Below are 112,610 nucleotides of genomic sequence, written 5' to 3'. Positions count from 1 at the left end.
TCTGGGTGCCCAATGCACGGCCCGTGCTGCGCCCGAGCACGCCGGAGTCGGAGGGTTTTGTGCGTCAATTGCGCCGCCCCGGCATCCTGGCGTTCTACGTCAGCGTCGGGCTGATGCAGTTGAGCAACGGCCCGTACTACACCTTCCTCACTCTGCACCTGGAGGGTGTTGGCTACGGCCGTGGCGCCATCGGGCTGTTCTGGGCGTTGGGGGTGGTGGCGGAGATCCTGCTGTTCCTGGTCATGGCGCGGCTGCTGCAGCGCTATTCACTGCGCGCCGTGTTGCTGGTCAGCTTCCTGATCACCGCCGTGCGCTGGCTGCTGCTGGGTAATCTGCCCCAGTACCTGCCGGTGCTGCTGCTGGCGCAGTGCATGCACGCTGCCACTTTTGGCGCTTTCCATGCCGCCTGCATCCACTTCGTGCAGCGCAGTTTCGCTGATCGCCAGCAGGGCCAGGCCCAGGCGCTCTATGTCAGCCTGGCCGGCATCGGCGGTGCGTTGGGTGCGCTGTATGCCGGCTATAGCTGGAAGGGCCTGGGCCCGGCCTGGACCTTCGCCATCGCCAGTCTGGTAGCCTTGCTCGCAGCCTTCATCATTGCCACCCGTCTGCCGCCCGAGCAGCCCTGAATCGAGTGAACCCGTCATGAGCAGCCTCGCCGTCCACCTGCACACCTCCCCGGAACTGCCGAACAAGGTCCTTAACCACGCCGACGATATCGCCAGCACCTTGTCCGCGGTGGGCATCGACTATCGCCAGGTGGAGTTGCCGGCTGCGTTGCGCCCTGGTTGCGAGCAGGCCGAGTTCGACGCCGCCTATGGTTTGTGGCTGCAGGCATTCATGGGTAAGGAAGGGCATGTGCAGCAGGAGCTGTTCAACCTGCAGCGCAATGATCCGCAGAAGCTGGAGCTGCGCGCTCGGTATCTGGACGAACTGGTGCAGTCGAGCGCCAGTACCTGGTTGTTCCTGGGTGGTTTCGCCCAACTCAGCGTGCATCTGGATGACTACGTATACGTGCTGCAGGGCGAGCGTGGCGATCTGCTGACGCTGCCGGCCGGCACGCGTCACTGGTTCGACCTGGGCGAAGAGCCGCACGTGCTGGCGCTGCGTCTGAGCCCGAGCGAGGACACACCAGAACGCACCGGTGACGATATCGCCAGCCGGTTTCCGCGCCTGGGGGACTGAAGGAACCTCAGCCAATCAACGACTATCCTATGCAGGCAACCTCTCGGACAGGAGTGTCGTCATGGGTTCCACCTTCAATGGGCTGATTGGCCTGGTTATCCTCGCACTGGATATCTGGGCCATCATCAACGTGGTCAAGAGCAACGCGGAAACTGGAATCAAGATTCTATGGATTCTGCTGATCGTGCTGTTGCCGGTGATCGGTCTGATCATCTGGGCGCTGATGGGGCCGCGCGGCAACGTCAGAATATGACTCGCCTGTGGCTGCTGGCCCTGGCTCTGGCGCTGCTGCCGCTGTTTAGTGTGGCGGCAGATAACGCCGACGCCTGGCAGGCATTGCGCGAAGGTCGTGCGCTGATACTCATGCGTCACGCCACCGCGCCGGGTACGGGCGACCCGGCGAACTTTCGCCTGGGACAATGCGAAACTCAGCGTAACCTCAATGCTCAAGGGCGTGCCGAGGCCCGGCGCTGGGGTGAGTTGCTCGCGCGTCAGGGGATCGAACAGCCGCGCCTTCTCAGTAGCCGCTGGTGCCGCGCGCTGGACACGGCCAGCAACATGCAGCGCGGTCCGGTACAACCCTTCGCTGCGCTGGATTCGTTCTTCGGCAAGCCCGAGGATGGCGCCGAGCAGACCGCCGAGCTGATTCGCTCGGTCAACCAATTGCCTGCTGGCGCGCCGTTGGTGCTGGTTTCCCATCAGGTCAATATCACCGCCCTGACCGGCATCTTTCCGGCGTCGGGCGAAGGGCTGATTCTGGCTTTGCCCCTTCGTCCGCGTGCAGAGCCTCTGGCGCGCATACCCGCGCCTTAGGCTACAAAGCCAGTTGCGCCTGCGCCGGCTGCAATACACCCTCGAGTTCCAGCAACTGTTGCTTGCGCGGCAGGCCACCGGCATAACCGGTCAGGCTGCCGTCCCGGCCGATCACGCGGTGGCAGGGCACGATGATGGAGATGGGGTTGGCGCCGTTGGCCGTCCCCACCGCGCGTACGGCCTGCGGCCTGCCGATCACATTGGCCAGCTCCGAATAGCTGCAGGTGCGGCCGTAGGGAATGTCCAACAGCGCCTGCCAGACTGACTGCTGGAATGCCGTGCCCCTCGGCGCAAGGCGCAATTCGAACTGACGGCGCTTGCCGGCGAAGTATTCATCGAGCTGGCTGCACACGGCGTCCAGCTCACGGCCAGCGGGCTGCCAATGGTCTTCGATGCGCCAGGGCCGGCTGTCCAGCTCCATCAGCAATAGTTGCAGGCCGCTGTCGTCGGCTGCGATCAGCAGCGGACCGACGGGGCTGTCGTGGTAGCGGTAATGCATGTCTCAGCCTCCCGAATAGTTATGCCAGAGGTACGCGGCTGCATAAGCGCGCCACGGGCGCCAGGCTTCGGCGCGTGCTTTCAGGCGGCGCGCATCGATGCCTTCCGCTCCCCATACCGGCGCCTTGAGCAAACCCAGGTCGCTGGCGGGAAAGGCGTCGGCCTCACCGAACGCACGCAGGGCGATGTACTCCGCTGTCCACGGGCCGATGCCTGGCAGGGCGCATAGCTGCTCGATCAGTGCTGTACTGCCGTCGGCCAGATGCAGTTTCAGGCTGCCATCGGCAATGCGCGCGGCGAAATGCTGCAGGCATTGCACGCGTTTACCGGGCATGCCGATGCCGCTCAGGTCGGCCTCGGCAAGCGCCTGTGGTGAGGGGAACAGATGGCTGATGCCCAGCGTTTCTGGCGTTTCGATCCGTGCGCCGACACGTTGCACCAGACGCCCGACTATGGTGACCGCCGCCTTGACCGTGACCTGCTGGCCGACGATGGCGCGCACCGCCTGTTCGAACGGATCGAACGCCACCGGCAGGCGCAGGCCGGGATTGCGTCGCAGCAGCGGCGCGAGCAGTTCGTCAGCGCTCAGATGCAGCGCAATCGCCTCGGGCTCGCTGTCGAGATCGAACATGCGCCGCACGCGTTGTTCGAGTTGATCCAGATGCGCGGGCGAGGCCAGGCGGCAGCGCAGTTCCAGCGCGTTCTGACTTGGCAACGGGGCAACCCGAAACCAGCCGGGTGTGCCGTCGATGCTGAAGCCGCGGCTGTAGCTGTCCGCGCTCAGTGACTCCAGCCCGGGAATCGCGCGCAGAGCGAAATGGCTGTGGAACTGTTGCCAGTCCCAGGGCGGTTGGTAGGGCAGAAGCAGCGTGATGATGTTCATGGCTGGCACCCTAGCTCGGCATCTGCGCTTTGTCAGCGTGAAGATGACTTTCAAACTGCGACGATCGTGGCTGTGTGCGTGGGCGCAGTGTGTACGGCGCACCCTACATGGAGCGCGCACCGCAGGGCCAAGTCGTAGGGTGCGCCGCGCGCACCAGGGGAGGCAGAAGCGATAGATGGCAGCACGGCTCAGGCACCCCAGGAGCCCCGTTGATAACGCCCGGGCGTGATGCCTTTCCAGCGCTTGAACGCGTGGATGAAGTTCGACAGCTCGCCGTAACCCAGGCGCTCGGCGATTTCCTCCAGGCTCAGACCGCCGGCATCCAGCAGCTCTTCGGCCAGGGTCTGTCGGACTTCGTCCTGCAGGGCACGGAAGCTGGTGCCTTCTTCGATCAGGCGCCGGCGCAGGGTGCGGCTGCTCAGGTGCAGGCGCTCTGCGACCTGCTCCATGTCGGCGATCTGTCCCGGCGACTGCAACAGAAGCTGGCGCACCCGTCCGGCCAGGCCCTGATGCCATTGATGGCGCGCCAGCAACGCCTGGCATTGCTGCTCACAGGCGCTGACCAGTTGCGGGTTGGCCCGTGGCAGTGGGTTGTCCAGCAAATCGGCGGCAAAACCCAGTCGATTACGCGCCGCGCCAAAGTGCGGCATCTGGCCAAAGGCGGCGATAAAAGGTGAGACGTCAGCCGGCGCCGCCTGGCGCAGCTCCACATTCAGCAATCGCAGTGTGCTGCCGAGCAGCTCGCGCACGACCACCAGGGCGCCGAGCATGTCGCGCTGCACGATGAAGTCATGCAGCGTCGGGGTCAAGGCGCTGTCATCGAAATACAGGCTGGCGACGGCGTCATCCACGCTCAGGCTGATGCGGGTGAAGGCATAGGTCAGGCCGTGATAGCGCAGCCCCAGCTCGGCGGCTTGGCGTACCGTGGCACTGCTGAGAATGGCGTAACCCCAGGCACCGTAAGTGGTCAGGTGGTAGCGCCGCCCGGCCTGTAAACCAAGGTCGCCAACGTCGGGCAGCGCCTCGATCAGGTTGGCGATCAACTGCAGTTCGCGCTGCGCGTCGATCTCCCCATTCAAGCTGGCCAGTTGCACCGGACTGAGCCCCGTCTCGTGCAGGCATTTGTCCAGGCTCAGACCGAGGTCGAGCCCCAGTTGAGTGAGCAACTGGAGGCTGATGATGCTGCGTCGTGCAGGCCAGGGGGCTGACATGGATTGTCCGAAAATCACAATATCCTGGCCGACTATGCCATAACCTGGGCGCTGCGAGGCAAGTAGCATCGGCTCATCGTCATACACGGGTCACTACAATGCATAACAACCCCCGTACGAATGCGCCCTGGCGCGTGTTGATCATCGGCAGCGGTTTTGCCGGTCTGGGCTTGGCCATGCAGCTGCGCAAGGCCGGCGAGGACGACTTCCTGTTGCTGGAAAAGGCCGGCGAGGTCGGCGGCACCTGGCGCGACAACAGCTACCCGGGCGCCGCCTGCGACGTGCCTTCGCACCTGTATTCCTTTTCCTTCGAGCCCAAGCACGACTGGTCGCGCAAGTTCGCGCCGCAGGCGGAAATTCACGCCTATATCCTGCAATGCGTGGAGAAACACCGGTTGCACCCGCACATCCGCCTGAACAGCGAAGTACTCGGTGCCGAGTTCGATGCCGCGCGTGGTATCTGGCGCGTCGAACTGGCGGGGGGCGAAGTGATCGAGACGCAGGCGCTGGTCAGTGCCTGCGGCCAGCTCAATCGGCCGGCCTACCCGAAACTGCCCGGCCTGGAGCATTTTCGCGGCGAGGCTTTTCATTCGGCGCGCTGGCGCCATGATCTGGATCTGACCGGCAAGCGCGTGGCGGTGATCGGCACCGGCGCTTCGGCGATCCAGTTCGTGCCACAGATCCAGCCCAAGGTCGCCAGCCTGAGCCTGTTCCAGCGCTCGGCTGCCTATGTGCTGGCCAAGCCGGATCGTGCCTATAGCCCTTGGGAGATTGCCCTCAAACAGCGTTTGCCCCTGCTGCAACGCGCCGACCGCCTCCTGCAATACCTGCATCACGAGGGCCGGGCGCTGGCCTTTATCCGCTTCCCCTGGCTGATGCGCCTGTTTCGTCATAGCTTCACCCGCCATCTGCAGCGGCAGATGCCCGATGCCGGCAAGCGTGAGCGGTTGCAGCCGAACTACCCCATGGGCTGCAAGCGCATCCTGATCAGCAACGACTACTTTCCGGCGCTGGCGCAGGCCAATGTCGAGATCGTCGACGCGGCGATTCGCGAGGTGCGTGAGCAGTCGCTGGTGACGGCCGATGGTCGTGAGCATCCCTGCGATGTGCTGATCTACGGCACCGGTTTCACCGCCACCGATTTCCTGGCGGCGATGCGCATTCGCGGCCTCGATGGGCTGGAGCTGAACGAGGCCTGGAAGGAGGGCGCCGAGGCCTACAAGGGCATCAGTGTCAGCGGCTTTCCCAACCTGTTCCTGCTCTACGGGCCGAACACCAACCTCGGCCACAACTCCATTCTCTATATGCTCGAGAGCCAGTACGCCTACGTACTGGGCTGCCTGCAGGCGCTGCGCGAACAAGGGCTGCGCTACCTCGATCTGCGGCCGACGGTGCAACGGCACTACAACGCCGAGTTGCAACGAGCGACTCATCGAACGATATGGGAACAGGGCTGCGACAGCTGGTACAAGACCGCTACCGGCAAGCACACCAACAACTGGCCGGGGTTCACCTTCACCTATCGCCTCATGACCCGTACTCCGGAGCTTGCCGACTATGACTGCGTCCGCTGACTTCAAGGCTCCAGCCGCCGAGCAGATGCTGCTGCGCGGCCTGCTGCGCGGTTTTCTGCGTCTGTTCTTCCGCAGCCTGGTACGGCCGCCGATGCCGGTGGCCGGACAGCGTCGTTGGCTGCGCGCGCTCACCGCCATCACGCTGACGCCGCGCGGGGTCAGTCGCAGCGCCGACACCCTGGCTGCACGTCCCTGCGAGTGGCACCGGCCGCCTGTCAGCAGCGGCAGCGTGCTGCTCTATCTGCACGGCGGTGCCTTCATGATCGGCGGGCCTGACACGCACCGAGGCATCTGCGCCAGCCTGGCCAAGCGCGCGGCTCTGGAGGTCTGCGCGCTGGATTACCGTCTGGCGCCTGAGCATCCCTACCCGGCAGCGCGTGATGATGTGGTGGCGGCTTACCAGGCATTGTTGGCGGCCGGCTACAGAGCCGAACAGATCGCCATTGGCGGCGACTCGGCTGGCGGCAACCTGAGTCTGGTCGGTTGCCTGCGCATCCTCGAACTCGGCCTACCGGTGCCTGCCGCACTGGTGTGCTTCTCGCCGGTCACCGATTTCACCGGCGAGCAGATGCACGAGCCGCCAGCAGGAGACCCGCTGCTCCACCCCAGCTGGATCGAGCAGGCTGCGCAGCTGTATTGCCCGGCCGACCTGGCGCGCAACGATCCGGGCCTGTCGCCGCTGTTCGCCGATCTCAGCCAATTGCCGCCGACGCTGATCCAGGTCGGCGAAGACGAGTTGCTGCTGAACGACAGCCGGCGCCTGGCCGAGCGCGCCAAGGCGGCCGGGGTGAACGTGCGCCTGGAGCGTTATCCGGGGTTGTGGCACGTGTTCCAGGCGCATGTCGGCATGTTGCGTGCGGCGGATTACGCCATCGCCCGCGTGGCAGCCTTTCTCCGTGAGCGAGGTGTGTGATGAACAACATTCTCATCAGCGGCGCCGCATCGGGCATCGGCGCCGCCACCGCGCGGCTGTTTCACGCACGGGGCTGGCGCGTCGGGTTGCTCGATGTCGATGAAAAGGCGCTGGCAGCCTTGGCCGCCGAGCTGGGCGGCGCCTGGCATGCGCCGCTGGATGTGGTCGATGCCGCGGCGGTGAACGCCGCGTTGGCCGACTTCTGCGCGCAGGGCGGCGGCCAGTTGCGCCTGCTGTTCAACGGCGCAGGCATTCTGCGCACCGGTGCCTTCGCCGATATCGAGCTGGAACAGCACACGCGCCTGGTACAGATCAATGTGCTTGGCGTGCTCAATCTTTGCCATGCGGCCTATCCCTATCTCAAGGTCACGCCACAGGCGCAGGTGATCAATATGGGCTCGGCCTCGGCGCTCTATGGCGTGCCGCAACTGGCCAGCTACTCGGCCAGCAAGTTCGCCGTGCGTGGGCTTACCGAGGCGCTGGAGCTGGAGTGGCGTGAACACGGCATCCGCGTGGGTGACCTGATGCCGCCGTTCGTCAATACCCCGATGGTGCGCAGTCAGACGCAGCGTCCGCCGGTGATGCGCCGTCTGGGCGTGCGTCTGGAGGCCGAGCAGATCGCCGAAGCAGCCTGGAAGCAGGCCCACGCCAGCACTGTGCATCGCCCGGTGGGGCTGCAGTTCGGGCTGCTGTTCAGCCTTGGACAGATCACGCCGGGCTGGATCAACAGGTTGCTGATGGCCTGGCTGAGTCGCCCGTGAGTTCGGGCGAGGCGTTCGGGCTGGCCAATTGCCGCTGGTCGCCGGTTTTGTCACAAAGGCTTTCTGTATGGCGCGAATCTCTCTCGTAGCAGCTACTCTACGGGAGACGGTTTCAGTTCGGTGTTCTGCCGGGCAGTCGTCGATACGCTTGCAGTAGACACATCGAGCATCTGCTCGATTCTCGGGGCGGCGCCACTTGGGTGCTTCTGTGAACGCCGGGCGTTTTCAGAGGTTTCCACTAGGAGTCGCGACACCGTCCGCAGGACGGTCGCATTGGGAAAGCGGTTAATCCATCCATAGCCTGAGAGGGGGTCGTTTATGAGCACAGCCTTCCACGAAGACTCCAGCACGTCGGTGCTGCGTCGGATGAAAGAAGGGGGATTCGACTTCGCCCAGTTTCACCCGATCGAGTTCTACGCCATCTTTCCCGACGAAGAACGGGCCAGAACGGCGGCCAGAAACTTTCGCGGCGAGTCGCTCAATGCTCAGATATCCGCCCGCGAGGACGGCATCTGGCACCTGCAAATCAGCAAAGTGATGTATGCCACCCATGCCGGTATCGGCGAGTTCGAACATGACCTGGAGTCCATCGTCGTCCCGCTGGGCGGCAAGATGGATGGCTGGGGTGTTACCCAGGAGGTGAAAGCGTCAGCCATGCGTTAAAGGTGAATGCAGCGGTATTCCCCACCACAGACCATCGGCCGGCTGTCCGGCCGATGGTTTCAATTCCCAGCCCACCTCGACTTGCCAATCCTTCTCGCGCAGACTGCGCGGCGGAGGTAGCTATGGCCGATGTTCTGATCCTGACTCATATCGATTATTGCCCGCCAGCCCACTTGGCGCAGGTGCTGCAGGCGCGTGGCTGCAGTTTCGACGTGCTGCGCGTCGACCTGGGTGAATTGCGCGGCTACGACCTGGAGCGGCCCAAGGCGGTCGCCGTGATGGGCGGGCCGATGAGCGTCAACGACCCGCTACCGTGGATCGCCGACGAAGTGGCCGCGTTGCAGCGCCTTCTCGCGCGCGACATTCCCATCATCGGTCACTGCCTGGGCGGCCAACTGCTGGCCAAGGCACTGGGCGCGAGCATCCGCCGTATGGCCTACACCGAGGCGGGTTGGCAGCGTATGCAGCGCCGCCCGGAGGCAGTCGATAGCCCCTGGCTGGCGCATGTGCCCGCAGCGTTCAGTATTTTTCAGTGGCATGGCGACACCTTCGCACTGCCTGACGGCGCCCAGCCGCTGCTGAGCAGCCGCTGGTGCGACAACCAGGCCTTTGCCTGGGGTGACAAGGTGCTGGCGTTGCAAGGGCATCCGGAAATGACTGATGGGTTGATCGAGCTCTGGCTCGACGACTGGGCGCATCTGCTCGATGCCAGCCAGCCCAGCCAGCAGAGCATCGCCGAGATGCGCGACGACCTGAGTGAGAAGGTCAGGGCACTGAACCAGGTTGCCGAAGGTTTCTACGCACACTGGCTGGAACTGGCTGGCCTTTGAGCCTGGAGAGGGCGAGGTGCCATCGGCACTTGGCCGCAGCTTAAAGCTCGTCAGGGATCAACGCCAGCAGATCGGTCACCCCAACATCCACACCGGCCTGGGCCAGCAGCGTCGTGGCCTGTCCGCGGTGATGCGTCTGGTGGTTGAACAGGTGCATCAACAGGGCGAAGAAGTGCTTTTGAGCGGCCACACCCTTCATGTTGCGGTAGCTCAGCAGTTGATCCAACTGCTCTTCGCCCATCTCGGCGGCCAGGGCTTCGATGCAACTGTCCAGTTGCATGCGTAGCGCAGCCAGTTCGCGGATATCTGCCGCCATCGGCTGATCCAGGCGCGTCGGCTTTTCCAGCTCTGCGAGCGCCTGCAATGCCCGGAAGTTGGCCGGGTGCGCGGTGTAGCGCCCCAGCCAGATACGGTCAGCCACCAGCAGGTGATTCAGCGTGCCGAGGATCGAGCCGAAGAACGCGCCACGCTCGGCACTCAGCGCTTCGTCGGGCAGGGTGGAAGCCGCCGCGTAGAGCCGTTCATTCATCCAGCTGTTGTAGCGCGCCATCAGGCGGATATGGTCGATTCTCTGCATGGATTCACCTGTTGCTCACGGTTTACCGGTGATGATGGCGGCTGCGCCAATCGTCTCTCAGTAGCCCAAAGAGTGCCGAGTCCGAGACCTGTCCGTCGATGATCCAGCGCTGGCGTAGCAATCCTTCCTGGCTGAAACCCAAACGTTCAAGCGCGCGGCCGGAGGCAGTATTGCTCGGGTCGATCTCGGCTTCGACGCGATTGAGCTCCAGGGTTTCGAACCCATGGCGCAGTAGCTCACCGGCCGCTTCCTGGACGTAACCCTTGCCCCAGGCAGAGGATGCAATGCCAAAACCGATCTCCGCACGACGCGACTCCGGCTGATAGTTGAACAGCAGGCATTTGCCTATCAGCTCGGCGCTTTCCCTGTCGACGATAGCCAGGGTCAGGCGTTGGCCATCGTGCATGGCCTGTTGTTCGGCGCGGATGAAGTCCTGCGCCACGGCCTCGCTGGTCCAGGGTGGGGTGTTCCAGTACTGCATGACCTGTGGGTCGGAAAAGATCGCGAACAGCGTTGCTGCGTCCGCTGCTTGCAGAGGACGCAGCAGGAGACGATTGGTTGTCAGTGTCACGGAAAGATCAGGCATGGTTTTCCTCATGTTCAGAAGCGCTCGTCAGCAATGGCTGGCATCAAACATCGCATCAGGGCAACGACATCGTTCAGTGGGGTCAGCCGGCCGCGCTCATGTCGAGCCGCTGGTTCGACCGTCGTTTGCAGGCCGTAGTGAGTCGTGATTTGGATCAGTTGCAGGCAGGTGATGGCCAAGCCCCTCGCGCAGGTTCTCGGCAATACCCGTGAAGGCAGGTGTGCTGGCACCGCAAGACACCTCAGGATGACCGCCTTGTAGTGATGCCGAGCTGGGACCGGTCAGGATCAAGTGCGGCCTGGCGACGCCGGGCAGGGGCGACAGCAGGCCTTTGAGCCGCAGCAAGGTCGCACCGGTCACCATGATTCATATCCTGTACCTCCTTGATTCATGACGGAATCTTCCATGGCTCGGGCGAGCGCGACACTCGACCGAGCGGGTAAGGATCGGGACGTTAGCGGGACAGCGTGTCACGGGTCAAACGATGGTCTGCTGGCGCACGGCTTGAAACGTTACAGACTGTCTCTGCAACGGCTTGCGCGCGCGGTAGAGGAAGATGGACTCCCGCGCGTGCGGGAGCGGCGGCGGGCCACTGAGGGGCGTAGCCGACTACTGACCGCTCGGCTCCGACCATACGGCAAACTCGTTGCCGCCCGGCTCGACGAAGTGAAAGCGCCTTCCACCGGGGAAGGCAAAGATCGGTTTGACGATTTCCCCACCGGCGGTTTCGACCTTGGTCAGGGTGTCTTCCAGCTGTGCGCTGTAGAACACGATCAGCGCGCTGCCGTTATCGCTGCGCGCGGACATCTCGGCGCTGAAGAAACCGCCATCCAGGCCTTCGTCGGCGAAGGCCGCGTAATCGGGGCCGTAGTCCGTGAATCGCCAGCCGAAAGCGGCCTGAAAGAAGGCCTTGGTGGCCGGTAGATCGCGGCTGGGGTATTCGACGTAATTGATCTTCTCGTGAGCAGGCATGCCGGGTTCCTTGGCAGTGAGAGAACGGTGGATTACTGACGTGATCTGGCCAGATCGATGGCCGCCTGGATAGCTGCGCGTGCTTGCGGGCTGTTCTTCCAGCAGGTCGAGCCCAACTGACCGGCTACCGCCGTGACGATATCGCCGACGCTGGCTTCGGCCAGTTCCTGAAGCGAGTTGATGCCGATTTGTTCAAGTCGCTGCACGACGGTAGGGCCTACGCCTTTAACGTTCAGAAGGGCTTGGTGTTCATCGGTTGGGAAGGGCATTGGGTTGGGAACCGAATAATGAGTCGGGGAGATAAGCGGAACACTATCCACCCGAAGAGCTATTAGTTTTGTGGCAGAGAGGGGTGAAAAGTCAGATTCCCGTCCCGATCTTGTTGCCGAGCTTTATATCCAGCTCATACAGAATACGGTCGGCTTCCTCGAACGGTAATTTTGGACTGGCTAGCTTGTGTAAGGCGTCGAGGTAATCGAAGTAGATGTCGCAGGAGATGCTCAGGTACCGCTTATTAAGCTTCTGAGGCTTGCTAGGATATTTGGCTTTGCCAGGATGGATGATTCGATAGACGCGATCATCGATTATCTGAAACACCGATGGATTCAAGAACCTGAGGATCGTTGAAGCCATTGGCAATGCGATCCCCGGGGTCGTTAACAGCTTTTGCAGGAGTTCTTCGGCTTGCCGGTGTTCTTTAGCTTTAAGTGTTCCGGCGCCCTTGAGTTCGTCCAGAAGATCGCTCTGGATGTTCGGAAAACGATTGAGCTTCCACAGAACAATTTCGTAGAAAGTTTTGAGGTCAAGATATTCTGGTTTGAGCGTATCAAGCTTCATAGTTAGCTCGCTTTGGTAGTTGTACTCCTCCAGCAATGCCCTGGGATTGTCACCCCAGATATGTTTGTACTTGGAGATTAGTTCAGTCATCCGGCGTTCCTCATAAGGTCTGACGAGCACGCAATGGGGAAAGCGCTGTGCTTATTCTCCCGCAACTGCGTCCGTGAGCTAAGCGAAGCATCATGCTGTCGTCATCGACCAGACCTGAAACCCGACAGAACAGAGTAGTCCGAGCACGACCAGGGCTCTGTCCCCAACGCTCTTGGCAGAGCGTGCGGACAGTGCTGCGAGAAAGATGCCTACCGATGCGCCGGTATTCGCGATGGCGAAGCTTCTTTCATAGTTGCTGAACCAGAATGCCGCCGCGCAGAGGATGAGTGCGGCCAGTAGCAGCACGAGTATCGAGTTGAAAAAAGCGAGCGCGTAGTTTTTGTCTTCGCTGCTATCCATGCGAGATGAAGTCCTTGTAACGGGTACGTCTGGCGGAGGGGCAAGCCGCCAGCAGGAGCGATGAGGATTAGCTTGCCCATCTGTGATTGTCTTAGTCTGAACGAACAGAACCGTGACAGGTTATACACCAGACCATGCAACTGCTGGCAAGTGGTAACCAGGAGAACAGCTTCGATTTAGAGGGGCTATGGCGGTATACGCGATTGTTTGCAGAACTGACTGCCGTGCTGTGGAGGAAAGGCGCAGCGGTGAACCGCCGCGCCTTTCGTTTCAGCGGTTGAAGCGTTCGACCAGGGCGTATTGGCCCTGTGCGGTATTGGTCAGGGCTTCGCTGAGTTTGGCGGTGCTTTGTGCTTCGCCTGCGGTCTGATCGGCCAGTTGGGCGATGGTGGTGATGTTCTGGTTGATCTCGTCGGCAACGGCGCTTTGTTCCTCCGCTGCCGCGGCGATCTGGTTGGCCATATCGGCGATATTGGCCACCGAGTCGCTGATGCCGGACAGCGCCTGATCGGCCTGCAGCACGCGCTCGACGCCTTCATCGGCCTGCTTGCGGCCGATTTCCATGGTCAGCACGGCTTCTTCGGCGGTGCGCTGCAGTTTGGCGATCAGGGCGTGGATCTGTTCGGTGGACTCGGCGGTGCGCTGGGCCAGCGAGCGCACCTCGTCGGCCACTACGGCGAAGCCTCGGCCCATTTCTCCGGCGCGGGCGGCTTCGATGGCGGCGTTGAGGGCGAGCAGGTTGGTCTGGTCGGCGATGCCTTTGATCACGTCGACCACGCCGCCGATTTCGCTGCTGTCCTGGGCCAGGCGGGTCACGGTCTCGCCGGTATCGCCCACCGATTGCGACAGGCGCTGGATGGCTTCGCGGGTTTCTGCGGCGATGGTGCGGCCCTCGCTGGTCAGGCGGTTGGCTTCCTGGGTGGCGATGGCGGTGCGGGCGACGTTGCTGGCGACCTCCAGGGTGGTGGCGGCCATTTCGTTGACGGCGGTGGCGACCTGCTCGGTCTCGCTGCGCTGGCGCTCGAGGCCGGCCGAACTGTTATGCGCCAGCTTGTCGGCTTCACGCGCTTGCAGGGTCAGTTGTTCGGCGGTGTCCTGCAGGCGGGTGAGACAGGTTTTCAGGCGTGCTTCCTGGCTGAGCATGGCCATTTCCAGGCGTGCTTCGGCGCCGCGGCTGTCGGTGTACATCTGTGCGATCAGCGGGTCGGAGGTGGTTTGCTCGGCCAGTTTCAGCAGGCGTTTGACGCCGCGCATCTGCCAGGCGATGCCGGCCAGACCCAGCGGCACGGAAAGCACGGCGGCGAGGATGAAGCCCCAGTTGCTGCCCATCCAGTGGCCGATCATGAAGCCGATCTGGCTGACCAGGATGAAGGGCATCCACGCCTGGACGATAGGTAACCACTGGTTGCTGGCCGGAACAGCCGACTTGCCGGCGTTGATGCGGGCGTACAGCGTTTCGGCGCGGCGAACTTGCTCGGCGGTCGGTTTGACGCGGACGGATTCGTAGCCGACGACCTGGTTGTTTTCGGTCACGGGCGTGACATAGGCGTTGACCCAGTAGTGGTCACCGGTCTTGCTGCGGTTCTTGACGATGCCCATCCACGGGCGGCCCTTCTTCAGGGTCGTCCACATGTGCTCGAACACGGCAGACGGTACATCCGGATGACGCACGATATTGTGCGGTGCACGCAGCAGTTCTTCGCGGGTAAAGCCGCTGATGTCGACGAAGGCGTCGTTGCAGTAGGTGATTTGCCCTTTGAGATCGGTGGTGGATATCAGGCGCTGTTGCGCAGGGAAGGTGCGCTCACGCTGAGTGACCGGCTGGTTGTTACGCATGGCAGGTATCCGTCGTTGTAATGCCCTGTCATCGGCCGACAAACGGCGAAGTTGAGGGCGAATCCGTTTTTTGGCGAGTGTAAACGCTTTATGACTGGCGTCACATTTTTGTGACGGCATGAGCCGTCCGTGGCCCGACGGTGAGGCCCTGCCGCATGGCGCGGCAGGGCAGGTGCATCAGTTGGCGATCATCTGGCGCAGGACGTAGTGCAGGATGCCGCCCGCCTTGAAGTACTCGACCTCGTTGAGGGTGTCGATGCGGCATAGCACTTCGACTTTCTCGTGCGTGCCGTCGTCGCGGGTGATGATCAGCGTCAGTGGCATCTGTGGGCGCAGTTCCACGCCTTCCAGACCTTCGATGGCCAGCACTTCCTTGCCAGTCAGTTTCAGGCTGGTGCGGTCGACACCGGGTTTGAACTGCAGCGGCAGCACGCCCATGCCCACCAGGTTGGAGCGGTGGATGCGCTCGAAGCTTTCGGCGATCACCGCCTTGACCCCCAGCAGGTTGGTGCCCTTGGCCGCCCAGTCGCGGCTGGAGCCAGTGCCGTATTCCTTGCCGGCGATGATCAGCAACGGTGTGCCTTCGGCCTGGTAGCGCATGGCTGCGTCGTAGATCGCCAGCTTCTCGCCGCTCGGCACGTGCAGGGTGTTGCCGCCTTCTTCGCCACCGAGCATTTCGTTGCGGATGCGAATGTTGGCGAAGGTGCCGCGCATCATCACTTCATGGTTGCCGCGGCGCGAACCGTAGGAGTTGAAGTCGGCCTGGGCCACGCCGTTGTCGCGCAGATAGCGCCCGGCCGGGCTGTCGGCCTTGATATTGCCGGCTGGGGAGATGTGGTCGGTGGTCACCGAGTCGCCGAGCAGGGCCAGGATGCGCGCCTGGCGGATATCGGTGATGCGTGGCGGATCACCAGCGATGTCCTCGAAGAACGGCGGGTGCTGGATATAGGTGGAGTCGCCCTGCCAGGCATAGGTATCGGCTTTGGGCACGGCGATGGCCTGCCATTTTTCGTCGCCGGCGAAGACTTCGGCGTATTCCTTGCGGAACATGGCAGTGTCGACTTTGGCGATGGCCTGGGTGATCTCGGCCTGGGTTGGCCAGATGTCCTTGAGGTAAACCGGCTGACCATCCTTGCCAGTGCCGAGGGCGTCGTTCGTCAGGTCGAGGCGCACGCTGCCGGCCAGCGCGTAGGCGACTACCAGGGGCGGTGAGGCCAGCCAGTTGGTTTTCACCAGCGGGTGCACGCGGCCCTCGAAGTTGCGGTTACCGGACAGCACCGAGGCGACGGTCAGGTCGGCCTGGGTGATGGCTTTTTCGATGGGCTCGCGCAACGGTCCTGAATTGCCGATGCAGGTGGTGCAGCCGTAGCCCACCAGGTCAAAGCCGAGCTTCTCCAGATAGGGCGTCAGGCCAGCGGCATTGAAGTACTCGGTGACCACCTTGGAGCCGGGGGCGAGCGAGCTCTTCACCCAGGGTTTGCGTTGCAGGCCTTTTTCCACCGCTTTCTTGGCCAGCAGGCCGGCGGCCATCATCACGCTGGGGTTGGAGGTGTTGGTGCAGGAGGTGATGGCGGCGATCACCACGGCGCCGTCTTTCAGGCGATGAGTATGGCCGTCGTCCTCGTAGTCGATTTCGCCGCTCTGTTTGTCGCCGCCGACGGCCGTACCGCCGCCGCCTTCGTTGAGCATGCGGCCGTCTTCCTTGGCAGTCGGCTTGAGCTGCAGGCCGACGAAGTCGTCGAAGGCCTGGCTGACCTGGCTCAGCGAGACACGATCCTGAGGACGCTTGGGTCCGGCCAGGCTGGCTTCGACGCTGCCCATGTCCAGGCTCAGGCTGTCGGTGAACAGCGGCTCGGCGCCTGGTTCACGCCACAGCCCCTGGGCCTTGCTGTAGGCCTCGACCAGTTGCACGGTGGCGTCCGGGCGGCCGGACAGGCGCAGGTAACCGAGGGTGATGTCGTCCACCGGGAAGAAACCGCAGGTGGCGCCGTACTCCGGGGCCATGTTGGCGATGGTGGCGCGGTCGGCCAGGGGAAGGTCGGCCAGGCCGTCGCCGTAGAATTCGACGAATTTGCCCACCACGCCTTTCTTGCGCAGCATCTGGGTGACGGTGAGCACCAGGTCGGTGGCGGTGATGCCTTCTTTCAGCTTGCCGCTGAGCTTGAAGCCGATCACTTCGGGAATCAGCATCGACACCGGCTGGCCGAGCATGGCCGCTTCCGCCTCGATGCCGCCGACGCCCCAGCCGAGTACGCCGAGGCCGTTGATCATGGTGGTGTGCGAGTCAGTGCCGACCAGGGTGTCCGGGTAGGCGAGGGTGATACCGTCTTCCTCCTTGGTCCACACGGTGCGCGCCAGGTATTCGAGGTTGACCTGGTGGCAGATGCCGGTGCCCGGCGGCACCACGCTGAAGTTGTCGAAGGCATGCTGGCCCCAGCGCAGGAACGCGTAGCGCTCGCCGTTGCGCTGCATTTCCAGTTCGACGTTGTCGTGGAAGGCACTGGAGGAAGCGTAGCGGTCGACCATCACCGAGTGGTCGATGACCAGATCCACTGGCGACAGCGGGTTGATCCGCTGCGGGTCGCCGCCGGCCTTGGCCATGGCATCGCGCATGGCGGCCAGGTCGACCACCGCCGGTACGCCGGTAAAGTCCTGCATCAGCACGCGCGCCGGGCGGTACTGGATCTCGCGATCGGAGGCGCGCTTGTCGAGCCAGTCGACCATGGCCTGCAGGTCTTCGGGCATCACCGTCTTGCCGTCTTCGTTGCGCAGCAGGTTTTCCAGCAGCACCTTGAGCGACATGGGCAGGCGGTCGATATTGCCGAGGCGCTGGGCGGCTTCGGGCAGGCTGAAGTAGTGGTAGGTGGCGTCGCCGATCTTCAGTTCGCGGCGGCAGTTCAGGCTATCGAGGGAGGGCATTGCACATCTCCTTGGGCCCGCATGGTCCGGGCTGTGTCTGATGGCGGCAGACCTTCAAGCTAGTTCGGCTTGGGCGGTCTGGCTAGCGCATATCCTTTATGGGTTGCCATGCGCTGCCTGTTTATCGGATCACCGGGCTTCATTGTGGCGCATTCGCCAGCGGTCTGGTTGCCGATCCGTATCTGTGGGCAGCACATGTATAGCTGGACAGGTTTAACGGCTCGGGGTTCCTGTCTCGGGTATCATGCGCGCCTTGAGGAGACCCTTTGATGAATACCCTGTTTCTGCATTGCCGCCCCGGTTTCGAGGGGGAGGTCTGCGCCGAGATCACCGATCTCGCTGCGCGTCTGGATGTGCCGGGCTACTCCAAGACCAAGCCTGGCAGCGCGTGCGCTGAGTTCGTCTGTAGTGAGACCGATGGCGGCGAGCGCCTGATGCGCAGTGTGCGCTTCAACAGCCTGATATTCCCGCGGCAATGGGCGCGCGGTGGTTTCGTCATGTTGCCGGAGAGCGATCGCATCAGCGTGTTGCTCGAGGCTCTGGCCGATTATCCGGTGTGCGGCAGCCTGTGGCTGGAAGTGGTGGATACCAACGACGGCAAGGAGCTCTCGACCTTCTGCAAGAAGTTCGAGGCGCCGCTGCGCAAGGCGCTGCTCAAGGCCGGCAAGCTGGTGGACGACGCGAAGAAGCCGCGCCTGCTGCTGACCTTCAAGAGCGGCCGCGAGGTGTTCGCCGGCATCGCCGAGGCGGACAACCAGGCGATGTGGCCGATGGGCATTCCGCGTCTGAAGTTTCCGCGCGAGGCGCCGAGCCGTTCCACGCTCAAGCTGGAGGAAGCCTGGCACCATTTCATTCCGCGCGAGCAGTGGGATCAGCGCCTGGCGCCGGGCATGACCGCCGTGGACCTGGGCGCCGCACCGGGCGGCTGGACCTGGCAGTTGGTCAATCGGGAGATCCGCGTTACCGCCGTGGACAACGGGCCGATGGCCGAAAGCCTGATGTACTCCGGTTTCGTCGTACACCAGCGCGCCGATGGTTTCACCTTCCGACCGCGTCATCCGGTGCACTGGATGGTCTGCGATATCGTCGAGAAACCGGCGCGCACGGCGGCGATGATCGAAACCTGGTTGGGCGAGGGGCTGTGCCGCGAGGCGGTGGTCAACCTCAAGCTGCCGATGAAGCAGCGTTACGCCGAAGTGCGGCGTCTGCTCGACCGCATCGAGTCGGGGCTGGCGGAGCGCGGCTTGAAGGTCAGCATCGGCTGCAAGCAGCTCTATCACGACCGCGAAGAAGTGACCTGCCACCTGCGTCGGCATGGCAAGTGATGATCTGCGCGCAGCAGGCCGTTGAAAAACGTAGGCGACGACTGCATGGATGCAGGAGGTAGAGCGAAGCAGGAAGCCCGAGCCGACGACTGCATGGATGCAGGAGGTAGAGCGACGCAGGAGGCCAAAGCCGAGGTAGTTTTTCAACAGCCTGCCAGGTCTCAGGACCGTGCGCGCAGGTGACCTGAAGGTCAGCTTTGCGCGACAATGCGCGCCTGTATGTGGAGCCCCTTATGTCCGAAGCCCTGACCCTCAATCACGATGACCTGCTCGATGCCAGCGGCCTGAATTGCCCGGAGCCGGTGATGATGTTGCACAACAAGGTGCGCGACCTGTCGCCGGGCGGTTTGCTCAAGGTGATTGCCACCGATCCGTCGACCCGTCGTGACATTCCCAAGTTCTGCGTGTTCCTCGGTCACGAACTGCTCGGCCAGGCCGAGGAAGACGGCACCTACCTGTACTGGATTCGCAAGAAGGCCGATTAGGCAGCGCATGCCGCATGCCGCACCTTACGGGGTTCCGGCTTCTTGTGCGCCACTCCAGCCTGCCTGTCCTGGCGCCAGGCCGCAGCTGTTCAGTAGCGCCTGCCAGGCCTTGACGTGACGCGCCGTGGCTGTGCGGAAATCCTGCCATAACGAACCCTGCTCGCCGGCCAGGCGCTGCAGGTGCTCGTGGGTAGCCGAGGGAATGCCGTCGATGCGCTGCAATTGCAGCAGCGCCGCCTGCCACTGCTGGCCACGCTGATCGACCTGGGCCAGATAAGGCTGCAGGCCACCAGCGTAGAACTTGATGAAGATGTTCTGCAGGATGCGCCCGCGCGGCGTCGCCTGGCCCAGCGGGCAAAGTGGGCGGTTCTGCTGGCGTTGCTCCAGCAGTTCGCTGCCGACGTCGAGGGTGTGGCGCAGGCTGGCCAGGCTGGTGATCAACTGGCCGCCTTGTTCGCTGGCGTAGAGGGCGAAGAACAGCGGCTCCAGCTGATCGGCGCTCGGCGGTAGCTGCACGGGCAGGGCGGCGCCGATGCTGACCAGGCGCTGCAGTGCGTCCAGCGCGGCGCTGTCTTGCTGAGCGTCCACCGGCAAGGCCTGGTCGGCAAAACGCAGGTAGTCCTCGAACTCCGCGCTGCCGTTGAGCGCATTCCAGAACACTGCAGGCAGTTGCTGACGCTTGTCGCTGGCCAGACGCTGCAGCGTGGCCTTCAGGCTGGAGTCGTCCTGAAGATGGGGCAGGCAGTCGTCGATGGCGCGCAGCAGATCGCCTTCATAGCCCAGCCGCTGGCTGGGCATCAGCTGCTTGCCGAGGCTGCTGTTGCGCTGGCTGATCAACTGTTGCAGGTGCGGACAGCGCCGCGCGTCGATCACCAGATCGAGCAGGCCGATGCGCAGTTCGGGGATCTCCGAGATTCGCTCGCGCCTGGCGGGCAGGCGGTACTGACTGATACTGCGACTGTCCAACGAGCTGACGTCCGGCGCGTCGAGCGAGCGCTGCAGGCGTTCGAGGTAGTCGCTTTGCAGGGCCAGGCCATCGTTGGCCTGGCCGCAGCCAGCGAGCAGGAGGAAGCAGAGGATCAGGGCAGGTCGACTCATGCGCCTAGTCTAGAGCTGATCTGCGACCTATCCAATCACTCAGGCGGTTCGGCGAATGCGCTTGCGCGCGCTGCGCGCCAGGCGAACGGTGAGCATCGCGGCTGCGCAGGTCAATCCGACCACCAGGCCCTGCCAAAGGCCGCTGGGGCCACTCGGTTCGCCGAACAGGTCGGACAGCCCCAGCGCATAACCCACCGGCAGACCGATGCCCCAGTAGGCGAACAGCGTCAGCAGCATGGTGATGCGCGTGTCCTGGTAGCCACGCAGCGCGCCGGCAGCCGTCACCTGAATGGCATCGGAGAACTGGAACAGCGCCGAATAGACGATCAGCGTTGCCGCGACGGCGATCACGGTCTTGTCCGGGGTGTAGATCTGCGCGATCTGTTCGCGCAGCAGGAACATCAGGCTTGCCGATACGCAGGCGTAGCCCAGCGCCGCCGCCATGCTTACCCCGGCAGCGAAGCGCGCCTCGCGCGGCTGACCACGGCCCAGCGCCTGGCCGACGCGCACGGTGGCGGCCATGGCCAGCGAGTAGGGAATCATGAACACCATGGAGCTGAAGTTCAGGGCGATCTGGTGCCCGGCGACCACGGTGGCGCCGAGGCCGCCGATGAGCAGGGCGATGACCGCGAAGATGCTCGATTCGGCGAACACTGCGATGCCGATTGGCACGCCAATGCTCAGCAGGCGTTTGATCACCGCCCACTGCGGCCATTCGAAGCGCGTGAATAGCGAGCTGGCGCGGTAGTAGGGCGCCCACTTCACCCAGACCAGCATGCCGATCAGCATGAAAGCCATCACCAGGGCGGTCGCCCAGCCGCAGCCAACGCCACCCATGGCCGGCAGGCCGAACTTGCCGTAGATGAAGATGTAGTTGGCGGGAATGTTCAGCAGCAGACCCAGAATGCCCAGCACCATGCTCGGGCGGGTATGGCCCAGGCCATCGCTGAAACAGCGCAGCACATGGTACAGCGCCACCGCCGGGAAGCCACAGGCCACCGCGCGCAGGTAGCCCATCGCCGGGGTGATCAGTGCGGGGTCGACGTTCATGGTGCGCAGGATGAATTCGGCGTTCCACAGCAGCACAGCCGCGCTGCCGCCGACGGCCAGCGCCAGCCAGAGCGCCTGGCGCACCAGCGGGCCGATCTCGGCCTCTGCGCCGGCGCCGAATCGCTGCGCGACCTTGGGTGTGGTGGCCAGCAGGATGCCGGTCATCAGCAGGAACACCGGCACCCAGATCGAGTTGCCCAATGCCACGGCGGCCAGATCGTGCGGGCTCACGCGCCCGGCCATCAGTGTATCGACGAAGCCCATGGCGGTATGCGCCAGCTGGGCGATGATGATGGGCGTGGCCAGGATGAGCAGGCTGCGCAGTTCCGTGCGCACGCGGCCAAGGCGGGTGTCGGTAGACATTTCGACTCTTCGGGATGGCAGGAAACCGCGTAGTCTACGCCTTGACGTGTCGGTCAGGAAAGCGCGATCGGTGCCTCTGTCTGGTGGCTCTCGAGGCGACGCTGAGGTGTCGGCTGACTTAGAATGGCGGCCTTCCCGATGGAGCCTGCCATGCACATAGTCGCCGACGAGAACATTCCCCTGCTCGATGAGTTCTTCGCTGCGTTCGGCAGCATTCGCCGCTTGCCCGGGCGCGGCATCACCGCGGCCGATGTGCGTGATGCCGACCTGCTGCTGGTGCGCTCGGTGACGCAGGTCAGCCGCGCCTTGCTCGAAGGCAGCCGGGTGCGTTTCGTCGGCACCTGCACCATCGGCACCGATCACCTGGATCTCGATTACTTCGCTGAAGCTGGCATCGCCTGGAGCAGTGCCCCCGGTTGCAATGCTCGCGGCGTGGTGGATTACGTGCTGGGCAGCGTGCTGACCCTGGCCGAGCGCGAGGGCGTAGACCCGGCGGCGCGCGTTTACGGAGTGGTGGGGGCGGGGCAGGTCGGCGGGCGTCTGGTCACTCTGTTGCAGGGGCTGGGCTGGCAGGTGCACGTGTGCGACCCGCCGCGTCAGGCTGCCGAGGGCGGCGATTTCGTCAGCCTGGAGCAGATCATCGACGAGTGCGATGTGATCAGCCTGCACACACCGCTGGACGCTTCGACGCGGCATCTGTTCAGTGCGACTCGCCTGGCGGCATTGAAGCCAGGAACCTGGCTGATCAACGCCAGCCGTGGTGCCGTGGTGGACAACACCGCGCTGCGCAGCCTGCTGCCGCAGCGGCCTGATCTGAAGGTGGTGCTGGATGTCTGGGAAGGCGAGCCGCTGGCCGATGTCGAGTTGGCCGCCCTGTGCCAGCTGGCGACGCCGCATATCGCCGGCTACAGCCTGGACGGCAAACTGCGCGGCACGGCGCAGATCTACCAGGCCTGCTGCCGGGCGCTGGGCGTGGCCGAACAGGTGATCCTTGGCGATCTGTTGCCGGCGCCCTGGCTGAGCGAACTGAGTATCGAGGCCAGCGCGGACCCGGCCTGGGCCTTGGCCAGCCTGTGCCGCGCGGTGTACGACCCACGCCGCGACGATGCGGATTTTCGCCGCAGCCTGGCCGGCGATGCCGATGCCCGCAAGGCTGCGTTCGATCACTTGCGCAAGCATTACCCCATGCGCCGCGAGATCGATGGCTTACGCGTCCGTGTTAAGGGCGATGCGCCGCAGTTGGTGGCTCTGGTGCGAGCGTTGGGCGCCACCGTTTCGTAGGGTGCGCCATGCGCACCGACCGATATCGTAATGCCCCGCGTTGCGCAGAGCCCAGGCGGCCCCGCGACACCCTACGATAGTGCGCTATCGATGCGCCTTATTTTGCATTTATTAAATTGCATGCAATTTAATTGCTCGCTACTTTGTTCGTCACTTCAAGCCCATCCAGGACGACTTCCCATGAGCAACGCACTTTTCGATATTCCGGTCACCACCATCAAGGGCGAGCAGAAGACTCTGGCCGACTTCGGCGGCAAGGCTGTGCTGGTGGTCAATACCGCCAGTAAATGTGGCTTCACCCCGCAGTACAAGGGCCTGGAGAACGTCTGGCAGCAATACAAGGACAAGGGCCTGGTGGTGCTCGGTTTCCCCTGCAACCAGTTTGGCAAGCAGGAGCCGGGTGACGAGGGGGCGATCTCCGAGTTTTGCGAGCTGAACTTCGGCGTCAGCTTCCCGCTGTTCAAGAAGGTCGACGTCAATGGCGCAGGCGCTCATCCGCTGTTCGTGCAGTTGAAGAAGCGCGCACCGGGCCTGCTGGGCAGCCAGGGGATCAAGTGGAACTTCACCAAGTTCCTGATCGGCGAGGACGGCAAGGTGGTCAAGCGCTTCGCCCCGACCACCAAGCCTGAAGAACTGAGCAGCGAGATCGAAGCCCTGCTGAAATGAGCGCTTTCGATACCGCCGGGCTGCAGCTGGACAATCAGCTGTGCTTCAAGCTCTACGCCGCCTCGCGTGCGGTGATCCGTGCCTACAAGCCGATGCTCGACGCGCTCGGCCTGACCTACCCGCAATACCTGGCGATGCTGGTGCTGTGGGAGTGGCAGGAGCGGGCGCCCGAGCAACCGACGCTCAAGGCGCTTGGGCAACGCCTGCAGCTCGACTCCGGCACCCTGACGCCGCTGCTCAAGCGCCTGGAGCAGATGGGCCTGGTGCAGCGCCGTCGCGCGCAGACGGATGAACGCGAGGTGCATCTGGCCCTGAGCGACGCTGGCAGGGCGGTGCAGGCTCAGGTCCTGCCACTGAAGGCGCAGTTGCTCTGCCAGTTCGGCGATCAGGATCTGCTGGAAATGGAAGGGCTGCGGCGCAGCCTGGATCGACTGCTCGCTCGGCTCAGCGACTGACCTCATCGGGCAGCCAGGTGTCGAGCATGACTGCCAGCTCTTCACGGCGGAAGGGTTTGGCCAGGTAATCGTTCATGCCGGCAGCGCGGCAGCGCTCGCGCTCGTCGGACAGCGCATTGGCGGTCAGGGCGACGATGGGCAACTCCGGCCAGCGGCCATTGCTGCGGATGCGTCGGCTGGCTTCGTAGCCATCCATCACCGGCATGTTGCAGTCCATCAGGATCAGGTCGATTGGCTCCTGCTCCAGCACCTCCAATGCTTCCGCGCCGTGTGCGGCGACCAGCACCTGATAGCCGAGCTTGGCCAGCATGCCTTTGGCGACCATCTGGTTGACCGGGTTGTCTTCGACCAGCAGCACGCGCGCCGTACTTTCCCGCGCGGGTTGCGCCTGGGCGCTGCTTTGCAGGTCGCCGTCTTCGCTGTGCAGGATATGCCGCAGCACCTGCAGCAGGCCGTTGCGCGCCAGCGGGCGGGCGATCTGCAGTAGCGGCATGAGGCGCTGCGCCTGCTCGTGTGGCAAGAAGTTGCCATAGGCGGTGACCAGCAGTACCGGCGTACTGATCGCCGGGCGCATACCCAGCAGGCATTCCGGACAATCGCTGATCAGCAGGTCGGCATCCACACCGTGCAGGCTGGCGTCGGTATCCAGGCGCTGATAACTCAGGCCCCAGGTTGGCAGCCATTGGCTGAGCATCTGCTGCAGGCCGCTACTGGCTGGTGTCATGGCCACGATGCGGCCTTGTAGTGACGGTTGTGAGCTGGCTTGAGCATGAGCGGGCAGCGGCAGTTGGGCGCAGAACTCGCTGCCGAAGCCCTCTTTCGACTGCAGCGTCAGCTGGCCTTGCATCGCTTCGCACAGGCGTCGCGTCAGCGCCAGGCCGAGTCCGGTGCCGCCGTATTCACGGGTGATGCCCACTTCTGCCTGGGCGAAGGGCTGGAAAATGCGTGCTTGAGCATCTTCTGCGATGCCGATGCCGGTATCGCGCACGCGAATGCTGATGCCTTCCTGACTGCAGGCGACGATCAGGTCGACGCGGCCGAAACGGGTGAATTTGAGCGCATTGGACAGCAGGTTGCTGACGATCTGGCGCACCCGTGTCGGGTCGCCCAGCACCTGGGTCGGCAGTGCCGGATCGATCAGGCAGGTCAGCTCTACCGCGCTAGCGGCATTCTGTGACAGCAGGCTGGCGGTTTCCTCGGCCAAGGCGCCGGGGTCGAAGGGAATTTGCTCCAGTTCGAGCTGGCCTGCTTCGAATTTGGACAGGTCGAGAATGTCGTTGAGCAGTTCCACCAGCACCTTGCCAGAGTCATGGGCGATGCCCAGTTGCTGGCGCTGTTCCGCGCTGAGCGGGCCGTCCAGGGCCAATGCGAGCATGCCCAGCAGGCCGTTGAGCGGCGTGCGGATCTCATGGCTCATGTTGGCCAGAAAGGCCGAGCGCGCCTGCGCCATGTTCAGGGCGGTGGTGCGCGCCACCTCCAGTTCACGGTTGGACTGGCTGAGACGGGCGTTTGTGGCCTTGAGCTCGGCAGTGCGTGCCGAGACGATGTTTTCCAGTTCGTTCAGGTACTGGGTCAGGCGGTCTTCGGCGTTGCGCCTTTGCTCGATCTCCAGGGCGATGCTCGACAGCTGGCGGTTGGTGACCTCCACCAGGGTGCCGATCTCGTCGCGCTCGTGGCCCTTGGGGCAGGGCACGGGGCGGTGCTGTGGGTCTTGCGGGTTACGTTCGCTGAGTGCACGAATCACCCCGGTCAGGGGCTTGGTCAGCATGAAATAGAAAAGCACCAGCAGAATAAGCGACAGCAGCAGGCTGCGCGCGAAACCGGTGAGCAGAGTCAGCAGTGAACGTCTGAGAAAGTGACTGCCGAAGGCGTAGGTGTCGACTTCCAGGCGCAGAAAACCCAGGGCTTCGTTGGGCGCATGGCTTACGTGGAGTGGGTCCTGGAACTGTCGCTGAGCGCCGAACAGGCTGTCGCTGAATACCCGATAACGGCTTTCGCTACGTGGGCGGCTGACGCTGGCCAGGACCAGACCGCTGTTGTCGATCAGTTCGGCGCGGGTCACCGCGGGTGAGCGCAACAGGCCGAGGACCAGCTCCTGCGCCAGTTCCGCGTCGATGTTGTAGGCGATGCGGGCGGCGGGGTTGTGGCTGATTTCCAGCAGCGCGCGAATCTCGCGGTTGATGGACGCCTCTTCGCTGGCATAATCGACCGCCACCTGGGTGACGCTCAGCAGCGTACCAAGAATAAACGCCACCAGGACGGTCAGGCCGGCCTGTTTGAACGACAGGCGATTGGTGAGCGAAATGTCCATAAATGCGTGCGTGGTCTCTGATCCCTGGGCGCCTGCAAAGCATAGCTGATAGCGACCCTGTACTGGCAGAGCCTGCAACGTGCGGTTCTGCGCAAAAGGAGTAGTAGATCGTGGATTCCCGGTTACTGGATTTTCTTGCCCGCGCCGAGCAGGTGCTGGAGCGCATCGAGCCGTTGTTGCCCGCACTGCGTCCGCACGTGGACTGGAGCAAGTGTATGGCGGCTCGCTGGGTGCGTGATGGTCGCAGTGGCTACCTGATGCCGCTGGATGTCAGCCTCGACCTGTCGCTGAGCGACCTGCTGGGTGTGGACGCCCAGCGCGAGCAACTGGCGCGCAACACCCGTCAGTTCGTCAGCCGCATGCCGGCCAACCACGCCTTGCTTTGGGGGGCGCGCGGTACCGGAAAGTCGTCGCTGGTGCGCGCCTTGCTCGCCGAACACGCCAAGGCCGGCCTGCGTCTGATCGAAATCGAACGCGATCACCTGGCCGACCTGCCGCGTGTGGTGGAGTTGCTGGCCGCGTTGCCGCAGCGTTTCGTGCTGTTCTGCGACGATCTGTCGTTCGAAGCGGGCGAGGGCGACTACCGGGTGCTCAAGAGCGTGCTCGACGGCTCGCTGGAGCAGGCGCCGGATAACGTGCTGCTGTACGCCACCTCCAACCGTCGCCATTTGGTGCCCGAGCATCAGAGCGATAACGAGAACTGGAAGCGGGTCGACGGCGAGCTACATCCCAACGAGGCGGTGGAGGACAAGATCGCGCTGTCCGACCGTTTTGGCTTGTGGCTGTCGTTCTATCCCTTCAGCCAGGATCACTTCCTGCTCGTCGTGCGTCACTGGGTTGACGTGCAGGCGCGTCAGGCCGGGCTCGACTGGAGCTGGGACGAGGCGCTGGAAAAAGCCGCCATTCGTTGGGCGCTGGGCCGCGGTAACCGCAATGGCCGCTGCGCCTATCAATTCGCCCGCCACTGGGTCGGGCTGCAACTGCTGGAGCAACAGGCATGATCGATCTTTCTCAGGCGGGTGGTGATCTCAACGGTTACCCGCTGCTGAGTGCACAATTGCAGGCATTGCTTAGCGGCGAGCGCGACTTCATCGCCAATGCTGCGCAGTTTTCCGCCTTCCTGTTTCACGAGCTGGCCGATCTGAACTGGGCCGGCCTTTATCTGGTGAAGGATGGCGAGCTGGTGCTCGGCCCGTTCCAGGGCAAGGTGGCCTGTGTGCGTATCGCCTTCGGTCGTGGTGTCTGCGGCGCTGCGGCGGCCAGCCTGCAAACCCAGCGAGTCGAGGATGTGCACGCCTTCCCGGGGCACATTGCCTGCGACAGTGCATCGAACAGTGAGCTGGTGGTGCCTCTGGTCAAGGAAGGGCGCCTGATCGGTGTGCTGGATCTGGACAGCCCGTCGGTGGGGCGGTTCACCGAGGTGGATCAGGCCGGTATCGAAGCGCTGGCAGCGATATTCCTGGCCGCCAGCGACTGCTGAATACGCCTCTGGCGTGACTCTGCCTGTAGCGATGCGGCGGTTTGGACACGATCCGGTGGGGGCGCCGCGCGCACCGTTGGTTTAAGGCGCTGCCTAAGCTGATTTCAGAGCGGTGCGCACGGCGCACCCTACGAAGCAGGCGTGTTCAGCGCTTGGCGCCTATCTTCTCCAGTGTGCGCAGCTCGCGCGGCAGTAGCTGCTGCACGCAGGCGCTGCCCTTGATGCGCGCGTAGTGCGCCGCGAGGTTCGGCCATCGGCCGGCATCCAGGGTTTCCCCGCCGTGCTCCATGTTGATCAACTGGCTGGCCAGCGCCAGGTCGGCCATGGACAGATGTTCGCCAAGGAAATAGGGCGCGTCGCCCAGTGTGGCCTCGAAATAGTCGAAGTGATTGGGCAGCTTGTCCTTGAGCGTCTGCTGCACCTTTTCCTCATCGCATGGCTGGCCCATGGTGGCTTTCAGCACGCGGTTGCGAAACACGGTGAAGGTACACAGCGGCGCCAACTCGTAGTCCGCGTATTTTTCCAGCCAGCGTACCTTGGCACGTTGCTCCGCACCGTCGCCATACAGCGGTTTGTGCTCTGGATAGCGCTCCTCCAGGTACTGGCAGATGACACTGGAGTCCGCCAGCTTGAGGTCGCCATCGCGAAAGGCAGGAATACGGCCTAGCGGATTGAGCTCGCGAAACCAGTCTGGCTGGCCGAAGGGCATGACCACTTCGAGCTCGTAATCCAGGCCCTTTTCGATCAGGCACAGGCAGAGTTTGCGGACGAAGGGGGACAGGGGGGCCCCATAAACGGTCAGGCTCATTGCAGCTCCTATCGGCGGTCAACGTGGCTGACTGAGCGAAGGCGGTCGTTTGCTCAGTCGTAGATGTTCTTCTTCTTCCAGTCCTCTTCCAGGTCCTTCAGACCTTCGGTCAACTGGCTGGGTTCATCCGCTGTGGGGGCGTTGTTGTTGAGCACCATGGCATTGGCGCGCGCCAATTGCTCTTCGAAACGCTTGAGCTGCGTCTGATAAGGGGCCGGGTCAGGTTGCTTGCGCAGGTACTGCACGCCGCGTTCGAAGGCCAGGCGGGCCTGGCCAGGTTGGTTCTGCTGCATGGCCGTCTGGCCCAGGGTGCTGAAGAACTCGATATGCACAAGCACCAGCATCTGACGAATCTGCTTGAGCCAATGCTTGCCATCGTTGGCGGGCAACAGGCCACCCTGTGCCGAGCTGGTGATAAGGGCGTGCAGGTTTTCCAGCAGGAAACGTACATCCTTGGCCTTGGCTTCGTTGGCGATGGGTTGTGGTGGGTTCTTCACCGGGATGGATTCGCCCTGAGCGATCTGGGCCTTGAGGGTGTCGATATCGTTCTGCAGTTTGGTGTTCTGCTTATCCAGCGGTAGCAGGCGTTCGCTGACTTGCAGCTGCAACTGGCTCAGCAGCAGCTTCAGCTGCGGTGTCATCAGCTGTCCGGGCATGCGTTCGGAGATATCCTGGCAGCGACGAATGCGGTCGAGCAGATCAGCGCGCTGGCGCGCTTTTTCCAGCTTGCTGTTCTCGACGGCGTGGTTGATGTAGGCAATCATCATCAGCAGGGCGATGCCGCCGACGATCAGCATGGTTATCACGAGTGCGGACACTGCTTGGGACCTCTCGAGAATCGACTTTTCGACCGAGTGTAGTGGCTTGGCTGCATGGCTCCTAGTGGCATATCGATTTATGGGCTGAAGTCTTTGATTTTAAAAATTTTTTAGAGAGAGGTTGACGACCCTCGAAAGGCTCCATAGAATGCGCGCCACTTCCAGCGCAATGCTAGAAACAGAGCGAAGGAAGCCGGAAAGTTGCTTGATGTTCCGGGGTGTGTCCCCTTCGTCTAGTGGCCTAGGACACCGCCCTTTCACGGCGGTAACAGGGGTTCGAGTCCCCTAGGGGACGCCACTTTCAAGCTGTAATGCGGGAATAGCTCAGTTGGTAGAGCACGACCTTGCCAAGGTCGGGGTCGCGAGTTCGAGTCTCGTTTCCCGCTCCAAAATTTGGAAATGCTGCTTCGGCAGGATTTCAAACGAAGTTCCAGGTCCCCTTCGTCTAGTGGCCTAGGACACCGCCCTTTCACGGCGGTAACAGGGGTTCGAGTCCCCTAGGGGACGCCACTTCAACGTTGTACCGCGGGAATAGCTCAGTTGGTAGAGCACGACCTTGCCAAGGTCGGGGTCGCGAGTTCGAGTCTCGTTTCCCGCTCCAAATAAACGAAAACGCCGCTCAATCGAGCGGCGTTTTCGTTTCTGTCGTTTTTACAGGCACAAAACAAAAGGCCCGCCGGTTTACCGTGCGGGCCTTTTGTTTATTGGCAGATCAGTGCTTGGAGCTGTCGGTGGGCAGGGCCAGCAGTTGCTTTTCCTGGTTCCAGTCGAAAGGTTCGCCGTTCTCTTCGGCTTCGAAGCGGCGCTCGTCGAGGGCCTGGTACAGGGCGATTTCCTCGTCGGGCATGAAGTGCAGGCAGTCGCCGCCAAAGAACCACAGCAGGTCGCGCGGTACCAGGTGGGCGATTTGCGGGTAGCGGTGGAAGACCTGGCTGATCAGGTCCTGACCGAGGTACTGGCTGGATACCGGATCGCTCGGCAGTTCGGCGAGCAGTTCGTCGTAGCGCTCGAGGAACAGGGCATGGCTGTCGTCGAGCACCTGCTCGGCTTCGCCCAGGGCGACGAGAATGCCGCGCAGGTGGTTGAGCAGGGCGAGGTGGTGTTCGAGATGACTGGCCATGGTGCAGGTTCCTGAAGGGTAAAACGGGCGCAGGAGTATAGAGTTCCTGGCGCCCGCTGTCCTGCTTGGGTGGCTTTCGTGGGAGGGGCTTTCGGCTCGGGCATCCTGCTTTGCTCTACCTCCTGCATCCCTGCAGTCGTAGCCGCGACGCAAGAAACTCGCGGCTAAAGCCCCTCCCACAAGCGGTTCGACTCAGCGCACCTTGCCGCGGCTCAGCTTGAGTTCTTCCTTGGCGAAGTCGTCGACGTCGATCACCCGACGGCGCGCCGCTTCGGCCGCCTGCAGGCGCTGGCCCTGTTCGCCGTCGAGGATGCCGGCAGCGATCGCCGCTTCGATTGCATCCTGACCCGGCGCCGGTTGCAGGCTGCCATCCTTGAGCGCCTGGTGCAGGCGCTTGCGCGCATCCTGACTGGCCTGCACCAGGTTCAGCGCGTGCTGCAGGGCGCCAACCGAATCCTGATCGGCCTGCGGGCGATAGCAGCCTTCCAGTACCGATTCCAGGGCCGGGTCGCCGGCCTGGCGACCGATGATCGCGGCCACTTCGGCGTCCAGTTCGTCGCTGGGGCCCTGATGGCGGCGGCCCAGCGGGAACACCAGCACTTTCAGCAGGCAACCGAACAGGCGGTTGGGGAAGTTGCTCAGCAGGTCATCCAGCGCTTGCTCGGCATGATGGAGGTTTTCCTCCATGGCCCAGCGCAGCAGCGGACGAATCGCTTGCGGGTAGTCCAGATCGTGGTAGCGCTTGAGTGCGGCCGAGCCCAGGTAGAGGTGGCTGAGCACGTCGCCCAGGCGCGCAGACAGGCGCTCGCGTCGCTTCAGATCGCCGCCGAGCAGCATCATGCTGCTGTCGGCGCACAGGGCGAAGGCTGCGGCCAGGCGGTTGAGCGCGCGGTAGTAGGGCTGGCTGATATCGTCGCCGGGCACCTGGCCCAGGCGGTTGAGGGTCAAGCCGAGGAGGAAGCTGCTGGCGGCGTTGCCGACGGCGAAGCCGATATGGCTCATCAGCAGCGAGTCGAACTCGGCCAATGCCTGGTCCTTGTCCTCGCGGTCGGCCAGGGCCATTTCCTTGAGCACGTAGGGATGGCAGCGAATGGCGCCCTGGCCGAAGATCATCAGGTTGCGCGAGAGGATGTTGGCGCCCTCGACGGTGATGAAGATCGGCGCCCCCTGCCAGGAGCGAGCCAGGTAGTTGTTCGGGCCCATGATGATGCCCTTGCCGCCGTGCACGTCCATGGCGTGGCCGATACACTCGCGGCCGCGTTCGGTCAGGTGATACTTGAGGATCGCCGAGAGCACCGAGGGTTTCTCGCCCAGGTCGACGGCGTTGGCGGTGAGGATGCGCGCGCTGTCCATCAGCCAGGCGTTGCCGCCGATGCGCGCCAGGGCTTCCTGGATGCCTTCGAAGGCAGCCAGCGGCACGTTGAACTGCTCACGCAGTTGCGCGTACTGGCCGGTGGCGAGGCTGGTGAACTTGGCCGCGCCGGTGCCGACCGCCGGCAGCGAGATGGAGCGACCGACCGACAGGCAGTTCATCAGCATCATCCAGCCCTTGCCGAGGTACTCCTGGCCACCGATCAGGTACTCCAGCGGAATGAACACGTCCTTGCCCGAATTCGGCCCGTTCATGAAGGCGGCGCCCAGTGGCAGATGGCGACGGCCGATTTCCACGCCGGGAGTATCGGTGGGAATCAGTGCCAGGCTGATGCCCAGGTCTTCCTTGTCGCCCAGCAGGTGATCCGGGTCGTAGGCCTTGAAGGCCAGACCGAGCAGGGTGGCCACCGGGCCGAGGGTGATGTAGCGCTTCTCCCAGTTCAGGCGCAGGCCGATCACTTCCTCGCCGTTGTACTGGCCCTTGCAGATGATCCCGGTGTCCGGCATGGCGCCGGCGTCGGAGCCGGCCAGCGGGCCGGTGAGGGCGAAGCAGGGAATGTCCTCGCCACGCGCCAGGCGCGGCAGGTAGTGCTGGCGCTGGGCGTCGGTGCCGTAATGCAGTAGCAACTCAGCCGGGCCGAGGGAGTTGGGCACCATCACGGTGGAGGCCAGGTCGCCGCTGCGTGTGGCCAGTTTCATCGCCACCTGCGAGTGGGCATAGGCGGAAAAACCCTTGCCGCCGTATTCCTTGGGAATGATCAGGGCGAAGAAACCGTGCTGCTTGATGTGCTCCCAGGCTTTCTCCGGCAGATCCATCTGCTGGCCGACCTGCCAGTCGCTGATCATCGCGCAGAGTTCTTCGGTGGGGCCGTCGATGAACGCCTGTTCTTCTTCGCTCAGCGTGGCCTTGGGATAGGCCAGCAGCTTGTCCCAGTCCGGTTTGCCGCTGAACAGTTCACCATCCCACCAGACGGTGCCGGCTTCGATGGCGTCGCGCTCGGTTTCCGACATCGGCGGCAGCACGCGCTGGAACCAGGCGAACAATGGGCGGGTGAACAGTTGTCTACGTAGGTCGCCGAGCAGGATGAACGCGGCGACGGCACCGGTGACGATCCACAGCAGCAGTTGCAACCAGCCCGGTACCGGGCTGAACAACGCCATGGCCACCAGGTAGGCTGCGGTGATGCCGAGGGCAGGCAGGGCGGCGGTACGGCTATGGGCCAGGTAGGTGACCCCGAGCAGCAGAACCAGCAACCAGATGACGAGCATGTGCATTCCTCCATGATTCGAGCGGGCGACGCCCCGAGCATAGCGCTAATTGGCGGCAGGGGCGGTGAGCTTGGCCGGATCGTCGTCAGCGTGGCGCAATCGACGGGATTAGACTGAAGCGAACTTCAGGAGTATCCGTCATGCAGACCTTTCTACGTCCCGGCCGCTTCATTGACAGTGACCACCCATCGGTAGTCGAGTTCGCCGAACGTTGGCGTGGCGCCTCACGAGAACCGATCAGTCAGGCTGTGTCGCTATATCTCGCGGTACGTGACGAGATTCGTTACAACCCCTACGCCTTCAGTCTCGATGCGCAGACATTGAAGGCCAGCCATGCGCTGGCGAGCGCTGAGTCCTACTGCGTGCCCAAGGCCAATCTGCTTGCCGCTTGTGCCCGGCATTGCGGTATTGCCGCGCGTATCGGCCTGGCCGACGTACGCAATCATCTGTCCACGCCGCGTCTGTTTGAGTTGCTGCGCAGTGAGGTATTCGCCATGCACGGCTATACCGAGCTGTATCTGGACGGGCGCTGGGTGAAGGCCACGCCGGCGTTCAACGAGGCGTTGTGCCGGGTATTCAAGGTAGCGCCGCTGGAATTCGACGGCGTGCATGACAGCGTCTTCCACCCTTACAACGACAGGGGCGAGCGGTACATGGAGTACCTGCATGACCACGGCCAGTTCGAGGATCTGCCCGAGCGACTGTTTTTCGATCATCTGCGCGTCTGTTATCCGCACCTGTTTGAGGCCGGTGCGTTGCAGCTCAGTGGCGACATGCAGTGTGAGGCCAGTGTTATCGACTGAGTCGATAATCAAGATCGGCAGGACGGCCTTTTCTCCGCGCGCCAGGGTAGGTAGGGTGCATGCCAGCAATGAGCGGACGAAACACGCGGTTGCAATCGCCTGCGTCCGCCCTCATCTATAACGACCTCACTCTCGCGCGGGAAACCCCATCTTCATGAGCTCCGCCCTGACCATTCGCCAGTTGACCAAGACCTACGGAAACGGCTTCCAGGCCCTGCACGGCATCGATCTGGACGTTGCCGAAGGGGACTTCTTCGCCTTGCTCGGCCCCAACGGCGCTGGCAAGTCCACCACCATCGGCGTGCTCTCCACGCTGGTGAACAAGAGCAGCGGCACGGTCAGCGTGTTCGGCCATGACCTCGACCGCGAACCCTACGCGCTCAAGCGCTGCCTGGGCGTGGTGCCGCAGGAGTTCAACTTCAACCAGTTCGAGAAGGTGTTCGACATCGTCGTCACCCAGGCCGGCTACTACGGTATTCCGCGATCGATCGCCAAGGAACGCGCCGAGCAGTACCTGACCCAGCTCGGCCTGTGGGACAAGCGTAACGTGGCTTCCCGCGAGCTGTCCGGCGGCATGAAGCGCCGCCTGATGATCGCCCGCGCCCTGGTACATCAGCCGCGCCTGCTGATTCTCGACGAGCCGACTGCCGGGGTGGATATCGAGCTGCGCCGTTCGATGTGGAGCTTCCTCACCGAGCTGAACAAGCAGGGCACCACCATCATCCTGACTACCCACTATCTGGAAGAGGCCGAGCAGTTGTGTCGCAACATCGGCATCATCGACCACGGCCGTATCGTCGAGCTGAGCAGCATGAAGGATTTGCTCAAGAAACTGCACGTCGAGACCTTTCTTTTCGACCTCAAGGATTCCTACAGCTCAGTGCCGACGCTGCAGGGCTATCCGGCGCGTCTGGTCGATCACCACACCCTGGAAGTGCAGGTGGAGAAGAGCCAGGGCCTCAACGCGCTGTTCCAGCAACTGGCGCAGCAGCAGGTCGAGGTGCTCAGCCTGCGTAACAAGAGCAATCGCCTGGAGGAGCTGTTCGTCTCCCTGGTGGAAAAGAACCTGGCCAAGGTGGCGCAATGACTTCTCAGTACCTCAACAGCGAATTCGCCGCCAACCTGGTGGCCCTGCGTACCATCGTTCACCGTGAAATCCGCCGGTTCGTGCGTATCTGGCCGCAGACCCTGCTACCGCCGGCGATCACCATGGTCCTGTACTTCGTGATCTTCGGTAACCTGATCGGCCGGCAGATCGGCGACATGGGTGGCTTCAGCTACATGGAGTACATCGTGCCGGGGCTGATCATGATGTCGGTGATCACCAACAGCTACGGCAACGTGGTGTCGAGCTTCTTCGGCAGCAAGTTCCAGCGCAACGTCGAGGAGTTGCTGGTGTCGCCGGTATCACCGCACACCATCCTCATCGGTTTCGTCGTCGGTGGCGTGCTGCGCGGGTTGGCGGTGGGCTTCATCGTCACGTTGTTGTCGTTGTTCTTCACTCACCTGCAGGTACATCACCTGGGCGTGACCGTGCTGGTGGTGCTGCTGACGGCGACCATCTTCTCCCTGGGTGGCTTCGTCAACGCGGTGTATGCGCGCAACTTCGACGACATTTCGATCATTCCGACTTTCGTGCTGACACCGCTGACCTACCTGGGCGGAGTGTTCTACTCCATCACGCTGTTGCCGCCGTTCTGGCAGACGGTGTCGCTGGGTAACCCCATCCTGCACATGGTCAACGCCTTCCGCTACGGTATTCTCGGGGTGTCCGACATCCGCATCGGCGTGGCCATCGGCTTCATGCTGCTGGCCACGGCCGCGCTTTACACGCTGTGCATCCGCTTGCTGGTCAGTGGGCGCGGCATGCGTCAGTGACGTTTGCCGCTGTGCAGGGGCGGATTTATTCGCGATTCTCGCGGCGCAACCGCGCCTAAACGTTAATGTGTAGCCCGGATGAAATCAGGGAGATGGCTGCTGTGCTCCTCGGATTTCATCCGGGCTACGCTTGAATGCTGGTGGCTAACGCCGCTCCTACAGAATGTGGCGGCGCTAGAAAAAACATAGCGAAATAACTTGCGCATCTGTCAGTGACGCAGCGGCCGGTTAGACTCCGCCTCTACCGAATAAAAGGGGCTGATCATGACCGTGCTGTTGCGTGCTCTTCCATGGTTGTTGCTGGGTACCTTCGTTGCGCCTGTGAGTGCAGCCGAAGGCCCAATGGTCGAGGTCGTGTCGGTGCGGCAGGTGGAGGTACGTGACGAGCTGATCACCTTCGGTTCGCTACGCTCCGACGAGTCGGTGATGATTCGGCCGGAAGTCGAAGGTCGCCTGGCCACCCTGCATTTCCGCGAGGGCCAGGCGGTGACCGCTGGCGACCTGCTGATCAGCCTCGATGATGCGATTGCCCGCGCCGAATTCGCCCAGGCGCGTGCCAATCTCGACCTCGCCGAGAAAAACCACCAGCGTGCGCAGATGCTGTTCCAGCGCGGTGCCAGTAATGCCCAGGCGCTGGACGAAGCACAGAGCCAACTGCAGGCCGCGCGTGCCAGTCAGGCGCTGGCCCAGGCGCGGCTCGACAAGACCCAGATCAAGGCGCCGCATGACGGCACCCTCGGTCTGCGCCAGGCCAGCGTTGGTGATTACCTCAGCGCCGGGCAGAACATCGTCAATCTGGAAGTGCTCGACCCGCTCAAGGTCGACTTCCGCATTCCGCAGAAGGCCGTGGCCCAGGTGCGCCTCGGTCAGACCGTGGAAATCACCCTCGATACCTATCCGGGCGAGCGCTTTCGCGGCGAAATCTTCGCCATCAACCCGCGTCTGGATGAAGCCGGGCGCAGCCAGGCGATCCGCGCGCATATTGGCAACGATGACCGCCGCCTGCGTCCGGGCCAGTTCGTTCGCGTTTCGGTAATTCTCGAGGAGCGGCCCAATGCGCGGGTGATTCCCGAGGAAGCGGTGATGCCGCAGGGCGACAAGTTGCTGGTCAACCTGGTGGTCGATGGCAAGGTCGAGCATCGTGAGGTGAGGCTGGGCAAGCGTTTCGACGGGCTGGTCGAAGTACGTGAAGGTCTGCAGGGCGACGAAACCATCATCAGCGCCGGATGGCAGCGTGTGCGCGAAGGGCTGGCCGTGCGTACCAAGAGCGGGGAGCGCCAGCCGTGACACTCTCCGACGTCTGCATTCGTCGACCGGTATTCGCCACCGTTCTTTCGCTGATCGTGGTGCTGTTGGGGCTGATGGCCTACGACCGCCTCAACGTACGTGAATACCCCAATATCGACGTGCCCATCGTCACCGTGCAGGTCACCTATCCTGGCGCGAGTCCGGAAATCATGGAATCGCAGGTGGCGCAGCCGGTGGAAGACGTGCTCTCGGGCATCGAGGGACTGGATTTCGTCACCTCCATCAGTCGCGCGGAAAACACCCAGATCACTGCGCAGTTCCGCCTCGGCCGCAGCGCTGATGAGGCTGCCAATGACGTGCGCGATCGCCTGGGTCGGGTGCGCAGCCTGCTGCCGGACGAAGTCGACGAGCCCATCGTGCAGAAGGTCGAAGCCGACGCCCAACCGGTGATCTGGATCGCCTTCCACAGCCAGCAGCACAGCGCCATGGAGATCACCGACCTGCTCGAACGGGTGATCAAGGACCGCCTGCAGACCATTCCTGGCGTATCGGAAGTGCAGGTGCGCGGCGCACGTACCTTCTCCATGCGCATCTGGCTCGACCCGGAAAAGCTCGCCGCACACAACCTCACCGTGCAGGATGTGGAGGCCGCGTTGCGCCGGCAGAACGTAGAAATTCCCGCTGGGCGCATCGAGTCACGCGAGCGCGAGTTCAGCGTGTTGTCGGAAACCGATCTGCGTACCCCGGAGCAGTTCAACGAGTTGATTCTCGACGAGTCGCAAGGTTACCTGCTGCGCCTGTCCGATGTCGGCTACGCCGAAGTGGGGCCGCGCGACGAACGCACCGTGGTGCGCTTCAATGGTTTACCTGCAGTGACCCTGGGCCTGGTCAAGCAGGCCACGGCCAACCCGCTGGATATCTCCGACGGCCTCGAGGCTGCCTGGGACGACGTCCAGGCGTTGCTGCCCGACGGCATGAACATGACCGTGGCCAATGACAACTCGCAATTCATCCGTGCCTCCATCGACAACGTCTTCACCACCATCTGGGAGGCGGTGGCGCTGGTCATCCTGATCATTTTCATCTTCCTGCGTTCGCTGCGCGCCACGCTGATTCCGCTGGTGACCATCCCGGTGTCGTTGATCGGCGCCTTCGCCCTGATGTCGCTGATGGGCTTTACCATCAACACCCTGACCCTGCTGGCTATGGTTCTGGCCATCGGCCTGGTGGTGGATGACGCCATCGTGATGCTGGAGAACATCCATCGCCATATCGAGGCGGGGATGAAGCCAGTGCAGGCTGCCTTCAAGGGCAGCCGCGAGATCGCCTTCGCGGTGATCGCCATGACCCTGACCCTGGCTGCGGTATTCGCACCTATCGGCTTCATGCAGGGCACCACCGGGAAGCTGTTCACCGAGTTCGCCTGGACCCTGGCTGGCGCCGTGCTGGTTTCGGGTTTCGTGGCGTTGACGCTGACGCCGATGATGTGCGCGGTGATGCTCAGAGCGCATCAGCACGAGCAGCGCCATGGACGCGTGTACAACCTCATCGAAGGCTTCCTCAACGGCCTTACCTACAACTACAAGCACAGCCTGGATCGTGCGCTGCGCGCCTGGCCGCTGGTGCTTGGTGTGTTGCTTGGGGCATTCCTGATCTGCGCCTGGCTGTTCGGCGGGTTGCGCTCGGAGCTGGCGCCAACCGAGGACACCGGCACCATCGTCGGCGTGTTCAATGGCCCGGACGGCGCCACCATCGACTACACGGCGCGCTACGGCCGCGAGGTCGAGGCGGCTTACGCGAGCATCCCGGAAACCAATCGCTATCTGATGATCGCCGGTTTCCCCACGGTGGCCCAGGGCATCTCCTTCATGAAGCTGGAGGACTGGAGCGACCGCTCGCGTACCCAGTTCGAGATTCGCAACGAGTTGTTGCCGCAGTTGCAGGACATCGCCGGCATGCGCGTGACGCCGGTCAACCGCCCGCCGCTGGGGCAGAGCGCGCGTAACCAGCCGATCAACTTCGTCGTGCGCTCGTCCATGGAATATGCCGAGCTGCAGGGCTATGTCGACCAGCTGATGGAGCGCATGCGTGATTATCCGGGGCTGGAAGGGCTTGATAGCGATCTCAAACTCAATTCGCCGCAGCTCAAGATCACGGTCAACCGTGAGCAGGCAACGGCGGTTGGCACCGATGTATCGGTGATCGGGCGCAGCCTGGAAAGCCTGTTCGGCAGTCGCCAGGTGACCCGCTTCAAGCAGAACGGCGAGCAGTACGACGTCATGGTGCAGTTGCAGGATATCGACCGCAGCAATCCGCAGGACCTGGATCGGGTCTACGTGCGTGATCGCGACGGCGGCATGGTGCAACTGTCCAACCTGATCGAGGTGCGCGAGACCGTGGCGCCGCGCGAGCTCAATCACTTCAACCAGCTGCGTGCGGTGACCATCAGTGCCAACGTCGGCACCGGATATACCCTGGGTGAGGCGCTCAATCATCTGGAAGTCGCAGCTCGTGAAGTATTCCCACCGGAGACGCAATACGACTACACCGGCACTTCACGCGACTTCAAGGAGTCCAGCTCGGGCATCCTGCTGATCTTCGCCCTGGCACTGGCGTTCATCTTCCTGGTGCTGGCTGCGCAGTTCGAGAGCTTCAGCGATCCGTTGATCATCCTGTTCAGCGTGCCCCTGTCGATGGCGGGCGCCTTGCTGGCGCTGAAACTGTTCGGCGGTACCTGGAACATCTACTCGCAGATTGGTTTGGTGACCCTGATTGGCCTGATCACCAAGCACGGCATCCTCATCGTCGAGTTCGCCAACCACTTGTTGCGCGAGGGCAAGGCGCTGCGTGAGGCGGTGATCGAGGCCGCGGTGCAGCGCCTGCGGCCGATCCTGATGACCACCGGTGCCATGGTGCTCGGCTCGCTACCGCTGGCCATCGCCAGCGGCGCCGGCGCGGAAAGCCGTCAGCAGATCGGCCTGGTGATCGTCGGCGGGCTGCTGGTCGGCACCTTCTTCACCCTCTACGTGATTCCGACGCTGTACCTGCTGCTGCGCCGCTGGGCGCCGTTGCGCAAGATCGAGCAGGAGCCGGCTGAGGTGTAGGGTACGCCGTGCGCACCGGCTTTCTCGATCTCGTGGCATGTACCTGTGCGAGGTGCTTTGGCGGCAAGCTCTTGTCGCTGCTACAGCCCACTCCCATGGTGTTGGCTTTGTAAACTGCCGGTGCGCATGGCGCACCCTACGATGAGATCGTATCTGGCTTGGTGCGTGCGGCTGACCGGTCAACCCGTTAAACTCGCGCGGTTTTTCTCCACCCTGGATTACTCGCCATGCAGCACCCCGCCGAACATTCCCCGCTGGGCAAGTCCAGCCAGTACATCGCCGAGTACAGCCCAGAGCTGCTGTTTCCCATCTCGCGTACCACCAAGTGGGCGGAGCTGGGCCTCGATGGCGCCAGCCTGCCGTATCAGGGCGTGGACTACTGGAACTGCTACGAACTGTCCTGGCTGCTGCCGTCCGGCAAGCCGGTGGTGGCCATCGGTGAGTTCGCCATTCCTGCAGACTCGCCGAACATCATCGAGTCGAAGTCGTTCAAGCTGTACCTCAACTCCCTGAACCAATCGGCTTTCGCCACTTGGGATGAGCTGCAAGCGACGCTGGTACGTGACCTGTCCGCTGTGGCCGGCAAGCCGGTGGCGGTGAGCCTGCGCTCACTGGCCGAGGTTTCTGAAGAAGGCGTGGCGACGCTGCCGGGTCAGTGCATCGACGAACTGGACATCCGCGTCAGCCAGTACGATCACCCGCAGCCCGAGCTGCTGCGTTGCGATGCTGGCCGTGTGGTGGAAGAGAGCCTGCACAGCCACCTGCTCAAGTCCAACTGCCCGGTCACCGGCCAACCGGACTGGGGCAGTCTTGTCGTGCAGTACCGCGGCGCGGCACTGGATCACGCCAGCCTGCTGGCTTATCTGGTGAGCTTCCGTCAGCACGCCGATTTCCACGAACAGTGCGTGGAGCGCATCTTTCTCGATCTGCAGCGCCTGCTGCAGCCGCAGTCTTTGACTGTCTATGCGCGTTATGTGCGTCGCGGCGGGCTGGATATCAATCCGTATCGCAGTACCGAGGCGATCACGCCGGAAAATGGCCGCCTGGCGCGCCAGTAGCCCATGAAAAATGCCGCCAAATGGCGGCATTTTCTTGAATTGCTCGATGTTAGCCGGGGCAGGGCATTCAGATGCCCATATTGGCCAGGCTCTGCATGATGTTGCGCAGGGTGCCGGCGAGAGTAGGGTGGCTGGCCTCGAAGCGTTCTACCGCCAGATTGACACCATCGACCAGCGTAGCGTCAGGCGCAGAGGCGGCTTCACGCGCCAATTGCACTTCGATTTCCTGGGTCAGCAGGTAAAGCGAGGCGCGTTCTTCCTCGCTGAGCGGCGTGTCCTGGGCCAGGTGTTGCTGGAGGGCTTCCAGTTGCTGCTGCAGGTCGCTTGCTGGCATAGAGTTCTCCTTATCGAATCAGCTTAGGCATTGACCCCCAGCGGCGCTGGAAGTTTTCAACCCGTACATGAAGGTTAATCCAAGCGGGCCGGCTTTGCCTGATCCGAGTCAAAGGCTCAGGGCTTTTCGCCCTTGCTCCGGCGCACGCCGATATCGTCCAGGCTGGCCTCGATTTCCCCCAGGTGATCGACCACCGAATGCACACCCAGACGATAGAGTTGCAGCGTGGCCTGGGCGCGCAGGTGTTCCTGATCGCTCGCGTCAAGTGCCTGCCAGTCGGCCAGGGCGTAACCGCAGAGTGGGCCACAGGCAGCCAGGCCGATGGTCCAGCAGCCGGCATTGAGCCCGGCTTGCAGCAACAGCGGATTCCCGCTGACGACAATACAGCCATCCAGGCGCTCGACGTCCAGCTGGCTCAAGGCTTGCCAGCAGCTGTCTGGTGCCGGCCACGGCCTGGCCTGGTGCGCCAGTACCGCTTCGATGGGCGTTGGTAGCGCTTCGGCCAGGCGCAGGCTGGCATCGGCTGGCAGGTCGTCCAGCCAGGCGCAGGGCGTGTCGGTGGCATGCAGGGTTTGCAACAACTGTGCAGCACCTGGGGTTAGCTCGGCATGGTCGCCGGCCACTTCGCTCAGGGTCTGTTGCAGTGCTTGCCGTTGTGCTGCGGTTGGCGGCTTGCCTAACCATGCGTCCAGTGTCTTTTGCGGCGTAGCAGCGAGGTTCGGGGGCGTGTGCTCGGGATATAGTCGTTGCAGTGCGACGGGTAGCGTGCGGGCGCCGAAGTCGACCAGGCAACCGGACAGTTGAAGGATCAGGGCGGTGCAGGGGGAGGGCATGGGATCATCCGTGGCATTGGCCTAGGCCAATCTAACGCCGAAGGATGACCGTAATATGACCGCTAGGTGACGTTGAACAGGGCGCGTACATGCTCCGGCAGGGCCACCGATCTGCCGCTTACATGGTCGATCCACACCAGTTTGCAGTAACCCTCACCGTAGACCGTGAGCGGGTCTTCGGCGGTGGTCAGCCGGTGTGCGATCACCAGGCTGCTGCGCCCCACCGCGCCGGCCCGCAGTTCCACCACCACGGTGGCAGGGTGTATCACCGGTTTCAGGTAGGTATGTTGGGTCTGCAGTACCACCGGGCCGAATGGCACGTTGCTCATCGGCACGCCGGCCAGCTCGAACCAGGCGACGCGGGCCTCTTCCAGATACTGCATGTAGATGATGTTGTTGACATGCCCGTAGCTGTCCATGTCGCCCCAGCGCACGGGGATGTGTGCAGTGTGCAGCAAGGTTTCGTCAGTCATCGCTTTTCTTCGCTATGCTGCCCAATCAGGGCTCCAGGCTTTATACTACGCGGCATTCGGCCCGCTGGCGGTGGCCACATTGTTTTCCTCAAGGAGAGATTTAAATGCATGTGATCGGTGCTCGCTGGATCTCGCGCCTGGGTGGCCTGATGGCCCTCGTCGGCCTGAGCCTGCTGCCTGCGATGAGTCAGGCGGCTTCGGAAGAAGATCCTTGGGAAAGTTTCAATCGTCCGATCTTCCGCTTCAACGATACCGTCGACACCTATGCGCTGAAGCCGATCGCCCAGGGTTACCGGGCTGTCACGCCACAGTTTCTCGAAGATGGCGTGCATAACGTGTTCGGTAACATCGGCGACGTTGGCAACCTGGCCAACAACTTGCTGCAGGGCAAGCTGCACAACGCCGGTGTCGATACCGGTCGCCTGATCTTCAACACCACCTTTGGCGTACTGGGCTTCTTCGACGTGGCCAAGCACATGGGCCTGGGCAAGAACGACGAAGACTTCGGTCAGACCCTTGGCGTCTGGGGCCTGAACAGCGGCCCTTACCTGGTCATCCCGCTTCTCGGCCCAAGCACCGTGCGTGATGCCACTGGTCGAGTACCGGACAGCTTCCTGACGCCGTATCCGTACATGGATCACGTGCCGACCCGTAACGTCACCCGAGGCGTGCAGGTGGTCGACACCCGCGCCAACCTGTTGCAGGCCGAGCGTCTGATCAGCGGCGACAAGTACATCTTCATTCGCAACGCCTACCTGCAGAGCCGTGAGTTCAAGGTCAAGGATGGGCAGGTCGAAGACGACTTTTAAGCGCTGACAGATGCAAAAAAGGCGGCTCTAGAGCCGCCTTTTTCGTAAATGCAGATTTCAGCTCATGGAGATGATTGCCAGGCCCAGCGACTGACGACCGTCGCCCAGATCGCCTATTCGCACCACTTCGGCCTGGGCGTCGAGGCCGGCGAGTTCGCTGTGCTCTGAAGGGATGTGGACCTTGACCTTGTCGCCCATGCTCAGGGCAGCTTCAGCCTCGATTTGCATGCCGGTACTGGAAAGATCCAGGCACAGTGCAGGAATTTCCCGGCCAGCGTGATGGAGTACGACTGCAGCTTCCAGTCGCATGCGGATGTAGTCGCGTTTCTCGCTGTACGCTCGATCATTCTGACTCATGGACCCTGTCCTCTTCTTATGAGCTCTCCCGCGGCTCTTATAACCCTCGTCGATTTGACCTGTAAAGCCGCCGAACGACGACCGGTCCCGGCTTGAATCGGCCAGCAGATGGGAGTACCGTCTGCCCCTTGAAATCGCCCTGGCGCCATAGATGCGGCGCCGCGCCATGGGCAGTGACCAAAATTGCCCTGGCGCAGTTTGCCTGGATACCCCATGCACAAAACCAGTGCCACTCTGCTGATCATCGACGACGACGATGTCGTACGTGCAAGCCTCGCGGCCTACCTCGAGGACAGCGGCTTCAAGGTGTTGCAGGCCAACAACGGTTTGCAGGGGCTGGAAGTGTTCCAGCAGGAAGGCCCCGACCTGATGATCTGCGACCTGCGTATGCCGCAGGTCGACGGTCTTGAACTGATTCGACGTATCAACGCGCTGGGTGTCGAGGTGCCGGTGATCGTCGTTTCCGGTGCCGGCGTGATGAACGATGCCGTCGAAGCCCTGCGTCTCGGCGCTGCCGACTACCTGATCAAACCTCTCGAAGACCTGGCGGTGCTGGAGCATTCGGTGCGCCGCGCGCTGGATCGTGCGCGTCTGCGCGTCGAGAACCAACTCTATCGTGAGAAGCTGGAAGCGACCAATCGTGAGCTCCAGGCCAGCCTGCATCTGTTGCAGGAGGACCAGAACGCCGGTCGTCAGGTGCAGATGAACATGCTGCCGGTGACGCCCTGGCAGGCCGATGGACTGAACTTCGCGCACCAGATCATTCCGTCGTTGTACCTCTCCGGTGATTTCGTCGATTACTTCCGTATCGACGATAGGCGCATCGCGTTCTATCTGGCCGATGTCTCCGGCCATGGTGCGTCCTCGGCATTCGTCACCGTGCTGCTCAAGTTCATGACCACGCGCCTGCTCTATGAGTGGCGACGTGGCGGCACGTTGCCGGAATTCAAGCCCTCCGATGTGCTCGGCCACATCAACCGCGGCCTGATCAACTGCAAGCTGGGCAAGCATGTGACCATGCTCGGCGGTGTGATCGACGAGGAGAGCGGTATGCTCACGTACAGCATCGGTGGGCATCTGCCATTGCCGGTTTTGTTCGAGAATGGCCAGGCACGTTACCTGGAAGGTCGCGGCCTGCCGGTCGGTCTGTTCGAAGAAGCCGAATACGGCGATCTGGTGATGCAGCTGCCGGAGTCTTTCAGCCTGACCCTGCTCTCCGACGGCATTCTCGACCTGTTGCCGGGCGACACGCTGAAAGAGAAGGAATTGGCGCTGCCACAACTGGTTAGCCAGGCTGGCGGTACGCTGGGTGGTTTGCGTCAAGTTCTCGGTCTGGCCAATCTGGGCGAGATGCCGGATGATATCGCCTTGCTGGTGTTGAGCAGGAACCTTGCATGAATCCTGGGATAAGCCCCGGTCGCATCCAATTCGCCGAACAGGATGGAACCTTCGTCCTGAAGTTTGTCGGTGAAGTCCGTCTGACGCTGTGTTCAGCTCTGGATGCCACGATTGAAAAGATTTTCACCGCGTTGAATTTTTCGGCCATCGTCATCGACTTGACCGAAACCCGCAGTATCGACAGCACGACTCTCGGGTTGCTGGCGAAGCTGTCCATTCTGTCGCGGCAGAAGGTGGGCCTGTTGCCGACCGTTGTCACCACTCACGACGACATCACGCGTCTGCTGGAGTCCATGGGGTTCGACCAGGTGTTCAACATCGTCGACCGGCCGATTCCTTGCCCGGATTGCCTGGATGATCTGCCTTCGCAGGATCAATCCGAAGAGGTGGTGAAGGCCAAGGTGCTGGAAGCGCATCGCATCCTGATGGGGCTCAACGACTCCAACCGCGAGGCTTTTCACGATCTGGTCAGTGCACTCGAGCGGCACTGACCTCCCGCTTTCTGTAGGGTGTATCATGCGCACCGACTCCTGCAAAGAAAGTCGCTGGTGCGCATGGCGCACCCTACGGTTTGATCGCGCAGTATTGAAAAGGGGCGTCAGCTTGGCTGACGCCCCTTTGTCATTCAGGCCCTTGCGGCCAGCAGGGCTTCGAGTTTTTCCTGATCGCGGGCGAACAGGCGGATGCCTTCAGCCAGTTTCTCGGTGGCCATGGCGTCTTCGTTCAGTGCCCAGCGGAAGCCGCCTTCATCGAGGTTCTGGCGAGGTTCGCCGGTAGCGCCAGGGGCAAGCTGGCGACTGAGTTGGCCATCGTCCTCAGCCAGTTTCTGCAGCAGGTCGGGGCTGATGGTCAGACGGTCGCAGCCGGCCAACGCTTCGATCTGACCGAGATTGCGGAAGCTCGCACCCATCACCACGGTGTCGTAGGCATTGGCCTTGTAGTAGTCGTAGATACGCGTGACCGATTGCACGCCTGGATCTTCGCTGCCCACGAAATCACGGCCCTCGGCCTTCTTGTACCAATCGTAGATCCGCCCCACGAACGGCGAGATGAGGAAGATGCCGGCATCGGCACAGGCCTGCGCCTGGGCGAAGGTGAACAGCAGGGTCAGGTTGGTCTGCACGCCGGCTTTTTCCAGCTGTTCGGCGGCGCGGATGCCTTCCCAGGTCGAAGCGATCTTGATCAGTACGCGCTCGCGGCCAATGCCCGCTTTTTCATAAAGACCGACCAGGCGCTCGGCGCGGCGCAGGGTCGCGTCGGTGTCGAATGACAGGCGCGCATCGACCTCGGTGGAAATGCGGCCTGGAATCACCTTGAGGATTTCCTGGCCGACGGCCACCGCGAAGTGATCGCAGGCCAGGCCCAGGTCTCCCTTGCCGGCACTCACTGCCTGATTCAACAGATCGGTATAACGGGGTAGGGCAGCCGCCTTGAGCAGCAGCGAGGGGTTGGTGGTGGCATCCACCGGTTGCAGGCGGGCGATGGCGTCGAGGTCACCGGTGTCGGCGACTACGGTAGTGAACTGCTTGAGTTGTTCCAGCTTGGAGGTCATGACGAGGCCTTGTCGTTGCAGATGGCATGACCTTACCCGAGGCGCTGCAAGCGCTCAACGGTCGGATCACTGACAAAATTTACCTTTTCGGGCTGCGCTTTTTGCTGGCTCGTTCGTCTTTAGTTATGACGGGGCGTGAGAACGCACCGAAGTCGGTGGAGTCCGACTTTAGACGAGCTGCCAAGGAGCCCGAACATGTCGACCCAACCCCTGCTTTCTCGTTCAGTTGCCGCAGGCCCGGATACGCGCCAGTGCCGTGAGTGGCTGCAGGCCGCCGGGCTACGCTTCAGCATGCCCAGGCTCAAGGTGGTGGAGGCGCTGTGCAGCGCCAATGATGAAGAGGGTGTGTCCGCGCGCGAGCTGCATCGGCAACTGAGCGATGCCGGCGAACCGCTGTCGCTGGTCAGCGTGCGCCAGGTGTTGCGCCGCATGGAGGAAAACGGTTTGGTGCAGACGACAGGGCGTAGCCGCTATCGCCTGAGCGCGCCGGATTAATGCCCGCGTAGCAGTTCAGCCGCCTGGTCGAGCAGCGCCAGCGGGTCTTGCACCTTGTGAATGTCCACTGACAGCAGCTGGCGGAAGCGTCTTGCACCTGGGAAACCTTGAGCCAAGCCCAGCACATGACGGCTGACGTGATGCAGGGTGCCGCCCTCGCGCAGATGTTGCTCAACGTAGGGCTTGAGTGCGAGCAGGGCGTCCATGCGGGTGATACCCGGGTCTTCGGCGCCAAACAGGCGGCTGTCCACCTGCGCCAGCAGGTAGGGATTGTGATAGGCCTCGCGACCGAGCATCACACCGTCGAATGTCTGCAGGTGCTGCTCGCATTCCTCAAGGGTCTTGATGCCACCGTTGAGGATGATCTCCAGGTCGGGGAAGTCCTGCTTGAGTTGAGCTGCCACGTCGTAGCGCAGCGGCGGGATCTCGCGGTTTTCCTTCGGCGACAGGCCTTCCAGGATGGCGATACGCGCATGCACAGTGAAGCTGCGGCAGCCGGCGTCGCGCACCTGGCCGACGAAATCGCACAGCTCGGCATAGCTGTCACGGCCATTGATACCGATGCGATGCTTGACCGTCACCGGAATGCTCACGGCGTCCTGCATGGCCTTCACGCAGTCGGCTACCAGCGCCGGATGGCCCATCAGGCAGGCGCCGATCATGTTGTTCTGCACACGATCACTGGGGCAGCCAACGTTCAGGTTCACTTCGTCGTAGCCATGATCCTCGGCCATCTTGGCGCAGGTCGCCAGATCCTGCGGGTTGCTGCCACCCAGCTGCAGCGCGATGGGATGTTCACATTCGCTGTAACGCAGGAAACGCTCGCGGTCGCCGTGGATCAGTGCGCCGGTGGTGACCATCTCGGTATAGAGCAGGGCGTGCCGCGACAGCTGACGGAGAAAGAACCGGCAGTGGCGGTCCGTCCAATCCATCATCGGGGCGATGCTGAATTTTCTGCTTACAAGCCTTTTATTTAGAAGAATATTTCGCAATTTTGTGACCGTAATTTTGCTTGGTTTTGCCGCGGAGTGCACACGCGGTGCAGGCAGAAGGTGCGAGAGGAACATTATACATGTGTGCCATTCGCATACCGTTCGCACAGGCGATCAAGGTTGGATAGGTGAAGGGGTAGGAGAGGAAAGTCAGATTTTTGGATGACTTTCAATCTCTGCCAGGTGAATCCCCGTTCCCAAAATCATGGTGACTAAGGCGAAGAGTCGTCCGTTAGGCATACAGGCTACGCCGGTCGCAGCCAAGTCAGCTTGCGGAACCAGCATTTGTAAAGTGCAAGCTGAAGAGCGTTCCCGCATCGTTGCTTTTGACGCGGGCCTCTCCCGAATGAACGTGCATGATTGATTGGACGATTGCCAGCCCGAGTCCGCCGGAGTCGTCGGGTTGATTGCGTGAGGCATCACAGCGGTAGAAACGCTCGAACAGATGGGGTAGGTGCACAGCGTCTATGGGTTTGCCCTGGTTGTGGACCAGGATTTCCAGGGTATTGCCCTCCAACCTGGTACTGATGGTGACTGGGTTATCAGCAGCACCATAACGGAGCGCGTTAGCGACGAGGTTTGCCAATGCCCGACGCAGGAGCTCTGGTTCTGCTTCGACCTGACCATGGCTGCGATTAACCAACCAGATGCCACGGTCCTCCGCCATACCGTCGAAATACTCACACAGTTGTTCGACAAGAGCGTGCAGGTCGACCGGCTCTCGCTTGAGCGTTGCTTTGGGCTGCTCGCACCTGGCAAGAAACAGCATGCTGTCGATCATTCTGGCCAGTCGCTCGTATTCTTCCAGGTTGGAGGCCAGTACGTTCTGATACTCCTCGTCCGAGCGGCTGCGACCGAGCAGTTGTTGGGTCTGCCCCATCAGGTTGCTCAGGGGCGTACGCATCTCGTGTGCCAGGTCTTCAGAGAAGCGCGATAGCTGGGCGAAGCCGTGTTCCAACCTGGCCAGCATCTGATTCAGCGCCTGGCTCAGCACTTCGAGTTCGGCCGTATCGGCGAAATCGTCAAGGCGCAGATGAAGGTTGCGAACGTCGATACCCGCTGCCTGAGTGGCCAACGCTCTCACAGGGCGCAACCCTCTTTGACCGATCAGCCAGCCGAGGACGAACGCAAGGAAAACACCCGCTGCAAGCGCCATCCAGATTGTGTTTCGGTAGGCGCTGAGCATTTGCTCGCGCTCATCTGCACGTTTCCCGGCTATCAGCTTCAGATGTCCTCCGGTACGCGATACGTCCAGCCAGGCCAGGCGCAGGGAGCTGTTGTGTGGATCATTGCCCAGCTTGGGTGAAGAGGCATCCGGCAACCTGGGTAACGGCAGCGACGCTGGGTTCACCTCGATCAGCATGTGATCGGCTGCATCGACTATCCACAGGAAGCTGTCCCTGTTGCCCAGCATGTTTTCGTAAAGCTGGGGGCGACTGCGCAAGGCTTCGATACTCTCGGCGTCATCCAAGAGAGCCTGCATGCGTTGCAGGCGACCCAGCAGGGCCTGATCGTCACGCCAGAGGATTTCCCGCTCAAGAGAGTGATACAGGTAGGCCGCCACGGCACCGAGCAGCACGCAGCTCGAGAGTGCGAACATCAGTGCCAGGCGCAGACTGAGCGTTCTGGGCCATAGTTTCATGCCTGAAGATCCAGCATGTAGCCCATGCCTCTTACGGTGTGAATCAGTTTCAGTGGGTAGGGGTCGTCAACTTTTGCGCGCAGCCGTCGAATGGCCACGTCCACCACATTGGTATCGCTGTCGAAATTCATTTGCCACACATGCGAGGCGATCAGAGCCCTCGACAGGACTTCCCCCTGTCTGCTGAGCAAAAGGTGGAGCAGTGCGAACTCCTTGTTCGTCAGGTTGAGACGATCACCTGCGCGGCTGACCTTGCGCTTGAGCAGATCGAGCGCAAGGTCCGCTACCTGGAAGTGTTCTATCTCGCGGGGCGGCCCTCTCCTCAGCAGCGTACGAACCCTGGCGAGCAGCTCGGCATAGGAAAAGGGCTTTATCAGATAATCGTCGGCGCCCAGCTCCAGCCCTTTGACACGGTCCTCCACTGCGTCACGAGCGGTCAGAAACAGCACCGGGGTGTCATGCCTGCGTCGAATGATCTGCAGCAACTGCCAACCATCGAGTCCTGGCAGCATGACGTCGAGAATGATCAGGTCGAATTCGTACTCCTGCACGAGATGCTGGCCATCCAGGCCATTCAACGCGACCTCGACCATGAAGCCTGATTCACTCAAACCCTTTCTCAAGTAGTCAGCCGTTTTGGCTTCGTCTTCCACCACCAGAATGCGCATTTCTATCTCCCGAACCTGTGCATAGCCTAGGCGCAACCGCTGCTGACTCCCATTACAAATTCGTAATCCTGGCGCAATCCATCTGCTGGTCGCCGGTGGGCAAGATTGCCGGCATCCGCTCAGCAGAGCCTAACCAGGAGAACGGCATGCCCAAGCTTCACATCACTCTGTCCGCACTGACGCTGACTATCATCGCGTCGAGTTCATGGGCCTCCGAGCAAGTCGCGATGCGTCAGGACGTGACGTTGCCGCTGGCCAATCAGTTGCTGGATGCAACCCTGTCTGCCTGCCACGCCGATGGCCGCAGCGCGGTCGCAGCGGTCGTCGATCGTGGCGGCAACCTGGTCGCTCTGCAGCGCGACGACAACGTCGGCCCACACAACACCTTGGCCGCGCAGCGCAAGGCTTTTACCGCCTTGTCGACGAAAACGCCAACCCGCTTGTTGGCCGAGCGAGCCCGCAGCACCCCCGACGCCGAGAACCTCAACACGCTCGATGAGCTTCTGCTGTTGGGCGGCGGCGTACCACTGAAAGTCGGTGATCAGGTCATCGGTGCCATTGGCGTCGCTGGGGCGGGCGGTGCTGCCAATGATGAGGCCTGCGCACTCAAGGCCATCGAACAGATTCTTTCCATCCATCAATAAATCGGAGATACAGCATGAAAGCTCTCAAAACCCTTCTGGCTGGTGCAATTCTGAGCGGCCTTTCTTCCCTGGCGTTGGCAGATGCCAATCCATTCAGTGTTCATGTGCTGAACCTGCAGGACGGGCTGCCGTCGCCAGCCGTGACTGTCACGTTGGAGAAGAAGGATGGCCAGAACTGGCAGGCGCTCAATGACGGTGTCACCAACGAGCAGGGGCGTATCACTGCGCTGTATCCGCAAGGCAAGGCACTTGAGAAGGGCACCTACCGCGTGACATTCAAGACCGGCGAGTGGTTCGCGAAGCACGATACGAAAAGCTTCTTCCCCGAGGTGCCTGTGATCTTCGAGGTCGACGGTACCGTGCCGCACTACCATATCCCGCTGCTGCTCAGCCCCTACGGTTTTTCGACATACCGAGGCAATTGAGTCGGTCTTGGTTTGATCGCATCTCCTGGTGGCATGGTTGAAATTGGGGATGTCCGGCTGGTCTGGGTATCACCATGAAACCGATGTTTGGCACCTGGCCGCATGCACAAGCGATTCGGGTCGGCTTGGCCGGCCCGTCTTGCTGCCTGGCGCGACCCGTGCCGTGCACTTCTGAGAGCCAGTCTGTCCATGCAATGTCGGTAGCCAGCAGCATCTGGCTGACCTGATGGGCCTATACGCCCCGCAATGAGTGACGTTCCACTTCGCTAAGAGAGTTGGCAGTCACGGTGAGTTGCCGAGTACGTTGAGTTCATTGCAACCCTTGCTGGGGTCAGCCGGCAGTGAACACATTCCCTCCAGCCCCGCAGTGGCGATATGGGATCGCGATGGGCGCCTGGCTTGCTTCGGCCTTTACAGTGAGTGCTGCCAACACCTCCAGCACCAGTTTCATCGAGCCCATTCTCGAGGCTCTGATAGCGGGTCGCAGAGTGAACGCGGGCAACAATATGGTTCTCGGTTGTTTCTGCAACAAGCGTACCCAGCCTCCAGCCCCCGCAGAATCGTGCCATCGATACTTATCGTCGCTACCGCAGCGCATGCTTCGTGACCTGCAGCCCGACGACAGGTCACTCTATTGCTAGACAAAACCTGTACAAAATATATAATTTGTACAGGTTTGTGCGCTGTCCATGCCTGCCTGCATTTTCTTCAGCGCCTGCCTCGAGATCTTATGAACGAGTGCCTGGCAGTCCCTGATTGAAAAAGATCGCATCATGCCCGGTGCTTTCTGGCTGATGTTTCCTCGGGCTGGCAGCCTGGCAGGGCACATGAGGGCAGGCGCTGCTGGTCGGTGGCAGTAACTTGGTGATCACATCGTGCTGAAGCTGCTACGGCACCTAGGGGCTGTACAAGATGTGCGACGGCAAGCGGAAGGCATTGACTATCGGGTAGAGCGGGGTTGGCAGTACAACGAGGGCGCTAAATGGCAGCCGGCAGACAAGCGTGGGGCGTGACTGACTTTCGCAAGGCACAACAGAAATGTCGGTGAAACCATGATCGGCTCAAGCCGGGGCAGCGCGTCTAGGCCAAGCATTTCTGCTGCTCGGGATGCAGTTGCAAGTCTGTACTGAATAATTCGCAGCGGGCCGGTAGGTCTTGCCTGGGAATGACAAAGATTCCGTTGCGAATCGCTATCTACCTAATTCCGTGGAGACGTTAATGTTCAACCGTGCCCTTAAGAAAACACTAGAAGACCAGAGTGCGGAACTGTATCTGCTGCGTCAACAGGCTGAGCAGATGGAACGAAGCATGCTCTCCATCAGACTCGATGCGCAATTCAACATCTGCGAATTCAACGCGAATTTTGCTAAGGCTCTTGGATACACCAATGATCTTCGGGGGCGTCCGCTGTCAGCGATTGTTCCCCCCTACGTGAAAAGTCTGCCCTGTTTTCATTCATTCAATATGGCTATCTCGAAGTTTGAGCCGGTGAGTGATGACTACCGCTATCTGCGAGCCGACGGGAGCCTCGCCTGGATAAAGCTGAATTGGTTCCCAATCAAAGGCGAGGACGGAAAGCTGTCCCACGTCCAAGGGTACGGCAGCGAGATCAGTCAGACCCTCGAAAAAGCAAAAGAAAACGAAGCTTTAATTGAAGCGTTGATCCGCTCCACTGCGGTCATCCAATTTAATCTGGACGGCACGGTCATCACCGCCAATCAGCAGTTTCTTGCTGCCATGGGCTATTCGCTCGGCCAGATTACTGGGAAACATCACAGCATTTTTTGTCTGCCTGAAGAGGCGAACGCTCCTCAATATGCAGCCTTTTGGCAGACGCTCAACCGTGGTGAGTACGTGGCTAATCGCTTCAAACGGATCGACAGCAGAGGTCAAGAAGTTTGGCTGGAGGCTACGTATAACCCCGTTCATGATGCCGAAGGAAAGTTATCCAAGGTCGTGAAATTCGCTAGCGTCGTGACTGAGCAAGTGGCTCGGGAAACCCAGGTGCGGGAGGCGGCAGGCGTCGCCTATGGCGTTTCTCAACAAACGGATGTGAGTGCCGCGCGTGGCGCTGAGGTCGTGCAGCAAACTGTTCAGACCATGCAGAGCATTGCTGTACAAATGCAATCGGCCACCGAGAGCATTGAGGCACTCGGTGAACAATCGTTGTTGATCAGCTCAATCGTTCAGACCATTGGTAGCATTGCTTCCCAGACCAACTTGCTGGCACTCAATGCTGCCATTGAAGCCGCCCGTGCGGGTGAGCATGGACGCGGTTTCGCCGTGGTAGCCGATGAGGTGCGTAAGCTGGCTGGTCGAACCAGCGAAGCCACCGAAGAAATCGTCAACGTAGTACAGCAGAATCAGGCGCTGGCAGAGCGAGCGATGCGAGAGATGTTCAGTAGCCGTGAGCAAGCCGATCATGGCCTGGCACTGGCCAACCAGGCCGGCACGGTGATTGTGGAAATCCAGGACGGTGCTAAACAAGTGGTTGGAGCGGTTGGACGTTTCACTAACGAATTGCAGTAATGCTGCATCGCGGAGCTTGGTGCAGCGTTGAATCAGTAAAAACAGATTCTTTAAGGGCATCTCTCAGTCGGGTAAGAAGGAGGAGCACATTGCTTGTGCGCCTCGGACAGTGGGAGGTGGGCCAGCCGATCTCGCGGTTGATGGGGTAGAACGGCAGGGGCGTACTCCAGCTATGGCTATTGGCCCTTCCTGAATAGCCGTGTATCGGACTCTGTGCGCTAGCGTACGAAGTGCCCGGCCATTGGGCGTATGCTGGAGCCCTTGCGCTGTGTTTTGTACCCAGAGAAATTGATCATGCACGAACCGCATCAGCCGCAGCAGAACCATCTGCTGGCGGCCCTTTCAGCCGAGGTGCGCCAGCGCCTGTTCGCGCATCTAGAGCTTATACCCTTGCCGCTTGGCAAGGTGCTCTATGAATCTGGCGATACCATGCGCCATGTCTACTTCCCCACCGATTCGATCATCTCGCTGATCTATGTGATGGAGAGTGGCGCTTCGGCGGAAATTTCCGTGGTCGGCAACGAGGGATTGGTCGGTATCGCCCTGTTCATGGGCGGCGAGAGCACGCCGAGCCGGGCATTAGTACAGAGCGGTGGGCATGCCTTCCGACTCAAGGGACCGCTACTCAAGGCCGAGTTCGATCGTCACGGTGAACTGCTGGTGCTGATGCTGCGTTATACCCAGGCGCTGATCACCCAGATGGCGCAGACCGCGGTGTGCAACCGTCACCATTCCATTGATCAGCAGCTTTGTCGTTGGTTGCTGTTGTCACTCGACCGGTTGCCGAGCAACCAACTGACCATGACCCAGGAGCTGATCGCCAACATGCTTGGCGTGCGCCGCGAAGGCGTGACCGAGGCGGCTGGAAAATTGCAGCGCCAGGGCGTGATCGAGTACAGCCGCGGGCATATCACCGTGCTCGACCGGCACAAGCTGGAACAGCTCAGTTGCGAGTGCTACGCGGTGGTGAAGAAGGAGACTGACCGTCTGCTGCCATACGTGCCGCAGCGTCAAGTCAACTGAGGCGTTGCGTGCCGTAGCGAACAGAGCGCCACCACCGGCTTGCCCCAGACTGGCGACGCGGGATGGTCAGGCACCTGCTCCGCACCCCTCCGATTCGTCCGTGCCGCAGGGACTCGCCCATGTCAGGGTTCATCCAGAATCTGCTCCTCGCCGGTTTGCCGGCCAAGGAACGTAATGCCGTGCTGCAGCACTGCGAGGTGGTGCAACTGCAGTTCGGCAGCCAACTGTGCGAGGCCAACGAGCCGATGCACTACCTGTACTTTCCGCTTACCGCCTTTATCTCGCAGGTGAATATCCTGAGTGGCCATCATCCGCTGGAATTGGGTTTGATCGGCTATGAAGGCATGCTCGGTGTCACCCTTGTACTGGGGGTAGAGACGGCGCCCAGCCGAGCGGTGGTGCAGGGCGCAGGCAGCGCCTTGCGCATCACCATCGAAGAGCTGCACGAAGAGCTGCTGGCCAGCCCGCGGCTGCAGCGTCGACTCAAGCGCTATCTCTACGTGTTGCTGGTGCAGCTGTCGCAGAACGCCGCTTGCGGTCAGTTCCATGCATTGGAGCCGCGCCTGGCACGCTGGCTGTTGATGACACACGACCGTGCCCATGCCGACCATTTCCACCTGACTCATCAATACCTGGCCAACATGCTCGGGGTGCGCCGCAGCGGGGTGACCATTGCCGCTGGCGCGCTGCAGCTACGTGGGCTGATCCACTACAGCCGTGGCGAAATCAGCATTCTTGATCGGCCGCGGCTGGAGGCGGCGGCCTGCGAGTGCTACGCCGAGATGCTCGACGACTACAGGCGGCAGTTCAGCCTGCCGCTGCGCCGCTTGGCCTGAGTCAGGTGCTGTCTGCGCGGCTTACCGGTTGCCATCCGCGTGCATTTCGACGCGGTCGTGGAAGAACCGATAGCGGTTGCGACCGGCCTGCTTGGCCTGATACATGGCATTGTCGGCATGGCGCAGCAACGCCCCGGCACTGCTGCCGTCGGCCGGGAACAGACTGATACCGATGCTGCAGGTGATCTGTACCCCGAGCTGCTCGATGCAGTGCTGCGCCGCCAGGGCGTCGAGAATTTTCCGCGCGCTGACGGCGGCGTCCCGTTCGCCCTGGATTTCGCTCAGCAACACGATGAATTCATCGCCGCCGGTCCGGCTGACGGTGTCCGAGCTGCGCACGCAGGCCAGCAGGCGTCGGGCGACGGATTGCAGCAACTGGTCGCCGACAGTGTGGCCGAGTGAATCGTTGATTTGCTTGAAGTTATCGAGGTCGAGAAACATCAGTGCGAGTGAATTGGCATGCCGCTTCGCCAGGTGGATCGCCTGGGCAATGCGGTCGTCGAGCAACAGACGATTGGGCAGGTGGGTAAGGATGTCGTGCTGGGCCAGGTGCGTCATCTTGTCGGCCTTCGCCTGCGCTGCACTGACGTCATGAAAGACGACCACCGCTCCGCTGATTTGCCCATCGCCATTGTGGATCGGTGCCGAGGAGTCCTCGAATGCTCGCGGTGCACGAGGGCCCTTGTCAGGGGGCGTTGGACGATTCTCTCGCAGGATCTGCGGAGCCGTGGCAGCGCAGCGGCTGGCGTCGCTATCGGGCGGCGGCATCACTTCGGCGATGGAGTGGCCGCGCGCTCGTTCCAGTGTCCAGCCGCTGATACGCTGGGCCGCGCGGTTGAGGTAATCGACACGGCCTAGCAGGTCGGTTGTGATCACCGCAGCGCCGATCGAGTCGAGAATGATCTGGGCGTGTGCGTGCTCATGGGCAAGCCGGTCTGCTGGAATCAGGGCGCAGAACGCCTGCGTGGTCCGAGAATCTCGGCCATCGCCGAGGGCTCGATAGAGCATCAGCGGTACGGCCGCGGCGATGCGTGACAGCAGCTCGAAGTTGGTCAGGGCGGTACCGGGATACAGACTCTGCTCGAACAGAGCGATATCCAGATCGCCGGCCTGCGCGCGCATGACCGCATCGTCCAGTCGATCCAGGCATTCGACGACGAAACAGCCGTCGCCGGCCTGGTTCAGTATGGCCTGGAGCCCGCAGCCGGCTGCGGCATCCGTCGAGACCAGGAGAATTCGATAGACCATGGCGTTTCCCCTTGCCGGTTGCCCGGAGCCTCTTTACTGGCCGCTTCAGCGCGACGAGGTGAGATTGTTGCTGATGATGATCTCGACCCGACGGTTCAGTTGCCGTCCCGCGGCCGAGTCGTTGCCGGCCACCGGCGAGCCTTCGCCCATGCCTGAGGCGAGCAGGCGGCTGGCGGCGATGCCCTGGCTTTGCAGGTGGGACTTCACGCTGTCGGCACGACGCTGCGACAGACCGAAGTTGGCACTCTCGCTGCCGACGTTGTCGGTGTGGCCTTCAATTGTCACCGTACGTTCTGGATGACGATTGAGAAAGTCGGTGAGTGTGGCCAGATTATGGTTGGCGTTGCCATTGAGCTCCGCTCGGCCGCTGGCGAACAACAGATCGCCCAGGGTCACCAGCAGGCCGCGTTCGGTTTCCTCGGCGTTGAGGCCGTCGATCTGCCGTTGCAGATCGACGTTGCGTTGCTGCGCTTGATCGGCTTCGCGGGTGCGTGAGTCGAGGCGGGCACTTTCGCGTTGTTCGCCCAGTTGCCTACGTTGGTCCTCATAGAAACGCTCCAGGGCGCGAGCACGGGCGATCTCCACCTTGCGATCAGCCATCACCACCAGGTGTTGGCCCACGACCTCATCGGTTCGCGGCTGTTCGGCAGCCAGTACGGCGGTCTCTGCAGCCTCCAGTGAGACCGGTACACGGCTGGCCAACTGCGGGTCGTTTTGCAACTGAGTCAACCGGTGGCGGGCATCTGCTGCACCCGTCGGTGTCACGGGCGTGGCTGCACAGCCTCCGAGGGAGAAGGCGGCAACCAATAGATAGACTTGCGTGTAGTGCACGTTCATGGTCTCACTCCTGTGTTGCGTTGCATTTCCTGCTTCAGGCTCTCGGTGCCGTCACGCATTTCCTGATTGACGATGAGTGCCTTGGTCATTTGCGAACGGGCCATGGCCAGTTCGGCTTCAGCCCGCGATTGTTCGGCCATGCGCGTGGCCAGCGGCATGTCCTCGTTCTGCACCGCCACTTCTGCGGCTGCCAGTTTCTCCCGGGCCATGCCTAGTTCGAAGGCGGCATGTTCGCCGGCACGGGCCTGTTCGGCACTCTGGATGGCAAATTGCGCGGCCTGCAGTTCCTGGATAGGCGGCACAGGTTGCGATGCGCAGGCCGCGAGCAGCAGGGCAGTTCCGGCAAGGCCCAGTAGCGCTCCGATGCGGGTGGTTTTCCTGGTCTTGTTCATCTAGCTCTCCTCGTGCCGGCGGAGCCTGGGCATCCGCTTGCGCAGTGATGAATCGCTGGCGGCTCAGCGTTGTTTGGCGTCCAGCGCAGGTTGTTTGCCTGGCTCTCGGATCAGCGGCTCTGGCGACTGCTGCGGGGGCATGCTCTTGTCCGTGTCGTCCCGGCGCTTGGGTTGAAAACCGGGTTCAGTGATCGAGCCGGGTTCGGCCGGGCGGCGGCGCTCGGTCACCTGTGGCGGTTGATAGGTGGGGTCGGGTTGCATGGGGTCGTGCATCGTGCACCTCTGCTGGGGAGCGGGGCCGGCGGGAGTGCCTGACCCTGATACGGCAGATTGCCGGGTGTGCGAATCGGCGTCGGTACGTTGCCGCGCATAGAGGGGCGCCGCGTCGGCCTGCTGGGGAACGGCGTTCACTGGCGCACAGATGTGCCTGCGACGGCGGAGCAGGCTGCTCGTCACCCCAGCTTCAGGCACTCGGCCAAAATTCCTGAAGTAACGTGTCTGGAAAGTATGCTGGCGTACATACAACTGCGTTGCACTGGCACAGCATGAAGTTGATCAGAAGCAGAGCGGCCAGCGCCGCAGCAGGTTTCGTCATGCACGGAATGATCGAATCACCCCTCGTCAGGCATATCAATGCGCAGTGCCAGTCGCTCGCGCTCTACCTGCACAAACCCAGTGGCATGCGTTATGCCGCCAGTCTCGAGTCGGCCTGGAGTTATGAGCTCAATCCGCTGTACGGCCAGGCGCGCCACGCCACGCTCGATGATCTGGCCGACACGGAAGTCTGGCAGCGTCTGATTTGAGCCCGCTGGACGCCTGATCTCTGGCACCGTTTGCGGCTACAGCCGCGCGAGCCAGTTTTTTAGTTCCTTTGAGACGGCATCCGGCTGCTCCAGCGGAGCCAGATGGCCACAGGTCTCGATAATGGCCAGATGCGAGGCGGTGATGGCGTCGGCCATTTCCCGGTGGACTGGCGGTGGTGTGATGGCATCGTCGCTGCCGCACAGCACCAGGGTTGGACAGGCGATTCGATACAGGTCCGGACGGCTATCGACACGGCCGATCATGGCCCGCTGCTGGTTGATGCAGGCTTGCGCACCTTGACTGTTGGCCATGGCACGAATCACTTCCAGCAAGCTCGGATCATCCAGATGCGCCGGGTGCACCAGTTTGGGTAGCAGCCCTTCGATGACGGCAGGAAAGTCCATTGCTGCCAGACGTATCGACTGCATTCGGGCTTCGCTATTTTCGTCCGTGTCAGGCCTGGCGCTGGTATCCAGCAAGGCCAGGGCCAGCACGCGTTGCGGTGCCTGGCGGAGAATCTCCAGGGCGACATAGCCGCCCAGGGAAAACCCGGCCAGGGCGAACTCATCAGCCGGTGCCTGGGCAAGCACCGCGCTGGCCATGGCGGCAATGGAGTCTTCATCGCTGACGTCGGCGACCGAAACGTGCGCGGTGACGGCGAGAGCTGCGGCCTGATATTGCCAGAGACGCGCATCGCAGAGGAATCCCGGAAGCAGCAGCAGGTGTGGTCTGGTCATGGTCGGCCTCGCAATTTTATCGGCAGATGGGGGGAATCCGGACAGGCTGGACACAGCCTCTGCTCAGGTTGCGCCATGCGCGGCGTGGCGACCGTGCGTTAGCGCACCCAGGGGCGGCGGCACTGAGCTGTGCGGGGGTACGCGAACGCACAGACGCCGCGCTGCCGTGGCAATAGCCTGAAGCCGTACGCGCTTTGTGCGTGGAGCCAATCGGGAGTAGAGCGATGGACACCTATCGTCATAATGTATCCGCCAGTTTTGCCCAGCGTGCAGCGGCTGATCGCGTCCTGTCCAAGCTGCTCAAACGCGGCTTATCACGTGAGCAGTTGCAGATACTGGATGCTAGTGAGCACACGCCGCTGGGCCTGGCGGCTCGTCTCAAAAGCCGCTCGGCGCGCAACGCGATGCTGACCTATGGCGCCATCGGCGCTGTGGTCGGCGGGGTATTGGGCGCACTGGCTCAAGCCGCTCTGGTCATCTCGGACATGGGCTTGCTGACTGCCGGCCCATTGCTTGCGCCGGCAATGCTGATGGGCTCGGGTGCTTTTCTTGGGGCCTTGCTGGGTGCCCTCGCCGGCCTCGCTGCTGTTGTCCCGTGGCATCCGAGCCTGACTCCAGGGGAGATAGCCGCCGGCGGCAGCGTGCTGTTGGCCAATACCCGCAGTGCCGAGCAAACCAGCATGGTCCGTGAAGTGCTGACGGCTTCCAGTGGTGCCTGCAAGGATGTGGATATGGTTCAGAGCGGGCGTGACGGCTGGTTAAGCTAAGTTGCGGGCCATGTCCGGCATCAGCGTCCTTCGGTCTGCCTGAGGCATGGCAGCCAGCGCGGCGTAATTTGCAGTAGAAATGGCCGGTCAGCCTGCTGGGGCTGACCTGACATATCGTCCTCGTCTCAGAAGGTCAGCGCCTTCGATTGCACGCTTCTCACTCCGCGCACGTTTTCCGTAAGTTTCACCGCCAAGGCGCGTTCGGCGCTATCGTCAACCTTGCCGCTGAGGGTGACGACACCGTTCTCGGTGCTGACATCGATGCCCGTGCCGCCGACGTTGCGCGAATAGAGCAGAGTGGATTTCACCTTGGTGGTGATCCAGCTGTCGGCGATGTCGTCGCCGGCTTCGCTGGCGGCCTGCTTGCTGCTGTCGACCATACCCGGTTTGTCAGCCTTGACCTTTAGCTGATTGTCGACGGCAGTCACGCCGTTGGAGCTCATTGCCAGGCTGGCCGCATGCTCGAGGGCTTCACTGCTGCCCACGGTGCCGCTGAGGGTGACCTTGCCGTCACGGGTGACCACCTTGGTATCCATGCCCTCGGCATGTCGGCTCCACAGCAACTTGGACTTGATCGCCGCCGTGGTGCTGGCATCGTCGATGGTATCGCCGAAGCTGCGTTCGCCGCTGGATTTGCTCGGGGTGAACTCAGCATCGACGACGATGTTGTTGGTCACCGAATCGATGCCGCTGACGCCGAGCGCGATCTCATTGGCCAGTTCCTTGTTGGCTTCTTCGGTCACTCGGCCGCTCAGCGTCGCCTTGCCATTGTCCACCGAAACCTTGAGGTCGCTGGCGCGCAGATAGGGGCTGATGGAGTAGGCGGTCGAGATCTGGCTTTCCTGTCGTGCCTCGGTGATGTCCTGGGACATGTTTTCCGCTAGCGCACCACCGCTCGCTGTGGCGATGGCCAGAGCGAGCGATGAAGCCAGCAGAAGGGTGCGCGGTTGCGTGTGCATGATAAGAGTCCTTTGCGAGAAAGCCGGCGGCGATGCGCGTGCAGCTGGCGCCTGGCCGATGGTCGGTGGGAGGGCGTTGCACCGGTATCGGCTATGGCCGATACCGGATGATGCAGCTTGGCAGCCCATGGGCTGGCAGTCGGTGCGTTGGCGCACCGTGGGCAGGCCCAGGTTCATATCCGGCCAAGTAGCACCAGAATGAGGAGGATGACGACGATCAGGCCCAGGGCGCCGCTGGGCATGTAGCCCCAACTGCGGCTGTGGGGCCAGGTGGGAATGGCGCCGACCAGTAGCAGGATCAGCACGATCAGCAGAATGGTGCCCAGGCTCATGGCAGGCTCCTTGCGTTATTGATGATGGGGTGGGTTTAGCAGGCGCGCAGTGGTGGGTCCGTGCTCTACATGACATCAGCATGGCGTAGACAGGGCTGCCGATCTGTACGGCTGCGCACGTAAGCTGGCGATAGCGCTGCAAGCTGTTGCGGCGGGCAGGAGAGGGGAGCTTGGCGCTGAATGCCAGGAAGCCAAACGCTCCGCAGAGGGCGGAGCGATGGAGTGCGCGGTCAGATCAGCTTTTGCATTTCTGCAGGAAGCTCTTGACCTGTTTGTCTGCCTCGTCACGCGTGAGGGCGTAACGCTCTTTGATCAGACCAGCCAGTTTCTGTTCCTGGCCTTCGGTTTTCAGCAACTCGTCCTCGGTCAGTTTGCCCCAAGCGATCTTCGCGGCGCCGACCTGTTGCTGCCATTTGCCTTTGAGGGCATCCGTACTGGGCAGGCTCATGACTTTTTCGGCTCCCGGTTCTGCGCGTTGCGCTTGTCCTGAGTGGCCTGCGGCTTGGCTTGGTTGGCCGCTTCCTTGGGTTGTTGAGGCGACTTGGCGGGCCCCTCGAAGCTGTCCTTGCTGATGACCGGATCGCGATCCGCCTTGTAGAACGGCTGGGCGGTGCTGGCGGTTGACGGTTTCTGGGTTTGGCCTTCGGCTTTACCCGAATGCTTGGCCGGTTGTTGATAGGTGGGCTTGTGCATGGTGACCTCTGGTAAAACCGGCAACTGCAAAGGTGCGAGGTGCCGGGAAGAGGACTGTGACAGGCTGGTACGGGCCAGTCGGTGCGTTGTCGCGCTTAGGTTGCAAGTCAGTGCTCGGTCAGCGTCATCAGAATATCGGCGTACCAGGTGCAGTTAAGGCCCAATGCCTCGTCGAGCAACAGGTCACGGCTGCCCAGGTCGACCCGGGACGAGTGAATACCCAGCAGGCGCCACGGCAGGGATTGCTGCCCGGCCGCGGGATTGCTGGTCCGCATCACCACCGGTGAGCCACTGGTGCCGCGGTGAGTGCGAGCGTCGGTGAGAAAATAACCGAGACCCTGAAAGCGAAGGCCGAAAGAGGACGCGAGAATGGCGTGGCGTACCACTGGCATATGGTGAAGGCTGTCATGGAAGCCGAGCGGAAAACCAACCACCAGCAACTGGGCGCCGATCTCGATATGTTCCTGAGGCTGCACTAGATGTTCTGGTCTGAACGCGTGGTAGGCGATGGCACCGGGCAGTGCTGAACGCTCGATTTCGATGGCGGCCACATCGATTTCGCCGGCACTATCCAGGCCTTGGCGCCATAGACTGCCGCCGTTGCGGTAAAGAGGGATGGAAAAGCCAGTGGAGCTGGCCATGTTGTTCGAATCGGTGTGGACCTCTATCTCCAGGCTGTCCGGGTGATGGCCCGTGGGCTCATCGATCAACACGTGGCGGCTGGTGACCAGGAACAGGCGCTCATCGCGGGCGAAGAAGAAGCCGCTGGCATTGGTCAGCACCTGCGTACCCGCAATGGTGGTGATACGTGCCACGCTCAACATCAGGGAATCGATCATCGTCTTAAGGGCCTCCGGTCGATAATTTACTTACCGACTGACATGTTGCATCAAGTCCTTGGGCTAGCCCGCAAACAGTCAAACCAGCGGTGCTACTTGTGCCATTGCGTGCTGATCTTTCATTCATTCTGCAGCCAGCCATGGCATCACCGATGAATGCTGGTATCCCTCATTTCGGTGCAGTGCAGTCTATCGGGTGAAGACCGCAGCGTATGCGTGCCAGCGTACGGATCGAGTGAATACTGGGTGGCAGTATCCATATGGATGGCGCGTCTGCTTCGCGTCGGATAATTCCGATTGGTGAACGATATGCACAAGCCCAAGAAATCTGACCAACCAAGTAAACCAGCTGACCAGTACTTGCCCGGGAGCTCTGATTCGAGCAGCCACCAGCAAGAGGTTGAGCAGCGTGAACGTCGACTTCTCAGGCGCGATAGGCGCGAACAATCGACACGAGACTTGCAAGATGACTTGATGGATAGCTAGCTCGGCTGGTGGCTTTTGCTCGTCTGCTCGGTCATTCCAGCAGGCTGCGTCTGCAAGACGTGTGTAGGTATCAGGTGGTGCGATTGCGCTCGAAGAAGCTCAGCACCTGTTTTTCTGCTTCTTCGTGGGTCATGCCGTAGCGTGCCTCTACGAGGTGGGTCAATTTATCTTGATCCCCTTCGGATTTGATCAGTTCATCAAGGGTCAACTCATCCCAGTTGACCATGGCCGGACCAGCCAGCTGCCGCCATTTTCCTTTGATGATGTCGCCAAGTAGTCTGCTCATTTGAGGTTACTCCATGATGCCCAAAGGCTGAGTGGGCGGCATGACGGGGTCAGGGCTGCCGATGAGATTCAGCGGCAGCTTGATGTCCACATGGTGTTCCCGATCATCATCACGCATTGGCACCCTATCGCCTTCAAGACGGATGCCATCGAAGTCGATCGTCTGTTCTTTCTGCTCTGTGCGTAGCACCGTGATTCGGTAAGGCGTGGCGCCATAGCGGTAGTGCAAGGTGAAACCGGGCCAATGTGCCGGCAACAGCGGACGAATATGCAGGCAGGCGCCGTTGCGTTGCACACCGAGCAAGGACTCGACGATCAAACGGTACATCCACCCGGCGGAGCCGGTGTACCAACTCCAGCCGCCACGCCCCTCATGCGGCGGCATGCCGTAGACATCGGCAGCCAGCACGTAGGGCTCGATCTTGTAGGTCGCAATCGCAGTGGCACTGTCACCATGAGTGATGGGGTTGATGGCGTGCAGGAGTTCCCAGGCCCGCGCGCTGTCGCCCAGCGCGGCGAAGGCCATGCTTGCCCAGACCGCAGCGTGGGTGTACTGGCCGCCGTTTTCGCGGATGCCGGGTAGATAACCCTTGATGTAGCCAGGGTCCGTGGTGCCGTTATTGAAAGGCGGCGTGAGCAGCTTGATCAGGCCTATGTCGCGACGAAACAGGTGACGGTCGAGCGACGCCATGGCCATGCGCTGGCGCTTCTCGGGGGCCGCGCCCGAGAGTACGCACCAGCTCTGGGTGATGGAATCGATACGGCACTCGTCGTTGCTGGCCGAGCCCAGCGGCGTGCCGTCGTCGAAGTAGGCACGACGATACCAGGCACCATCCCAGGCATGGCTTTCCAGGCTTTCACCAAGGGCCTTGGCCTGCTGCAGACAGCGGCGTGCAAAGTCCGGGTCGCCATTGAGTTCGGCGGTCGTCGCGAATCGGCTCAACACTTCATGGCCGAAGAAGCCGAGCCATACGCTTTCTCCCTGGCCCTGTTCACCGACACGGTTCATCCCGTCATTCCAGTCACCATGTCCCATTAGTGGCAGGCCATGAACGCCGCGCCGCAGGCTGTGCTCGATGGCGCGCACGCAGTGCTGGTAAAGCGTCTCTCGTAGAGCCGAGTGGCTGGGCAGGTCGTAATAGGATTCCTCACCGCTATTGAGTGCGCGGCCTTCCAGGTAACCAACGCTTTCCGAGAGTACGCTATGGTCACCCGTGACCTGCACGTAGCGGCTGGTTGCCAGTGCCAGCCAGAGATAGTCATCGGAACAGCCGGTGCGCACGCCACGGTTCATCGGCGGGTGCCACCAGTGTTGCACGTCGCCCTCGAGGAACTGGTGGGCTGCGCACAGCAGCAGATGCCCACGCACCGCTGCCGGCTCGGTGTGCAGCATGGCCATGCCGTCCTGCAATTGATCGCGAAAGCCGATGGCTCCGCCAGACTGGTAGTAGCCGCTGCGTGCCCAGAAGCGGCTGGCGATGACCTGGTACATCAGCCAGCCGTTGACCAGCACGTCGATCGCCGGCTCGGGCGTTTCAATCTGCACTGCTGCCAGCGTCGAGCGCCAGTGGGTGCGTACGATCTCCAGCTCGACCGCTGCCGTGGCGTTGCCGCGCATGCGCTGAACCAGGCGAGAGGCGCTCTTTGCGCTCTGCTCGGCGCCCAGACGGAAGGTCACCTCGCGGCTTTCCCCGGGCGCCAGTTCGATCCCGACCCTGAGCGCTGCGCAGGGGTCGAGCCCCGTGCCCCTGCGTCCTGACAGCTGCTCCTGGGCCATGGCTGCCGGTGCCTTGAGGTGGCCATTGCGGCCGATGAATTCGCTGCGGTCGGCCGTGCTGCTCATCAGCGGCATGTCGACATCGAAGAACGCCACCCGGCCAGGGAATTCGATCGAGTAGGCGTTGCGCGCGAACAGGGTGCCCGTGTCCGTGTCCGCATCGGTGACGATGTGCATGCTCGATTGACTGCGCAACTCGCCCAGAACCCAGGCTACATAGCCGGTGATCGAGAGTCGCCGGGGCCGGTCCGAGGTGTTGCGCACCAGCAGCTGCGAGAACTTGATCGGCGCCTCCAGCGCCACGTAGACGCGCAGCTCGGTCCGGATGCCGTCCTCATCGTGCTCGAACAGGCTGTAGCCGAACCCGTGACGGGTAAGGTAGTGACCGTTTCCCGGACAGGGCAGGGCAGTCGGTGACCAGTAGTGACCACTGTCCTCGTCGCGCAGGTAGATGGCCTCTTCGCTGGCGTCGGTGACGGGGTCATTGCACCACGGCGTGAGGCGGAATTCGTGAGCATTCTCATGCCAGGTGTAGGCGCTGCCGCTTTCCGAGATCACCGTGCCGAAGTGAGGGTTGGCGATCACGTTGACCCAGGGCGCCGGAGTGGGCTGACCAGGCATCAGATGGATGACGTACTCGTTGCCATCGGCGCTGAATCCCCCATAGGGGTTGCTCAGCAGCAGGCTTGGGTCTGGTTCCGGAAGTGTTGAGCTGCGCGCGGGCTTGCGCAGCAAGCGCGCGTCGAACGCAGGCAATGCCGGGCCTGCCTTGCGATGGCGGATCTGCTCGGACAGACGGCCATGCCTGTCGTTGAGCACGAGGTGTGCCACGGCCTGCATCAGAATCCGATCCTCGCTGGACAGCTGCTGCACCGGGCGGACGAAAATGCCGCCGGGTCTGTCCAGCAGATGCGCCTCGCTGCCGGAGGTCGCCAGGCCCAGGATCAGGTCTTGCAGGTTCTGCCGGTAACTGGCCTGGTCTTCGTTCCAGATCACAAGGTCTACTACCAGTCCTTTCTGGCGCCAGTAGGCATGGGCCTGTACCAGCTGGCGCACCAGTTCGATGTTGCCCGCGCTGGAAATTTGCAGCAGCACGATCGGCAGGTCGCCCGAGATAGCCTGGCCCCAGAGCCCTGTCTGGTTGCGCTGGTTGGCCACCAGCACCTGAGGGGGCGCGCGCAGCGAAGGCGCGCTGTAGAGAATCGACGCGGCCATCTGCTCGAACAGGCGTGCATCGGCGTGACTGATGTTCAGTTGCCGCAGCAGCACTTGGCTATGGGTCCAGGCCAGATCGAAAACGCGATCGGCGAGGTGGCGGTCGCGGTATTTGTTGATCAGGTGCAGGCACCCGCTGCGGCTGTCGCTGACACCACTTACCAGATCGATGATGGCGCCCTGGCCAGCCTCCAGAACGAATCGGCAGCGTATCGCCACGATGGGGTCGAGCACGGCGCCGACCGTACCCGAGAGGTCCTCGACGTCCATGGCCGCTGGCTGCGCCAGGTTGCGTCCGCGACCGATGAATCGGGCGCGGTCGGTCTCGTAGGAAATCGCCTCGATATCAACGCCATGGGCGGCCAGCAGGTGGCATAGCCAGGGGGTGTGTTCGGTTTTCGAGCGCGGCCGGCGGGTACACAGAATCGCCTGTAGATCCGCTTGCAGCTCGGTCTCTATGAACAGTTTGCTGAAGGCCGGATGGGCCGAGTCGCTGCGCGGCGGCGCCAGCACCACTTCGGCGTAGCTGGTCAGTTCGATGGAGCGACGCGCAAGGCCACGATTGTTGATATGCAGGCGCCGCAGCTCGGCATTGTCCTCAGGGGAAACGACGATCTCCGTATGGGTGTCGATATCCTGTTGGCGCACGCGAAATTCGGCCCTGGCATCGGTGAATATCGCCTCGAAGCTGTCCGTACGTTGCAGCGTCGGTTGGAATGCGCTCGACCAGAATGCACCACTGGCGGTGTCGCGCAGGTAGCAGAACGTCCCGGCGGCATCACAGGTAACGTCCTCCTGCCAACGGGTGACGGCGAGCTCGTTGCATCGGCTGTAGCCGCCGCCTGCATGGCTGATCATCACGTGATAATGGCCGTTGGAGAGCAACTGGACGGCAGGGTGGGCGCGATCAGGCTGGGTATAGACGCGCAACTTGCTTTCATCGACGCGAGTCGCCGCTTCTTCCTGCGCCACCTGGGGTGCATGCAGGTATTGAGTCGCACTCTTGGGCATGCGCTCCTGGAGCAGCAAGGCCGTGGCCTGGAACTGCGGGTCGGCCTCGAAGCGCCGGTGCATGGGGCGCTCGAGCAGCACGGCAGCAAGTGCCAGGAAACTCATGCCCTGGTGATGGGCCATGAACGACTGGATCACCGCTGAGCTTCGCCCCAGAGGCAAACGCGCGCTGGTGAAATCCAGCGCCTCATACAGGCCGTAGCGACCCGCCATGCCCATGCCAGCCAGCGCCTGCATGTTTCGGCACGCCTCGGCAGGTGCCACCAACAGTGCCAGAGCCGATGCGTAGGGGGCGATGACGATGTCATCGCCGAGCCCCCGTTTCAGGCCAAGACCTGGCACACCAAACGCTCGGTACTGGTAGTTCAACTGCGTGTCCAGGGCGTTATAGCCCGACTCGGATATGCCCCAGGGCAGGCCGAGCTTGCCGGCATAATCGATTTGGCGCGCCACTGCAGCCTTGCAGGTCTGGTCCAGCAAGGTTCTTGGGTAGCTGGGCATGACCAGCTGCGGCATGAGGTACTCGAACATGGAACCGGTCCACGACAGCAGCACCGGGACGCCACCGCTGCTGGTCAACAGGCGTCCAAGGGCGAACCAGCCCTCCTGGGGCAACTGACCCTGGGCAATCACCACGAAGTTGGTCAGCCGCGCCTCCGAGGCCAGCAGGTCGTAGTAGGCGCCATCGAGACGCTGTTCATCGGCGTTGTAACCGATGGCCAGCAGGTCTCGCTGCGGGTCGTAAAGGAAGGTGAAATCCATGTCTGCCAGGTCGCCAGCCAATGTGGCCAGGCGTTCTACCTGGACCATTCGCTCCATTGCGCAGGCTTTGACTCTGCGTGCTGACACCTGCTCTTCTGCTGGCCAGTCGTTGGCTTCGAGCGTTGCCAGTTGCCGCCAGTTGACGAGCCGCGAGCTGTCGCCTGGCAGGAGCAGGCTGGACATTTCAGCGCTCAGGTCTCGGCATTGCGCACTCAGCACCTGTAGCCAGTAGCTGGGTTCTTCTTGCCGGCTCAGGGGCACGGTCAGTTTCTCGGCCTGCTCGAGCAGGCGCTGCAGGGTAGGCAGCAGGTCGTGCGGGGGCTCGGACGTGAGCGCTGGTGCTGCCAATACCTTGAACAGCTCGTCCAGAAGCTGTTCATCCAGGCCGGCATCCAGCACGGCTTCCTGCAGGACATCGAGGCAATCTCTGAGGCCCTGCAGCGTGCGCGCGTCATCCGCCTGCGTATCAGGCAGCTCCAGCAGTCCCTGGCGCAGCGTCATGAGCAGACCGGCCAGGTTGCCGCTGTCCACCGTCGAGATGTAATGCGGCGGCAGCGGTTTCAGGGTGAGCGTGTCGTACCAGTTGTAGAAATGCCGGCGATGACGCTGCAGCAGGGCCATGCTGGTCAGCATGTGCTCCAGCCGAGAGAGCAAGTGCCCGCCGCTGATATAGGCGAAATCATGAGCCGCCAGATGGGCGAGCAGGGCCATCCCCATGTTGGTGGGGGAGGTGCGATGCGCGGTGACGGCCACCGGCTGTTCCTGGATGTTGTCCGGCGGCAGCCAGTTGTCCGCAGGCCCGACCAGGTCCTCGAAGAATGCCCAGTTCCGCCGGGCCTGCTGGCGCAGGAAGCGTCGTTCCCGTGCAGTGGGCTCGAACGCCGGTGATGCAGATGGCTGGCTCAGCCACCAAGCGAGTGTGGGGGCCATCGACCAGGCGAGCAGGAAGGGCGCGGCGACCGCCAGAGCCATAGGGTGCATGACCAGCAGAATGAACAGGCCGGCGGCCAGCGCTGGGCATACCCACATGAGGCGATACAGCCCGGATAGATCGTTACGACTGCTGCGCTCGACTTGCCGAGAAGGGTTCCACTGCAGCAGGTTGCGATGGCTGACCAGCATTCTCCATAGCGTTCGGCCAATCGCATCCAGGCTGTTGAGCGTCTCGAACGGTAGCCAGACCAGCGGCAAGAGGGCTCGCTGAAAGCTCGATCCGCTGCTGCGCAGGGTTGTGCTCAGATGCAGACGCAGCGGTACCTCGGGTGGCTTGTGCAGCAATTCGTGCAGTAGGCCAAGCAAGGGTTGCGTGACCACCAGGGCAATGATCGCCAGCACCCAAAGCAGTGGCTGCGAGCTGGCGAACCAGGCCCACAAGAGACCGCAGAGAAAAGCAGCCGGCTCAAGGCTGCGGCGCAGGTTGTCGAAGATCTTCCAGCGGCCCAGGGCATCCAGACCGGTGACCTTCTGGCAGCCTGCCGAGGGCGGGCATGAGAGCAGCCAGGGCAACAACTGCCAGTCACCGCGAATCCAGCGGTGGTGCCGTTTGGCATCGGCGCTGTAACAGGCGGGGTACTCCTCATAGACCTGGATGTCGCTGATCAGGCCGGAGCGCGCATAGCATCCTTCGATGAGGTCATGACTGAGGATGCGGTTTGCCGGCAGGCAATCCTCCAGCGCGCGCTCGAAGGCATCCACGGCATAGATGCCCTTGCCGATGAACGAGCCATTGCTGAACAGATCCTGATAGACATCGGAAACGGCGCGTGTGTAAGGGTCGACCCCAGCATCGCTGCCGAACAGGTGGGCGTATGTCGAGCGCGCGATACTCGACAGGCTGATGCCGACCCGTGGCTGCAGGATGGCGTAACCGCTGATGATGCGTCGCTGGCTGGCGTCGAACTGTGCCACGTTCAGCGGGTGAGCGAGGGTACCGATGAGCTGGCGTGCGACATCACGCGGTAGCTGCGTGTCGGTGTCCAGGGTGATCACGTAGACAGTCTGCTGCAACCTCGCCAGATCGCCGACGATCGAGGCGAAGCGTTCTCGTCCTTGGCCGCGCAGCACGGCATTGAGCTCGCTCAGCTTGCCGCGTTTGCGTTCATGCCCCATCCAGCGGCGTTCAGTCGGGTTCCAGCGTCTGGGTCGATGCAGCAGGTTGAACCGGCTGCCTTCCATGGCCGGGTACTTGTCATTCAACGCTTCGATTGCCTGGCTGGCCCGCTCCAGCAGCGGCGCATCCTCATCCTGGGTTTCCTGCTGCGCGTCGAGGAAGTCGGTGAGCAGGGCAAAATGCAGATTGCTGTCGCGGTTGGCCAGGTAGCGCACTTCCATGCCTTCCACCAACTCGTCGACATCCAGCGCGCTGCCAATGAGTGTCGGCACGACCACCAGGGTACAGGCATCCGTGGGAATGCCCTCGCTGTAATCGAGGCGCGGCAACATGTTCGCCGGCATCGTCAGGGTCACCAGCCAGTTCACCAGGCCGATGGCCAGGCGGCTGGTCATCACCAGCAGCGGTACGCTGAGCATGGCCAGGTACACCAGCGACCAATTATCGGCATGCGCCAGGGCCAGCAGAGGCCAGGCCAGCAGGGCGGTGAGCAGCAGGGCCGGAATCAGAAAAAAATACAGTGGCGCTCGGCTCAGCAGCCGTTGCCCCCGCTCGATGAGTGACAACCGCACGCCGAGCTGTCGCTCCAGTACCGGTACGCCCTTATCGACCAGGTAGAAGCCGACATGGGCCATGCGCGGGATATCAGGCGGTGCGCCAGCGGCCAGGTCGAGCGCCGCACGCGCGACGGCTGTCTCGTCGTGCTGACAGGCCCGGGATAACCGCTCCACCGCATGCCGATAGTGATCGCGCGTGGCGAAGTCCATGCGCGCGTAGATACCCGTAGGGTCCTCGCGTAGCACCTGCTCCACGCCACTCATGCGCTCGACGAACCTGCGCCAGTCGGTGGCCGAGAGCATGCGCAGGCTGTTGATACTGTTGCTGATGGAGACCTGTTCGGCCGCTTGTGATTGCGCGTCCAGCTGCACCAGACGCTCTATGTTCAGGTCGGACTCCGCCAGTGTCTGCTCGATCCAGGTCAGCGGCAGCATGAGTGCCGTGTTTTGCCCCTGCAGCCGGCGCGCCAGTTCGGCGACGAATGAGCTCGTCATGGGCAGTGGTGAGCGCGCCATGTCCGCTACGGCCAGCACGATGCTCTTGGCATCGCGCTCTGCGGTCTCGCTCAAGCGGTCTGCCCAATGATTCGCCAGGTTGCGATCGTTCCAGCTGGCCATCACCCGTGCGGCCACACGGCGCAGATTTTCGATCAGAGCAAGGCGCAGCATGATGGGCACGGCCCACAGTTCGCCCAGGCTCAGCGCAGTGATGGATTGATAGGCGGTGATGAAGCGCCCCAGGCTTTCACTGTCGACCCGTCCATCGCCGTGGGAGATGGTTTCCAGGGCGATGTCATAAACGCGGGGCAGGGTGGACGATGGCCCATGAGACAGCCCAGGCAGCTCACGGCAGTAGCCTCTGGGGAGGTGCTTCTGGGCGGTACGGATCTGCTCTTCGATCAGATAGAAATTGTCCAGCAACCACTCGGCGGCGGGTGTAGCCCGCTGGCTGGAAAGCGTCGCGACCGTCATGGCCTGGCAGCTGCTCGCCAGTACCCTGGCGTTCTCGGTCAGTCGCTCCAGCAAGGCGTCCGAGGTGGTGTGCTGGCTGAGTCGATGTTGATGTGCGAGCTCGACACCATGGTTCGCCATTTGCTCGGCACTGAACAGTTCAGAGCGCAGGACGGCCTCGTATTCGAATGTACGAGGCGTAGAGCGCCATAATCGCCGGATGAGGCTAGACCACTGAGTATCCATATGCTTCCTGGCGTGCGGCGTCAGCGTTCGGACAGGCCAGCGCAGAGGAATCACTCCAGGGTTGCCAGCATGCCGTTGCGCGGATCCAGATGCGTGAACAGTCATCAGGCCTTGAAACAGGCGGGGCGTCTGTCCGCTGCCGCACATAGCTACCGGGCTCTCCAGACGTTCTGGGCATTGCGACCAACGTATCGGTCTGTCTTGGCACAAAGCAGCATTGCCCGGCAGTGGTGCAATGGGCAGGCTTGACGGCAAGCTGCCGCGAGATCCGTCGATGTCTGATCACACCTCCGTTACCCGGCGCCTGGCCAATGGCGCGCTGCTGTGCGCGCAGCAACAGCCCTGGGCGCAGCGGGTGGGATTGTGCCTGCGGGTGGCGGCGGGCAGTCATGACGAGCCAGCGGCCTATCCTGGCCTGGCGCACTTTCTCGAACATTTGCTGTTTCTCGGTAGCCGCGATTACCCGAGCGACCAGGGTTTGATGGCCTTCGTTCAGCGCCATGGCGGGCTGGTCAATGCCTCGACCCAGGCGCGACATACCGATTTCGTCTGCGAGCTGCCGGGCGGGTTGCTGCAGCCGGCGCTGACGCGTCTGCTGGATATGCTCCGCCAGCCGCTGCTGGAGATCGACGCGCAGCTGCGCGAGCGCGAGGTGCTGCACGCCGAATACCAGGCGCGTACTCAGGATGCCGACAGTCGTATCGATCATGCCCTGGGCCAGGCGCTCGCCGCCGGGCATCGTTGCGGCGACTTTCTGGCCGGGGATCGCAGCACACTGGATGTGCAGTCGCCGCTGTTTCAGCAGGCGCTGCGTGATCATCATCAGCGTCACTACCAGGCTCGGCAGATGTGCCTGACCCTGGTCGGGCCGCAACCGGCAGAGCAGTTGCTGGATATCGCCGAGGTGCTGCTCGGGGCCTTGCCGCCGGGCGAGGGCGCCGGCTGTTCCGTGCCGCCGGCCGACCTGCTGCCGCTGCGGGCGCCATGCATGCACCTGCAACACATTCGTTCCGGGGTGTCCCTGGGCGTTGCCGTTCAGCTCGATACTCGCGACCTGGACGTGTCATTGCAGCTGTTGCTGGATACCCTGCATGATCCTGGACCTGACGGTCTGCTGAGCAGTTTGCGAGCACTGCAGTTGTGTCGGCAGCTGCAGGCGCGGGCGCTGTATCTGCACGAGGGGCAATGCCTGCTGCGTCTGGACTTTCCGGGTGCCACAGCGGAGCAGGGCGCGACCTTGCGCGAGGTTTTACGGAGTTGGGCTGCGCAGTTGCATGGCCATGCAGACTGGCCGTTGCGGCTGCAGCACCACCAGCAGGCCGCCGCGCTCAGGTTGCTCGGGCTCAGCCCGTTGGCGCTGGCCAGGGAGCTGCAATCGCCTGCTCAGGACGATAGTCACACCTTGCGCGGCCTGAATGCCTTGCTGGCTTGCCTGGCTCGCGGTGACGGACTGATCGAATTGCAGTGCAGTGAGCAGGCGCAGCCCCAGTGGCCGGCAATCGGATTGGCGTTGCCATTGCAGGCCTTGCCGATGCAGGCAGCGGCGTCGGTACCGAAGCGCGAATGGCAGCTGCCTGGCAATGATCCGTTGCTGGCTGGTGCTGCCGTGAAATCGGCCGTTCTGCCGCTGGCCGCGATGCGACATCATCCAGGGCAGGCCGAAGGTGGGCCGGCTGCGCTTTACTGGCGTGGCCCCTGTTCAGGCACCGCTGAGGCGGCTGTCATGGAGGCGGCTTTGCTGGCGTGCAGCGCTGATCTGCGCTGGCGCGGTGAGCGGCTTGGCATCGACAGCCAGTTGAATGTGCAAGCAACGGGCTGGACCCTTTCATTGCGTGGGCCCGCGCCGCTGTTGCCAGATTTCAGCGCACGGCTGGTGCCGCTACTGTTGGCGCCTGTCGATGAACTGGATGCGCCCACTTCCCAGGGCATGCTGCTACGGGCGCTGCTGCAGCGTTTGCCGCTGCTCTGCGAGCTGCCCGTGGCATCGCGGCTGGAAGGGCTGAGCATCGGGCTTGGGGCGAGTGAACAGGCGCAACTGGCCGAGCTGTGCGCGGCTGTCGAAGCGCTTGCGGATCTGCCGCTCACGCCACGCATCGAGACCGGGATCGACTGGCATCAGGTCGCGCAGCCAGGCACGGATGCCGCGTTGCTGTTGTTCTGCCCGCTGCCTGCCGGCGATGCCTCTACCGAGGCCGCCTGGCGCTTGCTCGGGCAGGTACTGCAGGGGCGTTTCTACCAGCGCCTGCGTGGCGAGTTGCAATTGGGCTATGCCTTGTTCGCCGGTTTCCGCCAGGTGGAAGGCTGTCGGGGGTTGCTGTTTGCCCTGCAGTCGCCGGTGTGCGAGGCAGCTGGCATCTTCGACCATATCCGCTCTTTTCTGGGCGAGCAGCGTCAACTGCTCGCAGCGCTGGACGACGCAGCCGTGTCGCGATGCCGCGAGGCTCTGCAGCCCGCACTGAGCCCGGCCAAGGCCAACGTGGCGCGTGCCGAACAGCTGTGGCAGCTGCATCTGGCAGGCTTGCCCGAGGTGCACCTGCAACGGGTGCAGCAGGCGCTGCCAGCCCTGACCAGGGGCGCTCTGCTTGAGGCATACAAGCAACTGCTAAGCGCCAGCGACTGGCGCATCCTGGCCACCGGGGCGCCGTCACCCGCTTAGGCGGAGCGCTGCGCAGCGCTCATATCACGCGACTCCGCGCGAATTTCCCATGCCCTTTTGTGCAGGCGACCCGTCCCGCGGTGAAGCCCTTTGCTGTCGCGTCGCCGTCGCTGCTCTTGCGGCGCTGCTGCTGCGGTTTCGCTCTTGTGGTCTTCCTACGCCCTTGGGCTGATCCGGTACTACGACCTTTCTCCCACTACCGGTAGCAGGTCGGTCGCGAGCCGGCGGAAGCGAGCCGGTAGCGCTCGGCCAAAGCAGCAGCGAACCACTGCCAAGGCAGCGTATGGCGCGCCGGACCTGCTTTCGATAATCGCCTCCGACACGACTGCCCTGGCGGTCGCCACTCAAGCGGAGAGCGTTATGCACAACAACAAGATCGCCATCACTCGACTTCTGCCCCTGACCCTGGCCACTGCCGTCGCGCTGGCGACTGCGCAGCAGGCTGCCGCCGAGATCGTCCTGTACGACAAGGACGACACCACGTTTTCCACCGACGGCTATATCAACGCCTTCTATGTCAACAGCGACGTGGATCGTGACGGCGAGCAGTTCGACCGTCGCCAGTCGCGGGTGAAGATGGGCTTTCTGCCCAACTGGATCGGCTTCAACTTCGGCAAGCAGATCGACGATCTGAAACTGACCGGCCGCTCGTCCTTCTGGGTCACCATCAACGACAGCGAAACCAACGGCACCGATACCGCCATCGACGTTCGCCAGTTTTACGGCACCGTTTCCAACCCGGAGTGGGGCGAGGTACTGGTGGGCAAGGACTTCGGTCTGTTCTCGCGCTCCAACATCTTCCTCGACGAACTGCTGGCCGGTTACGGCAATGTCTCCGACACCCTCGGTCTGGTGGACGGCACCGGCGTGTCCTTCGGCAACATCGGCACCGGCTATCCGTACCCGTTCCCGACTTCGCAGATCACCTACCGCAACAACAACCTGGCCGAAGGCCTGCGTGTCGCGGTCGGCATCATGGACCCGGTCGACACCAACGACGACAGCGCCACGGGCAAGGCCTACCAGGAAAATCCGCGCTTCGAATCGGAAGTCAGCTACCAGTTCGACGTGGGTGGCTCGACCATCTACACCTGGGTCAACGGTGCCTACCAGACTTCCGAGAACACCGATGACACCGTCGACAGCGTAACTTCCAAGGGCCTGGGTTATGGCGTGCAGGCCAAGTTCGGCGGCCTGTCGCTGACCGGTTCGGGTTTCCAGGCCAAGGGCATCAACCCGTTCTTCACCAACAACCTGGGCGAGCCGACCCTGCGTGATATCGACAGCGACGGTTACCTGCTGCAGGGCTCCTACACCTGGGGCAAGAACCGCGTGGCGTTGTCCTACGGCAAAACCGAGGACGACGGCAACGGCCTGGGCGTGGCGGCGGACTACGAGACCCGTGGCATCGCCTACTTCCGCACCATCAACGACAACCTCAAGCTGGTCGCCGAGTACAACCAGTACCAGATCGATGCCGCCGCAGGCAGCGGTCTGAACGAGGACACCGACACCTTCGCCGTCGGTGCGGTACTGAGCTGGTAAGTAACGCGGCTTGCAGATGACGGGAGGCCCGAGGGCCTCCCGTTCTTTTTAGGGATCGAAAGAGAAAAACCTGATGATCGGACTCTGGAGCGAATCGGCTCAATCCTACCTGCTGATGCTGGCGGTCAGCACCACGCTGGTCTTCGCGCTGCCCATCTTCCTCGTGCCGCTGACCTGGGCCCGTTTGATGCGCTGGCGCATTCCGCAGGACATCGACCTGGCGGTGTATTTCGGACGCTGCCTGGGCGCCTTCATCCTTATCGTCGAGGCCCTGATGCTGCGCGCCGCGCTGACCGGCGAAGCGCTGCACACTACCTTCGAGATTCTGGCAGCGGTGGCCCTGTTGATGGTGCTGGTGCACGTACACGGCGCGCTCAGGCGCATTCAGCCGTGGACGGAAACCCTGGAGATCGCCTTCTACGCCGGGATGTTCGTGCTGACCCTGATGTTCTGGCCGGCTCTGTAAGAGCGCTGGTGCGCACGGCGCACCCTACACAAGCATGGCGGCGTCCCAGGTAGGGTGCGCCGTGCGCACCAGCGATCCCGACCTATTGAATTGCAGCTTGCGCTCGAGCCAAGCACGGCATGATCAAGGTGGTGGCGTGCGTCGCGTACTGCTTCGCGAGTACGCCCTACGGATCGACTACCCAGTACTCAAGTAGCATGGGGCCGCCAGCGCAGGCTTCGTAGAATTTCCCCACGAACAGCAGGTGCATTGGGGCGTGATATGGCCTTGCAACAGTCCGAAGGCGTACTCAGCGCCTTATCCAGCACGAAGGACGTGGAATTGGCCGCTCAGGAACTGGCACGCCAGCTGATCCACCCTTATCTCGGCTTCGTGTTGTTCTTCTGCTCGGCCGAGTACGACCTCGACGGGCTCGGCCAGGCGCTTGAAGCACACTTCGGCGGTGTCAGCCTGGTTGGTTGCACCAGCGCTGGCGAGATCACGCCGCAGGGCTACGGGCGTGGTTGTGTGGTGGCGCTGGGCTTCGACCTGCGCTGCTTTTCCATTGCCAGCGTGCTGATCGACGAGATGGAACGCTTCAATCTGCTCGATGCGCAGCAGCTGGTCGATGGCCTGGTCAAGTCCTGCCGCAGCAACGAACTGGCTTCGATCAAGGGTCACAGTTTTGCCCTGACCCTGCTCGACGGCCTGTCCAGCCGCGAAGAACTGGTGCTCGGCGCACTCAGTGCAGCGCTAGGCAGCATCCCGCACTTCGGCGGGTCGGCCGGCGACGACAACCACCTGACCCACACTCACGTCTATCACGGCGGCCGCTTTCACAGCGGCGCGGCGGTGGTGGTGCTGTTCAACACCTGGCTGGAGTTCGAGGTGTTCAGCACCCATCACATCCAGCCCCGTGAGGAAAAACTGGTGGTGACCCGCGCCGACAGTGCCACGCGCCGGGTGTACGAACTCAATGCCGCGCCGGCCGCTCAGGAATATGCCGACCTGATCGGCGTGCCGGTCAAGGCGCTGGATCTGCGAGCCTTCGCCGCTTACCCGCTGGCGGTACGGATCAGTGATCACTATTACGTACGCTCGATCCAGCAGGTGCATGACGACCTCAGCCTGACCTTCTACTGCGCGGTGGAGAACGGCATCGTCCTCACCGCCATGCATCCTGGGCCGCTGCTGCCCAACCTGCAGCAGCTGTTCGCCGGGCTCGAGCAGCGCCTCGGTCCGCTGCTGCTGACCATCGGCTGCGACTGCTTCCTGCGCCGCCTGGAGATCGAGAACGATGGCGGCGTCGAGTCGGTCGCCACACTGCTGCGCCAGCAGCGGGTGATCGGCTTCAACACCTATGGAGAGCAGTTCAATGGCATGCACATCAACCAGACCTTCACCGGTGTCGCCATTGGCCGACCTGTTGGACGTGGCGAGCGCTGAGCTGCAGGCCCACTGTGCGGCGCTGGAGCAGGAGAACGCCAAGCTCAAGCGCATCAATGCCGCGCTGATCGAGCGGGTCGAGTCGATCCACTCGCGGGGCGACGATGCCTACGCGGCCTTCCAGCACTCGGTGGTGCTCTCCGAGCAGGTGCGTGAGCGTACCGACGCGCTGAACCAGGCGATGGCCGAACTGAAATCCAGCAACCAGCTGCTCAGCGATGCGCGGCTGCGTGCCGAGACCGCCCACCAGCACCTGATCGACGCCATCGAGAGCATCTCCGACGCCTTCGTGCTGTTCGATGATCGTCAGCGCATCGTGCTGTTCAACAGCCGCTTCAAGGCACTGTGGGCGCGCAGCCGCGCGCGCATCGGTACCGGCACACGGCTGGAAGAGATTCGCCGCCTGAGCCGCAGCACCGGCCTGGTGGTGGAGGCGCAACTGGGCAAGGAGGGCGAGCCGAGCCTGTTCCGCCTGCAGGACGGGCGCTGGGTGCAAGTCAGCGAACGACCGACCCGCGAAGGCGGGCTGGTGATCCTCTATACCGACATCACCGAGGTGAAGCAAAGCGAGGCGCTGCGCCGCGAGCAGGCCCTGGCGCAGAAGTCACGCCTGCTGCAGCGCGCCGTCGACAACCTGTCGCAGGGCATGGCCATGGTCAGTGCCGAGGGCGCGCTGGAGTTGTGGAATCACCGTTTTCTCGAACTCTGCGGCCTGGCGCCGATCAACGCCCATCGGCCGTTCGCCGAAGTCATGGCGGAAAGCGAGCTGCAGCTACTGACCCCGGACAGCCGAGATGCCGTCGGCAAACCGCTGCGCCAGGTGGAGGTGCGCCTGTTCGATGGGCGCATGCTCGAAGTGCGCACCCATCCGCTGCCTACCGGCGGCTTCGTCAACACCTTCACCGATATCACCGAGCGTCATCGCCAGGCCCAGGCGCTGAGCGATAGCGAGCGCTGGATTCGCCTGATCACCGACCACGTGCCGGCGCTGATCGCCTACCTGTCGGCCGACCTGGTCTACGAGTTCACCAACAAGGTCTACGAGGAATGGTACTGCTGGCCACGCGGCGCCATGCTCGGCCAGAGCTTGCGCGACGTGCACAGCGAGGAGCATTGCCAGCGCCTGGAGCCTTACGTCGAGCTGGCCCTGTCCGGCGAGAGCGTGACCTTCGAGTTCGCCGAAACCAACCACAACGGTCAGGAGCGCTACATGCTGCGTTCCTACGTGCCCAACCGCCAGGCCAGCGGCGAGGTGGTCGGCATCTTCGTGCTGATCCGCGACATCACCGAGCGCCGCCGCACCGCCGAGGCGCTGCACCAGGCCTACCAGCACCTGGAGCAGCGCGTGCGCGAGCGTACCGCCGAGCTGACCACGGTGAACGACCAGTTGCGCCGCGAGATCGATGAGCGCACGCAGATGGAGGCGCGCCTGCGTGAGGCCAAGGGTGAGGCCGAGCAGGCCAACCTGTCCAAGACCAAGTTCCTCGCTGCCGTCAGCCATGACCTTCTGCAGCCGCTCAATGCCGCGCGACTGTTCACCAGTGCCTTGCTGGAGAAGCGCGATCTGTCCGGCTGCGCGCCGCTGGTGCGCAACGTCAGCAACTCACTGGAAGACGTCGAGAGCTTGCTCGGGACGCTGGTGGACATCTCCAAACTCGATGCCGGGGTGATCAAGCCGGATATCGCGCCGTTTGCCGTCAGCGAGCTGCTGGAGAACCTGGCCGCCGAGTATCACCAGATCGCCGGTAGTGAGGGTTTACGTCTGGACTACCTGCCCAGCTCGGCTCTGGTGCGCAGCGATGTGCAACTGCTGGCGCGCATCCTGCGTAATTTCCTCAGCAACGCCATTCGCTACACCGCCCGCGGGCGCATTCTGCTGGGCTGCCGACGGCGCGGCAACAGCCTGTCCATCGAGGTCTGGGACACCGGCATCGGCATCGCCCAGGACAAGCGGGTGGAAATCTTTCAGGAGTTCAAACGCGGCGACAACGTGCAGCGCAAGCAGGATCGCGGTCTGGGCCTGGGTCTGGCGATCGTCGAGAAAATCGCGCGCATGCTCGGCCACCGCATCCGCGTAGCGTCGCAGCTGGGCAGAGGGTCGATGTTCGCCGTGGAAGTGCCGCTGACCCGTCGCGCCCCGCGCGCGCGCGCCGTGCAGGACAGCCCGGACCAGTTGCTCGAACGCCTCAGCGGTGCGCGGGTCTGGGTGCTGGATAACGATGCGGCGATCTGCGCTGGCATGCGCACCCTGCTCGAGGGCTGGGGCTGTCGGGTGGTCACGGCGCTGAGCGAAGAAGACCTGGCGCGCCAGGTGGACAACTACCACGCCGAGGCCGACCTGCTGATCGCCGACTACCACCTCGATGACGAGCGCAATGGCGTCGATGCCGTTGCGCAGATAAACGCCCGACGCAGCGCACCGCTACCGGCACTGATGATCACCGCCAACTACAGCAACGAACTCAAGCAGCAGATGCGTGAGCTCGGCCACAGCCTGCTGCACAAACCGGTACGGCCGATGAAGCTGAAGGCGGCGATGAGTCACCTGATGGAGCGCGGGGTGGGGGCTTGAAATGGTCGTTCGCCCCGGTGCGCACGGCGCACCCTGCGATGCCCTTGTGCGACGCCCTCCACGCAGGCGACCTCGATCCCGTAGGGTGCGCTGCGCGCACCGAGGCGAGTCCGTAGCCCGGTGATCCTGCGTTATCAATCATCTGCGATCAGGCGTTTGCCCAGGCTGACCGAGGCATCGACCTTGTAGCCAAGCCGCTCGTAGAAGGCCAAAGCTGCCGCGTTGGTGTCGCGCACCTGCAGGCTGAGCTTGGGGCAGCCCAGGGCCAGCAACTGTTCTTCGATATACACCATCAACTGACGGGCCAAGCCCTGCTGGCGTTGCTGCGGGCACACCGCCAGGTAGTTGACCCAGCCGCGATGCCCTTCGTAACCGGCCATGGCCGAGGCCACCAGCCTGCCGTCGATCTCACCCACCAGAAACAGCTCGGGTTGCACCTGCAGCTTGCGCTGGATGTCCTTGTGCGGGTCGTTCCAGGGGCGGACCAGGTCGCAGCGTTGCCAGAGGTCGACGACGGCGGCTTCGTCGCAGAGCTGGAAGGGGCGGATGTGCATGGTGAACTCCATCAGAACCAGTGCAAAGCCTGCTGCCAGAAACGCAGGCATTCAGGCAAAACCGCCGTTTTAGCACGGGTTGATGACGGGCGTCAGGACAACCTCGTCCGTCACTCCCGCGAAGGTGGGAGCCCAGGTGCTTCTCGGTTTCTGGCTTCCTACCTGCGCAGGAATCACAGCCAAGCTATCGGGTGCTAACGCCGCAGGTAGGAGGCGAAGTCGATATCGCCGGCCGAGAGAATCGCCTGTACGCGGTTGTGTACGCCGAGCTTGCGCAGAATGGCCGAGACGTGGGCTTTGACCGTAGTTTCGGCGATATCCAGGCTGTAGGCGATCTGCTTGTTCGACTCGCCCTTGGTCATGCGTTCGAGTACCAGCAGTTGCTTGCGCGTCAGCGCCTGCAGCAGTTCCGGGGCGATGCTGTGGTTGTCGTGGTGCTGGCGTGAGCTGCCGCTCTTCTGCGAGCGGATGATGTCCGGCGGCAGGTAGACGTTGCCGTCGAGAATCTGCGCGATGGCGTCGGTCATCTGCGCGCGTGGCGAGGACTTGGTGATGAAGCCCACTGCGCCATAGGTGATGGCCTGCAGCACGATCTGCTTGTCCTGCTCGGCCGAGACGATCACCACCGGAATGGTCGGTGCCTCGTTGCGCAGGTTCATCAACCCGCCCAGGCCGTGCATGCCGGGCATGTTCAGGTCGAGCAGGATCAGGTCCAGGTCGTCGTGGCTCTGGGTCAGTTCCAGGGCACTGTCCAGATCGGCGGTTTCCATGATCTCGCTGCCGGGAAAACCGTCGGCGATGACGTTGTGGATGGCTTCACGAAACAGCGGATGATCGTCGGCAATCAGAATCTTGTACATGGCCTTGCACCTCGTTGTTGTGATTATGGGGTGGCGGTGGGCGTGAGGAAAGCGGCAGGCAATTCGGCAGGTTGGGCGGGCACCAGAGGCAGGCCGGCCTGTTCCCAGGCATCGACGCCGTCACGGTACCAGTAGAGCTGGCGATAGCCCATGGCATGGGCGCGGCGCGCGGCGTTCCAGCTCAACCAGCAATCGGAGCGGCAGTAGAATACGAAGGGTTGGCGCATATCGCCACGGCTCTGCTGGTGCAGGTAGTAGGTGAAGTAGCGATGCCATTGCGGAGCCAGGTTGCCGTCGCCGGCATTGGCCAGCCACAGACTGCCGGGCAGGTTGGCGTGGGGCGCGTCCTCGATGAAGCGTCCTTGCACCCAGGGGCGACGGTAGACATCGATCAGGCGGGTATCCGGGCGCTCGGCGAGCAGCTTCTGCAGGGCGGGAGTATCGACAATCTGCACGCCTTCCAGGCGGGCTGGCGTGGGGCTGCGGTACTGGTTGCTGCGATAGCCATCGGCATCGAACAGCTCTTCGGCACGCACGATGCAGACCAGCAGCAGGGAGGCGAACATCAGGCCCGCTTGCACGGGCAGACGGTACTTCATGGCAAGGTCTCTACTTATTGTTGTACCGGTATTACAGGCCATGGTCGCAGGCTTGGGAATTCTACGTTGGAGAGGAAAAGCAGTACCAAAGTAGTAGAAGGGGCTGCTGGGACATGACTGCTCCCACGCTCTGCGTGGGCGCAGATGGCATGGCGCTCTGCGTCGGTTCTGACTGACCGGCAGGATCGACGCCGGACGCGGAGCGTCCTGGGATCGTTCCCACGCGGAGCGTGGGAACGATCATGATCAGCCCACCTTGCGCAGCGCCGCATGCTGCGGGTTGAAGCTGGCTACGGCGAGCAATGTCAGCAGCGCGCTGAGGCCGGCACAGATCAGCAGTGCATCGAGGTGCAGGCGCAGGTAGAGCGCGTTGCGTACCAGCTCCACGGCGTGGGTGAAGGGGTTGACCGCACACAGCCAGTACAGCCACTCGCTGGACTCGCGCATCTTCCACAGCGGGTACAGCGCAGACGACAGAAAGAACAGCGGGAAGATGACGAAATTCATTACCCCGGCAAAGTTCTCCAGCTGTCGTATACCGTTGGACAACAGCAGCCCCAGCGCGCTGAGCAGCAGCGCCACCAGCAGCAGCGCCGGCAGCGCGGCGAGCAGGCCCCAGACCGGTGGTTGCACGCCGTAGACCCAGGCGATGGCGAGGAAGGCATAGACCTGTAGCAGCGAGATCAGCGCTGTGGCCAGTAGCTTGGCCGCCAGCAGAAAGGCCCGTGGCAGGGGGCTGGTGAGCAGCACGCGCATGCTGCCCATTTCGCGGTCGTAGACCATCGACAGCGATCCCTGCATGCCGTTGAACAGCAGGATCATGCAGGCCAGGCCCGGCACGATGTAGGTGTCGTAAGTGATGTAGGTGTCGTAAGGCTCGATGATGGCGATGCCCAGCGCGGCACGAAAGCCTGCGGCGAACACCAGCAGCCACAATAGCGGGCGCACCAGTGCGCTGAGAAAGCGCGAGCGTTGCAGCACGAAGCGCAGCCATTCGCGCAGGACGATGCCGCGCAGGCATTCCCAGTAAGCGGTCATCAGCGAACACCTCGCGTAGGGTGCGCCGTGCGCACCGGGGCCGTTTCATTATCGCCAACGTCGTCGGCGCGTTTCGGCCGCCGCGCCTCGCGCACATGGCCACGGCCCAGCGCCTCGTCGCCGGTCAGGCGGGCGAAGCTGATGGCCAGGTCATCGCCGAACTGGCTGGCCTTGCCCCAGGCCACACGCTCGCCACGGTGCAGGATCAGCAGGTCGTCGCTGGACTCGATCTCGTCCAGCAGATGGGTCGTCCACAGCACGCACAGGCCCTGCTCGCGGCACAGGTTGCGTACGTGCCGGCCCAGCGCCAGGCGGCTGGCCGGGTCGAGCCCGGCGCTGGCCTCGTCGAGCAGCAGCAGGCGCGGCTGGTGGAGCAGGGCACGGGCGATCTCCACGCGACGCCGGTGGCCGCCATTGAGCGTGCGCACCTTGTCGTGGCGACGTTCGGCGAGATCCTGGCGCAGCAGCTCCTCGTCGATGCGCACCTGCGCCTCGCGGCGCGGCATGCCGTGCAGCGAGGCGTGATAGGCGAGGTTCTGCTGCACCGACAGGTCGAGATCCAGCGTGCTCTGCTGGAACACCACGCCAAGCTGGCGCAGCGCCTGGCGCGGTTCGTCGCGCAGGCTGTGGCCGAAGATGCGGATATCGCCCTGCTGCAGGTCATACAGACGGGTGAGCAGGGCGATCAGCGTGGACTTGCCGGCGCCGTTGGGCCCGAGCAGGGCGCCGAAGCGCCCCGGCGCCAGCTCGAAGGCCAGGTCGTTGAGCGCCTGGCGCGCGCCATAGGCGAAACCGACGCCGCTCACCTCCAGGGCGTTCATGGCGTTACCACCACGCCCCAGGGGTAGCGACCGACCTTGATCGACTTGGTCACCTTGAGACTGTCGACGTCGATCACCGACACATCACCGCTGACGCCGTTGGTGGTCAGCAGGCGCTTCTGGTCCGGGGTGAACGCCATGTGCCAGACGCGCCGGCCCACCAGCAGGTAGTCGAGAATCTCGAAGGTCCCGGCATCCACCACCGCCACATGGTTGGCCGGGCCGAGGGCGACGAAGGCGTATCTGCCATCGTCCGAAAGCTTCACGCCCACCGGCTGTACCTTGTCCGGGTGCACACCCTTGATGGCGAAGTTGAGCACCCTGAGCACCTGGCGCGAGTCCACATCCAGCACCGTCACCGTGCCGCCAATCTCGGCCGAGGCCCACAGGCGTTTGCCGTCCTTGTCGAACTCGACGTGGCGCGGGCGCTGGTCGACCAGGGTGTTGTCCACCAGTTGCTGGGTGCGGGTGTCGATCCAGTGCAGCATGTTGGTGGTTTCGCTGGTGTTGACCGCCCACTTGCCGTCCGGGCTTACCGCCATGCCTTCGGGCTCCACACCCACGTCGATCTGCGCCAGCACCTCGTCGCTCTGCGCGTCGACCACCGTTACAAGGGCATCGTCCTCGTTGGAGATGTACAGCCAGCGGTCGTTGGGGTGCAGGGCGAACTGCTCGGGGTCGGCGCCGGAGGGCAGCTCCTTGATGAGGGTGCGCGTGGCCAGGTCCATCACCTGCACACGATCCGAGTCGCTGGCGCAGATGTACAGAAGCCTGTTGTCGGAAGACAGCAGCAGCCCGCGCGGGCGCATACCGACGTCGAGAGTAGCGGTGACTTCGAGGCTGTCGAGGTCGATGACGCTGATGCTGTCATCCTTTTCGTTGGACACGTAGGCGGTGGCGGCGAAGGCCGAGTGGCAGACCAGGCCGAAGGCGACGGCGCAGGCCAGACGGGTCAGGCGCATGGGGTTGATCCTCTTGTTGTTGTCGGGGCGAAGGCGTTGGCCTGTGCGCATGCTCCCCTCTCCCATTTATGGGAGAGGGGACAGAGTTTCTGTGCCTGCGGTCATCACCTTCCACAGGCCAATCGTGCTGAATATTCAACCGCTAAGGCGTACCCGCCAGATCGCAGCTCACCTCAGGCCGGTCGTAGCCGAGGCTGTCCATTTCGTTGCTGGGATGGAGAAAACCGTCTTGCGGCGAAGTGCTGACCAGCGCGCGCGGGTGCACCAGCGGGATCGGTTGGCGCAACTCACCGTTCCACGGGCGGAAGCTCAGCTTGCGGCCCTTGAAGCCGTCCAGCGGTAGGTCGGCGGACAGCGCCAGGTTGCGAATGGCCTGCGGCTCGGCAGCGCGCAGCTTGGTCACGGCGGTGGCGATGCTGCGCACGGCCATCCAGGCGGCGAAGTCGCGGTCGTTCATCCAGCGCCCGGCCAGTGCCTCGAAGCGTTTCTGCAATTGCGCGGCACCGAAGGTTTCCACCGTCTTGTGCCAGGCGGTCGGGGTCAGGCCCTGGGTGCCGGCTACCGGGCGCGGATACCAGGTGTTGTAGGGCAGGTACTCGCCGAAGTCGCCACGTTCGTCGGCCACCAGCACCGCGTCGTAGTCGCTGGCCTGGGTAAACAGCGGCATGTCCGCCTGGGCGCTGCGCCGTTGGTCGTTGTCGAAGCTCCACGGCTTTTCGGCGACGATCTTGTGGCCGAAGCGTTTGGCGGCGCGCTTTAGCGCGTCGGCGTAGGCGATGTCGTCCGCGGTGGTGCCGGTCACCAGCAGCCAGCGCGTCCATTTGCGCACGGCGAGAAATTGCGCCAGGGCGTCGGCCAGCATCGCGCGGCTGGGCAGGGTGTGCAGCACGTTGCCCAGACATTGCTCGCGGCGCAGGCCGTCGTCGGCGCTGCCGGCATTGAACAGCAGGCTGTCCGGCAGGCGTTCGCTGAGCTGGCGCAGGGTGGCGGCGGGGGCGTTGACCACGAACAGGCGGATGCCGGCCTGGTGCAGGCGTTCGGCAGCGGCGAGCACGTCACTCGTCTCCGCGCTTTCGGCGCTTTGCAACTCGAACTGCTGCTTGAGAAAACGCCCGGTGCTGTTGCTGTCGATGATCGCCAGTTCGGCGCCACGGCGGCCGGCGTCGGCGGGTTCAGGAATGACGTTGGAGAGCAAAGGGCCGCGTGGCGGTAGATGCGCCAGGTAGCCGATACGTACCTGCAAGTCGTTCGCGCTGGCGCCGGCCGCCACGCCAAATGCGGCGGCGAGGCAGAACAACAGGCGGCAACTGATGCGGTGCATGGGGCGACTCCTGCAGAGGGTGTCGCCAGCATAGGAAGCGCCATCGGCTCGGGAAATATGCCCAAGGTAGTGCCGGGCACGTACGAAGGTAGTAGTTCGCACGGTCGCAAGGGCTGCGGTGGAGCGGCGGCGGGCCGGGAAATATGCCCAAAGTACCAGTGCGTCAGTACCAAGGTAGTACCCCGGCGCAGGCCGTTACTTCCTAGCATGGCAGGCAATGTCCAATAACAAGAACAGGTGAACGCCATGCGTATTTTCAAGGCCCTGCTATTGCCGCTGCTGTTGATCATCAGCCTGCTCGGTGTCGACCAGTTGCACGCTGCCGGCGACATGACCCGACGCCCGCTGACGTTGCCTGATCTGGTGCTGGGCAGCGACGACAGCGACTACTCCATGTCGCAGACCGAATACCAGCTGGAAACCGGCCAGGCCTACCAGCTCAAGATCATCTCCAGCGGGCAGAAGGAATACGCCTTCCAGGCGCCGGAGTTCGCCACGTCCATCTACCTGCGCAAGGTCGAAGCCGGCGGCGTGGAGGTGAAGGCCGTCACCCTTACCGAACTGGAGTTCGAGGACGCCGGCGAGGCGGAGATCTTCTTCCTGCCGGTCAAACCGGGCAAATACCGCTTCTACGCCAAGGGTCTGGAAGGCAAGGGCATGCTCGGCCACTTCGTGGTCAAGTAGCGGGGGCAAGTAGATGACTGCCCTGGGCCGCATCAACCTCGGCGTCAGCCTGCTGTTCGTGCTGGTGACCCTGGCCGGGTTGGCGCTGCTGCTGCGCCAGGCCAGCCATGATGTGCAGCGCGAGTTGCAGGCCGCCGAAGCGGTGGTGGAATACCTCGGTGAGGTGGCGCGCAGCAACCCCGGCAGCCTGCGCCCTGAGCTGACCAAGAACCTGCGGCATATCCGTGTGAGCTGGCTGCGCCCGGGCGATCAACCCGAGGCGCAGAGTGAGAGCACCGTCGAACGCTGGATCGCCGAACGCTTGCTGGGCTCCTCGTCGCTGGTGACTCACGTCTGGCCGCTGGCCGATGACCGCGAGCTGCACATCGCCCTCGATCCTTATGACGAGATCGAGGAAATCCATGACTCGCTGCTGCAACTGCTGCTGCTCAGTGCCTTCGCCCTGATCCTCAGCCTCCTGACCATCCGCTTTGCCGTATGCCGTGCCCGGCGTGTGCTGGACGAGTTGCTCGTCGGCTTGCGTGAAGTCGGTGCCGGCCACTTTGATGCCCGCCTGCGCGATCACGGCCTGGCCGAGGCCGGGCATCTGGCGGCGCACTTCAACGACATGGCCGTCACCCTGCAGCAGGTACAGGCGGACAACGCCGAGCTGACCCAGGCGCTGCTGGAGCTGCAGGAGCGTGAGCGCACACGCCTCGGCCAGACGCTGCATGACGACCTGGGCCAATACCTCAGCGGCATTCGTGCCCAGGCTTGCCTGCTCAAGGTGATCGCCGATCAACCACAACAGGTGCAGGACACCGCACGCCTGCTGGACGACAACTGCGAGCGCCTGCAACAGGGCTTTCGCAGTCTGATTCGTGATCTCTACCCGGTGGTACTGGAACGTCTTGAATTGGGCCCGGCGCTGCAGCAACTGGCCGTCGATTGGCAGCAGGCGCAAGGCATTCGCTGCCAGCTGCAATTGGGCGAGCGATTGCCGAGTTTGCCGCTGGCGAGCAAGGCCCATCTCTATCGCCTGGTGCAGGAGGCGCTGACCAACGTCGCCCGCCATGCCGATGCCAGTGAGGTACGCATTCGCCTGCAACGCCGGGGTCATGGGCTGCGCTTGCTGGTGCGTGATAACGGCCAGGGCACCGCACTGCCGCTGCGCCCCGGCATCGGTCTGCGCTCGATGCGCGAGCGCAGCCGCAGCCTCGGTGGCGAGCTGCGCTTGCACAGTCGCCCGCAAGCCGGTTGGGCGCTGTGCCTGAACATTCCCTTGGAGGCGATGCGATGAAGGTTTTGTTGGTGGACGATCACGCCGTGGTGCGCCAGGGCTATGCCAGCCTGCTGCGCGCGCTGTTGCCGGATGTGCAGTTGCGCGAGGCCTGCGACGGCGAACAGGCCCTGCTGCGGGTGCAGGAAGAGATTCCAAACCTGGTGATCATGGACATCGGCCTGCCCGGCATCAGCGGCCTGGAAACCACCCGCCGCCTGCGCCAGCGCCTGCCGCAACTGCGAATCCTGTTCTTCAGCATGCACGACGAACTGCCCCTGGTGCGCCAGGCACTGGACGTCGGTGCCATCGGCTACCTGACCAAGAACTCGTCACCGGAAGTGCTGGTGGAAGCGGTCAAACGCACCGCCGCCGGCCACGCCTATATCGAACAGCAACTGGCCACCCAGCTGGCCTGCAACCCCACCAGCAGCGACGGCCTCGACCCACGGCTGCGCGAACTGACCCAACGCGAATTCGAAATCTTCGTCATGCTCGCCCGCGGCCTGCCACCTCGGCAGATCGCCGAGAAACTGTGCATCAGCGCCAAGACCCTGTCCAACTACCAGACTCTGGTGAAGAACAAACTGCAGATCGCTTCGCAGGCGGAGCTGGTGCACCTGGCCATCGAGAGCGGCTTGGTGCGGGTAGGGTTGGAGAGTGCTTGATAGCGTTGAGCCGCGGCAGTTCAGGCAATCACATGGCCCGGCCGGGGTTCAACAGGTCGGACGACTGGCTTCGAAGCTGATGGCATAGCTGTCCTTCTGCGGTTTTTGCCTGTAGCGGTAGTTCCCGGAAACCACGATATCCGTGAATCCGGCTGCCCGTAAGGCAAATGCCAGCTCCTCGATGCCCCACCAGCGCAGGTGAAAGAGATCGAGCTCCGTACCCATCAGCGCGCCATCGCGCCAGTGCTCGTATCTCAGGTAGGAGAGAGAGGTCTGCGCCACATGATCCATTTCCGGAGGCGGGGCGGTCAGCGTGAGCAGGTCGCCATTCTCTGCCTTCCAGCTACGGACGTGGCTGTTGACCTCGAAGAAGCTACTAATCGGATCGATATCCAGCATCATCTTGCCCCCGGGCAGTAGATGATCGTGGAAGCGCTTGAGCACGTTCAGGGCGCTGGTAACATCGGTGATCAACTGGAAAGAGCCAGCCGGCATAATGATGGCTGCGAAATCTTTGTCGTAGGAGAACGTGTCGAACATCTGGCACGTCAGTGGGGTTGCCAATTGCCGGCTGAGGCATTCCTGCCTGCAGTGCCCGAGCATCTCCTGCGAGGCGTCGAAGCCTTCGATAGCGAGGCCCGTTTCAAGCAGGGGAACGAATATCCGGCCATTGCCGACGGCAGGCTCGAGGATGGGGCCGTCCAGCCCGGCCAGGCGCTGTTGGTAATACTCCAGATCACCGAACGAGCGACCAATGGGTTTGTCCAGGTGATACACCCAGGCGGCGAGTTTTCCATACTTGTTCATGCACTGTCCTAGTGTCGTGAAATGATTCTTGTCGTGGTTGGCTGTCGCGCGAATGCGCTGATAGTCCTCGCAGCTGCAAGCCACCTTGGGTGGTGTGCGTGACACACCAGGCAATCCGGCCAACGGAATTCGGGGAACAGGCCACGATCAGCGAGTGCGGGATTGAGCACAGCGATAGCCTCGATAGCGCGTTCTGGGTGTCGCTGCGGTTGATCCAGTCTACCGGACTGGGGGCGTTCTGAAAGTGCGCTGAACACGCTACGAGTGGATCGGCGTTGGCGCGTTCGGAGTGTCTCTTGATCGTTCCCACGCGCTGCGTGCTCATGCAGCCCTCGACGCTCCGCGTCCGCTTGTAGGTCGTGGCGCATAGGCGGCCTGGCGACGCAGAGTGTCGCGGGCTAGCTCCCACGCGGGAGCGCGGGAGCCATATGTCGCTTGCCCTTGCCTCACTCACCGCCGTCCCTCACCACCTGCCAAACCGTATTCGCTGGGGATGCGAATGGCAGTGCGGTGCTCAGGGCAGTCGCAGCGCGGGTGCAACCCGCCGGAACGCGCTCTGTTGGTGGGCTGACGCGGATCGCCGCCCGGCCAACCCTGTCTGGTTTGCGGGCACTCAGTCCCACCCCTTTGGGCATTGCACGCAGCCGGGCATGTTGGCGCCCTGGAAGTTGCCGAAGCGAACCCGTGCGCCAGTGAGGTTGGCGTTTTCCAGGTTGGAGCCGCCGAGCTTCACCTCTTGCAGGTTGGCGTCTTCCAGGTGCGCGCCCTTGAGGTCGGCCTTGCTTAGCCAGGTCATCTCCAGATTGGCCGCCTGCAACTGGACGTTGTGCAGCTTGGCGCCGGAGAGACGGGCGAACTCCAGGTTGGCAGCGCGCATGTCGGCGCCTTCGAATTGCGCTGCCTGGGCAAACAGGCCCCAGCCGCCGATGGCGACCAGGCTGGCGCCGGAGAGGTCGGCCAGGCGCAGGTTGCTCTGTTGCAGGCTGGCGCGGGTGAGGTTGGCGCCGCGTAGCCTGGCCTTTTCCAGATTGGCCAGGTCGAGGTGGGTATGGCGCAGGTCGGCGCCGGAAAGATCAGCCCCGGACAGGTTCATGCGGCGCATGTCGAGGTTGCGCAGGTCGGCACCGCGCAGGTCGGCGTTCGGACATTGGCTGTCGGGCTCGATGCGGCAGCCGTTGATCTCTGGCACGCCGTCGCTCTCGGCGCCGATGGCGTGGCTGCCGAGTACCAGCAGCAGGACCGGGATAAGCAGGGGCAGGTAGTTCATGGCGAGTCCTCGGGGGTAGTGCCTGATTCACTTCGCGGCTGAAGCGGAGCTCCTACGGGAACGGGTAGGGTGCGCCGTGCGCACCGCGGGTGAATGCGATAACCAGGTGGCTGTGAAAAGCGGATACGCATGGCGCACCCTGCGGTGCGCCATGCGTTCGACCTTTAGCGTTTGGCGCTGGCGTTATCCCAGCTCGGCAGCTTGAACACCCAGAAGGAACCGCCCTGAGCGACCGGCTTGGTCAGCTCGGCCATGTCGCCGCCCCACAGCGGCACAGCGCCGCCGTAGCCAGCGGTCACGCCGATGTACTGCTCACCGTCCTGTTCCCAGGTGACGGGCGGGGAGATGATCCCGGTGCCGACCTGGAACTTCCACAGCTCCTTGCCGTTCTTGGCATCGAAGGCCTTGAAGTAGCCGTCGCCGGTGCCGGTGAACACCAGGTTACCCTTGGTGGCCAGTACGCCGGCCCACAGCGGCAGGCGCTCCTTGTGCTCCCAGGCGACCTTGCCGGTGGTCGGGTTCATCGCGCGCAGGATGCCGACGTGGTCGTCGAACAGGCGCTTGATGCGAAAGCCCATGCCCAGGTAGGCGGAACCCTTCTTGTAGGTGGCTTCTTCGGCCCAGTAGTCCTCCTTCCAGTGGTTGGCCGGTACGTAGAACAGGCCGGTGTCCTGGCTGTAGGCCATGGGGTTCCAGTTCTTGCCGCCAAGGAAGGGCGGGGAGACCTCGATCACTTCACCCTTGCTTTCGCCGGGCTTGGGCTTCGGCGGGCGCTGGCCTTCGTTTTCGACCGGGCGCCCGGTTTCCAGATCGATGTGGCTGGCCCAGGTGATCTTGTCGACGAAGGGGAAGGCGTTCTTCAGTTTGCCGTTGGCACGGTCGACCACGTAGAAGAAGCCGTTGCGGTCGGCGTGGGCGGTGGCCTTGGTGACCTTGCCGTCCTTGTCCTTGTAGTCGAACAGCACCAGCTCGTTGTTGCCGGAGAAGTCCCAGGCATCGTTCGGGGTGTGCTGGTAGAACCACTTCACTTCACCGGTGGTGGGGTCGACGCCGACCTGTCCGGAGGTGTACAGGCTGTCGTAGTCCTTGGGATTACCGCCGTCGCTGGTGCGCGCCCAGCCGTTCCAGGGTGCCGGGTTGCCAGCGCCGATGATGATGGTGTTGGTTTCGGCATCGAAACTGGCGCTCTGCCACGGCGCGCCGCCGCCTTGGCTCCAGGCTTCCTTCTTGCCGGTCGGATGGTTGGGATCATCCGGCCAGCTCGGCGCCTTGACGTCACCGGTCGGGGTGCTGTCCTTGCCGTTCAGGCGACCCATGTGGCCTTCGACGAACGGACGCATCCAGACTTCCTCGCCGGTATCCGGGTCGCGGGCGAACAGGCGGCCGACCACGCCGAATTCGTCACCGGAGCTGCCGTGGATCAGCAGCACCTTGCCGCTCTTGCCGTCCTTCACGATGGTCGGCGCACCGGTCATGGTGTAGCCGGCAGCGTGATCACCGAACTTCTTGTTCCAGACCACCTTGCCGGTGTCCTTGTTCAGCGCCACGACGCGGGCGTCGAGGGTGCCGAAGTAGATCTTGTCGCCATAGATGGCGGCGCCACGATTGACCACGTCGCAGCACGGGCGGATGTCGTCGGGTAGGCGATGGCTGTAAGTCCACAGGCGCTTGCCGGTCTTGGCATCCAGGGCGAAGACCCGCGAGTAGGAGCCGGTCACGTAGACCACGCCGTCGTGGATGATGGCCTGGGATTCCTGGCCGCGCTGTTTCTCGTCACCGAAGGAGTAGCTCCAGGCCGGCGTCAGCTTGAACACGTTTTCGGCGTTCACCTGAGCCAGCGGGCTCCAGCGCTGGGCATTGGTGCCCAAGCCGTACTGCAGCACGTTGCTGGTGGTGGTGTGGTCGTTGGCGATGTCGTCCCAGGTGACCGGCTTGGCGAACGCGGCCTGGCTCAGCGTCAGGCCGCCGGCCAGCATCAGGGCAAGCGCCAGGGGGCGTGGGGTGCTGGGTAGGTTTCTTGTTGTCATCGTTGTGCTTCCCATTGGAGGTGGTAGGTCGCTGCAGTGGCACCGTGAGAACGCGATGCTGGAGAGGTTCTGCAGTGGCAAGCCGATGGTGGTACCCGGCCACCTTTGCGCCTACGGAAAAACTCCCGCCCTTGCCGGGAGGATTTCCCGGCCGGCACATGACTTGGCCTTGCTGCCAAGGCATCACGCACACCCCCACCCAAGCCCTACTACCAAGGGACTAGGGCCCGACCACCAAAGCAGCATTCGGTGCTTTGCGCGGCCTTTCTAAGATGGACGCCACGAGCTCTGAACGGGCTGTCTTACGTGCATTCGATGAGGTCCTGGCCATGAACAACAAGAAGATCCAATCCGCTCTGGCGTTGCTGCTGCTCGCTGCGTCGACCACCCTCTGGGCACACGGCGACGTGGTACCGCAAGCGGTCAACACCGATGGGCTGGAGCCCTTGGGTGAAGAGTGGCTGGACGAAAATCCCTACCGCGACAACCCGCGCGCCATCGAGATCGGCTCCTCGGCGTACAACCAGAACTGCGCTGCCTGTCATGGCCTGGAGGCCAAGTCCGGCGGTATCGCCCCGGACCTGCGTCTGCTGGAGCTGGGTGCCAGCGGTGACGAATGGTTCAAGGAGCGCGTGATCAATGGCGCGGTGCGCGATGGCCGCGTGTACATGCCAAAGATGGCCGACTTCCTCAGTCAGGAGGCGCTGTGGGCGGTGCGCAGCTACCTGGAGAGCGTACACGTCGAGGAGTAAGCGCATGAGGGTGAATCTACTGCGCTCGACTGCTCGCGTTGATTTCTTCATCAGTACCCGTGCACTGCGCCGGCTGATCCTGTCATGCAGCCTGCTGCTGTGCCTGGGCACGGCGCAGGCACAAGTACGCGACTTCGACCGCATCACCGAGTCGGGCACCCTGCGAGTAGCGCTGTACCAGAACTTTCCGCCTTACAGCTACGAGCAGGACGGCCAGCCGCGCGGCGTCGATTACGAGCTGGCCAAGGCGCTGGCCGCAGGGCTCGGCCTGAAGCTGGAGCTCATGTGGGCGCCGCCGGGTGAAAAGCTCGACGACGATCTGCGCGACTACATCTGGCGTGGCCGGGTGACCGCGCAGGGTCAGTTGGCCGATCTGATGCTGCGCGTGCCATACGACCGCGATTACGCGCAGATGCGCAATGAACTGGGCGAGCTGGTCAACGAGCGCGTGGTGATGTTCGGCCCCTACCAGCGCGAGCGCTGGCAACTGGCCTTCGACCGTCGGCGCCTGCCCGAGGTGCCGAGCATCGTTGCGTTGCGCCAGCACCCGGTCGGGGTGGAAGTCGAGAGCGTGCCCTCGTTCTACCTGAGTTCGGTGCAGGGCGGCATGCTCAGCCAGGAAACCCGTCATTACCCGACGCCGAAGCTGGCCTTCGCGGCCATGCAGGGTGGCGAGGTAGATGCGGTAATGGCCCTGCGCGGCGAGGTGGACTGGCTGCTGCACGAGGCGCACGACCCGCAACTGGCGCTGGCCGAGAACGCCTACCCGGACATGGGCCGGCAGATCTGGGACATCGGCATGGCGGTGCACGAGACCAATCGACAACTGGCCTATGCACTGGAAGAACAGCTGGAAAACCTGATTCTCGATGGCTCGCTCGAGCGCCTGTACGCGCGCTACGGGTTGCGCTACGAGAAACCAGAACAATACCAATAAGAGTCGAGCCGGAGGTGGGCGATGGATTGGCGTAGCCTGATGTTGCTGGTCCTGTTTACCTGGGCCTGGGAGGCGCGGGCGGCCGCGCCCGATCCGGTCACCTCGGTGATGTGGGACTACTACCACCAGCGTCTACTGAACGGTGAGGCCTTTGTCTTCGACGACAAGGTTCGCCTCGAGGTGCCGCCATTCGCCGAGGATGCGCGCCAGGTGCCGATCCAGATCGACGCCAGCGCTTACCGTGGCAAGGTCAAGCGCATTCTCGCCTGGGCCGAGCTCAATCCCATCCCGCGCATTCTCGACTTCGCGCCTGGCGAGCACCTGGAGCCGAGCCTGGCCATTCGCATCCGGGTCGAGCAGGCCACGCCGATTCGCGCGGCGGTGCTCACCGACGATGGCGTCTGGCATATCGGCTCGGCCCGCGTCGAGGCGGCGGGCGGTGGCTGTACTGCGCCCAGCGTGGTTCGAGCCGAGGCCGGCTGGGAGGAACGTCTGGGCCAGGTACTGGGCAAACGCTTCGTGCGCGGCGAGGACAGCCGCCTGCGCCTGCAGGTCTCGCACCCGATGGATAACGGCCTGGTTGGCGGCATCCCCGAGTTCTACATCGAACAGGCCGAACTGCGTGATCCGAACGGCCAGGTGCTGGGACGCCTCGAACTGTTCCCGGCGGTCAGTGAGAACCCGACGCTGACCTTCGACCTGCGGGGCGATCAGCAGGCCGAACTGTGGCTGCGCGACAACAACGGCAACGAATTTCAGGCCGCGTTCTAAAGGCTGCAGTTTGCAGGGTGCGCCGCGCGCACCAATCCCACCCAGGAGGCTTCCATGCGCTGGATGCTATTGATGACGTGCCTGTTCGCCAGTCTGGCTCAGGCGCTCGACTACCACCTGCAACCCCGGCAGATCGCCGATGGCGTCTGGCTGCTGGAAGGCAGTACCGATAATTTCGCTGTGGAAAACGGCGGCAATATCGTCAATATCGGCTTCATCGAAACTGCGGACGGCGTGGTGGTGATCGATACCGGCCCGTCGCGTCGTTTCGGTGAGGCGTTGCGCCAGAGCATCGAGAGAACCACTGGCAAGCCCGTGGTGCGCGTGCTGCTGACCCATCACCACCCGGATCATGTGCTGGGCAACCAGGCTTTCGCTGACGCGCCCATCGCGGCGCTACCCGAGACCACCCGGTTGCTGGCCGAGCAGGGCGATGCGATGGCAGAGAACATGTACCGCCTGGTCGGCGACTGGATGCGTGGCACCGAGGTGGTGCTGCCCACCGAAGAGATACAGGAAGGCGCACTTGCGATCGGCGACAGGCGCCTGCAACTGCTGGCGCTGCGCGGGCATACCGGCGCCGACCTGGCGATTCTCGACGAGCGCACGGGCGTGTTGTTCGCCGGCGATGTCCTGTTCTATCAGCGCGCACTGACCACGCCGAACAGTCCGGGACTGGACGTATGGCTGGCCGACCTGGATCGGCTCGAAGCGTTGCCCTGGAAGCAGATCGTGCCCGGCCACGGGCCAGTGACCACGGATGCGGCGCCGTTCGTGCAGATGCGTGATTACCTGGACTGGCTCGATGGTTTGCTGCGTGAGGGGGCGGAGCAGGGCGCGGAGATGAACGAGCTGATCCGCGCCCCCATCCCCGAGCGGTTCGCCCAGGTCAGCCTGGGTCGTTACGAGCTGATCCGCAGCGTCAGCCATCTCTACCCGCGCTACGAGCGCAACGCCATGGAGCGGTTGGATCGTCAGGATTAGAGAGTTGCGGAGTCCCCGGTGCGCACGGGGCACCCTACGCGAGCGTCTGGTTCCGTAGGGTGCGCCGCGCGCACCGGCTGCGTAACCCGGATGAAATCCGGGAGGAATATCTCTGCCATCCCCGGATTTCATCCGGGCTACGGTCTCGAAGACATCGCCGCTGAAGCGTTTCCCTCGGTATGCCGGGAGCTAAAGCTCTTCGTCGTCACGAATCAGCACGTAATGACGGCCGTGCTCGGTCTCTTCGTGGTCGTAGACGTAATACATCACCACGTCGCCCTGACCGGACTGCACGGCCACGTAGTCACCGCTGTCGGGCATGAAGAATTCCCGGGTGGCGGGCTTGGCCAGGCATTCGATATGGGCGCTGACGAAGTGCGTGGGGTCTTCTTCGCCGTAGTAGTCCTCGCGTTGGTGCGCGTCCCAGTCCTGCGGTGGCTCGAAGGCACCGGTGATCAGGACCTTGCCATCGCCCAGGTCCTGCTCTTCGGCATCCGGGTCCTGCTCGTCGGGGCGATAGACCGTACAGTCCAGCGCATCGGGATGGTTGAGGATTTCCTGGCGAGGGTGGGGCACGGGCGTCTCCGGTCAGAATGTGCGGGCGGCCAAGTGTCCGGCAAAGCGCTGGCCGCCGCAATCGCCATGATCATGGGCTGTGGGGCAGGTATTGCTACCAAGGAACGAGGAAAATCGGCTGGGGGTGCAATTGTTGGGTGGCCTGAGTGAGCCAAGAATTTGCGGCAGACCGGGAAAAATTCCCGGCAATAACAATGAACCCGCAGAGGTAGCCGCAATGAAACACGCCGGTCTTCGCCAGCCCTTCCTCCTCACCGCACTCTGTGCCGCCATGCTGTTGCCGTCCGCCGCCGCGCTGGCGGTCACCGACGCCGAGATTCTCAAGGACGCCACCACCACCGACGAGATCGTCACCAACGGCCTGGGCCTGCAGGGCCAGCGCTACAGCCCGCTGAACATCCTCAACGAGCAGAACGTCAAGGAACTGCGCCCGGTGTGGACCATGTCCTTCGGCGGCGAGAAGCAGCGCGGCCAACAGGCCCAGCCGCTGATCAAGGACGGCGTGATGTACGTCACCGCCTCCTACTCGCGGGTGTTCGCCGTCGACGCGCGTACCGGCAAGGAACTGTGGCAGTACGAGGCGCGCCTGCCGGACGACATCCGCCCCTGCTGCGACGTGATCAACCGGGGCGTGGCGCTGTACGACGATCTGGTGATCTTCGGCACCCTCGACGCCAAGCTGGTGGCGCTGAACAAGGACACCGGCAAGGTGGTGTGGCGCAAGAACGTCGCCGATCACAAGGCTGGCTACTCCATCACGGCGGCACCGCTGGTGGTGGGTGGCAAGCTGATCACCGGCGTGTCTGGTGGTGAGTTCGGCGTGGTCGGCAAGATCGAGGCTTACGACCCGAAGAATGGCGAGCTGCTGTGGAGCCGCCCGACCGTCGAAGGCCACATGGGCTACGTCTACAAGGACGGCAAGGCGGTCGAGAACGGCATCAGCGGTGGCGAGGCCGGCAAGACCTGGCCGGGCGATCTGTGGAAGACCGGCGGTGCCGCGCCCTGGCTGGGCGGCTACTACGATGCCGACACCAATCTTCTGTTCTTCGGTACCGGTAACCCGGCGCCGTGGAACTCGCACCTGCGTCCCGGCGACAACCTCTATTCGTCCTCGCGCCTGGCGCTGAACCCGGACGACGGCAGCATCAAGTGGCACTTCCAGACCACGCCGCACGATGGTTGGGACTTCGACGGGGTTAACGAGCTGATCTCCTTCGACTACCAGGAAGGCGGCAAGACCGTGAAGGCCGCAGCGACCGCCGACCGCAATGGCTTTTTCTACGTACTCGACCGCACCAACGGCAAGTTCATCCGTGGCTTCCCCTTCGTCGACAAGATCACCTGGGCCAAGGGCCTGGACAAGAATGGCCGGCCGATCTACGACGACAGCAACCGTCCCGGCTCGCCGAGCGCGAAGGAGAAGGGCAAGAGCGTGTTCTCCGCACCGGCCTTCCTCGGCGCGAAGAACTGGATGCCCATGGCCTACAGCCAGGACACAGGGCTGTTCTACGTACCGTCCAACGAGTGGGGCATGGACATCTGGAACGAGGACATCGCCTACAAGAAGGGCGCGGCCTACCTGGGCGCCGGCTTCACCATCAAACCACTCAACGAGGACTACATCGGCGTGCTGCGTGCCATCGACCCGAAAACCGGCAAGGAAGTCTGGCGCCACAAGAACTACGCGCCGCTGTGGGGTGGGGTGCTGACCACCAAGGGCAACCTGGTGTTCACCGGCAACCCGGAAGGCTACCTGCAGGCGTTCAACGCCAAGACCGGCGAGAAAGTCTGGGAGTTCCAGACCGGCTCGGGCGTGATCGGCTCGCCCGTGACCTGGGAAATGGACGGCGAGCAGTACGTCTCGGTGCTGTCCGGCTGGGGTGGTGCGGTGCCGCTGTGGGGCGGCGAGGTGGCCAAGCGCGTCAAGCACCTGAACCAGGGCGGCATGCTGTGGACCTTCAAGCTGCCGAAGGAGCTGGTGGCCAAGCGCTGATTGCTTGAGGCGTCAGACGATGGCCGGACGCTGTCCGGCCATCGTCGTTTCCGGCGCCTGCCTGCCCGCGCCGAGTCGCTGTGAAATACCTCGGCGGATTTTCTCGTTCGGGAACGCAAGACCAGGCGAACGGGTCTAGCCTTTAGCTTCCACAGCCTCGTGTCTCGCTGCCAAAAGCCCGTGCCAGAGCGCTCTTGTCGCTCTACTACCAAATGACTAGGCGATCTGTGCCATGGGCGCATACCGAGGTTCACGGGGGCTTCCTAAGATCGAACCATGACTCGCTTCCCCGATTGGCAGCGGGCTCCGACAACAAGAGAGGTCAGCATCATGATTTACGCGAAACCCGGTACTGCAGGCGCCGTCGTCACCCTCAAGCCGCGCTACGGCAACTACATCGGTGGTGAGTTCGTCGCCCCGCTCAGCGGCCAATACTTCAGCAACACCAGCCCGGTCGACGGCTCGGTGATTGCCGAATTCCCCCGCTCCAATGCTGCCGATATCGACAAGGCGCTGGACGCCGCGCATGCCGCCGCCGATGCCTGGGGCAAGACCTCGGTGCAGGAGCGTTCGCACATCCTGCTGAAGATCGCCGACCGTATCGAAGCCAACCTCGAACTGCTGGCTGTGGCTGAAACCTGGGACAACGGCAAGGCTGTGCGTGAGACGCTGAATGCCGACGTGCCGCTGGCCGCTGACCATTTTCGTTACTTCGCCGGCTGCATCCGTGCGCAGGAAGGCAGCACCGCCGAGATCAACGAAGGCACCGTGGCCTATCACTTCCACGAGCCGCTGGGCGTGGTCGGGCAGATCATCCCGTGGAACTTCCCGCTGCTGATGGCCGCCTGGAAACTGGCTCCGGCCCTGGCTGCCGGCAACGCCATCGTGCTCAAGCCGGCCGAGCAGACGCCACTGTCGATCACCCTGTTCGTCGAGTTGATCGGCGACCTGCTGCCGCCGGGCGTGCTCAACATCGTCCAGGGCTTCGGCCGCGAGGCCGGTGAGGCGCTGGCCACCAGCAAGCGCATCGCCAAGATCGCCTTCACCGGCTCCACCCCGGTCGGCTCGCACATTCTCAAATGCGCCGCCGAGAACATCATCCCGTCCACCGTCGAGCTGGGCGGCAAATCGCCGAACATCTTCTTCGCCGACATCATGAACGCCGAGCCGGCCTTCATCGAGAAGGCCGCAGAAGGCCTGGTGCTGGGCTTCTTCAACCAGGGCGAGGTGTGCACCTGCCCGTCGCGCGCGCTGGTGCAGGAGTCGATCTACGACGCCTTCATGGTCGAGGTGATGAAGAAGGTCAAGCAGATCAAGCGCGGCAACCCGCTGGATACCGAGACCATGGTCGGCGCCCAGGCTTCGCAGCAGCAGTTCGACAAGATCCTCAGCTACCTGGAGATCGCCCAGCAGGAAGGCGCGCAGGTGCTCACTGGTGGTGCGGCCGAGCGCCTGGACGGCGACCTGGCCAGCGGTTACTACATCCAGCCGACCCTGCTCAAGGGCACCAACCAGATGCGCGTATTCCAGGAAGAGATCTTTGGCCCGGTGATCGGTGTGACCACCTTCAAGGACGAAGCCGAAGCCCTGGCGATTGCCAACGACACCGAGTTCGGCCTCGGTGCCGGCGTGTGGAGCCGCGACATGAACGTCGCCTACCGCATGGGCCGCGCGATCAAGGCGGGTCGCGTGTGGACCAACTGCTACCACCTGTACCCGGCGCATGCGGCCTTCGGTGGCTACAAGAAGTCCGGCGTCGGCCGTGAAACCCACAAGATGATGCTCGACCACTACCAGCAGACCAAGAACCTGCTGGTGAGCTACGACATCAACCCGCTGGGCTTCTTCTGATTCACTGACCTTTGATGCCGCATGCTCGCTCCGGTGTGCGGCCTTCTTGAGAGCGTAGGGTGCGCTGTGCGCACCGCTTGCCGGTGTCCGACCTCGGTGCGCGTAGCGCACCCTGGCGGATGGGCCGGCAGATGTTTATCGCGACGCGGCTTCGGCCGCGTTTTTTATTGGCGCCTGCAAAGAAAGTGCGCTGATGCAGCACGCGTCTGACTGGTAGGAGCGGATTTATCCGCGATAGGGCCGGCCTCGCACCTCGTTTCGTAGCCCGGATGCAATCCGGGGATCACCTCGATACTTCCCGGATTTCATCCGGGCTACCCGCAGCTTGCATGCGCGTCTGGCAAAGCCCTGCCGCCTACCTACCAATGCCAGCCAAATCTCCTCCCAAAGTACCATTTGGCCTCTTGCCCGGCGGGGGCTTAATGGGGTTGCCGGAATGCCCCGGCTCAATAACAAGAGGACCGCATCATGTGGACTAAACCCGCCTACACCGATCTGCGTATTGGCTTCGAAGTGACGATGTATTTCGCCAACCGCTGATCGCTCCTGGCCCCGGCTCGTCCGGGGCATCCCCGCTGGTGACTTACATGCATATCCAGATTCTCGGTTCCGCCGCTGGCGGTGGCTTCCCCCAGTGGAACTGCAACTGCCGCAATTGCCGTGGCGTGCGCGCTGGCACGCTGCGGGCGCAACCGCGTACGCAGTCGTCCATCGCCATTTCCGATGACGGTCAGCAGTGGATCCTGTGCAATGCCTCGCCGGACATCCGCACGCAGATCGAAGCCTTTCCGGCGCTGCAACCGGCGCGCAAGCTGCGTGACACGGCCATCGCCGGTATCGTCCTGCTCGACAGCCAGATCGACCACTGCACCGGCCTGTTGACCCTGCGCGAGGGCTGTCCGCATCAGGTCTGGTGTACCGAGATGGTGCATCAGGACCTGACCAGCGGCTTTCCATTGTTCAACATGCTCAGCCACTGGAACGGCGGTCTGCAGCATCAGTTGATCGAGCTGGACGCCAAGCCCTTCAGCATTCCCGCGTGCCCAGCGCTGAGCATCACCGCCATTGCCCTGCGCAGCAGCGCACCGCCGTACTCGCCGCATCGCGGCAATCCGCATCCGGGCGACAACATCGGCCTGTTCATCGAGGACCGGCGCAGCGGCCGCAGCCTGTTTTACGCCCCCGGTCTCGGCCAGGTGGACGAGCACTTGCTGAGCTGGATGCGCCGCGCCGACTGCCTGTTGGTGGACGGCACCCTGTGGCGCGACGACGAGATGCGTGTGTGCGAGGTCGGCGACAAGCTCGGCAGCGAGATGGGCCATCTCTGCCAGAGCGGCCCGGGCGGCATGATCGAAGTGCTCGACGGCCTGCCGAGCGCACGCAAGATCCTCATTCACATCAACAACACCAACCCGATTCTCGACCTGGATTCGCCCGAGCGTGCCGAGCTGGATGCGCACGGCATCGAGGTCGCGTTCGATGGTATGAGCATCGTTTTGTAGGGTGCGCGGGGCCGCCCAGGCCGTGCGTACCTCGAGAAATGCTGGTGCGCATGGCGCACCCTACGGCAATGCGTACCGGAGCGTTCTGATGAGCCAACCTGCCATGACACCTGCCGAATTCGAGCAGGCGCTGCGCGCCAAGGGCGCGCTGTACCATATTCATCATCCGTTCCATCGTGCGATGTACGAAGGACGCGCCACCCGCGAGCAGATCCAGGGCTGGGTGGCCAACCGTTTCTACTACCAGGTCAACATCCCGCTGAAGGATGCGGCGATCCTCGCCAACTGCCCGGATCGCGAGACGCGGCGCGAGTGGATTCAGCGCATCCTCGATCACGATGGGGCGCCGGGCGAGGAGGGCGGCATCGAGGCCTGGCTGCGCCTGGCCGAGTCGGTTGGCCTCGACCGCGAGCAGGTGCTGTCGCAGGAGCTGGTATTGCCCGGCGTGCGTTTCGCCGTCGATGCCTACGTCAACTTCGCGCGCCGCGCCAGCTGGCAGGAGGCTGCCAGCAGTTCGCTGACCGAACTGTTCGCCCCGCAGATTCACCAGTCGCGCCTGGATGCCTGGCCGCAGCATTACCCGTGGATCGACGTCACCGGCTACGACTACTTCCGCAAACGCCTGAAAGAGGCGCGCCGCGATGTCGAGCATGGCCTGCGCATCACCCTCGAACACTACCGCACCCGTGAAGCGCAGGAGCGCATGCTGCAGATCCTGCAATTCAAGCTCGACGTGCTGTGGAGCATGCTCGATGCCATGAGCATGGCCTACGAGCTGCAACGCCCGCCGTATCACACGGTGACCAACGAGCGCGTCTGGCATCGGGGAATCGAGCTATGAACCTCGAAGTGTCGGTGCGCACGGCGCACCCCACGGCCGCATTTCCGTTCGACGCGCCCTTTGTAGGGCGCGCCGCGCGCACCAGTGAGGAGTCTGAACAATGACTGCCGTCATCCTGCCCCCCAGCGTACCCGCCATTCGCCGCGGCTTCCGTCTGCAGTTCGAGCCGGCCCAGGGCTGCCACGTGCTGCTCTATCCGGAAGGCATGATCAAGCTCAACGACAGCGCCAGCGAGATTCTCCAGCAGGTCGACGGCAAGCGTTCGGTGGCCGAGATCATCGGCAACCTGCATCAGCGCTTCCCCGATGTGCCAGGCATCGACGAAGACATTCTTGCCTTCATGGAGGTGGCCCATGCTCAGTTCTGGATCGAGCTTCGCTAAGCCGGGCGTACAGGTCGGCCCGCCGCTTTGGCTCCTGGCCGAGCTCACCTACCGCTGCCCGCTGCAGTGCCCGTACTGCTCCAACCCGCTGGATTTCTCCCAGCAGGGCACAGAGTTGTCGACCGCCGAATGGATCGAGGTATTCCGCCAGGCACGTGAGCTGGGGGCGGCGCAGTTAGGCTTCTCCGGCGGTGAGCCGCTGGTGCGCCAGGATCTGGCCGAGCTGATTGCAGCGGCGCGGGGGCTGGGCTACTACACCAACCTGATCACCTCCGGCATCGGCCTCACCGAGGCACGTATCGCCGAGTTCGCCGACGCCGGGCTCGATCATATCCAGATCAGCTTCCAGGCCGCCGACGAGGAGGTGAACAACCTGCTGGCCGGCTCGAAGAAGGCCTTCGCGCAGAAACTGGCGATGGCCCGTGCGGTCAAGGCGCACGGCTACCCGATGGTGCTCAACTTCGTCACCCACCGGCACAACATCGACAATATCGAGCGCATCATCGAGCTGTGCCTGGAACTGGAGGCGGATTTCGTCGAACTCGCCACCTGCCAGTTCTACGGCTGGGCCGAGCTCAACCGTGCAGGGCTACTGCCGACCCGCGCGCAGCTGGAGCGCGCCGAGCACATCACCCTGCAGTGGCGCGACAAACTGGCGGCCGAGAAGCATCCGTGCAAGCTGATCTTCGTCACCCCGGATTACTACGAGGAGCGCCCCAAGGCCTGCATGAACGGCTGGGGCAACCTGTTCCTCGACATCACCCCAGATGGCACGGCGCTGCCTTGTCACAGCGCGCGGCAGTTGCCGGTGCAGTTTCCCAATGTGCGCGAGCACAGCCTTTCGCACATCTGGCGCGAGTCGTTCGGCTTCAACCGCTTCCGTGGTGACGACTGGATGCCCGAGCCGTGCCGTTCGTGCGACGAGAAACACAAGGATTTCGGTGGCTGTCGCTGTCAGGCCTTCATGCTCACCGGCGATGCCCGCAACGCCGACCCGGTGTGCAGCAAGTCGGCGCACCATGGCGTGATTCTCGCCGCACGCCAGCAGGCCGACGAGGCGCCGCTGGGGCTGGAAGCGCTGCAGTACCGCAACGACAAGGCCTCGCGAATCATATGCAAAGCGTAGGGTGCGCTGTGCGCACCGGTTCTGACGCGATATGGAGTGCCGAGCAGGCCGCAGGTGCCAGTGCTGACTTCGCCGAACTGCACGCGGCCCACGGCGGCGTGCTGTGGGTGGCGTTCGATCCTCAGCTGGCGCGTTGCGGGCTGTTCTTCTGCTGCGACGGTGTGGTGTGTGAACTGTCGCCGCCAGGGTTTTCCGTGCGCAGCCGCGTCTACGAATACGGCGGTGGCGCCTGCTGTGCCACGGAGCAGGGCGTAGCCTTCGTCAACGAGCGTGACCAGCAGGTCTATCGCATCGATATTGGCCTGGACGGCGGTGCGCACGGCACCCCCTACCGGATAACTGATCAGCCTCAATGCCGTTATGGCGACCTGTCCTTCGTGCCCGCCTGGCAGGCGCTGTTGGCTGTAGAGGAAAGCGATGAAGGCGATGCGGTGGTGCATCGCCTGGTACGCATCGGCCTTGGTGGCAGGCGCGAAGTATTGGTCGAGGGCGCCGATTTCTACGCTGCGCCGGTGGCCGACCCTGGTGGCCAGCGTCTGGGCTGGATCGAGTGGGATCGACCACATCAGCCCTGGGTCGCCACGCGCCTGTGCCAGCGTGAGTCCGGCGAGCGCATTCGGGTGCTGTCAGGGGAGGCGGAGGATCGATCCCTGCAGCAGCCGCGTTTCGATATGCAGGGCCGATTGTGGGTGTTGAGCGACCGTGCCGGTTGGTGGCAGCCCGAGTGTATCGATGCCGATATGAAGTGGGATGCTGCGCCCTGCGATCACGCGCCGGCGCCCTGGCAACTGGGCGGCCGAACCTACCTGCCGCTGGAAAACGATGAGCTGCTGCTGACCCGTTTCGAGGAGGGCGTCGGCGTTCTCGTAGGGTGCGCTGCGCGCACCGATTCTCTTGCCGCCGAGACCGCTGGTGCGCATGGCGCATCCTACGGTGGGCCAAGCACAGAGCGGCGACTGGCTGAAGGCTTTACCCGTTTCCGTAGCCTGGCCGCGGATGTCGAGCACTTCTACTGCATCGCTGGCGCGCCGGATCGTCTGCCGGCGGTGCTTGCCATTCGCCGAAGCGATGGAACCGTGCGCATGCTCGCCGGTGGCGAGCAGCCCTTGCCTGAAGAACAGCTATCACGGCCTCAGCCATTCAGCTGCATCGTCGGAGAGGGCGAGCATTGCCATGGTTTCTTCTACGCCCCTGTGTCGTCCGCAGAGCGCCCACCGCTGGTGATCTTCCTGCACGGTGGCCCGACCTCGGCCTGCTACCCGGTGTTCGATCCACGTATCGCCTTCTGGACGCTGCGCGGTTACGCCGTGCTCGACCTCAACTACCGCGGCAGCAGCGGCTACGGTCGTGACTATCGCCTGCGTCTGGCCGGACAGTGGGGCGAGCTGGAGGTGCAGGACATTCGCGCCGCCATCGAGGCACTGGCCGAAGCGGGCCGTATCGATCCGCAGCGCGTGTTCGTGCGTGGCGGCAGTGCGGGCGGTTTCAGTGCGCTGCGTGCTTTGATCGAGTTGCCGATGTTATGCGGCGGCGCCAGCCTCTACGGCGTCAGCGACCCGCTGGCCCTGCGCAGGCTGACTCACAAGTTCGAGGCGGACTATCTGGACTGGCTGATCGGTGATCCCGAGCAGGATGGCGAGCGCTACCGGGATCGCACACCCCTGTTGCAGGCCGAACGGATCAAGGCACCGGTGATTTTCTTTCAGGGCGCGCTGGATGCCGTGGTAGTACCGAGCCAGACCGAAAGCATGGTCGAGGCACTGCGCCAGCGCGGTTTACCGGTGCAATATCACCTGTTCGCCGAAGAACGCCATGGTTTCCGTCAGGCCGCCAATCTGGCCGAGTCGCTGCGCGCCGAACATGCCTTCTATCAGCACCTGAGCTGATCGCAGGTTGCATTGCATTAGCCTGGCAATGCAGTACGCTGATCGCCACTCCATAACAAGAAATTTCAGGCCGTTGCATGAGCCACGATTTGAGTCAGCTACGAAAATTCGTTTCCCCCGAGATCATCTTCGGCGCCGGTTCTCGGCATAACGTCGGCAACTATGCCAAGACCTTCGGTGCGCGCAAGGTACTGGTCGTTTCCGATCCCGGCGTGGTTGCGGCTGGTTGGGCTGGCGATATCGAGGCCAGCCTGCAGGCCCAGGGCATCGCCTACTGCCTGTACACCAGGGTCTCGCCCAACCCGCGCGTGGAGGAGGTGATGGAAGGCGCCGAGCTGTATCGCAGTGAAGGCTGCAACGTGATCGTCGCCGTCGGTGGCGGCAGCCCGATGGACTGCGCCAAGGGTATCGGCATCGTCGTCGCCCATGGCCGCAGCATTCTGGAGTTCGAGGGTGTGGATACCATCCGCGTGCCGAGCCCGCCCCTGATCCTGATTCCAACCACCGCCGGCACTTCGGCCGACGTCTCGCAGTTCGTGATCATCTCCAATCAGCAGGAACGGATGAAGTTCTCCATCGTCAGCAAGGCGGTGGTGCCGGACGTGTCCCTGATCGACCCGGAAACCACGCTGAGCATGGACCCGTTCCTCAGTGCCTGTACCGGCATCGACGCCCTGGTACACGCTATCGAGGCATTCGTCTCTACCGGTAATGGCCCGCTCACCGACCCGCACGCGCTGGAGGCGATGCGCCTGATCAACGGCAACCTGGTGCAGATGATCGCCAACCCGGCCGACATCGCCCTGCGCGAGAAGATCATGCTCGGCAGCATGCAGGCCGGCCTGGCCTTCTCCAACGCGATCCTCGGTGCGGTGCATGCCATGAGCCACAGTCTGGGCGGCTTCCTCGACCTGCCACACGGCCTGTGCAATGCGGTGCTGGTCGAGCATGTGGTGGCCTTCAACTACAGCGCCGCGCCAGAGCGCTTCAAGGTAATTGCCGAGACCCTCGGCATCGACTGTCGTGGCCTCAACCATGCGCAGATTCGCCAGCGCCTGGTCGAGCACCTGATTGCCTTCAAGCACGCCATGGGTTTCCGCGAGACGCTCGGCCTGCACGGGGTCAGCACTTCGGACATTCCGTTTTTGTCCAGCCATGCCATGGACGATCCGTGCATCCTCACCAACCCGCGCGAGTCGACCCAGCGAGACGTCGAGGTGGTCTATGGCGAGGCGCTCTGACGAGGCGCTGGCCGGGTTGTTGGGCCTTGGCAGCCAGTCGGCGCGCAAGAGCCACTACCCTGAGCTGCTGGCGCGCCTTGAAGAACTGGAAACCGAGCGCAACCGCTACAAGTGGCTGTTCGAGCACGCCGTGCACGGCATCATCCAGGCGAGCCTGCAGGACGGCGTACTGGCGGCCAACCCGGCAATGGCGCGCATGCTTGGGTATGACGATCCACAACAGGTGCTGTGGTCGCCGGGCGATCTGGCCCGGCATCTGTTCGTCGGCGGTTTCGACGAGCTGGAGGTGATTCGACAACAGCTTAGCGAGGGGCAGGTGTTGCTGGGCTACGAGACGCGCCTGCGTCGGCGCGACGGCAGTACCATCGACGTGCTGATGAATCTGCTGCTCAAGCCCGAAGGCGAGGGCGTCTTCGAGGGTTTTGTTGCCGATATCACCGAGCGCAAGCAGGCTCAGCAGCGTCTGCAACAACTCAACGACGAACTGGAGCGTCGCGTTGCGGCGCGTACCTATGAACTGCTCGAATCCAACCGCAACCTGCAGCGGCAGATCGAGGAGCGCGAGCGCATCGAACTGGCCCTGCGCGAGGCTCGCGACGCCGCCGAAGCCGCCAACCGCAGCAAGGACAAGTACCTGGCCGCCGCCAGTCATGACCTGCTGCAGCCACTCAATGCCGCGCGCCTGCTGATCTCCACGCTGCGTGAGCGTGAGCTGCCGAGTGCCGAGCGCAATCTGGTCGAGCGCAGCCATCTGGCGCTGGAGGGCGCTGAAGATCTGCTGGCCGACCTGCTGGATATCTCCAAACTGGATCAGGCGGCGATCAAACCGGATGTCGATGTCTATCGCCTCGAGGAGCTGTTAGCGCCGTTGGCCTCGGAATTCGACAGCGTCGCCAGCGCCAATGGTTTGCGTCTGCGCGTACGTATCGCAGACTACGCGGTAAGCACCGATTTCCGATTGTTGACGCGCATCCTGCGCAACTTCCTCAGCAATGCCTGCCGTTACACCGAGCTCGGCGGCGTACTGCTCGGCGCGCGACGTCGTGGTGATTTCGTCGAGCTGCAGGTGTGGGACAGCGGTCGCGGTATCGCAGCGGATCAACTGGACAAGATCTTCCTCGAATTCAATCAGCTCGAAGTCGGGCGCGCCGCGCAGCGCAAAGGCGTTGGTCTGGGTCTGGCCATTGTCGAGCGCATCGCGCGCATGCTGGGTTATCCGGTACAGGTTCGCTCGCAGCCCGGGCTCGGTTCGGTGTTCAGCATTCGTGTGCCGCTGGCGCAGACGCGGCCACAACGTCAGGTACCGTCGATCGTTCAGCCCGTGCTCGGCAATCCGTTGCCGGGCCGGCGTTTGCTGGTGATCGACAACGAGGTCGACATCCTCCACAGCATGGCCGCGTTGCTTGGGCAATGGGGCTGCGAGGTGGTTACGGCAGTGGATCTGTCCGAGGCCTTGCAGCGATTGCAGGGACGGGCGCCGGAGGTGATCCTGGCCGATTTTCACCTCGATCACGGTGTGCTCGGCTGCCAGGTGATACAGCAATTGCGCGACGAATTTTCCAGGTCGATCCCGGCGCTGATCATCAGTGCCGATCGCAGTGATGCCTGCCGTCGCGAGCTGCAGGCGCTGGGCGCGCCGCTGCTGAATAAACCGGTCAAGCCAGGCAAGCTGCGTGCGGTGCTCAGCCAGCTGCTGATGGAAACGTGAACGAGCGCAGACTGGCGGAGTGAACCTGGGCGATTTGGATGCTGTCTACTGGCTACCTCGTCCCTCAGGAGATAACCACAATGACAATTTCCATGAACCCCGTCATGCGCCGCCTGGCTGCGATTACGGCATTGTTTCATCTGCTGCTGGTGGTGCAGATTCCTGCCGCGAATGCGGCGATGGTCGGCACTCACGAGGTGATCGCCGAGCAGCAGCACAAGGTGGATCAGGAGCAACTGATGGCCATGCTCGATGACGAGCAGGTGAAGGAGAAACTGGTGTCGATGGGCGTCGACCGTGATCAGGTCGAGTCACGTATCGCCAGCCTGACCCCGGCCGAGCTGGCGCAGTTCAACCAGCAGCTGGATCAGGCACCAGCCGGTGCCGGTGTGGTCGGCATCATCGTGTTGTTTCTGGTGATCTTCATCATCACTGATATGCTGTGTGCCACCAACATCTTCAGTTTCGTTAAATGCATAAATCGCTGATTCGTCTCTGCTGTATCGCATCGATCGTTTTACTCACAGCCTGCGCTCGCTCCCCGGTGTTATCACCGGTGGGCGAGCGTTTGCCTGAGCGGGTGGAGCTCACCGACGTTCCCTTCTTCCCTCAGGACGCCTACCAGTGCGGGCCGGCTGCCTTGGCTACCATGCTCAATCAACGTGGTGTGCTGACCACGCCCGGCGCGCTCAAGGACAAGGTCTACATCCCCAGCCGTGAAGGCAGTCTGCAGGTGGAGATGGTCGCTGCCGCGCGCAGTCACGAAATGCTGGTGTATCCGCTGCAGCCGCGCTTGGAGGCCGTGTTGGCCGAAGTGGCCGCTGGCAATCCGGTGCTGGTGCTGCAGAACCTGGCGTTCGACTTCTACCCGCAGTGGCATTTCGCAGTGGTGGTCGGTTATGACCGTCGTGAGCGCACGCTGATTCTGCGTTCTGCCACCACGCGCAGGCTCGAAGACAGCTTCGCCAGTTTCGACAGAACCTGGGAGCGCGGCGGGCGTTGGGCGGTTCTGACCT

At 62.9% G+C, this 112,610-nt stretch carries 107 protein-coding genes, 4 tRNA genes and 1 pseudogene (2 of these 112 only partly in view); 63 read left to right on the top strand and 49 right to left on the bottom strand.

The features are described 5' to 3' along the window. From H3221_RS14245 to H3221_RS14230, 4 genes are all read left to right on the top strand, one after another. Nucleotides 1–626 carry the 3' portion of an MFS transporter gene (locus tag H3221_RS14245; RefSeq protein WP_196475076.1) on the top strand. Its footprint begins 526 nt before the window's first position, so the window shows 626 of its 1,152 coding nt (coding positions 527–1,152); the start codon falls outside the window, past its left edge; its stop codon occupies nt 624–626. A gap of 16 nt (nt 627–642) precedes the next feature. After that, nucleotides 643–1,182 (top strand): acireductone dioxygenase, encoded by a 540-nt coding sequence (locus H3221_RS14240; RefSeq protein ID WP_196475075.1) that lies wholly within the window; start codon nt 643–645, stop codon nt 1,180–1,182. Between the two features lie 61 nt (nt 1,183–1,243). Next, complete coding sequence (locus H3221_RS14235) at nt 1,244–1,435, top strand: PLDc N-terminal domain-containing protein (protein ID WP_037002762.1); 192 nt, start codon at nt 1,244–1,246, stop codon at nt 1,433–1,435. Next, nucleotides 1,432–1,995 carry a histidine phosphatase family protein gene (locus H3221_RS14230; protein ID WP_196475074.1) on the top strand — a complete coding sequence of 188 codons (564 nt, stop codon included), beginning with the start codon at nt 1,432–1,434 and terminating at the stop codon, nt 1,993–1,995. The genes H3221_RS14235 and H3221_RS14230 overlap by 4 nt, the downstream gene beginning before the upstream one ends. Nucleotide 1,996: 1 nt before the next feature. On the opposite strand, the gene H3221_RS14225 is transcribed toward H3221_RS14230, so the two are convergent. From H3221_RS14225 to H3221_RS14215, 3 genes are all read right to left on the bottom strand, one after another. Beyond that, nucleotides 1,997–2,494, bottom strand: coding sequence for a methylated-DNA--[protein]-cysteine S-methyltransferase (locus tag H3221_RS14225; RefSeq protein ID WP_196475073.1), 498 nt, complete (start codon nt 2,492–2,494; stop codon nt 1,997–1,999). Nucleotides 2,495–2,497: 3 nt separating this feature from the next. Beyond that, a complete protein-coding gene (locus tag H3221_RS14220) occupies nt 2,498–3,376 on the bottom strand; it encodes a DNA-3-methyladenine glycosylase family protein (RefSeq protein ID WP_196475072.1) in 879 nt (292 codons plus the stop codon). A gap of 188 nt (nt 3,377–3,564) precedes the next feature. Next, nucleotides 3,565–4,587: an AraC family transcriptional regulator gene (locus tag H3221_RS14215; RefSeq protein WP_224490606.1), complete on the bottom strand. Its 1,023-nt coding sequence runs from the start codon at nt 4,585–4,587 to the stop codon at nt 3,565–3,567. A 98-nt stretch (nt 4,588–4,685) separates the two neighbouring features. On the opposite strand from H3221_RS14215, the gene H3221_RS14210 reads away from it, so the two are divergent. From H3221_RS14210 to H3221_RS14190, 5 genes are all read left to right on the top strand, one after another. After that, nucleotides 4,686–6,161 carry a flavin-containing monooxygenase gene (locus tag H3221_RS14210; protein WP_196475070.1) on the top strand — a complete coding sequence of 492 codons (1,476 nt, stop codon included), beginning with the start codon at nt 4,686–4,688 and terminating at the stop codon, nt 6,159–6,161. Further along, on the top strand, nt 6,145–7,074 hold the full coding sequence (locus H3221_RS14205) for an alpha/beta hydrolase (RefSeq protein WP_196475069.1): 930 nt from the start codon (nt 6,145–6,147) through the stop codon (nt 7,072–7,074). Before H3221_RS14210 ends, H3221_RS14205 begins: the two co-directional genes overlap by 17 nt. Then, nucleotides 7,074–7,835, top strand: a complete 762-nt coding sequence (locus H3221_RS14200; RefSeq protein WP_196475068.1) for an SDR family oxidoreductase — start codon at nt 7,074–7,076, stop codon at nt 7,833–7,835. Before H3221_RS14205 ends, H3221_RS14200 begins: the two co-directional genes overlap by 1 nt. Before the next feature lie 318 nt (nt 7,836–8,153). Next, a complete protein-coding gene (locus H3221_RS14195) occupies nt 8,154–8,498 on the top strand; it encodes a ribonuclease E inhibitor RraB (RefSeq protein WP_017679242.1) in 345 nt (114 codons plus the stop codon). A gap of 122 nt (nt 8,499–8,620) precedes the next feature. After that, entirely contained in the window at nt 8,621–9,328 is a 708-nt protein-coding gene (locus H3221_RS14190; protein ID WP_196475067.1) for a type 1 glutamine amidotransferase, read from the top strand. Between the two features lie 40 nt (nt 9,329–9,368). On the opposite strand, the gene H3221_RS14185 is transcribed toward H3221_RS14190, so the two are convergent. The 8 genes from H3221_RS14185 to acnA form a co-directional block, all read right to left on the bottom strand. Next, nucleotides 9,369–9,905: a DinB family protein gene (locus H3221_RS14185; RefSeq protein WP_196475066.1), complete on the bottom strand. Its 537-nt coding sequence runs from the start codon at nt 9,903–9,905 to the stop codon at nt 9,369–9,371. 22 nt (nt 9,906–9,927) lie between these two features. Then, nucleotides 9,928–10,491, bottom strand: coding sequence for a GNAT family N-acetyltransferase (locus H3221_RS14180; protein ID WP_196475065.1), 564 nt, complete (start codon nt 10,489–10,491; stop codon nt 9,928–9,930). 609 nt (nt 10,492–11,100) lie between these two features. Next, nucleotides 11,101–11,463: a VOC family protein gene (locus H3221_RS14175; protein WP_196475064.1), complete on the bottom strand. Its 363-nt coding sequence runs from the start codon at nt 11,461–11,463 to the stop codon at nt 11,101–11,103. Nucleotides 11,464–11,495: 32 nt separating this feature from the next. Further along, nucleotides 11,496–11,732, bottom strand: coding sequence for a helix-hairpin-helix domain-containing protein (locus tag H3221_RS14170; RefSeq protein ID WP_196475063.1), 237 nt, complete (start codon nt 11,730–11,732; stop codon nt 11,496–11,498). A 91-nt stretch (nt 11,733–11,823) separates the two neighbouring features. Then, complete coding sequence (locus H3221_RS14165) at nt 11,824–12,390, bottom strand: hypothetical protein (protein WP_196475062.1); 567 nt, start codon at nt 12,388–12,390, stop codon at nt 11,824–11,826. Nucleotides 12,391–12,480: 90 nt separating this feature from the next. Then, complete coding sequence (locus H3221_RS14160; RefSeq protein WP_196475061.1) at nt 12,481–12,750, bottom strand: hypothetical protein; 270 nt, start codon at nt 12,748–12,750, stop codon at nt 12,481–12,483. A gap of 270 nt (nt 12,751–13,020) precedes the next feature. Continuing rightward, nucleotides 13,021–14,586, bottom strand: coding sequence for a methyl-accepting chemotaxis protein (locus H3221_RS14155; protein ID WP_196475060.1), 1,566 nt, complete (start codon nt 14,584–14,586; stop codon nt 13,021–13,023). Nucleotides 14,587–14,763: 177 nt separating this feature from the next. Continuing rightward, the gene (gene acnA / locus H3221_RS14150) at nt 14,764–17,505 is read right to left on the bottom strand and encodes an aconitate hydratase AcnA (RefSeq protein WP_196475059.1); all 2,742 of its coding nucleotides are present in this window, start codon (nt 17,503–17,505) and stop codon (nt 14,764–14,766) included. 269 nt (nt 17,506–17,774) lie between these two features. On the opposite strand from acnA, the gene rlmM reads away from it, so the two are divergent. Continuing rightward, entirely contained in the window at nt 17,775–18,830 is a 1,056-nt protein-coding gene (gene rlmM / locus H3221_RS14145; protein WP_196475058.1) for a 23S rRNA (cytidine(2498)-2'-O)-methyltransferase RlmM, read from the top strand. Nucleotides 18,831–19,063: 233 nt separating this feature from the next. Further along, the gene (tusA, locus tag H3221_RS14140; RefSeq protein ID WP_003460892.1) at nt 19,064–19,315 is read left to right on the top strand and encodes a sulfurtransferase TusA; all 252 of its coding nucleotides are present in this window, start codon (nt 19,064–19,066) and stop codon (nt 19,313–19,315) included. A 24-nt stretch (nt 19,316–19,339) separates the two neighbouring features. Here tusA and H3221_RS14135 read toward each other — a convergent pair whose 3' ends face one another. Both H3221_RS14135 and H3221_RS14130 read right to left on the bottom strand, forming a co-directional pair. Further along, nucleotides 19,340–20,413, bottom strand: a complete 1,074-nt coding sequence (locus H3221_RS14135) for a DUF3080 domain-containing protein (RefSeq protein WP_196475057.1) — start codon at nt 20,411–20,413, stop codon at nt 19,340–19,342. Nucleotides 20,414–20,452: 39 nt separating this feature from the next. Further along, nucleotides 20,453–21,826: an MATE family efflux transporter gene (locus tag H3221_RS14130; RefSeq protein ID WP_196475056.1), complete on the bottom strand. Its 1,374-nt coding sequence runs from the start codon at nt 21,824–21,826 to the stop codon at nt 20,453–20,455. 150 nt (nt 21,827–21,976) lie between these two features. Here H3221_RS14130 and pdxB point away from each other — a divergent pair, with 150 nt between their 5' ends. The 3 genes from pdxB to H3221_RS14115 all read left to right on the top strand — a co-directional run bounded on the left by pdxB (nt 21,977) and on the right by H3221_RS14115 (nt 24,228). Then, the gene (gene pdxB / locus H3221_RS14125) at nt 21,977–23,107 is read left to right on the top strand and encodes a 4-phosphoerythronate dehydrogenase PdxB (RefSeq protein WP_196475055.1); all 1,131 of its coding nucleotides are present in this window, start codon (nt 21,977–21,979) and stop codon (nt 23,105–23,107) included. A 180-nt stretch (nt 23,108–23,287) separates the two neighbouring features. Further along, on the top strand, nt 23,288–23,773 hold the full coding sequence (locus tag H3221_RS14120) for a glutathione peroxidase (RefSeq protein WP_196475054.1): 486 nt from the start codon (nt 23,288–23,290) through the stop codon (nt 23,771–23,773). Further along, nucleotides 23,770–24,228 carry a MarR family winged helix-turn-helix transcriptional regulator gene (locus tag H3221_RS14115; protein ID WP_160017711.1) on the top strand — a complete coding sequence of 153 codons (459 nt, stop codon included), beginning with the start codon at nt 23,770–23,772 and terminating at the stop codon, nt 24,226–24,228. Before H3221_RS14120 ends, H3221_RS14115 begins: the two co-directional genes overlap by 4 nt. Here H3221_RS14115 and H3221_RS14110 read toward each other — a convergent pair. Then, nucleotides 24,218–26,539 carry a response regulator gene (locus H3221_RS14110; protein ID WP_196475053.1) on the bottom strand — a complete coding sequence of 774 codons (2,322 nt, stop codon included), beginning with the start codon at nt 26,537–26,539 and terminating at the stop codon, nt 24,218–24,220. The two genes, H3221_RS14115 and H3221_RS14110, sit on opposite strands and share 11 nt — an antisense overlap. A 110-nt stretch (nt 26,540–26,649) precedes the next feature. Between H3221_RS14110 and H3221_RS14105 the strand changes: the two genes are divergently transcribed. Continuing rightward, nucleotides 26,650–27,540 (top strand): ATP-binding protein, encoded by an 891-nt coding sequence (locus H3221_RS14105; RefSeq protein ID WP_196475052.1) that lies wholly within the window; start codon nt 26,650–26,652, stop codon nt 27,538–27,540. After that, nucleotides 27,537–28,019, top strand: coding sequence for a GAF domain-containing protein (locus tag H3221_RS14100; protein ID WP_196475051.1), 483 nt, complete (start codon nt 27,537–27,539; stop codon nt 28,017–28,019). The genes H3221_RS14105 and H3221_RS14100 overlap by 4 nt, the downstream gene beginning before the upstream one ends. A gap of 145 nt (nt 28,020–28,164) precedes the next feature. On the opposite strand, the gene H3221_RS14095 is transcribed toward H3221_RS14100, so the two are convergent. Beyond that, nucleotides 28,165–28,827 carry a glutathione S-transferase family protein gene (locus H3221_RS14095; protein ID WP_196475050.1) on the bottom strand — a complete coding sequence of 221 codons (663 nt, stop codon included), beginning with the start codon at nt 28,825–28,827 and terminating at the stop codon, nt 28,165–28,167. Between the two features lie 53 nt (nt 28,828–28,880). Beyond that, the gene (locus tag H3221_RS14090; RefSeq protein WP_196475102.1) at nt 28,881–29,624 is read right to left on the bottom strand and encodes a hypothetical protein; all 744 of its coding nucleotides are present in this window, start codon (nt 29,622–29,624) and stop codon (nt 28,881–28,883) included. Between the two features lie 243 nt (nt 29,625–29,867). On the opposite strand from H3221_RS14090, the gene H3221_RS14085 reads away from it, so the two are divergent. The 4 genes from H3221_RS14085 to H3221_RS14070 all read left to right on the top strand — a co-directional run bounded on the left by H3221_RS14085 (nt 29,868) and on the right by H3221_RS14070 (nt 30,246). Then, nucleotides 29,868–29,943: transfer RNA gene (locus H3221_RS14085), tRNA-Glu, on the top strand. A gap of 15 nt (nt 29,944–29,958) precedes the next feature. Beyond that, nucleotides 29,959–30,034, top strand: a tRNA-Gly gene (locus tag H3221_RS14080). Between the two features lie 45 nt (nt 30,035–30,079). Then, nucleotides 30,080–30,155 (top strand) — tRNA-Glu (locus tag H3221_RS14075). A 15-nt stretch (nt 30,156–30,170) separates the two neighbouring features. Further along, nucleotides 30,171–30,246, top strand: a tRNA-Gly gene (locus H3221_RS14070). Between the two features lie 111 nt (nt 30,247–30,357). Here the strand turns inward: H3221_RS14070 and H3221_RS14065 are convergent. Beyond that, nucleotides 30,358–30,765: a PA2817 family protein gene (locus H3221_RS14065; protein ID WP_196475049.1), complete on the bottom strand. Its 408-nt coding sequence runs from the start codon at nt 30,763–30,765 to the stop codon at nt 30,358–30,360. Between the two features lie 192 nt (nt 30,766–30,957). After that, nucleotides 30,958–33,405 carry an acyl-CoA dehydrogenase gene (locus H3221_RS14060; RefSeq protein WP_196475048.1) on the bottom strand — a complete coding sequence of 816 codons (2,448 nt, stop codon included), beginning with the start codon at nt 33,403–33,405 and terminating at the stop codon, nt 30,958–30,960. Nucleotides 33,406–33,545: 140 nt separating this feature from the next. On the opposite strand from H3221_RS14060, the gene H3221_RS14055 reads away from it, so the two are divergent. From H3221_RS14055 to queF, 6 genes are all read left to right on the top strand, one after another. Beyond that, nucleotides 33,546–34,208: a transglutaminase-like domain-containing protein gene (locus tag H3221_RS14055; RefSeq protein ID WP_196475047.1), complete on the top strand. Its 663-nt coding sequence runs from the start codon at nt 33,546–33,548 to the stop codon at nt 34,206–34,208. 154 nt (nt 34,209–34,362) lie between these two features. Next, the gene (locus H3221_RS14050; protein WP_196475046.1) at nt 34,363–35,295 is read left to right on the top strand and encodes an ABC transporter ATP-binding protein; all 933 of its coding nucleotides are present in this window, start codon (nt 34,363–34,365) and stop codon (nt 35,293–35,295) included. Further along, the gene (locus H3221_RS14045; protein ID WP_160017727.1) at nt 35,292–36,086 is read left to right on the top strand and encodes an ABC transporter permease; all 795 of its coding nucleotides are present in this window, start codon (nt 35,292–35,294) and stop codon (nt 36,084–36,086) included. Before H3221_RS14050 ends, H3221_RS14045 begins: the two co-directional genes overlap by 4 nt. Before the next feature lie 264 nt (nt 36,087–36,350). Then, nucleotides 36,351–37,373: an efflux RND transporter periplasmic adaptor subunit gene (locus H3221_RS14040; protein ID WP_196475045.1), complete on the top strand. Its 1,023-nt coding sequence runs from the start codon at nt 36,351–36,353 to the stop codon at nt 37,371–37,373. After that, nucleotides 37,370–40,438: an efflux RND transporter permease subunit gene (locus tag H3221_RS14035; protein WP_196475044.1), complete on the top strand. Its 3,069-nt coding sequence runs from the start codon at nt 37,370–37,372 to the stop codon at nt 40,436–40,438. The genes H3221_RS14040 and H3221_RS14035 overlap by 4 nt, the downstream gene beginning before the upstream one ends. A gap of 227 nt (nt 40,439–40,665) precedes the next feature. Then, entirely contained in the window at nt 40,666–41,496 is an 831-nt protein-coding gene (queF, locus tag H3221_RS14030; protein WP_196475043.1) for an NADPH-dependent 7-cyano-7-deazaguanine reductase QueF, read from the top strand. 67 nt (nt 41,497–41,563) lie between these two features. Here the strand turns inward: queF and H3221_RS14025 are convergent, their stop codons facing one another. The 3 genes from H3221_RS14025 to H3221_RS14015 form a co-directional block, all read right to left on the bottom strand. Beyond that, a complete protein-coding gene (locus H3221_RS14025; protein WP_021490580.1) occupies nt 41,564–41,830 on the bottom strand; it encodes a DUF4404 family protein in 267 nt (88 codons plus the stop codon). 116 nt (nt 41,831–41,946) lie between these two features. After that, nucleotides 41,947–42,663, bottom strand: a complete 717-nt coding sequence (locus H3221_RS14020; protein ID WP_196475042.1) for an HAD family phosphatase — start codon at nt 42,661–42,663, stop codon at nt 41,947–41,949. Nucleotides 42,664–42,725: 62 nt separating this feature from the next. Then, complete coding sequence (locus H3221_RS14015) at nt 42,726–43,136, bottom strand: acyl-CoA thioesterase (protein ID WP_196475041.1); 411 nt, start codon at nt 43,134–43,136, stop codon at nt 42,726–42,728. 104 nt (nt 43,137–43,240) lie between these two features. Between H3221_RS14015 and H3221_RS14010 the strand changes: the two genes are divergently transcribed. Further along, nucleotides 43,241–43,945, top strand: a complete 705-nt coding sequence (locus H3221_RS14010) for an MlaA family lipoprotein (protein ID WP_196475040.1) — start codon at nt 43,241–43,243, stop codon at nt 43,943–43,945. 57 nt (nt 43,946–44,002) lie between these two features. Here H3221_RS14010 and H3221_RS14005 read toward each other — a convergent pair whose 3' ends face one another. Next, nucleotides 44,003–44,302, bottom strand: a complete 300-nt coding sequence (locus H3221_RS14005; protein WP_017679273.1) for a PilZ domain-containing protein — start codon at nt 44,300–44,302, stop codon at nt 44,003–44,005. Between the two features lie 213 nt (nt 44,303–44,515). On the opposite strand from H3221_RS14005, the gene rssB reads away from it, so the two are divergent. After that, entirely contained in the window at nt 44,516–45,700 is a 1,185-nt protein-coding gene (gene rssB, locus H3221_RS14000; RefSeq protein ID WP_196475039.1) for a two-component system response regulator RssB, read from the top strand. A gap of 8 nt (nt 45,701–45,708) precedes the next feature. Continuing rightward, nucleotides 45,709–46,191 (top strand): anti-sigma factor antagonist RssC, encoded by a 483-nt coding sequence (rssC, locus tag H3221_RS13995; RefSeq protein ID WP_026088796.1) that lies wholly within the window; start codon nt 45,709–45,711, stop codon nt 46,189–46,191. Nucleotides 46,192–46,325: 134 nt separating this feature from the next. Here rssC and tal read toward each other — a convergent pair whose 3' ends face one another. Then, entirely contained in the window at nt 46,326–47,252 is a 927-nt protein-coding gene (gene tal / locus H3221_RS13990) for a transaldolase (RefSeq protein ID WP_196475038.1), read from the bottom strand. 195 nt (nt 47,253–47,447) lie between these two features. On the opposite strand from tal, the gene H3221_RS13985 reads away from it, so the two are divergent. Further along, on the top strand, nt 47,448–47,747 hold the full coding sequence (locus tag H3221_RS13985; protein ID WP_196475037.1) for a transcriptional repressor: 300 nt from the start codon (nt 47,448–47,450) through the stop codon (nt 47,745–47,747). Here H3221_RS13985 and dusA read toward each other — a convergent pair. From dusA to H3221_RS13970, 3 genes are all read right to left on the bottom strand, one after another. After that, nucleotides 47,744–48,814: a tRNA dihydrouridine(20/20a) synthase DusA gene (gene dusA, locus H3221_RS13980; protein ID WP_397428048.1), complete on the bottom strand. Its 1,071-nt coding sequence runs from the start codon at nt 48,812–48,814 to the stop codon at nt 47,744–47,746. The two genes, H3221_RS13985 and dusA, sit on opposite strands and share 4 nt — an antisense overlap. 190 nt (nt 48,815–49,004) lie before the next feature. Beyond that, on the bottom strand, nt 49,005–50,381 hold the full coding sequence (locus tag H3221_RS13975) for a heavy metal sensor histidine kinase (protein WP_196475035.1): 1,377 nt from the start codon (nt 50,379–50,381) through the stop codon (nt 49,005–49,007). Continuing rightward, complete coding sequence (locus H3221_RS13970) at nt 50,378–51,049, bottom strand: heavy metal response regulator transcription factor (RefSeq protein WP_196475034.1); 672 nt, start codon at nt 51,047–51,049, stop codon at nt 50,378–50,380. Before H3221_RS13970 ends, H3221_RS13975 begins: the two co-directional genes overlap by 4 nt. Nucleotides 51,050–51,195: 146 nt before the next feature. Between H3221_RS13970 and H3221_RS13965 the strand changes: the two genes are divergently transcribed. The 7 genes and pseudogenes from H3221_RS13965 (at nt 51,196) to H3221_RS13940 (ending at nt 56,506) form a co-directional block, all read left to right on the top strand. Next, nucleotides 51,196–51,693 carry a GlcG/HbpS family heme-binding protein gene (locus tag H3221_RS13965; protein WP_017677004.1) on the top strand — a complete coding sequence of 166 codons (498 nt, stop codon included), beginning with the start codon at nt 51,196–51,198 and terminating at the stop codon, nt 51,691–51,693. Nucleotides 51,694–51,707: 14 nt separating this feature from the next. Next, nucleotides 51,708–52,118 carry a hydroxyisourate hydrolase gene (gene uraH / locus H3221_RS13960; RefSeq protein WP_196475033.1) on the top strand — a complete coding sequence of 137 codons (411 nt, stop codon included), beginning with the start codon at nt 51,708–51,710 and terminating at the stop codon, nt 52,116–52,118. A gap of 250 nt (nt 52,119–52,368) precedes the next feature. Beyond that, nucleotides 52,369–52,725, top strand: coding sequence for a DUF6436 domain-containing protein (locus H3221_RS26010; protein ID WP_450091413.1), 357 nt, complete (start codon nt 52,369–52,371; stop codon nt 52,723–52,725). A gap of 611 nt (nt 52,726–53,336) precedes the next feature. Continuing rightward, a pseudogene (locus H3221_RS25830) lies at nt 53,337–54,104 on the top strand (PAS domain-containing protein); the annotation flags it as partial. After that, nucleotides 54,093–54,647 (top strand): methyl-accepting chemotaxis protein, encoded by a 555-nt coding sequence (locus H3221_RS25825; RefSeq protein WP_397428055.1) that lies wholly within the window; start codon nt 54,093–54,095, stop codon nt 54,645–54,647. The pseudogene H3221_RS25830 and the gene H3221_RS25825, both read left to right, overlap by 12 nt. 294 nt (nt 54,648–54,941) lie before the next feature. Next, complete coding sequence (locus H3221_RS13945; protein WP_196475031.1) at nt 54,942–55,670, top strand: Crp/Fnr family transcriptional regulator; 729 nt, start codon at nt 54,942–54,944, stop codon at nt 55,668–55,670. A 119-nt stretch (nt 55,671–55,789) separates the two neighbouring features. After that, on the top strand, nt 55,790–56,506 hold the full coding sequence (locus H3221_RS13940; protein WP_196475030.1) for a Crp/Fnr family transcriptional regulator: 717 nt from the start codon (nt 55,790–55,792) through the stop codon (nt 56,504–56,506). Between the two features lie 21 nt (nt 56,507–56,527). Here H3221_RS13940 and H3221_RS13935 read toward each other — a convergent pair whose 3' ends face one another. From H3221_RS13935 to H3221_RS13920, 4 genes are all read right to left on the bottom strand, one after another. Beyond that, nucleotides 56,528–57,754 carry a diguanylate cyclase domain-containing protein gene (locus H3221_RS13935; RefSeq protein WP_196475029.1) on the bottom strand — a complete coding sequence of 409 codons (1,227 nt, stop codon included), beginning with the start codon at nt 57,752–57,754 and terminating at the stop codon, nt 56,528–56,530. Between the two features lie 45 nt (nt 57,755–57,799). Beyond that, nucleotides 57,800–58,591: an OmpA family protein gene (locus tag H3221_RS13930; RefSeq protein WP_196475028.1), complete on the bottom strand. Its 792-nt coding sequence runs from the start codon at nt 58,589–58,591 to the stop codon at nt 57,800–57,802. Further along, nucleotides 58,588–58,983: a DUF4398 domain-containing protein gene (locus H3221_RS13925; RefSeq protein WP_196475027.1), complete on the bottom strand. Its 396-nt coding sequence runs from the start codon at nt 58,981–58,983 to the stop codon at nt 58,588–58,590. Before H3221_RS13925 ends, H3221_RS13930 begins: the two co-directional genes overlap by 4 nt. 63 nt (nt 58,984–59,046) lie before the next feature. Continuing rightward, nucleotides 59,047–59,244: a hypothetical protein gene (locus H3221_RS13920; protein WP_196475026.1), complete on the bottom strand. Its 198-nt coding sequence runs from the start codon at nt 59,242–59,244 to the stop codon at nt 59,047–59,049. Between the two features lie 332 nt (nt 59,245–59,576). On the opposite strand from H3221_RS13920, the gene H3221_RS13915 reads away from it, so the two are divergent. Then, the gene (locus tag H3221_RS13915) at nt 59,577–59,786 is read left to right on the top strand and encodes a hypothetical protein (protein ID WP_179576556.1); all 210 of its coding nucleotides are present in this window, start codon (nt 59,577–59,579) and stop codon (nt 59,784–59,786) included. A gap of 36 nt (nt 59,787–59,822) precedes the next feature. On the opposite strand, the gene H3221_RS13910 is transcribed toward H3221_RS13915, so the two are convergent. Beyond that, nucleotides 59,823–60,524, bottom strand: coding sequence for an alpha/beta fold hydrolase (locus H3221_RS13910; protein WP_196475025.1), 702 nt, complete (start codon nt 60,522–60,524; stop codon nt 59,823–59,825). A gap of 224 nt (nt 60,525–60,748) precedes the next feature. Here H3221_RS13910 and H3221_RS13905 point away from each other — a divergent pair, with 224 nt between their 5' ends. Continuing rightward, entirely contained in the window at nt 60,749–61,291 is a 543-nt protein-coding gene (locus H3221_RS13905) for a hypothetical protein (RefSeq protein WP_196475024.1), read from the top strand. 125 nt (nt 61,292–61,416) lie between these two features. Here the strand turns inward: H3221_RS13905 and H3221_RS13900 are convergent, their stop codons facing one another. The 7 genes from H3221_RS13900 to H3221_RS13870 all read right to left on the bottom strand — a co-directional run bounded on the left by H3221_RS13900 (nt 61,417) and on the right by H3221_RS13870 (nt 73,514). Beyond that, entirely contained in the window at nt 61,417–62,250 is an 834-nt protein-coding gene (locus H3221_RS13900) for a BON domain-containing protein (protein WP_196475023.1), read from the bottom strand. Nucleotides 62,251–62,423: 173 nt separating this feature from the next. Beyond that, complete coding sequence (locus tag H3221_RS13895) at nt 62,424–62,582, bottom strand: DUF3309 family protein (RefSeq protein ID WP_017676990.1); 159 nt, start codon at nt 62,580–62,582, stop codon at nt 62,424–62,426. A gap of 235 nt (nt 62,583–62,817) precedes the next feature. Continuing rightward, entirely contained in the window at nt 62,818–63,030 is a 213-nt protein-coding gene (locus tag H3221_RS13890; protein ID WP_013715900.1) for a CsbD family protein, read from the bottom strand. Further along, entirely contained in the window at nt 63,027–63,275 is a 249-nt protein-coding gene (locus tag H3221_RS13885; RefSeq protein ID WP_196475022.1) for a hypothetical protein, read from the bottom strand. Before H3221_RS13885 ends, H3221_RS13890 begins: the two co-directional genes overlap by 4 nt. Before the next feature lie 107 nt (nt 63,276–63,382). Beyond that, nucleotides 63,383–64,114 (bottom strand): trypsin-like peptidase domain-containing protein, encoded by a 732-nt coding sequence (locus H3221_RS13880; protein WP_196475021.1) that lies wholly within the window; start codon nt 64,112–64,114, stop codon nt 63,383–63,385. Nucleotides 64,115–64,670: 556 nt separating this feature from the next. Beyond that, entirely contained in the window at nt 64,671–64,886 is a 216-nt protein-coding gene (locus H3221_RS13875; protein ID WP_196475020.1) for a CsbD family protein, read from the bottom strand. 6 nt (nt 64,887–64,892) lie between these two features. Further along, nucleotides 64,893–73,514 (bottom strand): GH36-type glycosyl hydrolase domain-containing protein, encoded by an 8,622-nt coding sequence (locus H3221_RS13870; RefSeq protein WP_196475019.1) that lies wholly within the window; start codon nt 73,512–73,514, stop codon nt 64,893–64,895. Nucleotides 73,515–73,788: 274 nt separating this feature from the next. Here H3221_RS13870 and pqqF point away from each other — a divergent pair, with 274 nt between their 5' ends. From pqqF to nahK, 5 genes are all read left to right on the top strand, one after another. Next, nucleotides 73,789–76,170: a pyrroloquinoline quinone biosynthesis protein PqqF gene (gene pqqF / locus H3221_RS13865; RefSeq protein ID WP_196475018.1), complete on the top strand. Its 2,382-nt coding sequence runs from the start codon at nt 73,789–73,791 to the stop codon at nt 76,168–76,170. 360 nt (nt 76,171–76,530) lie between these two features. After that, complete coding sequence (locus H3221_RS13860) at nt 76,531–77,715, top strand: porin (RefSeq protein ID WP_196475017.1); 1,185 nt, start codon at nt 76,531–76,533, stop codon at nt 77,713–77,715. A gap of 73 nt (nt 77,716–77,788) precedes the next feature. Further along, on the top strand, nt 77,789–78,181 hold the full coding sequence (locus tag H3221_RS13855; protein WP_196475016.1) for a hypothetical protein: 393 nt from the start codon (nt 77,789–77,791) through the stop codon (nt 78,179–78,181). A gap of 261 nt (nt 78,182–78,442) precedes the next feature. Next, nucleotides 78,443–79,606, top strand: a complete 1,164-nt coding sequence (nosP, locus tag H3221_RS13850; protein WP_196475015.1) for a nitric oxide-sensing protein NosP — start codon at nt 78,443–78,445, stop codon at nt 79,604–79,606. After that, entirely contained in the window at nt 79,536–82,178 is a 2,643-nt protein-coding gene (gene nahK, locus H3221_RS13845; RefSeq protein ID WP_196475014.1) for a hybrid sensor histidine kinase/response regulator NahK/ErcS', read from the top strand. The genes nosP and nahK overlap by 71 nt, the downstream gene beginning before the upstream one ends. A gap of 134 nt (nt 82,179–82,312) precedes the next feature. Here the strand turns inward: nahK and H3221_RS13840 are convergent, their stop codons facing one another. The 7 genes from H3221_RS13840 to H3221_RS13810 all read right to left on the bottom strand — a co-directional run bounded on the left by H3221_RS13840 (nt 82,313) and on the right by H3221_RS13810 (nt 88,333). Further along, nucleotides 82,313–82,732, bottom strand: a complete 420-nt coding sequence (locus tag H3221_RS13840; RefSeq protein WP_196475013.1) for a GNAT family acetyltransferase — start codon at nt 82,730–82,732, stop codon at nt 82,313–82,315. Between the two features lie 194 nt (nt 82,733–82,926). Beyond that, entirely contained in the window at nt 82,927–83,592 is a 666-nt protein-coding gene (locus H3221_RS13835; RefSeq protein ID WP_017363255.1) for a response regulator transcription factor, read from the bottom strand. Nucleotides 83,593–83,615: 23 nt separating this feature from the next. After that, nucleotides 83,616–84,191 carry a PQQ-dependent catabolism-associated CXXCW motif protein gene (locus tag H3221_RS13830; protein WP_196475012.1) on the bottom strand — a complete coding sequence of 192 codons (576 nt, stop codon included), beginning with the start codon at nt 84,189–84,191 and terminating at the stop codon, nt 83,616–83,618. A 246-nt stretch (nt 84,192–84,437) separates the two neighbouring features. After that, nucleotides 84,438–85,229: an ABC transporter permease gene (locus H3221_RS13825; protein WP_196475011.1), complete on the bottom strand. Its 792-nt coding sequence runs from the start codon at nt 85,227–85,229 to the stop codon at nt 84,438–84,440. Then, entirely contained in the window at nt 85,229–86,050 is an 822-nt protein-coding gene (locus tag H3221_RS13820; RefSeq protein WP_196475010.1) for an ABC transporter ATP-binding protein, read from the bottom strand. The genes H3221_RS13825 and H3221_RS13820 overlap by 1 nt, the downstream gene beginning before the upstream one ends. Then, on the bottom strand, nt 86,047–87,012 hold the full coding sequence (locus H3221_RS13815; protein WP_196475009.1) for a YVTN family beta-propeller repeat protein: 966 nt from the start codon (nt 87,010–87,012) through the stop codon (nt 86,047–86,049). The genes H3221_RS13820 and H3221_RS13815 overlap by 4 nt, the downstream gene beginning before the upstream one ends. A 142-nt stretch (nt 87,013–87,154) precedes the next feature. Beyond that, nucleotides 87,155–88,333 (bottom strand): ABC transporter substrate-binding protein, encoded by a 1,179-nt coding sequence (locus tag H3221_RS13810; protein WP_196475008.1) that lies wholly within the window; start codon nt 88,331–88,333, stop codon nt 87,155–87,157. Nucleotides 88,334–88,579: 246 nt separating this feature from the next. Here H3221_RS13810 and H3221_RS13805 point away from each other — a divergent pair, with 246 nt between their 5' ends. From H3221_RS13805 to H3221_RS13795, 3 genes are read left to right on the top strand one after another with little or no spacing between them, the layout of a single operon-like run. Further along, complete coding sequence (locus tag H3221_RS13805; RefSeq protein WP_196475007.1) at nt 88,580–89,017, top strand: cupredoxin domain-containing protein; 438 nt, start codon at nt 88,580–88,582, stop codon at nt 89,015–89,017. Nucleotides 89,018–89,030: 13 nt separating this feature from the next. Further along, on the top strand, nt 89,031–90,296 hold the full coding sequence (locus H3221_RS13800; protein WP_196475006.1) for a HAMP domain-containing sensor histidine kinase: 1,266 nt from the start codon (nt 89,031–89,033) through the stop codon (nt 90,294–90,296). Next, nucleotides 90,293–90,943 carry a response regulator gene (locus tag H3221_RS13795; RefSeq protein ID WP_196475005.1) on the top strand — a complete coding sequence of 217 codons (651 nt, stop codon included), beginning with the start codon at nt 90,293–90,295 and terminating at the stop codon, nt 90,941–90,943. The genes H3221_RS13800 and H3221_RS13795 overlap by 4 nt, the downstream gene beginning before the upstream one ends. Before the next feature lie 48 nt (nt 90,944–90,991). Here the strand turns inward: H3221_RS13795 and H3221_RS13790 are convergent, their stop codons facing one another. The 3 genes from H3221_RS13790 to exaA form a co-directional block, all read right to left on the bottom strand. After that, nucleotides 90,992–91,855, bottom strand: coding sequence for a methyltransferase domain-containing protein (locus H3221_RS13790; RefSeq protein ID WP_224490604.1), 864 nt, complete (start codon nt 91,853–91,855; stop codon nt 90,992–90,994). Nucleotides 91,856–92,363: 508 nt separating this feature from the next. Then, on the bottom strand, nt 92,364–93,017 hold the full coding sequence (locus tag H3221_RS13785) for a pentapeptide repeat-containing protein (protein WP_196475004.1): 654 nt from the start codon (nt 93,015–93,017) through the stop codon (nt 92,364–92,366). A gap of 164 nt (nt 93,018–93,181) precedes the next feature. Continuing rightward, nucleotides 93,182–95,044 (bottom strand): quinoprotein ethanol dehydrogenase, encoded by a 1,863-nt coding sequence (gene exaA / locus H3221_RS13780; protein WP_196475003.1) that lies wholly within the window; start codon nt 95,042–95,044, stop codon nt 93,182–93,184. A gap of 329 nt (nt 95,045–95,373) precedes the next feature. Between exaA and pedF the strand changes: the two genes are divergently transcribed. The 4 genes from pedF (at nt 95,374) to H3221_RS13760 (ending at nt 98,488) form a co-directional block, all read left to right on the top strand. Beyond that, on the top strand, nt 95,374–95,796 hold the full coding sequence (pedF, locus tag H3221_RS13775) for a cytochrome c-550 PedF (protein WP_196475002.1): 423 nt from the start codon (nt 95,374–95,376) through the stop codon (nt 95,794–95,796). A 64-nt stretch (nt 95,797–95,860) separates the two neighbouring features. Beyond that, nucleotides 95,861–96,733, top strand: a complete 873-nt coding sequence (locus H3221_RS13770; protein WP_196475100.1) for a substrate-binding periplasmic protein — start codon at nt 95,861–95,863, stop codon at nt 96,731–96,733. A 21-nt stretch (nt 96,734–96,754) separates the two neighbouring features. Continuing rightward, entirely contained in the window at nt 96,755–97,504 is a 750-nt protein-coding gene (locus tag H3221_RS13765) for a quinoprotein dehydrogenase-associated SoxYZ-like carrier (protein WP_196475001.1), read from the top strand. Between the two features lie 54 nt (nt 97,505–97,558). After that, nucleotides 97,559–98,488: a quinoprotein relay system zinc metallohydrolase 1 gene (locus tag H3221_RS13760; protein ID WP_196475000.1), complete on the top strand. Its 930-nt coding sequence runs from the start codon at nt 97,559–97,561 to the stop codon at nt 98,486–98,488. 189 nt (nt 98,489–98,677) lie between these two features. Here the strand turns inward: H3221_RS13760 and H3221_RS13755 are convergent, their stop codons facing one another. Next, nucleotides 98,678–99,064: a hypothetical protein gene (locus H3221_RS13755; protein ID WP_196474999.1), complete on the bottom strand. Its 387-nt coding sequence runs from the start codon at nt 99,062–99,064 to the stop codon at nt 98,678–98,680. Between the two features lie 217 nt (nt 99,065–99,281). Between H3221_RS13755 and H3221_RS13750 the strand changes: the two genes are divergently transcribed. From H3221_RS13750 to H3221_RS13695, 12 genes are all read left to right on the top strand, one after another. After that, on the top strand, nt 99,282–101,057 hold the full coding sequence (locus H3221_RS13750; RefSeq protein WP_196474998.1) for a methanol/ethanol family PQQ-dependent dehydrogenase: 1,776 nt from the start codon (nt 99,282–99,284) through the stop codon (nt 101,055–101,057). Between the two features lie 330 nt (nt 101,058–101,387). Beyond that, nucleotides 101,388–102,908, top strand: a complete 1,521-nt coding sequence (exaC, locus tag H3221_RS13745) for an acetaldehyde dehydrogenase ExaC (RefSeq protein ID WP_196474997.1) — start codon at nt 101,388–101,390, stop codon at nt 102,906–102,908. Nucleotides 102,909–103,376: 468 nt separating this feature from the next. Next, nucleotides 103,377–103,448: a pyrroloquinoline quinone precursor peptide PqqA gene (gene pqqA / locus H3221_RS13740; protein WP_003243383.1), complete on the top strand. Its 72-nt coding sequence runs from the start codon at nt 103,377–103,379 to the stop codon at nt 103,446–103,448. A gap of 47 nt (nt 103,449–103,495) precedes the next feature. After that, a complete protein-coding gene (gene pqqB / locus H3221_RS13735) occupies nt 103,496–104,410 on the top strand; it encodes a pyrroloquinoline quinone biosynthesis protein PqqB (protein ID WP_196474996.1) in 915 nt (304 codons plus the stop codon). A gap of 88 nt (nt 104,411–104,498) precedes the next feature. Continuing rightward, nucleotides 104,499–105,251, top strand: a complete 753-nt coding sequence (gene pqqC / locus H3221_RS13730) for a pyrroloquinoline-quinone synthase PqqC (protein WP_196474995.1) — start codon at nt 104,499–104,501, stop codon at nt 105,249–105,251. Nucleotides 105,252–105,351: 100 nt separating this feature from the next. Beyond that, nucleotides 105,352–105,633 carry a pyrroloquinoline quinone biosynthesis peptide chaperone PqqD gene (gene pqqD, locus H3221_RS13725; RefSeq protein WP_017363275.1) on the top strand — a complete coding sequence of 94 codons (282 nt, stop codon included), beginning with the start codon at nt 105,352–105,354 and terminating at the stop codon, nt 105,631–105,633. Next, nucleotides 105,605–106,759: a pyrroloquinoline quinone biosynthesis protein PqqE gene (gene pqqE / locus H3221_RS13720; RefSeq protein WP_196474994.1), complete on the top strand. Its 1,155-nt coding sequence runs from the start codon at nt 105,605–105,607 to the stop codon at nt 106,757–106,759. Before pqqD ends, pqqE begins: the two co-directional genes overlap by 29 nt. Continuing rightward, nucleotides 106,747–108,645, top strand: coding sequence for an alpha/beta hydrolase family protein (locus tag H3221_RS13715; RefSeq protein ID WP_196474993.1), 1,899 nt, complete (start codon nt 106,747–106,749; stop codon nt 108,643–108,645). Before pqqE ends, H3221_RS13715 begins: the two co-directional genes overlap by 13 nt. 77 nt (nt 108,646–108,722) lie before the next feature. After that, nucleotides 108,723–109,886, top strand: a complete 1,164-nt coding sequence (ercA, locus tag H3221_RS13710; RefSeq protein WP_160017765.1) for an alcohol dehydrogenase-like regulatory protein ErcA — start codon at nt 108,723–108,725, stop codon at nt 109,884–109,886. Then, on the top strand, nt 109,870–111,594 hold the full coding sequence (locus H3221_RS13705; RefSeq protein ID WP_196474992.1) for a hybrid sensor histidine kinase/response regulator: 1,725 nt from the start codon (nt 109,870–109,872) through the stop codon (nt 111,592–111,594). Before ercA ends, H3221_RS13705 begins: the two co-directional genes overlap by 17 nt. Nucleotides 111,595–111,674: 80 nt before the next feature. Beyond that, entirely contained in the window at nt 111,675–112,082 is a 408-nt protein-coding gene (locus H3221_RS13700; RefSeq protein WP_036998373.1) for a PA2779 family protein, read from the top strand. Continuing rightward, nucleotides 112,067–112,610 carry the 5' portion of a PA2778 family cysteine peptidase gene (locus H3221_RS13695; protein ID WP_263482778.1) on the top strand. The gene runs 410 nt beyond the window's last position, so 544 of the gene's 954 nt are visible here — the first part of the coding sequence; the start codon lies at nt 112,067–112,069; the stop codon falls past the right edge of the window. The genes H3221_RS13700 and H3221_RS13695 overlap by 16 nt, the downstream gene beginning before the upstream one ends.

It is taken from the genome of Pseudomonas chaetocerotis (genome assembly GCF_015712105.2).
Classification (GTDB): domain Bacteria; phylum Pseudomonadota; class Gammaproteobacteria; order Pseudomonadales; family Pseudomonadaceae; genus Aquipseudomonas; species Aquipseudomonas chaetocerotis.
This window is presented reverse-complemented; position numbering and strand designations above follow the sequence as displayed.

Coding starts and splice junctions, on each gene's coding strand:
- H3221_RS14240 (WP_196475075.1), top strand. CDS start 643: ATGAGCAGCCTCGCCGTCCACCTGCACACCTCCCCGGAACTGCCGAAC.
- H3221_RS14235 (WP_037002762.1), top strand. CDS start 1,244: ATGGGTTCCACCTTCAATGGGCTGATTGGCCTGGTTATCCTCGCACTG.
- H3221_RS14230 (WP_196475074.1), top strand. CDS start 1,432: ATGACTCGCCTGTGGCTGCTGGCCCTGGCTCTGGCGCTGCTGCCGCTG.
- H3221_RS14225 (WP_196475073.1), bottom strand. CDS start 2,494: ATGCATTACCGCTACCACGACAGCCCCGTCGGTCCGCTGCTGATCGCA.
- H3221_RS14220 (WP_196475072.1), bottom strand. CDS start 3,376: ATGAACATCATCACGCTGCTTCTGCCCTACCAACCGCCCTGGGACTGG.
- H3221_RS14215 (WP_224490606.1), bottom strand. CDS start 4,587: ATGTCAGCCCCCTGGCCTGCACGACGCAGCATCATCAGCCTCCAGTTG.
- H3221_RS14210 (WP_196475070.1), top strand. CDS start 4,686: ATGCATAACAACCCCCGTACGAATGCGCCCTGGCGCGTGTTGATCATC.
- H3221_RS14205 (WP_196475069.1), top strand. CDS start 6,145: ATGACTGCGTCCGCTGACTTCAAGGCTCCAGCCGCCGAGCAGATGCTG.
- H3221_RS14200 (WP_196475068.1), top strand. CDS start 7,074: ATGAACAACATTCTCATCAGCGGCGCCGCATCGGGCATCGGCGCCGCC.
- H3221_RS14195 (WP_017679242.1), top strand. CDS start 8,154: ATGAGCACAGCCTTCCACGAAGACTCCAGCACGTCGGTGCTGCGTCGG.
- H3221_RS14190 (WP_196475067.1), top strand. CDS start 8,621: ATGGCCGATGTTCTGATCCTGACTCATATCGATTATTGCCCGCCAGCC.
- H3221_RS14185 (WP_196475066.1), bottom strand. CDS start 9,905: ATGCAGAGAATCGACCATATCCGCCTGATGGCGCGCTACAACAGCTGG.
- H3221_RS14180 (WP_196475065.1), bottom strand. CDS start 10,491: ATGCCTGATCTTTCCGTGACACTGACAACCAATCGTCTCCTGCTGCGT.
- H3221_RS14175 (WP_196475064.1), bottom strand. CDS start 11,463: ATGCCTGCTCACGAGAAGATCAATTACGTCGAATACCCCAGCCGCGAT.
- H3221_RS14170 (WP_196475063.1), bottom strand. CDS start 11,732: ATGCCCTTCCCAACCGATGAACACCAAGCCCTTCTGAACGTTAAAGGC.
- H3221_RS14165 (WP_196475062.1), bottom strand. CDS start 12,390: ATGACTGAACTAATCTCCAAGTACAAACATATCTGGGGTGACAATCCC.
- H3221_RS14160 (WP_196475061.1), bottom strand. CDS start 12,750: ATGGATAGCAGCGAAGACAAAAACTACGCGCTCGCTTTTTTCAACTCG.
- H3221_RS14155 (WP_196475060.1), bottom strand. CDS start 14,586: ATGCGTAACAACCAGCCGGTCACTCAGCGTGAGCGCACCTTCCCTGCG.
- acnA (WP_196475059.1), bottom strand. CDS start 17,505: ATGCCCTCCCTCGATAGCCTGAACTGCCGCCGCGAACTGAAGATCGGC.
- rlmM (WP_196475058.1), top strand. CDS start 17,775: ATGAATACCCTGTTTCTGCATTGCCGCCCCGGTTTCGAGGGGGAGGTC.
- tusA (WP_003460892.1), top strand. CDS start 19,064: ATGTCCGAAGCCCTGACCCTCAATCACGATGACCTGCTCGATGCCAGC.
- H3221_RS14135 (WP_196475057.1), bottom strand. CDS start 20,413: ATGAGTCGACCTGCCCTGATCCTCTGCTTCCTCCTGCTCGCTGGCTGC.
- H3221_RS14130 (WP_196475056.1), bottom strand. CDS start 21,826: ATGTCTACCGACACCCGCCTTGGCCGCGTGCGCACGGAACTGCGCAGC.
- pdxB (WP_196475055.1), top strand. CDS start 21,977: ATGCACATAGTCGCCGACGAGAACATTCCCCTGCTCGATGAGTTCTTC.
- H3221_RS14120 (WP_196475054.1), top strand. CDS start 23,288: ATGAGCAACGCACTTTTCGATATTCCGGTCACCACCATCAAGGGCGAG.
- H3221_RS14115 (WP_160017711.1), top strand. CDS start 23,770: ATGAGCGCTTTCGATACCGCCGGGCTGCAGCTGGACAATCAGCTGTGC.
- H3221_RS14110 (WP_196475053.1), bottom strand. CDS start 26,539: ATGGACATTTCGCTCACCAATCGCCTGTCGTTCAAACAGGCCGGCCTG.
- H3221_RS14100 (WP_196475051.1), top strand. CDS start 27,537: ATGATCGATCTTTCTCAGGCGGGTGGTGATCTCAACGGTTACCCGCTG.
- H3221_RS14095 (WP_196475050.1), bottom strand. CDS start 28,827: ATGAGCCTGACCGTTTATGGGGCCCCCCTGTCCCCCTTCGTCCGCAAA.
- H3221_RS14090 (WP_196475102.1), bottom strand. CDS start 29,624: ATGCTGATCGTCGGCGGCATCGCCCTGCTGATGATGATTGCCTACATC.
- H3221_RS14065 (WP_196475049.1), bottom strand. CDS start 30,765: ATGGCCAGTCATCTCGAACACCACCTCGCCCTGCTCAACCACCTGCGC.
- H3221_RS14060 (WP_196475048.1), bottom strand. CDS start 33,405: ATGCTCGTCATCTGGTTGCTGGTTCTGCTGCTCGGGGTCACCTACCTG.
- H3221_RS14055 (WP_196475047.1), top strand. CDS start 33,546: ATGCAGACCTTTCTACGTCCCGGCCGCTTCATTGACAGTGACCACCCA.
- H3221_RS14050 (WP_196475046.1), top strand. CDS start 34,363: ATGAGCTCCGCCCTGACCATTCGCCAGTTGACCAAGACCTACGGAAAC.
- H3221_RS14045 (WP_160017727.1), top strand. CDS start 35,292: ATGACTTCTCAGTACCTCAACAGCGAATTCGCCGCCAACCTGGTGGCC.
- H3221_RS14040 (WP_196475045.1), top strand. CDS start 36,351: ATGACCGTGCTGTTGCGTGCTCTTCCATGGTTGTTGCTGGGTACCTTC.
- queF (WP_196475043.1), top strand. CDS start 40,666: ATGCAGCACCCCGCCGAACATTCCCCGCTGGGCAAGTCCAGCCAGTAC.
- H3221_RS14025 (WP_021490580.1), bottom strand. CDS start 41,830: ATGCCAGCAAGCGACCTGCAGCAGCAACTGGAAGCCCTCCAGCAACAC.
- H3221_RS14020 (WP_196475042.1), bottom strand. CDS start 42,663: ATGCCCTCCCCCTGCACCGCCCTGATCCTTCAACTGTCCGGTTGCCTG.
- H3221_RS14015 (WP_196475041.1), bottom strand. CDS start 43,136: ATGACTGACGAAACCTTGCTGCACACTGCACACATCCCCGTGCGCTGG.
- H3221_RS14010 (WP_196475040.1), top strand. CDS start 43,241: ATGCATGTGATCGGTGCTCGCTGGATCTCGCGCCTGGGTGGCCTGATG.
- H3221_RS14005 (WP_017679273.1), bottom strand. CDS start 44,302: ATGAGTCAGAATGATCGAGCGTACAGCGAGAAACGCGACTACATCCGC.
- rssB (WP_196475039.1), top strand. CDS start 44,516: ATGCACAAAACCAGTGCCACTCTGCTGATCATCGACGACGACGATGTC.
- tal (WP_196475038.1), bottom strand. CDS start 47,252: ATGACCTCCAAGCTGGAACAACTCAAGCAGTTCACTACCGTAGTCGCC.
- H3221_RS13985 (WP_196475037.1), top strand. CDS start 47,448: ATGTCGACCCAACCCCTGCTTTCTCGTTCAGTTGCCGCAGGCCCGGAT.
- dusA (WP_397428048.1), bottom strand. CDS start 48,814: ATGTTCCTCTCGCACCTTCTGCCTGCACCGCGTGTGCACTCCGCGGCA.
- H3221_RS13975 (WP_196475035.1), bottom strand. CDS start 50,381: ATGAAACTATGGCCCAGAACGCTCAGTCTGCGCCTGGCACTGATGTTC.
- H3221_RS13970 (WP_196475034.1), bottom strand. CDS start 51,049: ATGCGCATTCTGGTGGTGGAAGACGAAGCCAAAACGGCTGACTACTTG.
- H3221_RS13965 (WP_017677004.1), top strand. CDS start 51,196: ATGCCCAAGCTTCACATCACTCTGTCCGCACTGACGCTGACTATCATC.
- uraH (WP_196475033.1), top strand. CDS start 51,708: ATGAAAGCTCTCAAAACCCTTCTGGCTGGTGCAATTCTGAGCGGCCTT.
- H3221_RS13945 (WP_196475031.1), top strand. CDS start 54,942: ATGCACGAACCGCATCAGCCGCAGCAGAACCATCTGCTGGCGGCCCTT.
- H3221_RS13940 (WP_196475030.1), top strand. CDS start 55,790: ATGTCAGGGTTCATCCAGAATCTGCTCCTCGCCGGTTTGCCGGCCAAG.
- H3221_RS13935 (WP_196475029.1), bottom strand. CDS start 57,754: ATGGTCTATCGAATTCTCCTGGTCTCGACGGATGCCGCAGCCGGCTGC.
- H3221_RS13930 (WP_196475028.1), bottom strand. CDS start 58,591: ATGAACGTGCACTACACGCAAGTCTATCTATTGGTTGCCGCCTTCTCC.
- H3221_RS13925 (WP_196475027.1), bottom strand. CDS start 58,983: ATGAACAAGACCAGGAAAACCACCCGCATCGGAGCGCTACTGGGCCTT.
- H3221_RS13920 (WP_196475026.1), bottom strand. CDS start 59,244: ATGCAACCCGACCCCACCTATCAACCGCCACAGGTGACCGAGCGCCGC.
- H3221_RS13915 (WP_179576556.1), top strand. CDS start 59,577: ATGCACGGAATGATCGAATCACCCCTCGTCAGGCATATCAATGCGCAG.
- H3221_RS13910 (WP_196475025.1), bottom strand. CDS start 60,524: ATGACCAGACCACACCTGCTGCTGCTTCCGGGATTCCTCTGCGATGCG.
- H3221_RS13905 (WP_196475024.1), top strand. CDS start 60,749: ATGGACACCTATCGTCATAATGTATCCGCCAGTTTTGCCCAGCGTGCA.
- H3221_RS13900 (WP_196475023.1), bottom strand. CDS start 62,250: ATGCACACGCAACCGCGCACCCTTCTGCTGGCTTCATCGCTCGCTCTG.
- H3221_RS13895 (WP_017676990.1), bottom strand. CDS start 62,582: ATGAGCCTGGGCACCATTCTGCTGATCGTGCTGATCCTGCTACTGGTC.
- H3221_RS13890 (WP_013715900.1), bottom strand. CDS start 63,030: ATGAGCCTGCCCAGTACGGATGCCCTCAAAGGCAAATGGCAGCAACAG.
- H3221_RS13885 (WP_196475022.1), bottom strand. CDS start 63,275: ATGCACAAGCCCACCTATCAACAACCGGCCAAGCATTCGGGTAAAGCC.
- H3221_RS13880 (WP_196475021.1), bottom strand. CDS start 64,114: ATGATCGATTCCCTGATGTTGAGCGTGGCACGTATCACCACCATTGCG.
- H3221_RS13875 (WP_196475020.1), bottom strand. CDS start 64,886: ATGAGCAGACTACTTGGCGACATCATCAAAGGAAAATGGCGGCAGCTG.
- H3221_RS13870 (WP_196475019.1), bottom strand. CDS start 73,514: ATGGATACTCAGTGGTCTAGCCTCATCCGGCGATTATGGCGCTCTACG.
- pqqF (WP_196475018.1), top strand. CDS start 73,789: ATGTCTGATCACACCTCCGTTACCCGGCGCCTGGCCAATGGCGCGCTG.
- H3221_RS13860 (WP_196475017.1), top strand. CDS start 76,531: ATGCACAACAACAAGATCGCCATCACTCGACTTCTGCCCCTGACCCTG.
- H3221_RS13855 (WP_196475016.1), top strand. CDS start 77,789: ATGATCGGACTCTGGAGCGAATCGGCTCAATCCTACCTGCTGATGCTG.
- nosP (WP_196475015.1), top strand. CDS start 78,443: ATGGCCTTGCAACAGTCCGAAGGCGTACTCAGCGCCTTATCCAGCACG.
- nahK (WP_196475014.1), top strand. CDS start 79,536: ATGGCATGCACATCAACCAGACCTTCACCGGTGTCGCCATTGGCCGAC.
- H3221_RS13840 (WP_196475013.1), bottom strand. CDS start 82,732: ATGCACATCCGCCCCTTCCAGCTCTGCGACGAAGCCGCCGTCGTCGAC.
- H3221_RS13835 (WP_017363255.1), bottom strand. CDS start 83,592: ATGTACAAGATTCTGATTGCCGACGATCATCCGCTGTTTCGTGAAGCC.
- H3221_RS13830 (WP_196475012.1), bottom strand. CDS start 84,191: ATGAAGTACCGTCTGCCCGTGCAAGCGGGCCTGATGTTCGCCTCCCTG.
- H3221_RS13825 (WP_196475011.1), bottom strand. CDS start 85,229: ATGACCGCTTACTGGGAATGCCTGCGCGGCATCGTCCTGCGCGAATGG.
- H3221_RS13820 (WP_196475010.1), bottom strand. CDS start 86,050: ATGAACGCCCTGGAGGTGAGCGGCGTCGGTTTCGCCTATGGCGCGCGC.
- H3221_RS13815 (WP_196475009.1), bottom strand. CDS start 87,012: ATGCGCCTGACCCGTCTGGCCTGCGCCGTCGCCTTCGGCCTGGTCTGC.
- H3221_RS13810 (WP_196475008.1), bottom strand. CDS start 88,333: ATGCACCGCATCAGTTGCCGCCTGTTGTTCTGCCTCGCCGCCGCATTT.
- H3221_RS13805 (WP_196475007.1), top strand. CDS start 88,580: ATGCGTATTTTCAAGGCCCTGCTATTGCCGCTGCTGTTGATCATCAGC.
- H3221_RS13800 (WP_196475006.1), top strand. CDS start 89,031: ATGACTGCCCTGGGCCGCATCAACCTCGGCGTCAGCCTGCTGTTCGTG.
- H3221_RS13795 (WP_196475005.1), top strand. CDS start 90,293: ATGAAGGTTTTGTTGGTGGACGATCACGCCGTGGTGCGCCAGGGCTAT.
- H3221_RS13785 (WP_196475004.1), bottom strand. CDS start 93,017: ATGAACTACCTGCCCCTGCTTATCCCGGTCCTGCTGCTGGTACTCGGC.
- exaA (WP_196475003.1), bottom strand. CDS start 95,044: ATGACAACAAGAAACCTACCCAGCACCCCACGCCCCCTGGCGCTTGCC.
- pedF (WP_196475002.1), top strand. CDS start 95,374: ATGAACAACAAGAAGATCCAATCCGCTCTGGCGTTGCTGCTGCTCGCT.
- H3221_RS13765 (WP_196475001.1), top strand. CDS start 96,755: ATGGATTGGCGTAGCCTGATGTTGCTGGTCCTGTTTACCTGGGCCTGG.
- H3221_RS13760 (WP_196475000.1), top strand. CDS start 97,559: ATGCGCTGGATGCTATTGATGACGTGCCTGTTCGCCAGTCTGGCTCAG.
- H3221_RS13750 (WP_196474998.1), top strand. CDS start 99,282: ATGAAACACGCCGGTCTTCGCCAGCCCTTCCTCCTCACCGCACTCTGT.
- exaC (WP_196474997.1), top strand. CDS start 101,388: ATGATTTACGCGAAACCCGGTACTGCAGGCGCCGTCGTCACCCTCAAG.
- pqqB (WP_196474996.1), top strand. CDS start 103,496: ATGCATATCCAGATTCTCGGTTCCGCCGCTGGCGGTGGCTTCCCCCAG.
- pqqC (WP_196474995.1), top strand. CDS start 104,499: ATGAGCCAACCTGCCATGACACCTGCCGAATTCGAGCAGGCGCTGCGC.
- pqqD (WP_017363275.1), top strand. CDS start 105,352: ATGACTGCCGTCATCCTGCCCCCCAGCGTACCCGCCATTCGCCGCGGC.
- pqqE (WP_196474994.1), top strand. CDS start 105,605: ATGCTCAGTTCTGGATCGAGCTTCGCTAAGCCGGGCGTACAGGTCGGC.
- H3221_RS13715 (WP_196474993.1), top strand. CDS start 106,747: ATGCAAAGCGTAGGGTGCGCTGTGCGCACCGGTTCTGACGCGATATGG.
- ercA (WP_160017765.1), top strand. CDS start 108,723: ATGAGCCACGATTTGAGTCAGCTACGAAAATTCGTTTCCCCCGAGATC.
- H3221_RS13705 (WP_196474992.1), top strand. CDS start 109,870: ATGGCGAGGCGCTCTGACGAGGCGCTGGCCGGGTTGTTGGGCCTTGGC.
- H3221_RS13700 (WP_036998373.1), top strand. CDS start 111,675: ATGACAATTTCCATGAACCCCGTCATGCGCCGCCTGGCTGCGATTACG.